Source organism: Streptomyces sp. NPDC001406, assembly GCF_042895285.1.
GTDB lineage: Bacteria > Actinomycetota > Actinomycetes > Streptomycetales > Streptomycetaceae > Streptomyces.
Genome location: NZ_JBIAWG010000020.1, coordinates 1 through 113,274, shown reverse-complemented (window position 1 = coordinate 113,274; position 113,274 = coordinate 1). Strand labels below are relative to the sequence as shown.

Sequence of the window (113,274 nt, the reverse complement as noted above, 5' to 3'; positions counted from 1 at the left end):
GCCACGGGGTAGCGAGCCGCGCAGTCGGCGCAGCGCGCGACACCGTCGTGGGAGGCCAGAGAGCCCCGGCAGGCGGGGCAGCGCAGGGCGCCGAGGTGCCGGGCGAACAGGGCCGCGTCGGCGACGGGGGCGCTGACGTCGCGGCTCTCGGGCAGGGGGGCCTCGGGCAGGTTGCGCGGCTCGCCGTGGCACACCGCCCAGTACGCGCGGGCGCCGGTGCAGCCGAGGACCGTACGGGTGTCGTTCTCCCAGTTCGCCGCCAGCTGCTGCGGCGTCAGTTCCTTGATCCAGCTCTGGTCGAAGGCACGCTCGTCCGCGTTGAGGGTCCACGCCGAGGGGGACGGCCACACCCGGCCGAGGTCCGGGCGGTCCACGTCGAGCGTGCTCAGCGACCGGTCCAGGCGGGAGAGGTCCTCCGCCTCAAGACCGAGCCCGGAGGCCACGGCGAGGACGCGCTCGCGGTCGCCGGGGAAGTGGGAGAGCAGATAGAGCAGGGCGAGGGTGAGCGGTGTGCCGATGCCCTCGGTGCCCAGCAGGTCGAGGTAGAGGTCCAGGTGGGCGCGTACGGCGCGCATGAGCTCGCCGTCCAGGTCCGGGTAGTCGGTCTCGGCGAGCAGGCCCAGCAGGACGGCCAGGTGACCCTTGCGGTCGGTACCGGCGTGCTCCAGGGCGGCGACGAGCGAGGGCACCGCGGCGAGGGCGTCCGCGCTCGCCGCGCCGTCGTCCCACAGGGCGTCCACCAGCGCGCGGAAGGCCGCGGGCACGTCGTCCGGCACGGTGCGTACGAACGCCTCGGCGAGGCCGACGGCGGCGGGGGCGGGGGAAACGGTCATCTGGCGTGTCCTTCCTGGGTCGGTGCGGCAGGCGCCGGCGCCGCGCGCGATGCGCCACGCTGCCAGCGGCCGCGGCAGCGCCGCATCTTCCTGGCTGCGCTCCTGCGTCCCCGCCGCCGCGGGCGGGCGGGTGCAGCAATCCGCAAGATGCGGAGGGCTGTTGGGGCGGCGGACGATACGGCTGGGCGCCCCGGGTGGTCCGGGAGCCGATCCCCGCCCTGTGCGAGCGCGCCCGTGTCCCCTCGACCGACGACCGCCTGGCGGTCAGCCACTGACGGAGCGCTCATGCATCCCTTCCGCATCGACATCCCGCAGGCCCAGCTCGACGACCTGCACCGCCGCCTGGACGCGACGCGCTGGCCCGACGAGCTGCCCGGTGTGGGCTGGGACCGCGGCGTGCCACTGGGTTACCTCAAGGAGCTCGCCGAGTACTGGCGCACCTCGTTCGACTGGCGGGCCGCGGAGGCCCAGCTGAACGCGCACCCGCAGTTCACCGAGGAGATCGACGGCGCCCGTGTGCACTTCCTGCACGTGCGCTCCACCGAGCCGGACGCCACGCCGCTGCTGCTCACGCACGGCTGGCCGGGCTCCGTCGCCGAGTTCCTGGACGTGATCGGTCCGCTGACCGACCCGCGTGCGCACGGCGGCGACCCGGCGGACGCCTTCCACCTGGTGATCCCGTCGATTCCCGGCTACGGGTTCTCCTCGCTGACCGAGACCGGGTGGGACACCGCGCGCATCGCCCGCGCCTGGGCCGAGCTGATGGCGCGTCTGGGCTACGACCGTTATGTCGCACAGGGCGGCGACGCCGGAGCGGTGATCTCCCTGGAGCTCGGCCGCATCGATCCCGAGCACGTCGCCGGCGTGCACGTGAACATGCTGATGACCTTCCCCTCCGGCGACCCCGCCGAGCTGGCCGCTCTCGACGAGCGCGACCAGGCGCGGCTGGGCAAGCTGGCCCGCTTCGACGCGGAGCTGTCCGGCTACATGAAGCTCCAGCAGACCCGCCCGCAGACGCTGGCGTACGCGCTCACCGACTCGCCGGTCGGCCAACTGGCCTGGATCGTCGAGAAGTTCCTGGACTGGACGGGTGCGACGGCCCTGCCCGAGGACGCGGTCGACCGCGACCGGCTGCTGACGAACGTGACGATCTACTGGCTGACGGCCACCGCGGGTTCGTCCGCGCAGTTCTACTACGAGGGCGCTGCCGGTGTGCGCGCCGCGGCGGCCGGGTCCGTACCACCGCCGCTGACCGTGCCGGTGGGTGTCGCCGTCTTCCCGGACGACATCTTCGTGCCCGTCCGCAGCCTCGCCGACCGGGACATCCCCACCATCACGCACTGGACGGAGTTCGAGCAGGGCGGCCACTTCGCCGCGCTGGAGCAGCCCGCCGCCCTCACCGGCGACATCCGGGCCTTCGCCCGCAGCCTGCGCCCCGTGGCCGTGACGGCCTGACGGCGCGGCGCGAACGCCCCGACCCGGTTCGACAAGACAGACCAAGAGAAACGAGGCATCGCATGACCGCCAGGACCGTGATCGACGTCTGGGTGGCCGACCTGACGTTCCCCGGCTACATGGACCGGCTCCACCGGCTCGGAGCGGAGTTCGAGAAGGCGCACCCCGAGTACCGGATCAACATCGAGGGCCGCGACTTCCGGCTGCTGTCGCAGCAGATCGCCGAGGCCGCGCAGGCCGGCCGTCCCCCGGCGGTCGCGGAGTACTACTTCGCGGTCACCCAGGCGGCCCGCGACTCGCGCGCCCGCGACGGGAAGCCGCTGTTCACCTCGGTGCAGAAGGCGATCGCGGGCCGCGACGAGATCCTCGGCGAGCCGGTCGTCATCGACGACCTCGTCCCGGCCGTGCGCGAGTACTACTCGGTCGACGGGGACCTCACCTCGATGCCCGCTGTCGTCACCGCCATGCTGATCTACGGCAACCAGTCGGTCCTGGACAAGGCGGGCATCGGCTCGCTGCCCACGACGTGGGGCGAGATAGAAGCGGCCTGCGAAGCGGTGGCGGCCCTTCAGGGCGGTCCCTCGCACGGTGTCACCTGGTCCAACCACGGGCTGTTCTTCCAGCAGGCGCTCGCCGTGCAGGGCGGTGAGCTGGCCGACAACGCCAACGGCCGCGCGGGCCGGGCGAGCCGCCTGGACCTGTCGTCGAAGGAGATGCTCACCTGGGCCGAGTGGTGGCGGGAGCTGCACCGCCGGGGCCACTACCTCTACACCGGGAAGATCCCGGACTGGGAGGGCAACATCAAGGCGTTCGCCGACCAGGACGTGGCGCTGCGCATCACCTCGTCCAACGACCTCAACTACATGGCGATGGCCGCCGAGAACGCCGGCTTCGAGATGAGTGTCGGCCGCTTCCCGGGCCGCGACGGCGAGGCGTACGGCGGCAACATCATCGCGGGCACGTCGCTGTGGCTGGCCGACGGCCTGGACGAGGTCACCCAGGACGGCGCGCTGGCCTTCATGCAGTTCCTGAACAACCCGCGCAACGCCGCCGACCGGCACATCGCCTCCAGCTTCGTGCCGGTCACCCGCTCCTCCTACCAGCTCCTGGAGGACGAGGGCTGGTTCGAGGCCAATCCGTACCACCGCCTGGCCAGCGGACAGCTCGGCTCCTACGCCGAGGGCCAGGGCGAGGGCGTGCCGCCGTGCCGCGGCGCCCTGTTCGGCGACTTCGCCGGCGCCCAGGACGTCATGACCCGGGCCATGGACGACGTGCTCCAGCGGGGCGCGGAGCCCGCCGAGCGCTTCGCCGAGGCCACCACGGAGGCGCAGGAACTCCTCGACGCCTACGAGAAGGACCGCGTCGACAACGGCGTACGCAACCCCCAGAGCCTGCGCGTGGAGTACTTCCGCGACGCGGAGGCCTACACCGGAGCCCAGCTGGAGAACGCGGTGAAGGGCACGACGAAGTAGCCACCGGCACACCGAGGAGGGGGCGGACCGGCCGGTCCGCCCCCTCCTCGGTGTGCCGGTGGCTCAGGCCGCGAGGCCCGCGGCACTCGGTGCTGTCCCGTGCCGCTCGGGCGGCGCGGGGCGGTAGTAGTCGTCCAGGTCCACGGCCTGGCCGTCGAGGGCGACGCGGAGTTCGGCGAGGGCGCCGCGCAGGGCGGCCTGGACGGCCGGCACCCGGCAGGTGCCGGCGAGGTCCGTCAGGGCGCGGTAGCTCTCCAGCAGACGGTCCCGCTGCTCAGGCGTGAGCGAGGTGTCGTTCGTCATGAAGTCGTGCCGCCTTCCACTTGGTTCGGGGCAGGCTGCCCTGCGGGGCGAGCTCCACCTGGGGCCGGATGCCGATCTCGCGCTTGAACTCCGCGGCGATGCGCGCGCACAGGTCCGCCGCCGCCTCGCCGGTGATCTCGCCCGCCTCGGCCCGGACATGGATGGTGTCGAGTCCGCGCACCGTGCGGATGGACGAGCGGAACTCGTTGACCTCGGTGAAGGAACGCAGTACGTCCTCGATCATCACCGGGGTGACCGAGACGCCCCGGATCTTGCGCATGTCGTCGACGCGCCGCAGGATGCCGCCGTCGAGGAAGTCCCAGGTCCGGCCGCAACCGCATTCGCTGTAGGGCCGCTTGACCACGATGTCCTCGGTCCAGTGGCGGAAGAGCTGCATGCCCTCGCGGTACAGGCCGGTGGTGACGCGGACGCCTTCCTCGCCGTAGCCCACCGGCTGCCGCGTCTCGGGGTGCAGCACCTCCTCGATGACGGTCGGCTCGTTGATGTGGCAGGCGCCGCGGCGCGTGGGGCACTCGAACATGAACACCGCGCCGAACTCGGTCGTCCCGGCGGCGTTGAAGACACGCGCGCCGAAGGCCTGCTCGATGGTGCGGGTCGTGAAGTCGGAGCGCGGCTCCGCGCCCGCCAGCATCACCTGCACGTTGGCGTCCCGGGCGAGGTCGACGCCCATCTCGCCCGCGGTCTCGATCAGCCGCATGGCGTAGCTGGGGGTGAGGCCGAGGACCTCGATCCGGTAGTCGACCAGCAGCCGGACCACCGTCTTCGAGTCCAGGCTGCCGGCCGGTACGACGGTGCAGCCCATGCGCTCCAGCGCGTAGTGCATGCCCCAGAAGCCGGCGAACAGGCCGTATCCGAAGGACACCAGGGCCTTGTGATGGGCGCGCACACCGTTGCTGTACAGGGCGGTGCAGAACGTGTCGGTGATCCACTTCCAGTCGCGTTCGGTGTCGAACGTGCGCACCGGGGGGTTGCCGCTGGTGCCGCTGGTCTGGTGGTGGCGCACCCCGTGCACCGGGTCGAGCGAGGGCCAGGTGCCGTACGGCGGCGCGGCCTGCTGGGAGGCGAGGAGGTCCGCCTTGTACAGCAGGGGCATGCGCTCGGTGTACGCGGCCATCGAGGTGATGCCGTCGGGGATCCGCTCGGCCCAGAAGGGGGAGTTGTGCCGGGCGTGGTCCAGGGCGCGCTGAAGGCGGCGCCACTGCCACTGTTCGAGTTCCTCGCGGGGCATGGTCTCCGCTGTGCCGTTCCAGTACTCCACGTCGCCTCCGGGGTGCGTGACTCCGACTCGGCGAGCCCATCATGCGGTCGGACGGCGGCGCATCTCGATCCGTGCCCTCTTCGAGGCCGTGGGCCTCACGCCGCCAGGACGTGGCCCCGCTCGGCGGCGAACTCCCGGACGCCGCGCAGGAAGTTGGAGATCATGCGCATGCCGTGTTCGGTGCGGAAGCTCTCCGGGTGGAACTGGACGGACTCGATGGGCAGCGTGCGATGGCGCAGTCCCATGACATAACCGTCCTCGGCGGAGCGGGCGGTGACCTCCAGGGTCGCCGGCACGGTCGTCTCGGGCACGATCAGCGAGTGGTAGCGGGTGGCCGAGAAGCGGTCCGGCACTCCGGCGAACAGCCCGCGTCCGTCGTGCTCGACGTGGCTCGCCTTGCCGTGCATCAGCCGCCCCGCCGGTACCACCCGGGCCCCGTAGGCGCGCCCGATGGCCTGGTGGCCGAGGCAGACGCCGAACAGCGGCAGCCGGCCGGCGAAGGACTGCACGATCTCGACGTGCCCGGAGTCGTCCGGGTGACCGGGGCCCGGGCCGAGCAGGATCGCGTCGGGGCGGCGCCGTTCGACCTCCGTCAGCCGCAGGGCGTTGGAGCGCACCATCAGCGGCTCGGCCCCGGCGGACATCAGGTACTGGCGCAGGATGTCGACGAAGCTGTCGAAGGCGTCGACCACCAGGATGCGCGGTCGTGGGCCTGGGTGCCCGGCCGTGGCGGCGGGCGAGGGTGTCGTCACAGCAGCTCCTTTCCGGTGACCGCCCAGTGGGCGGCACTCATCTTGGCCAGCGTCTCGCGCCACTCTTTCGCCGGTTCGGAGTCGGCGACGATCCCCGCCGAGGCGCGTGTGCGGTAGACGCCGCCTTGGTGGAAGAGGGTGCGGATGCACAGCGCGAGGTTGGTGTATCCGCCGATGTCGATCACGCCGAGCGCACCGGCGTACAGGCCGCGGCGGCTGCGTTCGAGGGACTCGATGATCTCCATGGCCCGGATCTTGGGCGTGCCGGTCATGGTGCCGGCGGGGAACAGGGCGGCGATCGCGTCGTAGACGTCCTTGTCCGCCTCCGCCTGTCCGGACACGGTCGAGACCAGGTGCAGGACGTGGGAGTACCGTTCGACGGCGAACTCGTCGGGGACGTCCAGGGAGTCGGCCTCGGCGATCCGTCCGATGTCGTTGCGGCACAGGTCCACCAGCATGGTGTGCTCGGCGATCTCCTTGGGGTCCGAGCGCAGCCGCCGGGCGCCCGCCTCGTCGTCGCCGGTGCGCGGCAGCGTCCCGGCGATCGGCCGCATGGTGACGGCGCCCTGCTCGATCCGTACGAACAGCTCCGGGCTCGCGCCGATGACGCACTGGCCGCCGACGCTCGCCAGATACATGTACGGGGAGGCGTTGCGGCGGCGCAGCCGCTGGTAGACGTCGACGGGGTCGGCGCCGGAGCGGATGGTCAGTTCGTGGCCGATCTGCACCTGGTAGATGTCGCCGACCGCGATGTGTTCCAGGCAGCGTTCCACGTCGCGGCGGAACGCCTCGGGGTCGGTGTCGTCGCTGACGAGCGCCTCGGGCACGTCGTCCGCGGCGGGTTCGGGCCAGGCGCTCTCGGCGTCCTCCAGCAGCGCGGTGATCTCCCGCGGGTCGAACGCCGGCCAGGCGTCGGACTCGTGCAGCAGCAGCTCGGTCCGGTCCTCGCCGACGTCCCGCACCACCAGGCCCTGGTGCAGGACGAGTTCCACGTCCGGCAGGTCGGGCCCCTGCTCGATGAGGTGGGGCAGGTCCTCGACGTAGCGCACGGTGTCGTAGCCGAAGTAGCCGAGGAAGCCGAAGCGGAAGCGGGTCGCCGAGCCGGGGGCGTCGAACAGCGCCTGGGCGGTGCGCAGCAGCGGCCACAGGCCGGCCAGGGTCCGCAGCCGCAGGGTGCCGTCGGCGCCCTCGGCCACCAGCGGCCGGATGCGCTCCAGCAGCGGATCGCGCAGCGCGGGGATGCCCTCGACACGGACGGCTCCGCCTCTGACCGCCACGGACAGCAGTGCGCCGAAGCCGACGAACTGGAAGCGGCACTCACGGATCGGGCCCGCCGCCGATTCGAGCAGATAGACGCTGTCGGCGCCGAAGCGCGCGGCCAGCGCGCGGTAGGCGGGCAGCATCGGCAGCTGGGGGAGCCGGCACGTCCGGGTGGTCACCCGGACCGCGGCCGGTGCCGGGCATGGCTCGGTCATCGCGGGTTCCTTCGGTTCACGTGGTGATCGCGTAGCGGTGCGCGACCTGCCGGGCGGTGACGGCCGCACTGTCGGGGGCGGAGCGCAGATCGAGCACCCGGGCCGCCTTCCAGCTCACGAAGGAGCCGGTGTGGGTCACCGGGTCGAGGTCGGTCTCGATGACGACCCTGGCCCGGGCGCCGGTCAGCGCGCGTAGCCGCCCGGCCACGGCATCGGCGACGGCGTCCGGGTCCGCGGCCCGGGGCAGCAGGTCCATGTGGACGGTGATCTCGTCCTCGCCGTCGCCGGTCCGGTCGATGACGACCTGGTAGCCCAGGCAGCCGCGCACCCCGTCGAGGACTGCCGTCTCCAGCTGTCCGGGGTGGAGCCGGGCCCGGCCGAGCGCGATGCGGTCGGCGGCCCGGCCGACGACCTCGACGACGGGGCCGGGCAGCGGTGCGCCGGCCGGTGCGGGGGTGATGCGGACCAGGTCCCCGGTGCGGTAGCGGATCAGCGGCTTGATGCCGTCGACGAGCATGGTCAGCACCAGCTCGCCCTCTGCGGTGTCGTCGAGCACGGCCCCGCTGTCCGGGTCGATCAGCTCGGTCAGGTAGTTGGGCGCCGACAGGTGCAGCCGGCCGTCGTCGGCGCCCGTGGCGATGCACAGTGCCTCCTGGGAGCCGTACAGCGCGGGGCGTACGACGGCCTGGGGCCACACGGTCGACACATTGGCGGCGAACTGCGGTGTGCAGATCTCGCCGAGCACCAGGAACAGCTTCACCGGCAGTTCGGCGAGGTCGTAGCCGTAGTGCAGCGCGGCCTTGGCGAGGCTCAGGCACAGGGCGGGCGCGCAGACCACGACCTCGACGCCCAGTTCCTCGATCAGGCGCAGCGCCTTCTTGAAGCCGACCCGGGGCGACTCGGGCCAGATCTTGACGTGGCAGGCGCCGAGCGAGGCGGTGACGGCGCTGAACACGTCGCCGAACGCGTACAGCTCCGAGGGGCCCATGAGGCCGACGACCGGCATGCGGTCGCCGAAGCGGGAGCGGAACAGCCGCCGCCAGGACTCCTCGACGGCCGCGTTGGAGGTGGCGATGTCCCTGGGGCCGCGCGGGCACGGTGTGGCGGCGCCGGTGGTGCCGTTGGTCTCGTAGTAGATGCTCGCCTCGCCGACCCGTCCGGACAGCACGTCGTACATCTCGCGCCGCAGGTCGTCCTTGGTGGTGAAGGGCAGCGCCGACAGGTTCTCGGGGGTGACGGCGTCGATGTCCACGCCCGCCAGGTGGCAGCGGTAGAACGGGGAGCGTTCGGTGACGTGGTGCAGCACCGTGGTCAGCTGGTCCTGGCGCCAGTCGGCCAGTCGGGCGTCGGTGAGGGTGGAGTCGTAGAAGGCCCGGCTGACGTTGCGGTAGGCGGCGAGGAAGTCGTCGAGGTTCTGGCCGCGCGCGGGGGCCCGCAGGGTCTGCAGCGCGGTGGTCACGCCGGCACCTTCGTCTCGTTCAGGGCGAGGCCGACGCGCTCGTTGACGTCGCCGGAGACCAGCAGGTCGTCACGGCCGGTCAGCCGGCGGTGCTCGTCGAGCAGCTGGATCATGTCGACCATGCGGTCGACCATGCGCTGCACGTTCTTCAGCCCCTCGTCGTCCTTGAGCGCGTCGCCCCGGTGCAGCGCGTGCACCGTGGCCGGGAACCCGCTGCCCACCACGATCATGCGGTTGAGCAGGGCGTTGACGGTGAGCTGGGCCCACACCTCGCCGGCGCTGTAGCGGCGGGCGACGGAGATGATGCCGGCGACCTTGTTGCTCAGCGGCCGGTCGAAGCGCAGATAGCCGACGCCGGCCCGCTCGATGAAGGTCTGCATCAGGTTCGCGGTGCCGAATCCGTGCACCGGCGCGGCGAAGACGATGCCGTCCGCGTCGATCATCTTCTGCACGACGCCGGGCACGCCGTCGGCCAGTGCGCAGGGGACGGGACGGTCGTTGCAGTCGCCGCAGGGGCCGCACCGTTCCATCCGGATGTTGCGCAGGTCGACGGTCTCGAACTCGACACCACGCTGCTCGGCGATCGCGGCCGCGTGCCGGAGGACGTCGGCGGTGTTGCCGTCCCGCTCCGATCCGTTGATGGCGAGGATCTTCAGACGTGTTGTCACGAGGTGTCTCCTTCGGAGGATCCGGACGGCGCCGGTGCCCGGCGAGCACATTCCCTGCCGTTGTCGGCCCGTTGACTCCCTGAAATCGTCATGTCTCCGCACCGATCCGGGCATCTTCGTAAATGCTGGATGGACCGACGGCCCCGAACCTGGTAGTGGTTCGGGGCCGTCGGCGGTGGAGGAGGCGCGTCGCGCGGGTGGTGCTCAGGCGGTCACGGCGACGGGGAAGGTGTCCAGGCCGCGTACGACCCAGCGGTCGCGGTAGACGGGCGGCTCTGTCGCCCTCAGGCGGGGGAAGCGGGCGAACAGCCGGGGCAGCGCGATCTGCGCCTCCAGGCGGGCGAGCGGGGCGCCCAGGCAGAAGTGCCCGCCGGCGCCGAAGCTCAGGGGCCGGTTGTCGCGCCGGTCCGGATCGAAGCGGGCCGGGTCCGCGAAGCGCCGCGCGTCGCGGTTGGCGGCGGCCAGGATCAGCGTCAGCCGGCTCCCGGCGGGCACGGCGGTGCCGGGCAGCTCGGTGTCGGCGGCCGCCCAGCGGCTGGTGACGTGCACGGGCGGCTCGAAGCGCAGGATCTCCTCGACGTATCCCGTGACGAAGTCCGGGTCCGCGCACAGCCGTTCGGCGAAGGCGGGCCGTTGCAGGGCGAGCAGGGCGCCGTGGCCGATGAGGAAGCTCGTCGTCTCGAACCCGGCCGTGAGCAGCACCATCAAGGTGCCCATCAACTCGTCGTGGCCGAGCCGGTGCGGGTCCTCGTCGTGGGTGTTCACCAGGTGGGTGACGAGGTCGTCGCGGGGCTCGCGGCGGCGCCGGCCGGCGAGGTCGGCGAAGTAGGCGGTCATCTCGTCCATCGCGCAATCGGCGCGCTCCAGGGCCGCGGCGTCGCGGAAGCCGTCCGTGGAGACGGCGATGGTCGAGGCCATGTCGCGGAACCACACCTGGTCCTGCTCGGGGAAGCCGAGCATGGCGCTGATGACGGCGACGGGCAGCCGGGAGGCGAACTCGGCGATGAGATCGACGGCCGACCCCGTGGCGCCGAGACCGGCCATGCGGTCCAGCAGCCGCTCGGTCATCTCCTCGATCACCGAGCGCAGTTGGCGGATCCTCGGCGGGGTGAAGGCGAAGCCGGCCACGGCACGCAGCCGGGTGTGGTCGGGCGGATTGCTGTACAGCATCGAGCTGGTGAAGGCGCGCAGCGAGGAGTGGTCCCGCCAGAGGGGTGCCGACGCGTCGTACCGCGCGGCGTCCTGGACGTGGAGGCGGGTGTCCCGCAGTGCGCGGTCGCACTCCTCGTACCCGACGACGACCAGTTTGCCGGGCCCGAGCCAGGCGGCCTCGCCATGGGCTCGGACCGCCTCGTACCAGGGGTAGGGGTCCTGGCGGCCGCTGACCGTCGTCAGCGCCGCCCAGGCCTCCTCGGCCGTTGTCGTCCCGGTGGCCGTCCGGGGCCTCATCGGGCCGCGGCCAGTTGGATGATGACCGACGGGCCCGCGGGGTGGACCGCCACGACGTCGAGTCCGGCGGCGGCGCCCAGCGCGGAGAACTCGGCGACGCCCCGTTCCTTGGCGCCGTACACGCACAGCATGCGCAGGTCCATGCCGGTGTGCGGCGTTTCTCCGGCGGAGCCGACCGTCTCGATGACGAAGACCGAGCCGTTCTCGCCAGCCGCCTCGGCGCAGCGCCGCAGGATGGCGGTGGCGGGCTCGTCGTGCCAGTCGTGCAGGACCAGGGAGAGCACATAGCCGCCCGCGCCCGGGGGCAGCGGGTCGAAGAAGCTTCCGGCGACGGTGTCGGCGCGGTCCCCCAGCCCGGCGGCGGCGAACCGCTCCTTGGCGGTGTGGGTGGCGTCGGGCAGATCGACGACCGTGCCCCGCAGGGCCGGGTTGGCGTGCAGCAGTTCGGCCAGCAGCGAGCCGTCGCCGCCGCCGACGTCGACGACATGGCCCAGGGACGCCCAGTCGAACCCGGCGACGACACCTGGGGCGCGCTCGGCGACGTCGGCCCCGAGCAGCTTGTTGAAGGAGGCGACGCGGTCGGGGTCGGCGGTCAGGTCCTCCCAGTACTCGCGTCCGTAGCGGACCGGGAAGGCGGCCTCGCCGGTGCGGACGCTGTGCAGCAGCTCGACGAACGACAGCTCGCCGCGGCCCGCGCCGTCGATGTCGAACCAGGCCCGGATGCCGGCCGGGTGGTCCTCGCGCAGTGGTTCGCCGAGGGCGGTCAGGGCGTAGTGCCCGGTCTCGTCGCGTTCCAGGACGCCCCGGACAGCGAGGTAGCGCAGCAGGCGGTCGAGCGCATCGGTGTGCGCGCCCGCGGCCTCGGCGAGCTCGGCCGCGGTGCGGCGCCCCGCGGCGATGTGGTCGGCGATCCGCAGCGTCGCCGCCACGCGCACGGCCATCGGCGTGCCCAGACTCGCCATCGCCCACAGCTTGGCGGCCGATCCGTCCCCGTCACCCAACACGGCATGTCCTCCCTTGGTCGGCGGCCCCCTCCCGGAGCCGTGGCCTTCATCGTGGCGCACGGGCGGTCGGGGGCCATCTCCCTTGTTGCGCTGCTGACTTGGGGGTCGCAGACGGACGGAGCGGCGCTTGTCGTCAGACGCTTTCGAGCGTCTGCCGGCGCTCCGGCTCGGACGCCGCCGCCGCGGGTGCCGCACGGTCCGCGGACAGCCGGCCCGGTGCCCAGAAGCGCGGGCCGAGGTCCAGGGCGAGCGCCGGCACCAGGACCGTACGGACGAGGAAGGTGTCGATCAGGACGCCGATGCAGACGACGAAGCCCATCTGGGCCATCGCCACCAGCGGCAGCCCGGCGAACACGGCGAACGTCGCGGCGAGCACGAGGCCGGCCGAGCTGATGACGCCGCCGGTGCTGCTCAGTCCGATCAGGACGCCCTTGGTGTGACCGTGCAGGGCGGTCTCCTGCTTCACCCGGTGCATCAGGAAGATGTTGTAGTCGATGCCGAGCGCGACGAGGAAGACGAAGCCCAGCAGCGGCACCGTCCAGTCGACGCCGGGGTAGCCCATGACGTGGTCGAACAGGAGGTTCGAGGCGCCGAGGGCGGCGAAGTAGGACACGACGACCGTCGCCAGCAGGACGAGCGGCGCGACCAGCGCGCGCAGCAGCCACACCAGCACGAGCAGGACGACGAGCAGGACCAGCGGCACCACGACGTCCAGGTCGCGTGCGGCGGCGTTCTCCTTGTCCAGGGCCTGGGCGGCGGTGCCGCCGACGAGTCCGTCGACCCGGTCCCGCAGGGCCTCGACGGTGTGCTTGGCCGCGTCGCTGTCGGGTGTGCCGGGCAGCACGGCGGCCAGCTGGGTGAGGGTGCCGTCGGGGGTGCGGCCGACGGTGCTGACCTCGACGACGCCCTTCGTGCCGCGGGCGGCGCGGGCGGCCTCGGCCGCGTCCGGCGTCTTGACGACGATCGTCGCCGGGTCGGCGGAGCCGGACGGGAAGTGCTGGGAGAGCTTCTCCTGGGCGACGACCGACTCCGGCTTGTTCTGGAACCAGTCGGTCTGGCTCAGCCCCATGTTCAGGCCCAGGGCACCCAGCGCGAGGGCTCCGGTGACGGCGAGCGAGGTGATCCACGAGGCGCGGGGCCGGGCCGCGACGGCCTGGCCGACGCGCTCCCACAGCGGGCGGGCGGCGCGCACGGGCGCGTCCTCGCGCGGCACGAGCGGCCAGAACACCCAGCGGCCGGCGATGACGAGCAGGGCCGGCAGGATCGTGACCATCGCGAGGAAGCCGCACAGGACGCCGATGACGCCGACCAGGCCTATGGAGCGGGAGGAGTTGATCTCGGCGAAGGAGAGGCAGGCCAGGCCGATCGCGACGGTGCCCGCGGAGGCGAGCACGGCGGGTCCGCTGCGGCGCAGGGCGGCCTGCATGGCCGTGTGCCGGTCCGCGTGGCGGTGCAGTTCCTCGCGGTAGCGGGCGATGAGCAGCAGCGCGTAGTCCGTTCCGATGCCGAAGACGAGGACCATCAGCACGCCCGAGCTCTGCGGGTCGACCTGGAGGCCCGCTCCCTTGGCGAGGAGGTAGGTGCCGGCCTGGGTCAGCACGGAGGCGAAGGCGACGGCGAGCGCGGGGAAGAGCCACAGGACGGGGCTGCGGTAGGTGAGCAGCAGCAGGACGACGACGATGAGGCCGGTGGCCATCATCAGCGTGCCGTCGAGGCTGTCGAAGACGGTGAAGGCGTCGGCGAGCGAGCCGGCGGGGCCGCCGACGCGGGCGTCGAGCCCGGGCGGGGCATGGGCGTCCGCGATGCGGCGCAGCTCGGCGATCTTGTCGGCGACGACCGACTGCTCCTTGCCGGGCAGCGGCACGACCACCATGAGGGCCTTGCCGTCCTTCGACTCGACGACCGGCGGCACCTGCCGTCCCTCGGCGGCGACCTTCGCGAAGGCGGCGTGGTCGGCCCGGACCTTGGCGCGGGCCTCGTCGCTCAGTGTGCCCGTGTCGCTGTAGACCACGACGGCCGAGGTCAGGTCGTCGGTGCGGAACTTCTCCAGCTCCGTGTTCACCTTGGCCGACTCGGCGCCGCGCGGCAGGAAGGCGTTGGCGCTGGTGTCCTGGACCTCGCCGAGCTTCCCGGCGAGCGCGCCGAGCGCCATCACCGCGATCAGCCAGGTCACGAGGACGAGCCATTTTCCGCGACGGCTGCCGGGCACGCCGGCAGCTCGCTCGAACCATGCTCGCATGGAGTTCTCTCCTTCAAGGGGGACGTTCCGCGGCCGGGCGCGCTGCGGCCGCACGGCGGGGACGTTTCATCGTCCCGGGCGTTCAATCGGGGCCGCATCTTCCGTATTGCTGAATGCGCGCATGCGGCAGCGCCCGTGGAGCCACGCTCCACGGGCGCTGCGCGGTGCCGCCCGGCGGGTCGGGCCGAAGCCCGGTGCCGGTGGCCTCAGTTGGCGAAGAAGTTCTTCAGCTCGGGCGCGAGGACGGCCGGGTCGACGGCGATGCCCTGGCCGGCCAGGGCGTGCCGGCGGGCGTCCGGCAGGGCGTCGGTGACCGCCTGCGCGGAGGCCTTCAGCCACGCGTCCGCCTCACCGCCGTGCACCACGAACACCGGGGCGGTGACGGATGCCAGTTCCTCGGCCGGCAGGGCGAAGTCGTCGCCGACGATGGTCGTGTCGTACGGCAGCGTGTGCGCCAGGGCTTCGAGGCCCGCCCAGAACGGGGCGAACTTCATTCCGGCGACGGCCTCGGCCGGCGCCCCCATGCCCTCGGTCATGAAGAACTCGACGGCCTCGGCACGCTTGCCGGACGCGCTCAGTTCCACGAGGCGGGCGGTGAAGCCGGCCGGGGGCCGCGGGCCGGACTCGTCGACGACGTACGGCGGGTCGTAGACGGCGATCTGCGTGATGTCCAGACCGGCGGCCGCGGCCTTGAACGCCAGGGCGCCGCCGGCCGACAGGCCGAACACCCTGGCCGAGCCGCCGGCCTCGGCGATCAGTGCCGCGAGGTCCTCGATCTCGCGCTCCACGGCGTACTCGGCGGCGTCGCCGCTGTCCCCGCGGCCGCGGCGGTCGTAGTTGAAGACAGTGAAGTGGGGGGCCAGTTCCTCGGCCAGCTGCGTCATGGTCGGATGCGCCCGCTCGCTGAAGGAACCGCCCACGAGGATCAGCGGTTCGCCCTCGCCGAGGCGGTCGTAGGCGATCGTGGTGCCGTCGGCGGACTGAACTGTGTTCATTGTTCTCCTGAGACGTCAAGCGCCGGGCTGCGCAAGCGGATGTCGGGTGGTGTCCTGGTCCAGCCTGCTGACGGCGAGGGGCGCGGCGCATCTTCGGAATTGCTGCGTCCGCGCACAGGGCGCACGAAGCCCCGAGGGCCGGGAGGCCTTCGGGGCGGGTGGTGCGTGGTCGTGCGTGGTCGGGCGCGGGTCAGCGGGGTCCGGCGACGGTGTACGCCTCCTGCGCCGGGGTGGCGGTCCGGTCGGCGCCGTCCTTGCGGGCGGCCCAGCGTCCGACGGCCTTCACGATGGGGCGTTCGACGAGGTAGTGGCTCGCGCTGGCGGCCAGGATGCTGCCGACGAGCACCGCGGTCATCAGCTCCGGGAAGCCGATCGTGCCGCGCAGCTGGTTCATCAGGCCCGGCTGGGTGCCGAAGACGCTGCCGGTCTGGAACCAGAAGTACATGATGGCGAAGTGCCACAGGTAGATGCCGTAGGAGATGCGTCCCAGGTAGCGCGAGACGGGGTTGGCGACGATCGCGTCGACGACCCGGGACTTGGTGCCGGGGATCGAGAGCGGCATCACCATCAGGTAGGAGAAGACCAGCAGCAGGAAGTACTGGGTCAGAGCGAGGCCGACGCCCTCGTAGTCGCCGTAGCCGGGGCGGCCGAAGGGCTGGGTGCAGTTGAAGGCGTAGACGGCCAGGGCACCGATCCAGAACAGCAGCGGGTGGTTGGCGGCGATCCGGTACAGGGCGGGCTTGCGGTCGGGCCGCAGCTCGGCGAGGACGTGCAGGAGGGCCATCGCCATACCGAGGGCGAAGGCACCGCCCACCCCCAGCGGCCACCAGTACTTGGTGGGGTAGATGCCCATCTGCGGGCGGTGGATGTAGTACGTCCACACCGCTGATCCGACGGTGATGAGCGCCAGCGGCACCATCATGCGGCGCACCTTGCGCACCGGGTCGTCCGTGCCCCGGGCCAGCCAGTGCATCAGTACGGCCAGCAGCGGGAGGGCCAGGTAGTACTGCATCTCGGCCGGGACGGTCCAGGCCGGGTCCATGCCGGCGATCCACGTGTAGTCGTAGACCTGGAGCATCAGGATCGGCCGCAGCACGTACCAGACTCCGTCGACCGCGTCGAAGTTGAGCAGGAACACGCAGACCAGCGACAGCAGTATGTAGGCGGGCCACAGCCGGGCCAGGCGCTTGGCGAGGAACGGCCCGACCTTGGGGCGCTCGCCGCCGCCGAGTGTCCAGCGGGCGAAGGGCCGGTACAACAGCATGCCGGACAGGACGAAGAAGGGACCCAGCGCCAGCGGGCGCATACCGGCCAGCAGGTCGGCGAGGGCCTGGTTGCCGGGCCGTGCCGTGTAGGCACCCATGACTCCGGCGGCGAAGGACGTGTGGACGGCCGCCACTCCGAGGGCACACAGCGCGCGGACACCGTCGAGTCCCCCGACGCGCTTGGTCTGTGGGGCCGGTGCCGCGGCCCGATTGGCATTCACTGCGTCAGAGCTCCTCTGTGTCTCGATGGCTTGTTCAGCATGGGCATGGCGTGATTGCGGCGCCATCTTCTGCCGTGCGGTGTTGCCGCGGGCCGCCGCGACCCGGCGGTCGGCCGCCAACTGCCGTATGACGCACGGCAATCCAGGAGATGCAGCGCCCGGCGGCCCTGTGTGACCGTTCCGGCTGACCCGTCAGGCCGCCTGCGTGCGGGCTGCCCTCGGCAGGGACGAGCGATTGGACGTAAGCGATGGTCTCCACCTCGATTCACGAACGCTTCGCCGCGCAGGCACGCCGGACGCCGGACGCGGTGGCGGTGTCGGCGGGCGACGAGACACTGACCTACCGTCAGCTGGACGAGCGGGCCAACCGCCTCGCCCACCGGCTGCTCGGGGCGGGCGTCGAGCCGCAGGATCCGGTCGCGGTGCTGATGGAGCGCTCCGCCGACCTGGTGGTCGCGATCCTCGCCACCCTCAAGGCCGGTGCCTTCTACCTGCCGCTGCACAGCGCCTATCCGCTGCCGCGGATGCAGCAGATCATGGACCGGGCCGGCTCCCCGGTGCTGCTCACGGACCGGGCGAGCCGGTCACGCGGGCTGCCCCGCACCCGCCAGGTCGTCCTGCCCGCCGGCGACGACGCCACGGCCGCGGCCCCCGCCACCGACCCGGGTGTCCCGGCGGGGCCCGAGGCGCCGGCGTACGTCATCCACACCTCGGGCTCCACCGGTGAGCCGAAGGGCGTCACGGTCCCCCACCGCGGTGTGCTCGGCCTGGTCGACGACTCCTGCTGGGACGGTGACGCACACCGGCGGATCCTGGCGCTCGCCCCGTACGCCTTCGGTGTCTCCACCTACGAGCTGTGGGTCCCGCTGCTGCGCGGCGGCGAGATCGTGCTGCCGCCGCCCGGCGACCTGGACGTGCGCGCGGTGCGCGGGCTCATCACGGCGCACGGCATCACCGCGCTGCACGTCACCGCCGGTCTGTTCCGGCTCTTCGCCGACGAGGCCCCGGACAGCTTCGCCACCGTGCGCGAGGTCCTGACCGGAGGGGACGTCACCTCCCCGGCCGCCGTCGGGCGCGTCCTGGACGCCTGCCCGGGCCTGGTCGTGCGCGCCATGTACGGCGCCACCGAGGTGTCCTCGTTCGCCGCCTCCGCGACGCTGACCGCGCCCTACGAGCCGACCGCGGTGATACCCGTCGGCCGGCCGCTGGACACCGTCGACGCGCGGCTGCTGGACGAGCGGCTGCGGCCGGTGGCGGACGGCGGGACGGGGGAGCTGTACATCGCGGGCGAGCGGCTCGCCCTCGGCTACTACCGGCGGCCGGACCTGACGGCCGAACGCTTCGTCGAGGACCCCGAGGCTCCGGGGTCCCGGATGTACCGCACCGGCGACCTCATGCGGCGCGGCCCGCGCGGCCTGGAGTTCGCCGGCCGCGTCGGCGACCAGGTCAAGATCCGGGGTTTCCGCGTGGAGCCGGCCGAGGTGGAGCACGTGCTGGCGGGGCGCGAGGGTGTGGCCCACGCCGCCGTCGTCGCCCTGGAGCAGGAGGGCGGCGAGCGGCGCCTGGTCGCCTACCTCGTGCCCAAGGCACCGGGTCTGGACCTGGCGGCGCTGCGGACCGCCGTCGCCCAGGTGCTGCCCGACTACATGGTGCCCGCCGCGTTCGTCGAGCTCGCCGAGCTGCCCCTGACGGCCAACGGGAAGCTGGACCGCGCGGCGCTGCCCGCGCCCGCACCGCGGCACGGCACCGGCTCCGCCCCGGCGGCCGGCGAACGGCAGGACGTTCTGTGCGCGCTGTTCTCCCGCGTGCTCGGTGTGCCCGAAGTGGGCGTGGACGACAGCTTCTTCGCGCTCGGCGGTGAGTCGCTGCAGGCCGTGCGCCTGGCCTCCCGCATCGAGGCCGAGCTGGGGTACGAGATCTCCGTCGGCGATGTGCTGAACCATCCGACGGTCGCCGAACTGGACCGCCGCCTGGAGGAACTCGCCGAGGAGGCCGGACTCGCGGGGGCCGCGCGATGACCGGCCGGCCCGCCGCCGGGGGCACCGCCGGGCGCGAGTGTGTCGTCCTCGTCAACACCCTGGGCCGGCACTCGCTGTGGCCCGCCGAGCTCAAGACCCCGGCCGGCTGGCCGGTCGCCCACGGCCCGGCCGCCCGCGCGCAGTGCCTCGACTTCATCGACCGGGCCTCGAACCACCGCCATGAGGCGGCCGAGGCGGCCGCCGCCTGAACCCCGGCGGCCGCGCCCGCGGGCGCACCGCCCCACCACCCGGAGAGGACTGGATCACGTGAGCATCACCGCCGTACCGCCAAAGGCGGAGGGTATTGCCCAGCGCATCCCGCTGTCGTACAACCAGGAGTTCCTGCGCGCGTTCGACAAGGGCGAGACGGACGGTGCCTTCGGTCACCGCCACACCCTGGTGTGCGGCTGGCGGGTCACCGGCGAGATCGACCTGACCGCCCTCCAGCTGGCCCTCGACGACGTCGTGGTCCGCCACGAGGTGCTGCGCACCTCCGTGCGCGGCGACGAGCAGGGCGGCCACCAGGTGGTCGAGCCGCCGTCGCCGGTCCCGCTGGAGGTCCGCGAGCTGGGCGCCGACGCGGCGACGTCGCGTGACGTGCGTGCCGAGGAGTTCCTGAACGAGCTGGACGCCCGCCCGTTCGGGGTGCGCGAACTGCCGCATCTGCGCGCCGCCGTGGGCCGCTTCGACGCCACGGACGCGGTCCTGGTGCTGGCCACCCACCACACCTCCACCGACGCCTGGTCGCTGCAGGTGATCATGCGCGACCTGGCCGCCGCCTACGCGGCGCGCGTGACGCACCAGCCGGCCGACCAGGCCGTACCCGCGCAGTACCAGGAGTTCGCCCGCCGGCAGCAGGACACCGCCGCGAGCGGACGCGTGGACCGTGCGCGCGGCTACTGGCGCGAGCGGCTGGCGGGGGCGCAGATCACCGGGATCACCTCGGACCGGCCGCGGGACGAGAACCTGGCGAGCGCGTACGGCGTACACCGGTTCGTCTTCGACGCGCAGCTGTCCTCGGCCGTCCTGAGGTCCGCCAGGGATACGCGCTGCACGCCGTTCATGGTGATGGCCGCCGCCTACGGCGTGCTGCTGCGCGAGCGCACCGGCACCCCCGACGTGGTCTTCCCGACCTTCTCCTCCGGCCGCTACGAGGAGCGGTTCATGGACGCGGTCGGCCCGTTCTTCAACTTCATGCCCGTACGGATCGACACCACCGGCTGCGAGACCCTGGCCGAGGTGCTGGAGCGGGCGCGCGCCGCCTGTGTCGGCGCCTACCAGCACGAGATCCCCTTCGCCCGGATCGCCGAGGACAGCCCCGCGCTGCTCGCCCCGTTCGCCAACGGCTCCCTCGCCGTCGTCGCGTTCGAGGTGCTGCAGACCGCGTTCCCGATGGAGGGAACGCCGGCCGGCGGCCTGCGGTTCGCGGAGATCCGGCACAGGACCCTGTCGCAGCGGGTCAGTTCGGCGATCCCGGACGGCGGTCTGTGGGCGATGGACGTGCTGCCGAACGGGCAGCTCGCCGGAAGCCTGAAGTTCGACCACAACCGCTTCGACGAGTCCACCGCGGCCGAACTGGTGGCCCGCTTCCGCGAACTGCTGAGCACGCTGGCCGACGCGCCCCACACCCCGCTGGACTGACCCGCGGGAGCCGAGCCCCCTTCGACGCCAAGAGGATCCATCGACGATGACAACCCTGGCCCCCTTCGCCCCCGTGACTCCCCCGGAGCCCGGCCTGACCCCCGAGGAGATCGTCGCCCGGGCCGAGGCCCTGGCCGCGACCCTGGTCGAGCGGCAGGCCGAGACCGAGCGGCGCGGCTTCTACGCCGAGGACACCCACGAGGCCTTCGCCCGCGCCGGCTTCTACCGCATCCTCGTACCGCGCCGTTACGGCGGCTACGAGTTCGGCCCCGAGACCTTCATGAAGGTCTCCATGGCGCTGGCCCGCGGCTGCCCCTCGACCGGCTGGATGTACCTCTTCGGCGCCGCGCACGCGCTGGTCGTGGGCACCCTCTTCGACGAGGCCACGCAGGCGGAGCTGTTCGCCGGCGGCGACTTCATCTGTCCCGCGACCGTCGCCCCGGCGGGCTCGGCGCGGCCCGACGGCGAGGGCGGCTGGGTGCTCGACGGCACCTGGAGCTACTGCTCCGGCGCCCCCTATGCCACCCACTTCATCGGCCACACCCTGGTCGCCCAGGGCGAGGGCGAGCCTCCCGCGCCGATGCTGTTCGTCGCCCCGCGCGAGCAGTTCGAGCGCCTGGACGACTGGGGTGCCCAGCTCGGCCTCAAGGGCAGCGGCTCGCACAGCATCCGCATCGAGGGCGGCCGCGTGCCCGGGCATTACACGCTCGGCGGGCACCTGAGCCTGATGCCGGTCACCGAACAGACCCCGGGGCGAAGCCTGCACGGCCCCGAGTACGGCGGCGGTCCGCTCAGCTTCATGCTGCTGGAACTGGGCGTCCTCGCCGTCGGCATGGCCAAGGGCGCCCTGGACGCGTACGAGCAGCTGATGCGCAGTCGTACGACGACGTTCTTCCCGATCGTCCCGCGCACCGAGGACCCCGACTTCCAGTTCCGCTACGGCGAGGCCACCGGCATGATCGCCGCGGCCGAGGCGGCGGTGCTGCACGCCACGCAGCAGTGGCAGGAGCTGTGCCGCAAGGAGGCGGCGGCGTTCACGCGCGAGGAGGAACTCCGGCTGGCCACCATCAGCCGGGAGGCCGTGCGGCTGTCCTGGCGGGCGGTCGAGGGGCAGCTGTTCCCGACCGCGGGGTCCAGCTCGGTGCGGGCCGGCGAGCGCATCGAGCGGGTCTGGCGCGACCTGTCCACGCTGCACAGTCACGCCGGCAACGGCGTCTTCCTCTCCTCGCTCGCCAACCGCGAGCTGGCCCAGGCGCACTTCGGTACGGCCGGCCGGTGAGTGCCGCCGCGCTGCGCCCCTGGACGCCGCCTTTGCCCACGCCCTCACTTTTGACAGATCGGGATGAACCCATGGAACAAGGCTGCCCCTTCGCCCTCGACACCACCGGCCGCGACATCCACGCCGAGGCCGCGGCTCTGCGGGCCAAGGGCCCGGCGACCCAGGTGGAGCTGCCGGGCGGTGTGCTCGCCTGGTCGCTGAACGGACACGCGGTGATCAAGCAGGTGCTCGCCGACCCGCGCGTGACCAAGAGCGCCCGCAACCACTGGCCGGCCTTCGTCAACGGCGAGGTGCCGCCGGACTGGGAGCTGATCAGCTGGGTCGCGATGGACAACATGGTGACGGCCTACGGCAAGAACCACGTGCGGCTGCGCAAGCTGGTCGGCAAGGCGTTCACCCCGCGCCGCGCCGAGGCGTTCCGTCCCCGCGTGGAGGAGCTGACCGACCAGCTGCTCGACGCTCTGGAGCAGGCCGGACCCGGTGAGACGGTGGACCTGCGCGAGCGGTTCGCCTACCCGCTGCCGGCCCGGCTGGTGGCCGACCTGATCGGCATGCCGGAGGAGGCCCGCGCCAAGACCGCCAAGGTCATCGACGCGATGGTGGACACCACCATCACCCCGGAGCAGGCCCAGGGCGTGCTGGCGGGCTGGCGCGGCGCGATGGCCGACCTGATCGCCGACAAGCGGCGCGAGCCGGGCGAGGACATCACCAGCGACCTGGTCGCCGCCCGCGACGAGGACGGCTCGCGGCTGTCCGAGGACGAGCTGACCGACACGATCTTCGCGATCCTCGGGGCCGGCTCGGAGACCACGATCAACTTCTTCGACAACGCCATCACCGCGCTGCTGAGCGACCGTTCGCAGCTGGAGCTGGTCCGTTCCGGGCGCGCCACCTGGGACGACGTGATCGACGAGACGCTGCGCGTGGAGTCGCCGCTGGCTCATCTGCCGCTGCGGTACGCGGCGCAGGACATCGAGCTGGACGGGGTGACCATCCCGAAGGGCGACCCGATCCTGGTCAACTACGCCGCGGTGGGCCGTGATCCCGAGCTGCACGCCGCCGCGCCCGAGACGTTCGACCTCACGCGGAGCGACAAGTCCCATCTGTCGTTCGGGTTCGGGCCGCACTACTGCCTGGGCGCGGGCATCGCCCGCCTGGTGGCCACGACCGGTCTGTCCCGGCTGTTCGAGCGCTTCCCGGACCTGGAGCTGGCCGTCGGCCGCGACGAGCTCCAGCCGCTGCCGACGTTCATCATGAACGGCCACCGCGGCCTGCCGGTGCGGCTGAACGCGAAGGTGCCGGCCGGCGCCGCCGCCCGCTGAGCCCCGCACGCGAAGGGCCGTCCGGGACACGAGGTCCCGGACGGCCCTTCGGTTTGCCCGGTGGCGGGCGTGGGCCCGGGTGAACGGTGGGGGTGCGGCCGTCGGTTCGGCCGCGGCCGCACACGGGTGAGCCCGTCCCGCGCCTGGCGCGGGACGGGCTCACGGCTCACGGCTCACGGCTCCCGGCGGGGAGCCGGCACGGGCGGCCGCAGCGCCCGCGGGTGCTACGCGGCGAGGGCCGCCGCGGACTCGCGTGCGCCCTCCTCGACCCGCCGCAGCATGTCGGGGCTCATCAGCGCGTCCGGTGTGGCGACCAGGCCCGCGACACGCATGAACGTGGCCGTGACCTCGCCGTCGACGACGGCCGCGGCGTGCAGCGCGGCCATGAAGGCACCGGACGCCTCCCACTCGGGGGTGCGCTCGCCCTCGACCTCGGGGTAACCGAGGTCGGCGCCGGCGGAGAACTGCCAGGGCACCTCGATGACCTGCGCGATGTCCGCCAGGAACGCCTTCGGGTCGACCTCGCCCCGGCTCAGGTGGTCGCGCAGCACCAGCGCCTCCAGCGCGGCGACGGTCATGCCCTGCCCGTACACCGGGTTGAAGCTGCACGCTGCGTCGCCCAGGACCAGGAAGCGGCCCGGGAAGCGGGACAGCCGCTCGTAGTGGCGGCGCTGGCTGGCCGGGTAGCGGAAGACCGCACCGTCGTCGACCGGCTCGGCGTCATGGATGACGTCGTGGATGTCGGGCACCGGCAGGGTGCGCGTCCACTCCAGGAAGCCGGGCAGGTCGGCGGGGGCGCTGTCGCCGAGCACGCCGGTGAGGGAGACGACGACGAGGCCGTCCTCGATCCGGGACAGGAACGCGCCGCGCCGGTGGCTCGGCGAGGAGACGGGGTTGATCGACAGGTCCCCGGCGAGCACCGCCTCGTCGCGCAGCCGGAACTTGCGCGTGGTGTAGCTGAGGTCGATGCGGATGCGCGCCTCCTCGGGGCGCTCGTAGCCGAACTCCTCCAGCCACAGCGGGGTGCGCGAGCCGCGTCCGGTCGCGTCGACGACGAGGTCCGCCCCGATCGTCCGCTCCCCCGCCCCCGGCTCCTGGGACTGCACGCGGACACCGGTGACGGTGTCGCGGGCGTCGTCGGCCACCAGCCCGACGATGTCGTGCCGCTCCAGCAGGGTCACGCCGGGCAGCGCCGCGACCCGCTCGCGCACCCGGCTCTCCAGCACCGGGCGCGTGGCCGAGACGCAGATCAGACCGGTCGTACCGGGGCTGAGCCGACGGCCGTTGAAGAACCAGCGCAGCTCGCCCAGGTCGCCGGTCGGGACACCGGCCTCGACGGCGTCGCGGGTGAACCCGGGAAACAGCTCGTCGAGGATCTGCTGCCCGCGTGCGAGCAGCCCGTGGACGTGGCGTCCCTGCCCCACGCCCTTGCGGGCCGTGGTCGCCTTGCTGATCGTGTCGCGCTCCACGACGAGCACCTCGTCGTAGGAGTCGGCGAGCACCCGCGCGGCCAGGAGCCCCGCCATGCTGCCGCCGAGCACCACCGCGCGCTCGCCCACCCTGTCGGTCATGGACTTCACCTCTCTAGCGATGCGGGCGCCGTCAGGCGGCGTGGCGCGGAGTGTTCTGGTAGGCGGCGAGGAACCACTGCCCCTCGCGCTTGACGACGACCCAGGAGGCGTGGACGGCGCGCTCGGTGCTCGGCTCGCTCTCGCCGGGGGCGAGGACGCCGCCCCGGGTGATCAGGATGCCGGACTCGCTGTTGGCGAAGCGCAGGTCGACGGGGGTGCCGGTGACGCGGGTGCCCTTGAACGGGCCCGCGAACGCCTGGGCCATGAAGGCGCGGATGGCGTCCCGGCCCTTCTGGAAGACGCCGGGGATGATCATCGTGCCGTCGGGGGTGAAGACGCCGGCGAAGGCGTCGGCGTCGTGCGCGGCCCATGCCTCGACGATGCGCTGGGGCAGCGCGGCGATGGCGGCCTTGTCCTCGTCGGTGACGGTGATGGTGGTCTCGGTGCTCTGCGCGGTCATGTGCTGCTCCTGGGGCGTTCGGTCGGTGAAGGGGCTCAGATGTAGGTCGGTGAAGGGGCTCAGATGTAGAGGGTGTTGGGCTCCAGGCCGCACAGGACCCGGCCGTACAGCTCGTTGTTGGTGTCCGGGTTCATCAGCGCGTGGAGGCTGACGGCCTGGATGTCGCGGCTGATCCGCTGGATCGGGACGTCGCGGTAGATCGAGGAGCCGCCGGAGGCCGCGGCGAGGATGTCGACGGCCTCCTTGGCGAGGCGGACCACGGCGCCCATGTCGGCGCGGGCGCGCGCCCGCTCCTCCACGGTGAACTCCTCGCCGGTCAGGCCCTTGGCGTCGACGAGGTCGGCGAGGCGGTGGGCGTGGAACTCGGCCTGGTCGATCTTGAGGGTGGCCGTGGCGACCTGGTGGTGGGTCAGCGGCGCCTCGGCCTGGGTCTCGTACGCGGTGTAGGTGAGGGTGCGGCCGGGCAGCCGCTCGAAGAAGACGTCGCGGGCGGCGCGGGCGAGGCCGAGGACGGTGCCGACCGAGGAGGCGGCGGCGACCGGCAGCAGCGGGACGCGGTAGACCGGGCTCGCGGCGTTCAGCTCGGAGGCGTACTGGCCCTGCAGGATCGCCGGGAGCGGGATCACCCGCTCCTGCGGTACGAAGACGTCCTGGGCGACGGTGCTGACGCTGCCGGTGCCGCGCAGGCCCGAGGTGTCCCAGTCGTCGATGATCTGGAGGTCCGACATCGGGACGAGGGCCATCACCGGCAGGTGCCGGCCGTCGGGCGTCGGCTGGACGGCGATGATCTCCTGCCAGTGGGCGTGCCGGGCGCCGCTGACGAAGCCCCACTTGCCGTTGACGACGATGCCGCCCTCGGCCGGGGCGGCCAGCGCCGACGGGCTGAGCGTGCCGCAGATGCGCACGTCGGGGGTGGCGAACACCTCGTCCTGGACGCTGTCGGGGAACAGGCACGCCATGAAGGTGGGGATCCAGTAGACCGATGTCGTCCAGGAGGCCGCCCCGTCGGCGCGGCCGAGCTCTGCGGCGACCTCGACCAGAGTGCGGGTGTCGACCTCGTAGCCGCCGTAGCGCTTGGGCACGCGAAGCTTGAACAGTCCCGCCTCGGCCAGTGCCTCGATCGTCTCGTCCTGCAGCCGCCGGTCCTCCTCCGCCTGCGCGGCGTTCTTCTTCAGCAGCGGTGCGAGTTCGCCGGCACGCTGCACCAGGTGCGCTCGCGTGGGGATGTCGGCGGTGAGCATCGTGGGTCCTCCCGGAAGGTACAGAGGTGTCGGTCGTCGAAGCGGGACCGTTTCGCGCACCCGACGCTCACACCGCTAAGGCCCTCGAGGCACCTCCGTCCGTGCGCTGTTGCGGTGCTCGGCGCGACTTCGGCACGTCGGCGCGGGGAGGGGCCGGCTCCCGCACGCAGCAAGAAGCCTCGGCCGGCCGGCGGCTGTCACGATGAGGCGCATGACCGATCAGCAGCACGCCGGAGCCGGCCGCGAAAGGGCTTCCGCCGCCCGTCCGTTGACGGGCGAGGAGTACGTCGAGAGCCTGCGGGACGACCGCGAGGTGTATCTGTACGGGGAGCGCGTCAAGGACGTCACCGCGCACCCGGCCTTCCGCAACCCGGTGCGGATGACGGCCCGCCTGTACGACGCGCTGCACGACCCGGCCCACCGCGAGGTGCTGACCACCGCGACCGACACCGGCAGCGGCGGCTACACGCACCGGTTCTTCACCACCCCGCACAGCGCCGAGGACCTGGTGGCCGACCAGCAGGCGATCGCCGCCTGGTCGCGGATGAGCTACGGCTGGATGGGGCGCAGCCCCGACTACAAGGCCGCCTTCCTCGGCACGCTCGGCGCCAACGCCGACTTCTACGCCCCCTTCTCGGACAACGCGCGCCGCTGGTACCGCGAGTCGCAGGAGAAGGTCCTGTACTGGAACCACGCGATCGTGCATCCGCCGGTCGACCGCAGCCGCCCGGCGGACGAGGTCTCGGACGTCTTCGTCCACGTGGAGAAGGAGACCGACGCGGGCCTGGTCGTCAGCGGCGCCAAGGTGGTCGCCACCGGCTCGGCGCTCACCCACCACAACTTCATCGCGCACTACGGCCTGCCGGTGCGGAAGAAGGAGTTCGCGCTGGTCGCCACGGTGCCCACGGGCGCGCCGGGGGTGAAGCTGATCTGCCGCCCGTCCTACACCGCGATGTCCGCCGTCATGGGCAGCCCCTTCGACTATCCGCTGTCGTCGCGGCTGGACGAGAACGACACGATCCTCGTCCTGGACAAGGTCCTGATCCCGTGGGAGGACGTCTTCGTCTACGGCGACATGGCCAAGATCCAGATGTTCTCGGGGCAGTCGGGCTTCCTGGAGCGGTTCACCTTCCACGGCTGCATCCGCCTCGCCGTGAAGCTGGAGTTCCTCGCCGGGGCGCTGGCCAAGGCGCTGGAGATCACGGGGACGCAGGACTTCCGGGGCGTGCAGACGCGCCTGGGCGAGGTGCTCGCCTGGCGGAACCTGTTCTGGGGGCTGTCGGACGCGGCCGCGCGCAATCCGGTGAAGTGGCGCAGCGGGGCGGTGCTGCCCAATCCGCAGTACGGCATGGCCTACCGGTGGTTCATGCAGATCGGCTATCCCCGGATCAAGGAGATCATCCAGCAGGACGTGGCCAGCGGCCTGATCTATCTGAACTCCAGCGCCGAGGACTTCAAGAACCCGCAGATCCGTCCCTACCTCGACAAGTACGTGCGCGGTTCGGACGGCATCGACGCCGTCCAGCGCGTCAAGGTCCTGAAGCTGCTGTGGGACGCGGTGGGCACCGAGTTCGGCGGGCGGCACGAGCTGTACGAGCGCAACTACTCGGGCAACCACGAGAACGTCCGCACCGAGCTGCTGTTCGCGCAGACGGCGAGCGGGCAGCTCGACGACTACAAGGCGTTCGTCGACCAGTGCCTGTCCGAGTACGACCTGGACGGCTGGACGGTTCCCGATCTCGACTCGTTCGAGGGGCTGCGCGAGGCCCGCGGGGGCCTGCTCGGCGGCTGAGCCCTCAGGTCCGGTCCAGCAGGTCGGCCAGGAACGGCGCGATGACTCCGGACACCACCTTGCAGTCCAGGACCAGGGTGCCCGGGCAGCCCGCCGTACGCCAGCGCCGTACGGCGTCGAGGTCGTCGGGGCGCCGTACCGTGACCGCGGTGGCGCCCAGCCCGCGGGCCACCGCGGCGAAGTCGGTGTCGGCGAAGGACAGCGTCGCCGGGTCGGCGCCCTGCGGCGCGTACATGTGCTCCTCGAAGCCGTAGGCCGCGTCGTCGTAGACGACGACGAGCGCCGGCCGGCCCGAGCGCACCAGTGTGTCCAGCTCGGGCAGGCCCATCAGAGCGCCGCCGTCGCCCACCGCCGCCACGGTCAGCCGGTCGGGGCGGCCCACCGCCGCGCCGACCGCGCCGGCCAGGCCCAGGCCGATGCTCTGGAAGGCGGCGCCGGTGAAGACGAAGCCCGCCGGGTCGGGGACGGGCCAGTACATCCCGGGCCAGGCGATGAAGTGCCCGCCGTCCAGCACCACCGTGCGTTCCTCGGGCAGCAGCGCGGCCAGGGACCGGGTCAGGGTGTGCGGGTCGATCCGGTCGGCGGTGGAGGCGTCCTCGTGGGCGAGGGCCGCCCATCCGGCGCGCGCCCGGACGACCTGTGCGACGCGCCGGTGGCGCCAGTCCGGCACGGGCAGCGCCCGCTTCTCGACCGCGTCGAGCAGCTGTACGGCGACGGCGTGGGCGTCGCCGGGCACCAGGAGGTCGGTCCGCTGCGCCCGCCTGCGCTCGGCGATGTCGACCTGGACGACGGTGGCCGCCGGGTCGAGGATCCGGCCGCCGTGCAGGGTGAAGGTGTCCAGGCTCGCGCCGAAGGCGACGACCACGTCGGCCTCGCCCATCAGCGCGGCCGCCTCCGGTGCCGCGAAGCCGCCGCAGACCCCCAGCGACCAGGGGCTGTCGTGGAACAGTCCGCTCGCCATGACGGTGGTCGCGAACAGTGCGCCGAGGCGGTCGCCCAGCTCGCTGAGGATCTTTCCGGCGCCGGAGTGCCAGGCGCCGAGTCCGGCGATGAGCAGCGGGCGGCGCGCCCCGGCCAGGGCGTCGAGGACCGGCTCCAGGGCAGGGCCGTCCACGGCGGGCGGCAGGCTCGCCGCGCCCGGCGCCACGGCGTCGCGCTCGTCGGGGAGCGGAAGGCCGAGCAGGTCGCCCGGCAGGAACAGGGCGACGGGGCAGCGTCCCTCGCGGGCGATGCGTACGGCGTCGGCGGTGTCCGCGCGGGCCGTTCGTGGCTCGGTGAGCCGGACGACACGGACCCCGAGCGCGGCCATGAGCGCGCTCTGGTCGATGTCGTGCGGCCTCAAGCCGCTCGACGGGGCGTCGCCGCACAACAGGACGACCCCGCTGCGGTTCTTGGCCGCGTCCGCCAGCGCGGTGACGGTGTTGGCGATGCCGGGCCCGTGGGTGGTGGTGCAGATCGCGACGTCGCCGGTCGCCCGGAAGTAGGCGTCGGCCATCGCCATGGCCCCGCCCTCGTGCCGGGCCGCCGTGTACCGCACGCCCGCCGCGGTGAGCGCGGCGGTGGCCAGGATGTTCCCGCCGCCCACCACCCCGAACGCGTGCCGGATGCCGCTGCCGGCGAGGGTCTGCCCGACGGCCTGCGCGAGTGTGGTCATGCGTGACTCCATGGGTTGCGTCAAACGACTTACCGGTCGTGCGGAGCGGGCCGCACCGGATGGCGCGTCCCCGGGCGGCCGGCGGTGACGCCGTGGCCCGGGGTCCGGTGTGCCGTGCGGATCAGGCGAGTTCGAAGATGACCTCGCCGACGGTGATGTCGATGCGGTTGGTGCGTACCAGCTCCCAGCCGCCCTCCTCGAAGACCGACTCCCAGTTCTCGACGGTCGGCAGGAAGGTGCCCATCAGGTCGTGGCCGAGCTCAAATCCGAGGGTGAAGACGGGCAGTTCGGTGTCGGGCAGCGCGGTGCGGGTGGCATCGCCGATCAGCAGGCGCCGGGCCGCGGGGAAGACCTCGCGCAGCCGGCGCAGGGTGGCCACGCAGTTCTCCCGGGGCCAGAAGTCGTGGCCCATCATGAAACAGGTGAGCAGTTCGATGTCGGCGTACTCGGGACGGGGTTCCAGGCGCAGCACGTCGCCCTGCACGAAGTCGGCGCGGTCCGCGAACCCGGCCTCGGCCGCCTCCTTCCTCGCCACGTCGAGGGAGGGCCGGGCGATGTCGACGCCGACGCCCGTCGCGCCCGGGTGGCGGTCGAGGATCTGCATCAGGCGGGCGCCGCTGCCGCAGCCGAGGTCGGCGACGCGGGTGAAGGGGAAGTCCACCCGGTCCATGGCCGCCCAGAAGGTGGGCGCGTAGGTGACCTGGTCGATCTCCCGGCAGGCGTAGGCGATGGCGGCGGCGTCGCGGTGGTAGTAGTCGCCGGTGCGGTTCTCGTTGCGCAGCACGGCGGGCATCTGCCGGAACAGTTCGGCACTGCCCCGGGTCAGCCAGTGGAAGAACGACTTGTTGCGGTACATGTCGTCGAAGCCGTCGAGGGTGTACACGACGGCACCGTCGCGCCGTACCAGTCCGACCGCCGCGAGGGCGCGGAACAGGCCGGTGGTCGACTGCGGGTCGAGTCCGGCGCGCGCGGCGAAGTCCGCGGTGTCCAGCGTCCTGGCCCGGTGCAGTTCGTCCAGCGCACCGACCTCCCAGGCGGCGGCGATCGCCCAGGCCGCCACGGCGGAGTTGTAGATGGAGGCAATGCCGCGCGCGTTGCCCTGTGCGATGTCAACAGTCACTGCTCAGCACCTCGTCCTTGGGAGGGTCCACGGGTCTGTCACCCTTCGCTCCATGCTTCAAGCGGGTGGCGGAAGGGGGCATCTTTGACGTTGCTGTGCCGCCGCGCCGGTCGGGCCCGGCGCCGGTGTGCGGGGCCGTCAGCCCGTCAGTTCCCGCTCCAGGGCGCGCTCCAGCTCGGTCAGCGACAGGCCGGTGAGCCGCTCCGGGTGGCCGGGCGCGGGCTCGTGCACCACGTCGGCGCCGGGCGCGACCGGTACGGCACAGATCCAGGTCCAGCCGAACTCGGACAGGGACCAGTAGGCGGAGCGCAGCAGCCGCCGGGCCAGGTGCAGGGCGGCGGGCCGCCGGCCTCCGGCGGGGTGCGGGAACGGAGTCGGGGAAGTGGTCACGGGCCGACCGTCACACCCGGTCCTCGGCCGGCGCATCTCGCACCGTGCGCCGCTCGCCGGCCTGCTGCAGCGCGGCCTGTCCGCGCCGGCCCTCCTCCAGGGTCGGTGCGAGTTCCACGGGTGCGCAGGAGTCGCCCTCGCGCAGGATGGCGGCGGCTCGGGCGAGCTGGTCGGCGACCCGGTCGAGGACGTCGGCCACCGGGCCCGCGTTGTGCGCCAGGACGTCGCTCCACAGCCACGGGTCGCCGCCCGCCGTACGGACCGCGTCGAGCAGCCGGTCCTCGGCGAGCCCGAGGAACGCCTCGGAGCTGTCGGCGAACCGGGTGGCGAGGGCGGCCGCGATCAGGTGCGGGCCGTGGGACAGTTCGGCGACGATCCGGTCGTGCACATGGGAGGCGAGGTCGATCCGGTAGGCCCCGCACGCCTCGATCAGTGCGTCGACCGTCTCCAGCGCCCACTCGGGCGTGGTCTCGTAGGGGCACACCGCCCAGGGCCGGCCGGTGAAGCGGTCTGCCGCGGCGGCCTCCTGGCCGCTCCCGTCGGGGCCGGCCAGCGGATGTCCGGGCACGTATCCCTTGAGGTCGCAGCCGCGCAGCTCCGCCTCGGCGCAGACGATGTCCTTCGTGCCGGCCGTGTCGGTGTAGACGTGCCCGAGTCCCCGGCTCTGCGCGCCGTGCAGGACGTCGGCGACGGCCGAGGGGGCGGTGGCGACGACGACGAGATCGGCGGGCGGCAGTCCGGGGGTCCAGGCGGTCCCGGCGCCGAGGGCGGCGGCTTCGTGCAGTGCCCGCGGGTCCTCGTCGACGAGGGCGACCTGGACGCCGGCGAGGGTGAGGGCGAGGGCGACGGAGGTGCCGGTGGTGCCGCAGCCGATGACGACGGCGGTGCGCAGGGTGGTGGTCATGGGGGGCTCCTTGCGGCGGGGCGGCCGGGCCGGTGGGCTGCGGGTGCGTGGGGGGCGCGGCCCCGGCCGGCCGGGGCCGCCGGTACGGCGGTCGTTCAGTGGTCGCAGCCGGGGTGCGCGAACTGCCCCGGCTTGCGGCCCTCGCCGGCGGGACCGCGGTAGGCCTGCGCGATGTCGAGCCAGCGGTCGGCCTCGCCGCCGGTGGCGACGAGGGCGAGGTCGTCGCGGTGGCGGCGGCGGGTGACCAGGAGGCAGAAGTCCTCGGCGGGTCCGGTGATCTTGTTCTCGGCGTCCTCGGGGCCGTAGCCCCAGACCTCGCCGTTCGGGGCGGTCACCTCGATGCGGAACGGCTCGGCCGGCGGGGTCAGACCCCGGGAGAGGTAGCCGAAGTCCCGGGTGAGGAAGGCGAAGAAGACCAGGTGGCGCAGCCGCTCGGTGGGCTCGCGGCGCACGCCGAGCGCATCGGCGATGTCCTGGCCGTGGCCGAAGATCTCCATGATTCCGGCGGAGGCGAGGACGGTCGGCGGCAGCGGGTTGACCAGCCACGGCACGAACTGGTTCTCGGGGACGGCGGCGAGGGCGTCGACGGACTTGCGGCCGAGGGCGCGGAAGCGGGCCAGCAGTTGGGCGGGCGGGAAGGCGTTGAACTGCCGCAGGGCGGCGTCGACCGCGGCGTCGAAGTCGCCGGCGGCGCCGGCGGCGAGCTCGGCGAAGGCCTCGGGGTCGGACGCCGCGGTGCCGGCCAGGTGGAAGATGAAGGTCAGGTGGGCGATCTGGTCGGCGATGGTCCAGCCCGGGGCGGGGGTCGCCGTGTGCCAGGTCTGCTCGTCGAGGCCCTCGACGAGACGGGCGGTCTCCTCGATGTCGGTGGCGAGGGCCTTCACGACGTCGTTCAGCGTGCTCATGATGTGTCTCCTTGATGGGGAAGCGGGTCTGGGGGATGGGCGGTTGCCGCCGGTCAGCGGGCGGCGGACGACGTGGGACGGACGGCCCCGCCGAGGCGGGCGCCGGTTCGGACGGCGGCGCTGAGCGCCGCCCAGGACGCGAGTTCCACCAGTTCCCGGTCGCCCGGGTGGACCGTGCGGAACGCGTCGATGTCCGCGTCGGTGATCTGGTGGGGGTTGAGGGCGATGAGGAGGGCCAGCCGGGCGGTGGGCAGGTGCCCCTTCGGCAGGCCGGCGGTGGTTTCGGTCAGCCAGGCACGGCTGGGACCGGGCACCGCGCCGTCGCGCACGGCGAGTTCGGCGTGCAGCAGGTCGCGTACGGCGTCGGGGATCCAGCGCTCCGCGGCGGCGTCGACGGACGCGACGGCCCGGGAGAGGGCACCGGCGACGGCCGGGTTGGTCTTCGCCCAGTCGAGTCCGGCCGGCAGCGGAGCGGCGGGGAGCAGGCCGAGCGAGGCGCCGGGCAGCACGGCCCGGCCCCGGTCGGGGCGCAGGGCACGGGCGACCATCCGCATCGCCGGCCCGCGGCCCGCGGCCGGCGCGGTGGCGGGGACGGGCGAGTCGGGCAGGAAGAGCCGGACCATTCGGTTGAGGTAGTGGAAGGTGACGGCGGTGCCCAGGATCTCGGGGGCGTCCTGCGCGTCGAAGGGCGGCGGTGTCTGCTCCCCGGCCGGGCTCGTGCTCGCGCCGTGCACCCAGTCGGCGAGCGGTCCGTGGCCGTCGGTGCCGCCCAGGGTGGCGAGCGTGGCCTCGTGGACCTCGACGCAGTAGGGGCAGTCGTTGGCCCGGGACACGGCGGTGGCCACCGCCTCTTTGGCGGCCCGGCCGACCCGGCCCTCGGCGAGGAGGGTCTCGCGCAGCAGCAGCCACGCGGCGGCGAGGCTCTCGGGTGCCGGCGAGTGCAGGGCGAGGGGCGGAGCTACGACGCCGAACTCCCGCCGGGCCTGGGCGTAGACCTCGGCCACCGGGCCGCGGGCCGCGGCGTGCCGGACGGCCGTGATGTGCCGGATCTGCTGCAGGGAGCCCTTCAGCAGGATTCTTACGAGCGGTCGCACCGCCGCCTCCTGATTCCCGGTTCGGTTCGGGTTGTGTGGAGCAACCCACTGGACGGATGGATGGTTTTGTGAAGCAACCCACTGGCCACGAGAAGCCGTTCGGGGCTCACACCGTGGTCAGAGGCTTCCGCTTCAGCAGCGGCAGCACGCCCGCGCGTCCGCTCTTGTAGCCGGTGGGGGCCGGTGCGCCGTAGGTGACCTCCACTCCCCTGGCCCGGGCGGCGGCCACGATGTGCGGTACGGCCCGTTCGGCGAGGGCGGCGATGGTCATGGCCGGGTTGACGGTCAGGGCGCCGGGGACGGCGGAGCCGTCGGTGACGAAGATGCCGGAGTGGCCGCGCAGTTCGTTGGTGTCGTCGAGGGCCGAGGTGGCCGGGTCGTCGCCCATGCGGCAGGAGGCCAGCGGGTGGACGGTGTAGGCGCCGACCAGGTCGTTGGTCCAGGGCATCACCTTGGCGAGGCCGTCCTTCTCCAGGATCTCCTTCACGTCGGCGTCGGCCTGGTTCCAGCCGTGCCAGGTGTTCTTCGTCGGCTTGTACGACAGATTGCCGCGGCCGAGCATCTGCTGGGAGATGCGGTGGGAGTTGCCGGTGGCCGGCGGCGGCCCGAAGACCCCTTCGTTGTCGTCCTCGGTCATGCAGAAGATCGTCAGCCAGGACTTCCAGTTCTTCAGGATCTCCTTCTTCTCCTTGCCGAACCAGCTCGGCCCGGTGGCGTCGGGCACCTGCGCGAGGATGGTGCCGAGGCCCGGCGGGAAGTAGAGCTGCTCCAGCGAGTAGCGGGAGTACTCCGGCAGGGAGCCGTCGAGCTTGTCCCAGCTGGCCACGGTCGGGCCCTTGCCGATCGCGTTGGCGCCGTAGGGCAGGTTGCCGTCGCCGCGGCTCAGGCCGAGGATCTCGGCGACCTTGTCCTCGTCGAGGATGGCCGTGTTGAGGCGCTCGCCGTTGCCGGAGAAGTAGCGGCCGACCGCGTGCGGCATCGTGCCCAGATGACCCTCACTGCGCTGCAGGATGACCGGGGTGGCGCCGGCGCCGGCCGCCAGCACGACGATCTTGGCCTCGATGACGCCGGAACCGCTCTGCAGCCGGTAGTCCTCGTCGTCGACGATGTTGTAGTGGACGCGGTAGCCGCCGTCGGCGGTCCGCGCCAGGTGCTGCACCTCGTGCAGGGGGCGGATCTCCGCGCCGTGGGCGAGGGCGGCGGGCAGGTAGTTGACGGTGAGCGACTGCTTCGCCTCGAACCGGCAGCCGGCCATCATGAAGTTGCAGTTGACGCACTTGGAGTTGTCGACGGCCGCCGCGAGCGGGTTGGCGGTGCGCCCGGCGTGGTCGCAGGCCGCGGCCCACAGGCCGCCCGCGTAGGAGGCCTCGCTCCAGTCCGGCTTGCTGACCGACAGGGACTCCTCGATCCGGTCGTACCAGGGGTCGAGCGTGTGACGGCTGACGGACTGCGGCCACATCCTGCGGCCGATGCTGCCGTGCCGGTCGAAGACGAACCGGGGGGCCCGCGGCATGGCCGCGAAGTAGACGACGCTGCCGCCGCCGACGCAGTTGCCGCCCAGCACGCTCATGCCGTCGCCGACGACGAAGTCGAAGATGCGCGTGTAGGAGGAGCCGAGCTTGTAGTCGTGCTCGAACTCGTCGTTCTTCAGCCAGGGCCCGCGCTCCAGGACGGTGACCTTGGCGCCGCCTGCGGCCAGGTGGTAGGCGGCGATCGCTCCGCCGAAGCCGCTGCCGACGACCAGCACGTCGGTCTTCTCGGTCGCGTTGCTCATGCGGGGCTCCCGGTGGGGGTGGTGTCGGGGTGGATGTCGGCCAGTTGCCTGCCGTAGCCGGAGCTCGCGAAGCGCCACAGTCCGTCGGCGTCGGGCCGGGTGATGCCCATGGCCGTCAGACCCGGGTGGCCGTCCGCCAGGGCCTCGGCGGTGTGCAGGTGGGCCGCCGAGTCGAAGGCCATGTTGCAGAAGAGGGAGAGCAGGACCCAGAAGTCCTTCTCGGGGTGGCCCGGCGTGGTGAGTTCCTGGATGAGGCGGACCCGCTCGTCGTAGTCGAGGGAGACGAACGGCGGCACGGTCGGGTCGAGGGTGAGGCCGGCCTTGTCGGCATGGGCCCGGGCGTGGCCGTTGACCCGGTCGGCCAGGTCCTCGAGGCCGTCGTGGATTCCGGTGGCGTCCCAGCGGAGCAGGTCGATGGCTCCGCAGACGACCGCACCGCCGCCGGTGCTGACTCCGGCGATCGCCCGGTCACCGGGCCAGCGCTTCTCACCCGGGACGATCGTGTCCGCGTAGGCCTCTAGCGTCAGGGTGGCGTCGGGCCCGATGTCGACCCTGCGCTCAGGAATTCTTCTCACTGCAGGCAACTGGGGCCTCCGGTCAGGTCTTTGAGGTTCCTGGTGGTGTGAGAGAAAGCTAGAAGTGCTGGGTCTTTTCAAACAACCAACCACCGGGCGTTCGCCCGAACACGGGTGCGCACACCCGACCAGCCAAAGTCGCACTATCCCCGGCCGCGGGCCCCGGAAAAAAAGAGGTCGTTCTATATGCTCTCTCCGGATGCGTTGTTCTCCGTGGCGCCCGGGTCCGTCTCACGCGATTTGAGGGGAATTCCGGGTACGCCTGGATCTCGCCGAGGGGGATGAGGAGAGGTGAACAGCAACGACAGTTCTCTGACGCTGCCCGCCGGCTTCACTCACCGGGTGCGGATCGAGACGCTCCTTCCGGCCGATTCGCCACGCCTGAACGGCGTCGACGAGAATCACGTACGACGTCTCACCGACATCTACGCCACGCTGCCTCCGATACTCGTGCACCGCAGGACCATGCGGGTCGTCGACGGGATGCACCGCGTCGCCGCGGCCGCCGCGAAAGGGCTCACCTCCGTGGAGGTGCAATATTTCGACGGCGCCGACGAGGAAGCGTTTCTCCGGTCGGTGACGGCCAACATCGCGCACGGACTTCCGCTCTCCGTGGCGGATCGCAAGGCGGCTGCCGAGCGCATCCTGCGCGCCCGTTCCGACCTGTCCGACCGGGCCGTCGCCGACTGCACCGGACTCGACGCGAAGACGGTCGCGACGATCCGTCCGCGTTCGACCGCGGATTCTCCTCGGTCGAACATCCGGATCGGAGCCGACGGCCGGGCCCATCCGCTCGACCGCACGGCCGAGCGGATCCGGGCCGCCGAGATCATGACGCGCAGGCCCGACCTGCCGCTGCGGGCGATCGTCAAGGAGACCGGCCTGTCGCTGGGCACGGCCCACGACGTGCGCCAGCGGCTGCTGCGCGGCGAGGCCCCGGTGCCCAACGGCCGCCGGACGTCCGCCCGGCAGGGGCCGGCAGCCGCGGTGGACCGACCCGGCCCGCCGGCCGCGCCCCCTACCGCCGACACCGCCGGCCCGTCCGACGCGCACGTCCCCGCGGGTTCCAGTCGCACCCGCGGTTCGCTGGAGACCCTGCGGCGGCTCGCCGGCGACCCGTCCCTGCGGCACTCCGAGTCCGGGCGCCAGTTCCTGCGCTGGCTGCACGTCCACTTCGTTCTCGACGAGGCCTGGCGGCAGCAGGCCGACGCGGTGCCCATGCACTGCGCGGGCACCGTCGCGGACCTGGCCCTCCAGTGCGCGGGCGCCTGGCAGCGGTTCGCCGAGGACCTCGACCGTCGGCGGCTGACCCAAACGACCCCCGCTCCAGTACGGCACGCGGCCTCCGAAGCTCGGCAGGGAGCATGATGCAAAGACAGGGAGAAACGGTGACCACCACCGCCATCGAAGCCGCTGTCCTTCGAGTCATCGACGAAATGCACGCGAATCTCGGCCAGGAACTCACGATCGACGACATGGCCCGCACCGCCATGTTCAGCAAGTTCCATTTCACGCGGGTTTTCCGGGATGTGACCGGCACGTCTCCCGGACGCTTTCTCTCCGCCCTGCGGCTGCAGGAGGCAAAGCGGCTGCTGCTCCAGACGGATTTCAGCGTCGCCGACATCAGCAGTCAGGTCGGATACAGCAGCGTCGGCACCTTCAGTTCCCGTTTCAAGTCCTGTGTCGGTGTCTCACCGAGCATGTTCCGGGAATTGGACGGATTCACCCCGGAAATCGGTCCGGGTGAACAGACGGAAACGGTGGCCGACCACTCTCGCGGGACGCTGCGCGGCCGGGTGCACCTGCCCGAGGACCGCGCGCCCGGCCACTGCTTCGTGGGCCTCTTCCCCACGCCCGTCCCGCAGGGACAGCCGGTGCGCTGCGCCGTCCTGGACGGCCCCGGGTCCTTCGAGCTGCGCGACGTCCCGGACGGCACCTGGCACGTGCTGGTGCACTCCGTCCCGTACGGCTGCGAGCACATACCGTCCGGCACCGGCGGCCAGGACGTCGTCTCCGTCGGCAGCTACGGACCGGTGACCGCGCACGAGGACACCCTGTTGATGCCGGCCGAGATCGTCCTGCGTCCGCTGGACGCCCTGGACCCGCCGGTACTGATGGCGCTGCTCGACCTGCGCACCGACGCCCTGGACCGCATCGCCGGCTGACCGCCCGGACCGACGACGAAGGGGCGGGCACGGATTCGACCGTGCCCGCCCCTTCACGCGTTCCCGCGCGCGGTTCCTCAGTCCACCACACGAACCGTCATCGGCAGCCCGCCCCGCATCCGCAGCGACATCATCGGCTCGGCAACGCCCTGGTGCCCCGGCACCACGGCCAGGTCCAGGTCGCGGCTGACGAGCGCGGTGACGAACACCGCCTCCATCATCCCGAGGTTGCTGCCCACGCAGAACCGCGGCCCCGCGCCGAACGGGATGTACGCGTAGCGGTGTCGGTGCGCGACGCGCGCCGGGTCGAAGCGGCCCGGGTCGAACCGCTCGGGGTCCTCCCACAGGTCCGGATGGCGGTGCAGGGTGTACGGGCACACCAGCACATCGGCCTTGGCCGGCACGTCGAACCCGCCGACCCGGTCGGGTCCCTGGGCGATGCGCGGCAGGATCCACACCGGCGGATACAGCCGCATGGCCTCCTGCACGACCTGCATCGTGTACGTCAGCTTGTGCAGGTCCTCGGCGTCCGGCAGGCGGCCGCCGGCCAGCACGGCACGCGCCTCCTCGCGCACCAGGTCGCGCACGTGCGGATGGCGGGCGAGCAGCAGCAGGGTCCAGCCGAGTGTGCTCGCCGTCGTCTCGTGGCCGGCCAGCAGCAGCGTGACCAGCTCCTCCTGGAGCAGCCGGCGTCCCCGTGCCGCGTCCTCGCGTTCGCGGGCGGCGAGGATCATCCGGGCGAACGCGTCGTCGGCGCCCTCCCCGTCCGTGAGGCGGGCGCTGCGGTCGGCGACCAGCTCGTCGACGATCCGGGTGAGTTCGCGACGTGCGCGGCGGAACCGCCGCTGGGTGGCGAGCGGCACCCAGGTCGGGACCAGGCCCTGGGTGACCATGTCGAACATGGCCTGGTCCTGGACCGCCTCGAAGGCGTGCGCGATGCCGCCGTGCGCGTCCAGGGAGGTGTCCATGAGGGTGCGCCCGAGCACGCCGAGGGTGAGCCCGGTGACCTCGCTCAGGATGTCGACGGGCGTGTCCCCGGCGCGCCGGCGCAGCAGCTCCACCAGGCGGGCGGACTCCTCGGCCACGGCCCCGGCCTGGGCGGCGATCCGCCCGGGCCTGAACGCGGGCTGCACATTGCGGCGCTGGACGCGCCACAGCTCGCCCTCGCTGGTGAGCAGGCCGTCGCCGAGCACCTTGCGGGACTCCACCAGGCCGATGCCCTTGTGGTAGTTGGCGGCGTTGTCGGCCAGCACGTGCTTGGCGTAGTCCGGCCGGTTGAAGATGTAGAGCTTCTTCGGCCCCATGGAGACGCGGACGGCGTCGGAGAGCTCGGCCGCGTCCCGCATCATGCCGAGCCGGTCGACGGCCAGTTTGCGCAGCAGTCCGGGCAGTGCCCACACGGGCGGGCCGGGCGGATGGACGCTCATGTGCGCTCTCCTTCCGCGGGCTCGGCGAGCCGCCGGAAGCGGCCTTTGTGGAAGACGAGCGGCTCCCGGCCGGGCAGTTCGTCCAGGGCCAGCACCCGGCCGAGGTGGACGGTGTGGTCGCCGCCGTCGTACGCCCGCCACCGGGCGCACTCGAAGTGGGCGGCCGCCCCCGCGATCAGCGGGGCGCCGCCGGCCTTGCCGGGCAGCCAGTCCACGGCGTCGAACTGGGCGGCGCCCAGGGGCCGGGAGCGGTCGGCGAAGTGCCGGGCCACGTCCTCCTGCCCGGCGCCGAGGACCGACACCGCGAAGGTGCCGGCCTCGGTGAGGACCCGGTTCATGACGGCGTCGTTGCCGACGCACAGCAGCACCAGGGCGGGATCCAGCGACACCGAGGTGAAGGAGTTGGCGGTCATGCCGTGCGGGCTCGCCCCGCCGACGGTCACGACCGTCACCCCGGTGGTGAAGGACCCGAAGGCCCGCCGCAGCCGCGCGGGATCGCCGGTGACGGCGTCCCGCGGCGGCGCGGCGGCCAGGGTGCTCATGCCGCCCGCCCCGTCAGCGCCCGGCCGTGGGCGGCGTACGGCTCGAGGGCGTGGGCCAGGGCCTCGGGGATGAGCGAGGGCACCGTGTTGGTGTTGGGGCCGCGCATGCACGCGATCCGCTGGCGCCCACGTGCGATCAACACCTCGACGCCGCCGGTCACCTTGACGTAGTCGAAGGTGAACTCCAGCTGCGTCTGGCCCAGTTCGGACAGCCGCATCCGGATGGACAGCTCGTCGAAGGCGGTGATCTCCGCGAAGAACTCGCAGTCGACCTTCAGCGTGAACAGCTTCAGGTCGTCCTGCACCTCGGCCAGTACCGCCGGCGCCTTCTGCTGCAGGAACAGTTCCCGGCACCGGCCCTGCCAGCGCAGGTAGTTCACGTAGTACACGTTGCCGACGAGGTTGGTCTCCTCGAATCCGACCGTGTGCCGGTACTCGAAGTAGTCGTCCGTCATGTCTCAGAGCCTCCCTTCGGTGAGTTGCGTCTCGTGCGTGAGGAACGCGAAGACGGCCGGTTCCAGGGCGTCGCGCAGCGCGGTGACGAAGGTCGCGATCCTGAGGTCGCCGGCGGCGAAGACCACCCAGGCGTCCTTGCGGCGCGGCAGCACCGTCAGCGGAGCGCCGGCCATGATGCCGGCCTTGCGCAGGCACTCCACGGCGCCCCAGACCCGGGTGGCCGCGGTGTCCGGCGCCTCGCCCGTCTCCCTGGCGACCAGTTCGGCGACGGCCGCGTGCTCCCCGAGCAGCCCGCGCCACTCGTCGGCCGAGCGCATGCTGACCGCCTCGATGTCGCAGGCCACCTCGGTGTCGCAGACGGCGCTGAGGGTGACCCCCAGACCGTGTGCCGCCGACATCGACATGTGCCGTTCCGGCTCCAGTTCCGGTCGCCCGTCCGGGCGGTGCCGGACCGCGACCGGGCTGCCCAGGGCCCGGGCCGCCGCGTCCGCGGTGAAGCTGCGGCGCTGGGCGACGGAGCCGGCCGGGGTCTGACCGTGCGGCTCGACGGCGACGGCGATCCGGCTGCCGACGACGTCCTCCAGCGAGCGCTCCAGGTACGGGCCGAGCAGCGGGGCGACCCACGGGCCGGAGCCGTCGTTCTTGCGCACGGCGTGCAGGGTCAGGCCGTCCCAGCGTTCGACGACGGTGCCGTTCTCGTCGCGCACCGCGATGTCGTACACATAGGTGTCTCCGTCGCGGCTGCGCTCGACGGCGGTGTACCGCAGCCGGTCGGGCACATGGTCGCCGGAGCCGAGCGCGTGGATCCGCTCCACGCCGGACGGCAGCAGGGTGGCGTCGGGGACGCACACCTGGTTGCCGTGCATGAGCGCGTCGCGCATGCCCGGGTCGGCCAGCAGCAACTCACCGGGCAGGAAGCCGGCGAACCAGCCCTCGGGTCGCTGCTGCACGGCCACTTCGGCGTCCACGTGCCGGGCGGCGGCCCGGTGGAAGCGGCGCAGCCGCTGGAAGCGGGCGCCCTGGAACAGGATGCTGCCGTACAGATCGGCTGCCGGATCCAGGGGGACGACCGGGGTGTCGTCCGGCACCTGCAGCGGCGGGCCGTCCGGCACCGCGGTCTCGGTGAAGACCAGCCGGGCACGGAAGTGCTCGGCGACGAATCCGGTGTCCTCGGCGTGGATCGCGACGTCGACGGTGTCGGTGCCGGTGACGGTCGCCGCGATCCGGATCCGGGTGCTGCCGTTCGGCGGTACGACGATGGGCCGCAGGAACTTCGCGCCCTCGATGACCGGGGTGCCGCTGTGCCCGGTCACCGCGGAGGCGACCTGGGTCATGGCCTCCATGCCGATGACGGCGGGCAGCAGCAGGTTGCCGTCGAGCAGGTGGTCGGACAGATAGGGGTCGGTGCCGGAGTTCAGCTCGGCCTCGGTGACCAGCTCGACGCCGTGGTAGCGCACCAGCGGGTTGCCGGTGAAGCGCAGCATCGGCAGTGCGGGCAGGTCGCGGCGGACGGTGTCGATGCCCTCGGTACGGCCGCTGATGACCGTGACGACGGGGGCGTCCGGGTCCTCGATCAGGCGCAGCAGGATCTCCACGCCCTGGTCCGGGGAGACCGGGGTGATGCCCTCGCGGGAGAGGGTCTCGACGACGGAGAGCTTCTCGCCCATGCCGACGCCGGACCACACCGACCATTCCATGCAGCGGGCGCGCAGGTCCGGGTGGGTGCGGGCGACCTCCTCGGTGAGGTCGGCCAGCCACTCGTTGGCGGTGGCGTAGTGGCCCTCTCCGCGCAGACCGGCCCGGCCGATGATGCTGCCGAAGGTGACCAGCAGCTTGAGGCCGGCGGTGCCCACCGCGTCCAGGACGGTGCGCAGTCCGTCGACCTTCGGGGCGAAGGTCCGCTCGAAGTCCTGCGGGGCGAGCCGCGCCAGCGGGTTCGGCTCGTTGCGGCCGGCGCCGTGCAGCAGGCCGGTGATCGCGCCCAGCTCCCCCGTCAGTTCGGTGACGGCCGCGGTGACCTGCTCGGGGACGGTGACGTCGGCGCGCGCGTAGTGCACACGGACTCCGTCGGCGCGCATCCGCTCCAGGTTGTCGGCGAGTTCGCGGTCCTCGGCGGGGTCGGACCGGCCGAGGACGGCCAGCTTGGCGCCGGTCCGCTGGGCCACGGCGAGCGCGCACTCGGCGGAGATGCCCTTGCCGCCGCCCGTCACCAGCAGTACGTCCGAGGCGTCCAGCGGGGACGTGGTGCGCTGCGGGGCGACGGGCAGGGCCCGTAGGGTCGGCACGCGGCGCACACCGGCGTCGTCGTAGTGGACCTCGGCGAACCGGGTGGTCGCCGCGACCTCGCCCACGACCCGTTCCACCACGTCCGGCGACGCCGGGGTGTGGACGACGGTGGTGCGCAGGTGCGGGGCCTCCAGGTAGAGGGTCTTGGCCAGGCCGGCGGCGCCGCGCCCGTCCTGGACGAGGACGAAGCGCCGTGCGCGGTCACCGGCGAGCGCGCTGTGCGCGGCGGCCAGTACCCGTTCCACCTCCTGCCGTGCGCAGCCCTTGGCCAGCACGGCGAGGACGCCGGATCCGACGCCGGACCCCGCCAGCTTCTGGCGCAGTTGTTCGGCGTACGGGTGGCCGTCGGTGGTGAACAGTTCCCAGTCGCCGTCGGCGCCGTCGGCGGCGGCGGTGTGCGGCCGGGCGACCTCGTCCAGGTCCACGGCGAAGGGGCGGGCCCAGGGGGCGGCGCCCGCGACGACGGGGGTGCCGGAGTCCACGGCACCGCCGGTGCTGACCACGGTCTCCAGCGCCTCGGCCAGTTCGGCCAGGGTGGCGGTGGCGAAGTTGGTCGGCACCTGCGCGGCGGCGATCCCGAGGCGGGACGCCGCCTGGTTGACGATCTGGCCCACGGTGATCGAGCTCATGTGGAGGTCGTCCAGCAGCCGGCTGTCGGGGTCGAGCAACTCGGCGGGCAGTTCGGCGCGTTCGGCGACGAGGGCGCACAGCACCTCCAGTGCGTCGACGCCGTCCTCGGCCGTCTCCTCGGCGGCGGGAGCCGATTCGGCAGCCGTGGGAGCCGGTTCGGCGGCCTTGGGAGCCGGTGCCGGTGCCGTCTGCTCCTGCCGCGGGGCCTGCGCCACGGGGGCGGCGGCCCGCGGGCGGCGCCCGGCCGGTACGTCCTCGCGGGGCGCCTGCTCGCAGGGGCTGGCGAGGAAGGAGAACTCCTGTCCGACCTGGAGCGGCCGAATGAGCCGGTCCTCGAAGAGCCGCTCCAGGGCGACGGGTGCTCCGGCGACGAACGCGGCACCGGTGACACTGAGCAGACTGCGCAGCGACTCGTCGTCGGTGTTGAGGGCGACGGCGGGGACGCCGGTGGTGGCCCCGGCGAGGCCGGTGAGCACCCGTCCGGGCCCGACCTCGATGAACAGGTCGACGTTCCGGGCGGCCTCGCTCACCGCCTGGGTGAAGCGGACGGGGCCGGTGATCTGCTCGGTGAGCAGCGCGGCCAGGTCCGTATCACGTGTCAGTGCCGCACCGGTGACGGTGGAGACGATCCCGTCGGCCGGGACGCCCAGCGGGGTGGTGGCCAGCCAGGCGCCGAAGGTCGCGGCGGAGTCGGCGACGAGCGGCGAGTGGAAGGCGTGCGAGACGTTGAGGCGGGTGCAGGCGACCTCGGCGCGTTCGGCGCGGCGCTGCACTTCCTCGATGTCCGCCGGCGATCCGGCGATCACCGTCTGCTCCGGGCCGTTGTACCCGGAGATGACGGCGTCGAGGCCCGCGAGGAGTTCCGCGGCCCGCTCGGGGGTCGCGCCGAGCGAGGCCATCGTGCCCGAGGCGCCGTGCCGGGCCATGGCCCGGCCGCGCACCCGCGCCGCCTCCAGGAGGGTCTCCTCGTCGAGGGCCTGCGCCCAGTGCAGGGCGGACAGCTCGCCGAGGCTGTGTCCGACGGCGACCGACGCCTCCAGGCGCAGCGCGTCCAGGACGCGCAGGCCCGCCGCGGAACCGGTGGCGATGCGCGGCTGTGCCACGTCGGTGGCGACCATGTCCCCGGTGGTGGGGAGCGCGGCCCGGGCGAAGACCTCGGCGGCCTCGGGGAAGCGGCGGCACAGCGCCCCTCCGTCGGCGCCGTGGCCGGACCCCTGGCCCGGGAAGAGGAAGCCGATCCGGGCGCGCCCGGTGGCCCGGCCGAGGAAGACTCGGCCGTCGGCGGCGGTGTACGACGTGTCCCCGGCCTCCAGCAGGCCGGCCAGGTTGGTCAGGCGGCGTTCGGCGTCCTGCGGGGAGGAGACGACGACGGCCGCGCGGTGCGGCAGGCCGCGCAGTTCGCGCTGGAGCGTGGCGGCGAGGTCGGCGACCTGGCCGTAGGAGACCTGGCCCGCGAAGGCGGCGACCTCGGTGAGCCGGGCGCGCAGCGCCTTCGGGGACTCGCCGTCCAGGACGAGGAGTTCGCAGTCCTGCGGCGCGTGCGCGAGGGTGCCGGAGCGCCGGCTGCGGGCCGTGCGGCGCCGGCCGGCGGGCTCGTCGAGGACGATGTGGGTGTTGATGCCGCCGAAGCCCATGGCGGTGACGCCGGCCCGGCGCGGCGCTTCCTCGGGCCATGCCTCGGCCTTGCGCAGGGCCTTGAGGTTGGCCTTGTCGTCGGCGAGCAGTTCGTGCGGGTCGACGGTGCCGATGGCCGGCGGGAGGGTCTGGTGGTCGACGGCCATGGCCGCCTTGATCAGACCGGCGACGCCGGCGGCGGCCTTGGTGTGGCCGATCATGCCCTTGATGGACGTGATGGCCGCGGGCGGTGCGTCGGGGTCGGCCTGGCGGCGCGCTCCCATGAGAGCGGTCAGCTCGGTGGCGTCGCCGACGGCGGTGCCGGTGCCGTGGCCCTCGAAGAGCCGGACCGTCTCGATGCCGAACCCGGCACGCTCGTAGGCCCGCTTGAGGGCCAGCTGGTATCCGCTCACCTCGGGGCGGGTGATGCCGCCCTGGCCGTCGGAGGACACGCCCCAGCCCGCGATGGTGGCGTAGATGCGGTGGCCCGCGGCGAGGGCGTCCTCCTCCCGCATCAGGACGATCATGCCGCAGCCCTCACCCGGCCAGAAGCCGTTGGAGCCGCGGTCGTAGAGCCGCATCTCGCCCTTGGCCAGCGCGCCGGTCTTGGCGAAGCCGATGATCTCGAAGGGGTCGATCGACAGGTCCACCCCGCCGGCCACGGCGACGTCGATGTCGCCGTTGACCAGCGCGGTGCCGGCGGTGGTGACCGACAGCAGCGAGGAGGAGCAGGCACCGTCGACGGTGTATCCGCCGCCGTTGAGGTCGAAGTGGTTGCAGATCCGGCCGGCGATGGTGTTGGCGAGCCCCCCGGCGAGGGTGTCCTCGTCGATGGCGGGGAACGGCTCCTTGTAGGCGGTCTCGACGTCGTCGAGGAACTGCGCGATGCGGTCCTCGTCCCAGTCCTGTTCGCCCTTGAGGGCCGCGGCCATCACCCGCCGTACGTACGGCCAGCGCAGCCGCATGACGTTGGCGCGGGAGAACTCGCCGGTGAGGGTGTTGCCGACGATGACGCCGGTGCGTTCGCGGGGCAGGCCCTCGCCGGCCGGGAATCCGGCGTCGGCGAGGGCGCGTCCCGCGGTGTCCAGGGCGAGCCAGTGGGTCAGGTCGGTCGACCGGAAGGTGCTGCCCGCGATGCGGTGGGCGATCCGGTCGAACGCGTAGCCCTCGATGACCGCGGCGTTGCGGGCGTAGAAGGTGTCGGGGGTGGTCGGGTCCGCGTCCCAGTAGTCGTCCAGGTTCATCCGGACGTCGGGCAGGCGGCGGAACGCACGCCGCCCGGCGACGGCGTTGTCCCACAGTTGCTTCGGGTCGGTTGCGTCGGGATAGCGGCAGGCCATGCCGACGATGGCGATTCTGGTCATGCGACCACCGGTGTCTTCAGGGTCTCGGCCTCGGCGTCGGCCGGGGCGGGGCAGGAGCAGGCGCCGTCCGGGCAGGCGCACGCCGGAGCCTCGGCGGGCGCCGGGGCGGTGACGGACCGGGTGACGGCGGCGAGTGCGAGGGCCTCCTCGGTCCGCTTCTTCGCCACGATGTCGGCGGTCCACAGGAACGCGCCGCGGATGGCGCAGGCGAGCGCGGTGGCGAAGAACAGGCCGTAGGCGATGCCCAGCGCGGTCACCACGCCGTACAGGGTGGCGACACCGCCGCCGAAGGCGATCTGGCCCCACTTCGAGGACGGCGTCGTACCCGGGTCCGTGATCATGTAGTTGGTGAAGAGCACGAACGCCACGCCCGTCATCATCGCGAGGGCCGCGGGGATGGAGGTGTCGTACAGCAGGCCGCGGACGACCGCCTGGAGGGCGAAGCCGCCGAGCCAGGCGAGGATCAGCCACATCCGCTCGGTGAGCTTGGCGTTCAGCATCGTGCCGAGCGAGATGATGATGGCCGGCACGAGCCAGTCGAAGCCGCCGTCGAGGTACTCGGTGAACTGGTACGGCGGCGCGATCGACGCCCACGGGAAGAGCACCAGGATGACGGCGATGCCGAAGTTCGAGGGGTTCATGAAGTGCCGCAGGCGGCCCTTGACCGGGGCACGCAGCACCCACTTGGTGCCGACGGCGACGATGACGCCGAACATCATGACCCACACGATGTCGTTGACGTACGACAGCATGTTCACCGCGAGACCGGTGATGTGGGCCGGGTAGAGGAACTCCATCACACCGCGCGGGCCGTTGCCGCGGAAGCGTGCCGTGCGGCCCTCGGCGCGGGAGCCGATGATCTCCAGGACGATTTCGAGCGAGTAGGCGGTGGCCAGGGCTATCAGCGGCCAGGTCCAGGGCTGCTCGAAGCCCAGCACCGTGTAGCCGAAGATGTTCAGTACGGAGATGGAGATCGCGAACCGGCGCAGGGCCGTGACGACCTTCGGGTTGTGGCGTGGTGCGTTGGTCTGGGCGGACATGGTCACTTCTCCTTGGCCCGGTCGCCGAGTTCGATGCTGTGCCGGCCCGGCTTCAGCGTCAGTTCCTGCTCGTGGACGTCACCGTTGCGGTCGCGCCAGGTGATCTGGGTGGGCAGCGGGCCCTTGATCCCCTTGCCGAGGCCGATGTGGATGTCGGTGCTGCGCTTGCCGGAGTGGCCGCCGCCGCCGTCGATGCGGTCGATCCGCTTGGTGCCGTCGGGCAGCTGGACACAGACCTCCGCGCCCACGACGGGCGCACCGTCGGGGTGGGTCAGCTGCAGGCCCAGGTACGCACCGGTGTGCCGGCTGATGTTGTGGTAGAAGACCGGCTCGCCCCACTGGCGGGCCACCGCCAGGTCCAGGCGGCCGTCACCGTCGACGTCGGCGGTGGCGATGCCCCGGGTGGGCATCGGCTCGCCGATGCCGAGGGCCTCGGACAGGTTGACGTACTTGCCGGTCGAGGGGTCCTTGGCGTAGAAGCGCATGCGCTGGTTGCCGGCCAGGTCGTCACCGTGGCGGACGTTGGGCCACCACTGCGGGTTGGGGACGAGCGCGTCGTTGGCGGTGGCGAGCTCCTGAAGCTGCGGCCAGCGGTTGGTCTTGCCCTTGACGAAGCCGTTGGCCTGGGTGATCTCCAGGTCGCCGTTGTTGTCGAAGTCGCCCATCTTCACGTCCCAGCCCCAGCCGGACCAGGCGAGGTTGAGACCGGAGGACTTGTCCTTGAACGGCGCTTCGCCGTTCTGGAAGCTCTTGCGCAGATCGGCCTTGCTCTTGGCCTGGTCGAAGAACGCGAAGTTCGACTCCTGGATACCGAACGACGTCGTGATGTTGCTGACGAACATGTCGTACAGGCCGTCGTGGTTCAGGTCGCCGAAGTCGACGCCCATGCCCTTGAACGAACTGCGGCCCAGTTGCTTGGACTTGGGCACCGTGCCGTTGTGTACGGCCTTGACCTCGGCGAACTTGATCGTGCCCGGCTTGGACTTGTTGTAGAGCAGCGCGGAGGTGCCGAAGTCGTGGGCGAGGAACATCTCCGGCAGGTGGTCGCCGTCCAGGTCGGCGGCGGAGGCGCCGAGCGTCCAGCCGTGGTTGAGGCCCTGCGGGATGGCGTCGTCGACCTTCTCGTAGCCGTTCTTCGTCCAGCGGAAGAAGTGGCCTCCGCCGCCGTTGGTGGCGTGCGACAGCGAGGCGTTCATGGTGACGTCGCCGTCCTTGGTCGGGTCCAGGACGGGGCTGTCGGGGAAGTAGTTGCCGATGAAGATGTCGTCGTGGCCGTCACCGTCAAAGTCGGCGACGGCGGCGGCGTTGGAGTTCCACAGCGGGCCGGTGTACGTCGCGCCGGACTTGCCGGGCAGCAGCTCGGTCGGCCGGAAGGAGCGGGCCGTCAGCGGCTGCCCCTTCTGACCCTGGTTCAGGAAGATGACCGGCGTACGGCCCCAGTAGTAGACGAGGAGGTCGATCTTGCCGTCCTCGTTGTAGTCGCCGGGCACACAGCCCATCGGCGCCATCGTCTTGCTGGTGCCCAGCGGCGCCGGGTTCAGCGCGAACGGCGCGTAGGCCTCCCCTCGCGTCGGTGCCGGGGTGACGAAGGCCTGGTCGATGCGCGGGTCGACGACGCACAGGTCGTTGGGCAGGCCGTCCCCGTCCAAGTCGTTCACGGCAATACCCGCACCGACCGACGAAATCCAGGCCTCGATGTGCTTGTACGCCTTGTTGACCTGCCGGACCTCCTGCTTCTTGAATCCGGCGGGCTCGGCGATGGACATCGGCTCGAACGAGTAATTCTTTGCCAGGCTGTCGATCTCGGCGGCCGACGACTCAGGCAGCCGAACAGCGTAGAACGTGCCCACCATCAGGGCCAGGGCGACTATTCCCGGTGAATTTCTGCGAAGCCAGTTCTTTGCGACCGTCACTGGTCAGCACCTTTCAAAACGAGCGACGAGGAAGCGAGTTGCGCGGCGATGTCGTGGCGCCAGGCCTCATAGGCCGGGAACGGGCCGACGGTCTCGGGCGCCTGGGGCCGGGCGTCACGACACACCTGCGAGGCCCCTTCGGCCGTCGTGCCGCACACCACGCGGGCCGCGAGGTGGGTGTGGTCGATGACCGTGCCGGCCTTGACGCGCGCCTCGGTGGCGAAGGCGGATCCCTGGGCGAGCGCCCAGCGGTGCTCGCCGGCGCCCTCGACGAAGTGGGCGAGTTCCTCCTCGCTGACCCCGCCGGCATAGGCGCAGGCGAGTCCGGCGCCCGCGTAGAGGTCGGAGTGGCGGCGCTCGGGATAGGCGCGGATCAGGTCGGTGACGACGTCGGGGTCGGTGCCGCCGACGAACCACAGGGCGCGGCCGATGCCCTGGTCGATGGCGTTGGCCGTGTAGTGGTTGTGACCGCCGCGCCAGCGGAAGGGGTGCTGGACGTGCGGGTTGCGCACATACGCGTCGGTCTTGAAGTACGCCTGGTGGAATCCGTATCCGTCCAGCGCCAGCCAGCGCAGCAGCGGGTCGGTGGACCGGATGTCGGGCCACAGGGGCTTGGGCAGGCGGGCCATCGCCCAGCCGATGCCGACGTAGATCATGTAGTCGTGGTCACGGCCCCGCCCGGCCAGCAGTCCCTGCAGCCGGCCGCCGTGTCCGGGCAGCGAGTCGTACACCGCCGCGCCCATGCCGGCGCCCTCGTACGCGAAGCCGCGCATGTCCCGCGGGACCGTCTCCAGCAGTTCCTCGGCCTCGGCGGGCGAGGAAGCCTCCACCGCGTAGGCGTACCCCCTGAGGAACACCTCACCGATGTACTCAAGGCGTTCCTTTGCTTCCGCGTTCTTCACATGAAAACCGCGCACCTCCATGGTCGTCTCGGAAACCGGAGGTGTGAGCAATCGGCGCCTGAACGCTCCAAATGAACTGGACACAGCAGTAAACCGCCCCTCTCGAATCCCTTGAATCCCCAGCGAATCGAATGTAGTCAGGGGCCTCGGAGGGGCGTCTACTTCAGATGTGCTCAAACAACGGCGGCGCTCAATTGCCGGCGCACATTGCGGCGCCAGACCTCGTAGGCCGGTCCGACCCCGTCCTGGGGTGCGGCGGCGGCGCAGTCGTCGGCGAGGCGCGCGACGGCCTCGACGGTGCGTCCGGTGAACGCGTGCACGGCGGCGGCGCTGTGCTCCGGGACGTACCCGGCGTGGTGGCGGGCCTTGGCGGCGAACACCGCGCCCTGCGCGAGGTGGTCGGCGAAGTCGCCCGCCTCCGCGTGCAGCGCGCTCAGGCCGGCCGCCGTGCTGCCGCCCGCGAAGGTGGCGGCGAGACCGACGCCGCTCCACAGATCCGCGCGCCGGTCGGCGGCGAACGCCCCCACGGCCGCGGACACGTTGCCCACGTGCCCGCCGTGGATGAACCACAGCGCGCGGCCGACGCCCTGGTCGAAGGCGCGCTGCCAGTAGGAGGGGTCGCCGTCCCAGGCGTAGGGGGCGTCGAGGCGCTGTCCGCCCACCCAGGTGTCGGTGTCGAAGTAGGCGCGGTCGAAGCCGTAGCCGTCGACGCACAGCCAGCTCATCGCCGGATACAGGTCGGGCTCGTTCAGGTCCGGGACGAGCTTCTTCCACAGCGGCCTGGGCAGCTTGGCCATGGCGAAGCCGATGCCGATGTAGTTGAGGAAGATGTGCGGCCTGCCGCCGCCGCGCAGCAGATCGGCGGTGCGGTGGCCCTTCGGGCCCATCGTGTCGCGGATCGCGCAGGCCATGGTGGCGCCCTCGTAGGCGAAGCCCCGGTTGAGCGGGTCGACGAGCGCCAGCCTGCGCTCGGTGGTGGTTGTGTCCCGGTCCTCGATGCCCCATTCGAAGCCGGTCACCACTGCCTGTGGTACGGCTTCCAACTGGCGTGTGAGCCCGGTGGGTTCGACGCGGAATCCTCGCCGCGCGAAGCCCACTTCGTCCAGGGACGGAGCCATGATGAGCCTGCGCAGCGCTCCCAGTGCCGGCACGGACGCCTCCTCGTAAGCGCCGCTCCCTTACCGGCGGCGGGGCTGTCATGGTGGTCGACCCGGCGGCTAGGCTGCATCTTCGTCCGTGCGCTGCGCGCCGCGGTCAGCGGATGCGGCGGACGTCCACCTCCTCGTCGTGCACGGCACGCCCGCAGTGCGAGCAGTGCAGCTCGACCTGGACGCTGCCCTCGCAGCCGAGGTGGTCGGCGCGGCGCGGCGGGCCCAGCTCCTGCGGCAGGTTGCGGTCCCCCCACTGCATCAGGGCCACGACCGCCCGGGTGAGGTCCCGGCCCGACGGGGTGAGCCGGTACTCGTGGCGCACCGGCTTGTCCTGGTAGGGCAGGCGTTCCATGATGCCGTGTTCGACCAGCCTGTTCAGCCGCGAGGAGAGCACGTTGCGTGCGATGTCCAGATGGGACAGGAACCCGTCGAAGCGCGTGGTGCCGAGGAGGGCCGAGCGGATGATCAGCAGGGTCCAGCGCTCGCCGATCACCTCCAGGGAACGGGCGAGGCTGCAGTCCTGTCCCTCGTACGTGTGTCTCAGCATGCGATCACTCTAGGCAGGGGTGAGTTGTGTGAAGGTACCCGACTTGGCGAAGCCGTCACGGGTTTGCCGGGGCGCTCAGGCCGCCATGAGCATGCGCTCTCCGCCACCGGTGGGGCGCTGGTCGAAGCGGCTGTAGGCATACGCGGCGGACACCAGCGTCATGTGATGGTGCCAGCCGGGGTAGGAGCGCCCCTCGAAGTCGAGCAGCCCGAAGCCGTCCGTCATCGCGCGCACGGACCGTTCCGCCTGTGCGAGCGTCCGCGTCAGAGCCAGCACCGACTCCATACGGGCGTGGGTCAGGCTGGTCAGCCACAGCTGCAGGGGGCGCCGTCCTCCCTCCGGACGGACGGCGAAGAGCCGGTACGTGCGGTCGATGCGCTCGCCGCCCTGTCCCCTCCTGGGCAGCCGTACGAAGGCGGACATGACGGTGGTGTGCCGGCCGCGCCCGTCCCACGGGGCCACGCTCTCCATCCGGGTGAGGGTGCCCGCGTCGAACTCGAACAGACTGCGGGCCGCGAGCACCAGGCCCTGCCCGTCCTCGCCGTTCGGGTTCTGCATCCGCAGGCGCCGGCCCACGGCGACCTGGAGCCGGTCCGGGACGGCGACCACGAAGTCCCGCCCGCGCAGGGCGAGTCCGTTGATCAGGGAGGTCGCGTGGGTCCCGCCGGCGGCCTCCAGGTCGACGACGACCGGCAGGGGCGTGGTGCGGCTGTTGCCGGCGAGCGTGTCGACGAGGTCGAGGGCGTGCTGCTCGACGGAGCGGGGGCCCACCTCGGCCGGGATCCGGGTCCGGACGCGGCGCTCGTGGTCCTTCACCCAGGAACCGGGAAGCAGCAGGCGCCAGTCGACCGGCACGGCCCGTTCGTAGGAGGACAGGAACATGCCTATGCCCACCTGGCAGGTCACCGAACGGCCGGTGGAGGCCAGGAAGCGGCGGTGCACTCCGCAGGAGTGCTCGCCGCGCTTGCGCAGCATCGCCGGGCTGACCACGCAGGCGCGCGGCGGGGCGAGGCGCGGCTCCACCCACCGGGTGAGCTCGGCCCGGACCGGCATCCAGTCCCAGGGGCTGGCGCTGACGAACTGGTGCAGTGACTGCGAGGCGGCGGGCGATCCGGAGACGGCCGCGGCCAGTCGGCGGACCGACTTCTTGCCCGGAGTGACGAGCAGCCCCTGCACGTAGGCCTGCGCCCAGCGGCGCTGGTCGCTGCGCGGCAGGCACTCGAAGACACTCTCCGCGAACACCGGTAGCGAGGCCCGTGAGTCCATCAAAGCGTGCGTGACCATGGCAAGTTCCTCCCCGTCATCGGCCGGCGACTGCTGGCCACGCTAAAATAATAGCGAACGCCCTCTTTTTTTCGCGACTAAGGAGAGTTGCCGGATGCACTTCGCCAAGTCGGCCCTCGCCGGGCCCAGTCACACGGTCGTCGCGCGAACACCGTGGCAGCACCCTGCTCGCACCGCGGCCGGCGGCTCTCACCTGCGAAGCAGTCCTCGCCCCGGGCACGGCCGCCGGCTAGCGCATCTTGTGCAACTCCGGGTTGCCGGTGGCAGGAAGATGACGCAAAGGTGGTGGTCTGAGGCGATCTTCGACTTGGCTACGGACAGCACGGCGGTGCGATGCCCGGGGAGTCCGCCCTGGCGTACACCGGCGGCCGGCAGCCCTCTTCAGGAGACAGCATGGTGAAGCAGGAGAGGGCCATGCGTACGCGCGAGGCCCTGGTCAAGGCGGCAGCGTCGGAGTTCGACCGTGCCGGCTACGAAGGCACGTCACTGTCGCGCATCAGCAAGTCGGTCGGCATGTCCATAGGCGCCGTCACCTTCCACTTCTCGACCAAGAGCGAACTGGCCGACGCGGTCCAGCAGGTGGGGCGGTCGGTGACCCGGGAGGCAGTGGAGGGCGTCCTCGCCGAGAACCGGTCGGCGCTGCGCGTGGTGGTCGATCTGACGCTGATACTCGCCCAGTTGATGGAGCGGGAGCCGTCCGTCCGTGCCGCCATCCGCCTCAGCCGCGAGCGTCCGGACGCCGTCCCGTGGTCGGAGGTCTGGCTGCCGACGGTGCGCGACCTCCTGGACGAGGCACACGAAACAGGTCAACTTCATGCGGCTGCCCTGCCCGCGGACGTGACGACGCTGGTCGAGTACCTGACCAGCGGCGCGGAGGCCTATCTGCGCAGCCGTATGGGCTCGGACGTGGCGTTCGAGAGCGCGGTGGCGCAGCTCAAGCGGCTCTGGCACGTGGCCATCGCGGGAGTCGCGGTCGACACGGGGGCGAACGCACCCGGCGCCCCCTTGCCCGTCACCACCGTCGAGCGGGTCGTCCTCGATCCGTCAGCCGCGGTGCCCGGGGCCGAGCGCCAGTAGGGAGCGGTACCACGGGACGGCCTCCACCACCCCGGTCAGCGGACCGGGGCCGGGGTCGCAGTTCGTGCCGCGCCAGATCTCCCGGCTGTCGTACCAGTGGTCGCGGGCCACCAGGGCGAACTGACGCTCGCTCAGTTCGCAGGCCGACGCGCGCAGCCGGGCCCGGCACTCGTCCCAGGCCAGTTCGGCGGAGATCGCCGGCAGGCCGAGGTGGCGGGTCAGCGCCGCCAGCAGTTCGCGGGTGGTCACCGGGGCGGGATGGCTGGCGTGCCAGACCCGGGGCCCGGCCAGCGGGAACTCCGTCGCGAGGTGCACGATGAGGCGCGAGAGGTCCTCCACGGCGACCATGGAGACACGTGCGCGCCCCCCGTCCCACAACGCCGGTACGGCGGTGACGAGTTCGGCGAGAGCGGGTACGACCCACCGGTCCCCCCGTCCCAGCACGAGGCCGGGCCGCAGGACGCACGCCCCGGCCGCCAGGGCGTGCTTCTCACCGGCCAGCCGGGTGCGGCTGGGGACGGACAGGGGGGCGGGCGCGACTTCGTCCACGCCTATCCCGCGGTGCGGACCCGGCCCGTAGACCGCCGCCGTCGACAGATGCATGATCCGCCCGACCCCGGACCGTAAGGCCTCACGCATCAGCGCGGCGGTCCCGTGGACGTTGACCGCCGTGCCGTGCTGTTCGTCGGAGCTCTGCGAGGCCGCGAGGTGCAGCAGCACGTCCGCCCCCTCGCAGACGCCCCGCAGGCTGCCGGGCTCCCCGAGATCGGCCGGCGTCCACTCGTCCACCAGCACCGCGGTGCTCGTGGGCAGCCGTCTGCCCACCGCATGGACGGAAAGAGGCGCGGCCGTGCCGGCCTCGTCCCGTAACCGGGCCAGTCGTCGCAGCACCGCCGCTCCGATGAACCCGGTGGCACCGGTCAGCACGACGCGGGTCTGTCTCATGCGGCGAGTCTCGCGACATCGGCGGGCAGCTCCACCCGGGCCAGGCCGTGCGGGGTGGCGATGGCCGGCAGGAAGTACCGCCACATCGAGACCAGGCGTTCCGGAAGGTCCGCGTGACCGCTGGCGACGTTGGAGAAGATCTGCGTCCCGGTGTAGGCGCCCACCAGCACGTTGGCGAGCTCGCGTTCATCGACCTCGGGTAGCAGCTCGCCCTGCTCGCGCGCGGCGCGCAGGTGGACGTACAACTGCTCGACCCACTCCTGGTAGGCCGTGTCGTCCCGCTGCCCGAACTCGCCCTGTTCGACGGCGAGTCGGACGCTCGCCCGGAACAGCACGTTGCTGGTCAACTGGTGCGCGGTGAAAAACGTGAGGTCGACGAGCCCCTGCAGACCGAACCCTTCGGCCGGAGGGTCCACGAACTCCTGCTGGTGCGTCAGAACGGCCTGGGCCAGCTCACGCTTCGACTTGAAGTGGAAGTACATCCCACCCTGCGTGACGTTGGCCCGGGTCATGATCTTGTTGATGCTCGCCCCGCTGTAGCCGTACTCGTCGAAGATCTCGGCGGCCGCAGTCAGGATCGTGTCCCGCGTCCGTACTGCCCTCTCTTGCTTCGGCTCGGCCATTACTCGCGACTCCCTCGACAAAAAAAACGAACACCCTTATTTTACAGGTCGGCCCCCTTAATCGACCAGAGAAGGGGCCTCCACATACGCACGCCAGGGGGATAGGCATGCTCACAACCACGGAACGGCCCAATGCGGCAAGCCAGCCTGCTCTGACCACGACCGTTGCGAGGGAGTACGTGCATCGCGCGGCCCTGTCGGAGGTGTTCCTGACCGGCTGGCGCAAGGAGAGAGCCGACAGGTTCACCGTCACCGCCCAGTGGCCGCGCAGCCACAGCTTCTACACCTCCGAGCACGGCCTGTACGACCCGCTTCTGCTGAGCGAGACGGTCCGGCAGTGCGGTCTGCTGCTCACCCATGTCGGCTACGACATGCCGTTCGGGCACCAGATCAGCTGGTCGCGGCTTCAGTACGCGATCAACCCGCAGGCGTTGCGCATCGAAACCAGGCCCGCCGAGATCGAACTCCACGTGACCTGCTCGGACATCAAGTACCACGGCACCGTACCGCGCACCATGGTCATGCACCTGGAGGCCATTCGCGCCGGCTCCCTGCTGGCCATGGCCAGCATCCGGTTCAGCAACCACTCCCCCGCGGTCTACCGGCGCCTGCGGATGGGCCGCAACGTCGAGGAGATCTTCGCGGCCGTTCCGGAGCCGATCGAGCCGGTGTCGCGGGCCGCCGTCGGCCGTCTGCGCCGGCAGGACATCGTCCTGTCGCCGACGGAGGAGAGCGGACGCTGGCAACTGCGCGTCGACACAGGCCATCCCGTGCTGTTCGACCACCCCGTCGACCATGTGCCGGGCATGCTCCTGCTCGAAGCCGTCCGGCAGGCGGGCCACGCCATGGATCCCGCGCAGGCCGGGGCGGCACTGCCCGTGTCGCTGGACGTCTCGTTCAACCGCTACGTCGAGTTCGACGAACCGTGCTGGATCGAGGCGGAGTCCATACCCGCGATGTCCCCGTCGTCCGGCGCACGGCGCACAATTCGGGTCAACGCCAGACAGAAAGGTTCCTTCGCCTTCAACGCGACTGCGGAGCTGGCTGACGCCGCTTCACTCTGAGGAATGACGTTCTTGGCTACGGAGGGGCATCACTCCCCCGCGGGATACGGTGACCTCATACGGGGGGAGGAAAGTGTAGAACCTGCGTGAGCGACTCGTGCCCTGCCACGGGTCAGTCGCCGACCGGCCCCCAGTGCGCCAGCACTGGGGTTCACGGTCTTCTCATTTCCGCCCGCCGAGGTAGCAACTCGACGGGCGCGGGCCCGTTTCTGGGTGCCAGCCCAAGAAACGCGCAGTGCACGGTCCAGCCAGAACCGCTCAGCCGTCGAACGACGGCTCATGTCTCTCCACAGAGACCTCTCCATGATGAATCCCCAGAGAGACCACTCCATGATGAACCAGAGCTCCACGATTCTCCAGCCCCCCCACCAGATTTATGTGGCGGTAAGCCACTTAAGTACCGACTCCTCACCTTCGAGATCCAGCCAATCTTCGGCTGAAACCGCGTACTGCAGCGCCGTTCGTATGCCGCGTGGACAGGTGAAGGTGCCGATGCGACTCGTCGAGTCGCCCCACTACTCGGATGCGGCGCTCAGCGTCTACATGAAGGTGAAGGCTCTCGCCCAGCGGCGGGAGGGCTGCACCGCCGGCGTCGCAACTCTCGCCCGATACCTCGGCTTCTCGGCATCGACCGTTCAACGGGGCCTGGCGCAGCTGCGTGCTCCGGCCCCCGACGGTGTCGTCGAACTCCCCCTCAGCACGCGCAGGTCCTTGCCGGGCGGCCGGGGAACCACCGCATGCCGCCGGGTCCGCCCCATGCAGCGCACCGAGCCGTTCATCTGGCTGCCCGTCGCCGCGAGTGAACATCTGCGGCCCCGTCTGCTGCGCGCCTACGCGGTCATCGCCCACGCCGTCGTGCAGAAGATTCCCTTGGCCGAGCGCGACCTCGCCGACTTTCTGCGTCATCATTCCGGCCCCCGGGCCGGTGAGGCGATCAGCACCGAGGCGGCAAGCCGCATCGTCGATGAACTGGTCGCCTCGGGCTGGATCGGCGTGCTGCGGCGAGCCGGTTTCCAGGGGCGCCACGAGTTCGTCGTCAACGACCAACCGACCTGTGCGACTCCCGTACTTGATGACCCATCGGGTCACGACGTTGATGCGCGTTCGCTCGCGTATAGGGAAGACCTCAGTATTGACCGACTGGAGATCGACGCTGCGCTTGTCTCATCCGCCGTAGGCGAGGTACCGGTGGACAAGCGCGTTGGAGCCCCGCGCGAAAAGCCGGGCCCGGATCGGACACCGGATGGGCTCGCGCTGCGCGCGGATGAGAAGAGACCCGCCCCGGCCCCCGCCCCCGTCCGCAAGGAGCCGCCCTACAGCGGACCCCCACTGACGTTCAGCGGCAGGCTCCATGTGGTGCTGGAGCCGGTCCGGTTCCTGCTCGCCGACGTGAACACCTACGTGCAGCGCAGAATCGGCCAGGAGATCGCCCGGCAGCTCGGCGACGGCATGACCGTCGCGCGTCTGCGGGACAGGCTCAGACAACGCCTCGCGCAAACCGTCCTCGCCGACATCCGGGACGTGGGCCGTTGGCTGCTGGGCGTGGCACTGCCCCGCTGGGGCTGTGCGAATCCGGACTGCGAAACGGGCGTGCTCTGCTCCACCGGCGCACGCTGCCCCGTCTGCCGGGAGGTGGTCGCGCAGCGTGCGGCGGCCCGCCGCGGTGGTGCGCCGCTGCCCGGCGGGGAAGCGGCCGAGGGGACCGACAGACCGAGCGTCCCCCGCGCCGTGGCCCCTGCCTCGCCCCCCGCGCCCCCCGCGCCCCGCACCGTCACCTGCTGCCCGAGCTGTGAGCGCCCTCACCGCCCGGGGCACTCCGGTCTCTGCCGTGACTGCCGCCCCGGCCCCGGCCCCGCTCCCGCCCTCCGAGTCGGCGACGGCCCCTGCTCGGAAAGCAACGGCACCTGCGGCCATCCCTCCCCGCACGGTCTGTGCTGGCGGTGCCGCATCGCGTCGGATGCGAGACGCGGTGGCGCACCGACCCCCGCACCGCCTGCCGCGACGAACACCGGGAGAAGAGCGTGACCTCTGTCCGGGCGACACCACCAGCTTGCCCAGCACCGGCGAACGATCAGATGCACCACCACAGGGGACGTGCCCCGACAGCGGCCGCGGGCTTGCCCGCATCGGCCACCGCGGCCACCACAGTCACGTCACCCACCCCGACCACCTCGGTCACCTCGGTCACCTCGGTCACCTCGGTCACCTCGGTCACCTCGGCCAGAGGAGCCTCGTACCCGGCCTTGACCGCGCGCCGCTCCTTCCACAGGTGGTAGACCGCGACGGCGAGGATGGCCGTGCCGATGAGATTGGCGACGAAGTGCCACCACACCCGGTACGTCACGAGCGCAGGGCCCGGTTCGATCAGTCCGAACCAGGTGGACAGCCCGATGGCACGGCTGGCACCAAGCGCGACGGACAGGGTCAGCACCACGTGCTCCAGTCCGTGGATGGTCTGCATCCACACGCCCATCTTGGCCCACTTGCGGGACTTGAGCTCTCCGGCGGCCCGGCGGGTGATCTGTGCGATGCCGACGAGTCCCGCCAGGAAGATGAAGTTGCCCGTGAGATGGAGGATCTCCATACCGAGCATGGGCTTGCTCGCGTCGACCTGCCCCATGCCACGTGACAGACCGTTCGCCCAGGGAGTCATCCAGGCCGGCGAGTACGGGTGCGCCACCCAGTAGCCGACCTGGGCCACGTGCTCCTGGAAGTGACCGATCTGCCCGATTACACCGAGCCCGATCAGGGCGACCGCGGTCTTGTACAGCCACGGCCGGACCTGTCCCCGGTTGCCGAGGGCGAGCACGACGACGGCCGCCCACATTGCGACGGCCCATCCGATGAAGAGGACAGCACCCAAGGTGTCCAGGGAGGAAACGGTGCTTCCCATGCCTCCCATCCCTCCCATGCTGTGGCCTCCGTGCGCGTGGTCCATGGGGATACTCCTCTGACTCCGACTCCGGGCGGCGACGTGTACGACGCTCTGCGTCACGCTAGGGATCCGGGCCGGGCACCGGCCACTTCAGGAGTGCGGACTTCCAAGGCTTCGAGGAGCCCCACGATCACTGACGTGCCGTCGGTAACTCAGCAGGAGGGTGCGGGAGCCGAGGTGACAGGCGGCTGGCCTGTGCCAAAGACGGTGGCGGGCCGGGTGATGCGGTAGCACTGGCCGACCGTTCCGTCGTTGCTGGAGAGCAGGACGGCGACCGTCACCCTGCCGTCTCCTCGCGTCACGCCCTTGACGGTGAAGCTACGGAGCGTTCCGGTGGGGTCGAGGGCCTTCTGTACTCCGGTGCGGGTGAGGTCTTTCGGGTCCATCCCCTCGATCCGCGTCCCTGCCGGCCGCGACAGAAGACCGATGTCCGTGGCGGCTCTGCACACGTCGTCCTTCCGCACGGTCACCTTCGACGTCCATGCGTGGCCGTGCGGGTGGCTGTAGGGGCCGCCCCCGTATTCGATGTCCGCCAGTTCCTGGTCCATGACTCGGGCGTAACCCGCCGGGTCGCCCAGGTCCCCCGGGTGTGAGTCCAGTTTCCCAGCCCTGGCCGGCTCAGGCAGTGCTGTCCGAGGTCGTTTCGGGTTTCGTGTAGAGGACGTCGCGGGCCTGTTCCGCGGCTCGGGCGAGGCTCTCGGAGACGAAGTCGACGAAGCGGGCGATGTTTTCGAGGCGGACGGCGGCCGGGGTGCCGGGGCCGAGGACGCCGACGCCCTGCCGTGCGGTCTCGGCGAGTTGGGCGTTGGAGCGGGCGGCGGCGATCATCGACTGGTAGAAGACGTCGTTGTCGACGAGGTAGCGCTCGCGGCGGCGTTCGTCGCGTTCCCGGCGGATGAGGCCCTGGCTTTCGAGGAACGTGATCGCTTTGGAGATGGACGCCGGGCTGACCTGGAGGCGTTGGACGAGTTCGGACGCGGTGAGACTGCCGTCGTCGGTGGTGTAGAGGCAGGTCAGCACCCGGGACATCATTTTGGGCAGGCCCTGTTGCATGAGGAGGGTGGTGAACGCCTCCTCGTACTCGCGCACGGCGTCGGCGTCGCGTCCATGGGCCTGCGCGGGGGTGTTCGAGTCCCGGGGCGTGGTCTGCCTGCGGCGGTGGGCGCGGCGTTCGGTGGCACGGTGGGCGAGGTCGGCACGGTAGGCGGTGGGGCCGCCGTTGCGCATGACCTCGCGTGTGACGGTCGAGGTCGGGCGGTCGAGGCGTCTGGCGATCTCCGCGTAGGCGAGGCCGTCGGCCAGTCCCAGCGCGATCTGCTGGCGCTCCTGCTGGGTGAGTCTGCCTCCCGGCATCGCGGCCTCCTTCGGTCGTCCGTGGCGTCTCCACTATAGCGTTCACTTCTCATTCATTGCAACGTGCGTGGTGCGTGTTGTTGCATTAGATTCAATGCCATTGCAACACTTTCTCGGCTTTGACCTGCATAGTTTGCAGATATGCGCAACGAATCTGTTGCCTGATCTTTGAATGCAACGTAGCGTTTCTGTCATCAGAAACGAAGAGCCGAAGGAGCGCACGATGCAGAAGTACGACACCCCCGCCCCGGTCTCCGCCGTCCTCGGCATCCCCGCGGGACGCATCCGGTTCATCGCCGCCGACCGGGCCGACACCACGGTCGAGGTCCTGCCCGTGGATGCCTCCAAGAGCCGCGACGTGAAGGCGGCCGAGCAGATCGAGGTCGCATACGGCGACGGCGTCCTGCGGGTCGAGGCGCCGGCTGCGAAGAACCGGGTCCTCGGCAACTCCGGATCCGTCGAGGTGACCATTCAGCTGCCCGCCGGCTCCCGCATCGAGGGCAAGGCCGCCTGCGCCGAGCTGCGCGGCGTCGGGCGCCTCGGCGACGTCGTCTTCGAAGGCGCGTACCGCCAGGTCAAGATCGACGAGGCCGCGAGCGTCCGCCTCACCGCGATCGACGGCGACGTCGAGGTCGGGCGGCTGGGCGGGCCCGCGGAGATCAGCACCGCACGGGGCGACATCCGGATCGCCGAGGCCGTGCGCGGCACGGTCGTGCTCCGCACCCAGTCCGGCAGCATCTCGGTCGGCGCCGCCGCCGGCGTCTCGGCCGCCCTGGACGCCGGCACCGGCCACGGCCGCATCAGCAACGCCCTCAAGAACGACGGCAGCGCCGAACTCGACATCCGCGCCACCACCTCCCACGGCGACATCACCGCCCGCAGTCTCTGAATCCGTAGTCAGTAAGAGGGGGCACTACTCATGACCGACCTGGCCATCGCGGCGAACGGGTTGCGCAAGTCCTACGGCGACAAGGTCGTGCTCGACGGCGTCGACCTGGCCGTCCCGGAAGGAACGGTCTTTTCTCTGCTCGGTCCGAACGGCGCCGGCAAGACCACCGCCGTGAAGATCCTCTCCACCCTCATCTCCCCCGACCCCGCCAGTGGGCAGATCCGCGTCGGCGGTCACGACCTCGCCGCCGACCCGCAGGCCGTGCGGGCCGCGATCGGTGTCACCGGGCAGTTCTCCGCCGTCGACGGGCTGATCACCGGCGAGGAGAACATGCTCCTCATGGCGGACCTGCACCACCTGTCCAAGCGCGAGGGGCGGCGGGTCACCGCCGAGCTGCTGGAGCGCTTCGACCTCACCGAGGCCGCGAAGAAACCCGCCGCCACCTACTCCGGCGGTATGAAGCGCCGCCTCGACATCGCCATGACCCTGGTCGGCACCCCGCGGATCATTTTCCTCGACGAGCCGACCACCGGCCTCGACCCGCGCTCGCGGCACAACATGTGGCAGATCATCCGCGAGCTCGTCACGGGCGGCGTCACCGTCTTCCTCACCACCCAGTACCTGGAGGAGGCCGACGAACTCGCCGACCACATCGCCGTGCTCAACGACGGCAGGATCGCCGCCGAAGGCACCGCCGAAGAACTGAAGCGGATCGTCCCCGGCGGACACGTCCGGCTCCGCTTCACCGACCCGGCCGCCTACCAGAGCGCCACCGGAGCACTGCGCGCGGCCTCCCGGGACGACGAGTCCCTCACGCTGCGGATCCCGAGCGACGGCAGCCAGCGCGAGCTGCGCACCGTACTCGACCGACTGGACTCGGCCGGTGTCGAGGCCGACGAGCTGACCGTGCACACCCCCGACCTCGACGACGTCTTCTTCGCCCTGACCGGCGGCGGCATCCCCAACCAGCCCAAGGAGGCTGTCCGATGAGCTCCCCCCTGGCTCCCGCCCGCCCGACCCGGATCTCTCTCGCCGTACGCGATTCGTCCACGATGCTGCGCCGCAACCTCCTGCACGCCCGGCGCTATCCGTCCCTCACACTGAACCTGCTGCTCACCCCGATCATGCTGTTGCTGCTCTTCGTCTACATCTTCGGCGACACCATGAGCGCGGGCATCGGCGGCGGCGGTCCGGACCGCTCCGAGTACATCGCCTACATCGTCCCGGGACTCCTGCTGATGACCATCGGCAGTACCACGATCGGGACCGCGGTCTCCGTCTCCAACGACATGACCGAGGGCATCATCGCCCGCTTCCGCACGATGGCGATCCACCGCGGTTCGGTGCTCGTCGGGCACGTCGTCGGCAGTGTGCTGCAGTCGGTCATGAGCGTGGTCCTCGTCGGCGCCGTCGCCGTGGCCATCGGCTTCCGCTCCACCGATGCCACCGTCCTGGAGTGGCTCGCGGCCTTCGGACTGCTCGTGCTGTTCGCCACGGCGCTCACCTGGATCGCGGTCGGCATGGGCCTGGTCAGCCCGAACGCCGAGGCCGCAAGCAACAACGCCATGCCCCTGATCCTGCTGCCGCTCCTCTCCAGCGCCTTCGTCCCCCTGCACTCGATGCCGGGCTGGTTCCAGCCGATCGCCGAGTACCAGCCGTTCACGCCCGCCATCGAGACCCTGCGCGGTCTGCTGCTCGGCACCGGGATCGGCAACAACGGATGGCTCGCGGTCGCCTGGTGCCTGGGCCTCGCGGTGCTCGGCTACTTCTGGTCGACCTCGAAGTTCGACGACGACCCGAAATAGCCGTCATGACAGCGCGGGCCACCTCCCGCAGACCGTCCACCCGAGGGCGGCGTACACCGACACTCCGTCGGCGTACGCCGCCCCCACTTGGCACGCCGGCCGGCGGGACATCGCCCTGCTGGGAATGGCGTTCACCGGGCACGGACGACATGTGCGAGGCACCGTCCACGGTGCTCGCGTCGCGACTGCCGACTGAGGGCGCGAGCGTGCGGTGCTGGGACCCGCCGGCCCGCCCGGCGGCCGGCGAGCCATGGTCGTCGGCGACCCGATGCGCAAGTCCGGAGGAGACGATGGACGGCGGACGCGGCGGTCGTGGTCACGCAGTGGTCTGAGCTGAAGCAAGCGGACTGGGCACGGGCGGTTGAGCGGATGCGGCAACCGGTCCTTTTCGACGGCCGCAACCTGCTGGACCCGAGCCGGATGAGCGAGCTCGGCTTCACCTGCATGGCGGTCGGACGGCCGTAGCCGCCGCACACCAGCAGGCTGCCCACCGGACTCTTCGCCGACCATGGCGATACGGCCCCACAGCCGTGCTTCGGGGTCCCGGTCGTGTTCGCGGGGGCGGAGTCGATCCCGGCGGAGACGGCGAGGATCAGGAGCTCGGCTGGTCCTCCAATGGCCGGCAGCGACGTCCGGGAGCCGCAGCGGCACAGCGCGAACCGATGGCACGGTCATGCAATCGCGACCGCTGAAGAATCGAGGCTGACGTTGCGTCAGATGGGTGAAGTAACGTGTCGACACACTGAATTCAGCACTTGGCAGGTGTGGATAGGCAATAGCCTCAAGTAAATGCCGCGTCGATGGGAGTAGCCAAATGTTGCAGCCTCCGGCAAGCATGAGTGGCGACCCGATTAGCGGGCCTCCTCAAGGCATGCCCAATCTACTTCGGCGATCGGCACAGGGGCTTATTGTTACAGCGAAGCCCTGGATTTATGGACGGTATCCCTCCGCCCTCAATGGGCAGCGCTTCCGTCAAAGGTTGTTCCGTTCCCTGATCCGCGCGTTTGATCCTGAAGCCATCTTCGAATCCGGTACCTACGGTGGAGCTTCAACGCATTTTCTCTGGACTCTGTCCGGTCGCCCGATCTGGACCGTCGAGAAAAATCGTGGCTGGGCGTACTGCGCGAAGAGGCGATTCCGCACCATTCCAGAGATTCGGGTTCTGTCGGGTGATTCTCGAGCTGCGCTGAGATCACTAAGAGATTCCAACGATTTCCCTGCCTCGCGTGCTCTCTTCTACCTCGACGCTCACTGGGAAGCGGATCTTCCTCTGCGAGACGAGGTCGATATGATCACCAGCCGGTGGGCGGACTCGATCATTGTCATCGACGACTTCAAGGTTCCCGACGATAGCGGCTACGGGTTTGACACATACGGCGATGACGAGCTGTCGATGGATTATCTGGGCAGTAAGGCCATCGGACGCTATGAGGCATTTTGGCCGAACTGCCCTTCGGGCAAGGAAAGTGGCGCCCGACGCGGCTGCGTGATCCTAGTGGCCCCAAGCGTCAGATCCGAGGTGCAGGGACTACCTGAGCTGCGACGCATTGAGGGGTCCCAGGTGAACACCTCGCGCCCTTTGCCGGTGTAGGACCTCCAGATCCTCCCAGCACTGGCCGCATGCGTCTGTCAAGCGGCGAGAGCGGCCAGTGGTGCGAGTTCGAAGCGCCGTTCGTCGCGTAGGAGGGCCCAGAGGACGTTGACGCGCACTGCCGGCATTGCTGCTGGTGGGTTTCCCCGCACCGCCTCCCGAACCCGGCGGGACCGTTACCGAGTACCGGGCTCGCCACAAGTCCCGCCGGATTGCCTCGGTGGCCGGTCGGCGGGACCGTGCAGCAGTGCTGGTTCGCCTGGCGGTCGCGATCGTGCTGGGGGCGGCGAACCTGTCGGAGGCCGTGCCGGACACCATGCGTTTCCGCCTCTACCACCTGCCCGCCCGACTCGCCGACCACGCCCGCCGCCGCTGGCTGGGGATCGAGCGGACCTGGCCTTGGGCGAAGGCGTTCACCACCCGCGGGCACCGGCTGACGGCCCTGCCCGCCGTCACTGACGATCTGACCACCAGGCCGACGAGACAAGGAATGGAATGCAGGATTTGCCGCGCCTCGCAGTCAGCCGCCTGAAATGATGGGAGGGCGCGTCTCCAACAACCCCGCCACACCTTCGGTGAATCGGGCGCTCATTGCTTCCACTGTGTATCTGTCGGTATCCGACGCGCAGGCATCCTTGAGGCGAGCCATCAGCCTGGGGTTGGACAGGGTGTGGACCACCACTTTCGCATACTCCTCCGGACCACCCTCAACCGTCATGGAGTTGCGACCATGCTCCAAGTACTCGAATTCCGGGCTGTGATAAGGCCAGGCGGTCGTCACCAAAGGGGTGCGCAGTGCGAACGAATCAACCGCGCAGAGTCCAACCAGCCCAGGCATGAGCATGAGCTGTGATGCGGCCCCCAGCAGCGCGCGCCGCTCGTCGTGGACGGGTCCCACGTACACCACTCCCTCTCCGCGCTCGGCCGAGGCCTCGATCAATGACCGGCAAGCGCCGTCACCCGCAACGAGAAGCTTGAACTCGGGCATCCGCTTGACGATGTGAGTAACCGCTTCCAAGAGAAATGGAAGCCGCTTGGTGGTATGAAGGCGCCCGAGGTAGAGTCCGGTACGCCCGGGTACCAACCCATGCCGGGAGGAGAACTCGGCAACCTGCTCATCCGTGACCTGCTTGCGGGCCTCTGCCAGGGCCGTGGTGTCCGTGGAATTCTGTACCACGGTGATGCGGTCGCGCGGAAATCCCTGCGCAGCCACGTGGTCGGCGCCACCCGCCGTATAGGCGAAGAACCAGTTCGCCTGCCGGGTCAGGGTACGCTTCACTGCCCGTAGCAGAGGGCCTGCATGCTTGTCGTAAGTCCGGCCGTGGCCCCACATTCCCAGGGCAGGGCCAGATCTGCCCCGTGCCTCCCGCCACATCGCTCTGGCCACCAAGGGGAACGTCTCCAGGTTGTGGAGATCCTGCGGCACGATCACCGCGTCCGACCGACGGGGAAGATCTCCGAGCCGTTTCACACGGACCGGAAACCCGCCGATCCGCCAGGAGTGCTGGACCAATCGAACGGCGCATCCCAACTCGGCGCTTCCCCGATCGCGGCCCTCAGCCGCCTCCGGAGGTGGTGCACTGTGTGCGACAACCAGCTCCGCTCCCAGTTGCCTGTGGAGATCTGCCGCGAGGCGACGGAAGAACGGCACGCGGTAGTGCGCAACATACGGCTGCACAATGGTGATTCTCCGCTGATGCACATCACACCTCTTCCGTGGGACGGCACGCCGTCTCGAACCTGCGGGCGGGAGAGGGCACGGCGGGCTCCGTGGGCCCGCCCTTCCCCAGGAGCGCCTCGAGTTCCGCATCGATCACGAGACCGGCCAACTCGGGTGTGCGCACGGTCGGTTGCCGGTCCATGATCCGGGCGGCCTCGGACGCGGCACCCACGAGGTCGTCCACCTCGGACGGGCGCGGACATCTCTCGTCGAAGCGCACGTGGTCGCGCGGCTCTTCCTGCTGCAGCATCAGCCACATGGCCTCGACATACTCCGCGGCGTAGCCCCAGTCACGGCGCGCGTCGAGGTTACCGAGGTAAAGGGTGTCCTGCAGGCCGGCCTTGATCCGGGCCGCCGCCACGGCCACCTTGCGGGTGACGAACGTCGGTCCGTGACGCGGTGACTCGTGGTTGAAGAGGATGCCGTTGACGGTGTACAAGCCGTACGCCTCACGGAACGGCACCCTTGCATGCGACTGGGCCGCCAGGTTGTAGACCTCGTCCGGCTGCACGCGCTCCAGCAGACAGGCGATCCTGCTGCCGTCGGTGAGATCTCCGTAATGCAGGAAAAGCCGCATCTCCGGATCGTGCAGATCGCGGTCGAGGTGGTTGATTCGACTGGTGTTGATCTTCGAGGCCCGGCGGACAATACCATGCACTGTGTAGCCCTTGGCCAGGAGCAATTCGGCGAGGTAGGAACCGTCCTGGCCCGTGATACCGGTAATGAGCGCCGTCTTCTCCGGCACGAACACTCCTCGCTGGTAGAGCTGGCGAAGGGACTCGAGAGGCAAGGCTGCCCCTTCTGGTACGCGTCAGGGGCATTGAGGACACTGGAGGAAATCCACTCCCGCGTCCAGCACCGGCGTTCCCGCGTGTTCTCGACGGAGTCAGTCGAATGGACCAAGACACGTGTGGTGCCAAGCGGAAGGACCCATGTCGCGGGCTAGAGTGAGCCGTTCCCACGTCCGATAGGAGCGCCGATGACGCAGCTGCTTCCCCCATCACTCCGAATTTGCATGCCGGAGCGCATGGGTTGGAGAGGCGGGGGTCTGGGGAACGAGATCTTCCCTTGGGCGAAAGCATATCTCGCAAGTCGCGAGCTGGGCTTCCGGTACTTCCGGCCTGCTTGGGGTCTCAACTCCAGGGGCTACTGGCGGGACTTCGACACATCTCGCCTGGACTGGGTTGGCTATATGGTCCTACGGGCGGCCATGCCGGTCATGACGGTCACCGACGAGATGATCCAGTCCACTGGGGAAACCGATTACGGAACCGCCGTGCGTGTGCTCGACAGCGAGTACAAATGGTCTCAGCGGCGCTCGCTCATCCTGCTTCACAAAGGAATGGCAGGAGGTCATCTCGGCATCGAGCGGGCTCGCAACTATCTCCGGAATGAACTGTTGGGGCACCTTCCTGAACAGGACTGTGCCTGGAGTCCTGATTCCTGCGCCCGCCAACTCCGCGTCGCTGTCCACATCCGGCTGGGTGACTTCGCTCCCGATGCCGTCGGACCGCGGATCGGCGCCTGTAACCGTCGAATCCCCTGGCACTGGTACCAAGACGTGCTCAACACTCTGCAGCGACGTTTCGGGGACATGCTTCACATCGACATCGTGAGCGACGAACCCGAACTGGCCGCCCGTACGTTCCCGAAGTGGAGCCTCTGCGCCGCTCGTTCGCGGAGCATGTTCGAGGACCTCTCGATCATGACGTCCGCCGATCTGCTGGTCTGCTCGGTGTCAACGTTCTCCATGCTGGCAGCTTTTCTGTCCGACGCGCCCTATCTATGGTATCGACCATATATGTTGGAATATGGCGATCTTCTTAGCCTCCGGCCCCAAATGCCGGAACGGCAGATGGGACCGACCAGCGCCGATGGCGGGAAAGAAGAGGAAGAAAGCGGCAGCGCAGCGTTCACCCGCGGGGTGCCCATGGATGTGGGCAGCGAGCTCCCGGTCTGGTTGGTGGACTTCCTCCAGTCGAAGGCAGCTCTCAGCAGGCGCAGCGCAGACCTGATCCGCTACGGGTTCGTGCCCGGCAGTACTCCTGTCCATGCTGGGAACGGCAACGCGGCAGGCACGCTTGGAGCGCCCGTCACGACGTAGTGAGCGGTTGGCTGACGACTTTGGCCGTGACGCGGACCAAGAAGGCGGCCGTCGGCCGCCACAGCCCCCTCGACCGGCGCAGCCAGGCCGGCATCTGACGGCTGAGAGCGAGGTCCATTTCCCGGCAGGACTCCGCTCGTCTTTGGACCGTCAGTGAACCCGGGTGCGATCGGGCTTCACCGAGGACCGTGGCGACATACTGCAGTGATCCCTGCTGGGCCAGCCTGCGATGCAGATCGACGTCGAACGCCAGCGAAAGGCTGTGGTCCAGTCCTCCGATGGCCTCCACGGCGGAGCGCCGGTACAGGCAGCCGGGCTGAAGCACCATGTTGTGGCCCAGATACAACCACCACGAGCCCACCCGTCCCGGCCGTACCCACCTGATGGCTTTTCCGTCGATGTCGATGTAGCGGACCTGGCCGTAGGCCATGGCTGCTTCGGGGTGGCGTTCGAGAGTACGCAGCGCCACGGCGACCGACCCGGAGGGCAGGCGGTCGTCGTCGCCGAGCCACCCCAGTACGTCGACGCTGTCGCCGAAGTGCCGCCAGCCGGTCATCACGGCATCGACGATGCCGGACCCGTCCTGTGCGAGTACGGGCACGTCCGCGGGTACGCATCGCGTCACCTCCTCCACCGCGGCGGGAGTCGACACCACGACGAGGCGCACTGCGGAGCAGGTCTGGGCCAGCAGCGACCGCAGACATTCCGCGAGGAGCTCGGGACGATCACCGAGTGTGGGCACCACCATGCCGACCTGCATGGGAAAGCCTTTCTGGTTCATCGAGGTTGACGGGACACCACAGCAGCCGACTGCGACCACGCATGGCGGTAGAGCACGGCGGCTGCCGCGGCGGTACCGAGATACAGTCCTTCGAGCCTGGGCCAGGGCGAGAACAGGATGTCCCAGCCGAGTTGCGCACACAGGAACGTGAACAGCAGGGCGTACGGTTTGGCGCCCCGTTTGACGGCGAGGCTCAGCGCGAGGAAGACCACGGCCAGGGGGAACACGATCCCGGGGAGGACTCCGGCGCCCGTCTCCGCCCAGAGCTGGAAGAGGACCGAGTGCAGATACAGGCCGTTGCCGAAGTAGAAGTTCTCCCGCAGCTGGTTGAAGTCGCCGTCCTTGGCCCGCAGTTTCTCCATGAACGCGCTGCGGGTGCGGTAGCCAACGGCGGGCTTGAAGCCCTGGCCGATCAGCGGTGAGTCCTTCACGATCACGTACGACGCCGCGATCTCCGGCCGCGCGCCCACCAGAACGCCGCCGTCCCCACCGCTCTGCCGCTCCCATCGCATCTGCTGCTCCACCCCCAGCCTCCCGCTGGAAGCGAGGTGCCCGTAGGCGGCCCCCACTACGGTGAACAGACACACCAGGGCTGCCGCGACCAGGACGATCCTCTTCCTGTCGGGCGTGCGGACACGACGTCCGACCAGCATCGCCATCGCTCCCGCCAGGCTGACGACCAGGAACTCCGAGCGAAATCCCTGGAGGATGTTGACCAGGGCGAGCGAGAGGATGAGGACACAGGCGGTTGTGTGCTTTCCCCGGCTGACCAGGCGGAACGAGATGAGGATGACCGCCAGACCGACGAGGGGCCCATAGCCGTACTTCCACGGGTCCGTGCTGGGATGGCGGTGCAGGAACAGGGCGATGTTCGCCAGGAGCCCGATGGTGAACGTCACGACATAGACGCGGACGACGGCGGGTTTGTGCTGCAGCACCCACATCGCACCGCAGAAGCTCAACAACACGGCGACGGGACGCGACAGGGCCAGCAGCATCTGGTGAAGCGAGTCGCCGGCAGCGAATTCGGCTACGGCGGCGGCCAGCAGCCACAGGCACAGCAGGCCGATGTACCACCGCGCCGCGTTCACCCGCCACACGGCGGCGAGGCACACGGGCGCGATCAGCAGGGTGAGCGCATGGCCGAGCGTCAGGCCGGTCTGCGAGAACGGGCTCCAGGCGCACCCCAGACCCAGTACCGCCGCCGGCAGGGCGCCGCCCGGGGTACGCGGCCGGTCGACCGCAGGTGCGAGCAAAGCCTTTGCCGGTGCCGCCGGTGCCGCTGGTGCCGCTGGTGCCGCTGGTGCAGCCGGTGCCGTCTGAGTGTCAGCCATGGGACATGGACCGCCTGAAGTTGGGGAGGAAGAGGCACGTCAGAACCGCGGTGGCCGATGCGATGACCGGCCCGGCGGCGCCGAGGTGCCGCGCCAGGAGAATCGACAGGGCAAGGTTCACCGCGGCCATGACGACGGATGTCTTGGCCTGGAACTTCAGCCCTTGGGCGTCGGTCAGCCACATGCTGGTCGGGTACGCCGCGGACTGGACCAGCAGCAGGACCGCGAACGCGGCCATGAGACCGGTTTCCACCTCGACCCGACCGTGCAGCATCCATGAGGCGAACGCGGGGCCGAAGAGGACCAGGCCGGTGCCCAGCAGGGCACCCCCCATGGCGAAGTACACCGTCAGCCGGGCGATGTCCCGGGGGGCGGGTCCACCGCTCGTACCACGATGCCGGGCGAAGACGGTCCACAGAGGCAGGCCGGTCGCGCTGGCCAGGGCGAGTGTGGGAGCGAACAGTCGCGCGCCGGCCGAGTACGCGGCGACCGCCGACGGGTCGGCGACATGGACGAGGACCACCCGGTCGGTGGCGAAGGCCACCGCCAGCGCGACGTTGACGACGGCCATGGGGCCGGCGAGGTGCCAGATACGCCTGGCGGCATGCCGCGGGTTGAGACTGCCCAGGATCCAGCCCAGCAGCGGCAGCGTGAGGATCCGTCCCGCCCACAGCAAAGAGACGCCGCCGATGAGGCACTGCGTGGCGAGAGTCGCCGCGATGAACGCAACAGGCGGTGCGTGGACCGCTTGCGCCAGCAGAATGAACCCCAACGTGAGCAGACTGCCCAGCATTTGAAAAAGCAGCGAGGTATGGGAGCGATTCAGCGCAATGAGAAGCGAGTTCCCCAGATTCAGCGGCAGGCTGCATCCGAACAGGATGAAGGCGACGGCAACGGCGAACTCGACCGACTGCTGTGCCGCGGAATTGAGCAGGGTTCCCCAGGCGCCCATACAGGCCGGAACGACACCCACGAGGGAACTCACAATTCCCATGCAGGTCAGTACCCGCGCGCTGGTGATGACGGTGCTGCGCAACGCGGCGTCTTCGGCGCCGCGTCTTTTTCCCATCGCGTCCACGATGGCTGCGCCGGTACCGAGGTCATTGAGGGGCAACAGCATGGGAAGGGTGGTGACGAGCGCGACGAAAGCGAAACCGGCCGGGCCCACCGTGTCCACCACGGCCCGTGTCCCGACCAGCGTCGTCATGGCCGTGACGGGAAGACTCACCGCCTTGACGCCCAATGCCCGCCCTGCGGACCGCAGATGGAGGCCCAGGCCGGCACCTCGGGCGCCGGGGACGTCACTCGGGTGCGGTGACGACTGCGCGGGACGGGGTGCGGGTTTCGCGGGCAAGGACGGTTGGACGGCTACTTCCTTGACACCTCCGCGTGGGGTTCTCTCACCGGTCACGACACGAACCGCTTTACTGAACGGTGAATGCCAAGCTCCACGCGCGGACTTCCCTTCGAAGTGAAGTGCCTGAGCATGCTACGACAGTGCCTGTGATAGTCGAGGTACATTCGCAGCCGGGCGCGAAAATTGAAACTCGGGTACGGTACACACCCGGTCCGCTTCGTAGTGAGGAGCCCACGAGTGGCCACCGCCATCGACTCTCGTCACCGTTCTTCGAAGCGGCTTCGGGTTGCGGTCCCCCGGTCAGAAAAACATCCCAGGCACTATGCGGTGCGGGATCTCATCGAGGAATTCATCAGACAAGGCGCCGTTGCGCAACCGATCACAAAACCCCCGCTGTTCGGCAAAGCTCTGGCCAAGGCCCGCATTTCCCTTCCTCGCAGCGGCCGGGGAGCGATCGTGGTCCCCATGATGGGAGCCCGATTCGACCAGCTCTACGAGGCCGCCCTCGCCGGCAGCGTCGTGCCCTACTGCTGGGACGTGTTTGAACCCGGATGGGAGCTGTGGGTAGCAGGGCTACGGCCGCTGCGTCCCCCGGTCGTCTTCGTCACCGCCCAACAAGCGGCACGTGCCCTCGAGGAGTCCCTGCCCGACTCCACGGTGATCCACCTCCCGGAGGCAACGCGCATCTCCCGGCACGACGCCGGATTGCGCCTTGCCGACAGAACAGTCGGTGTCCTGGAGCTCGGCCGACGCCACCGAACATGGCACGACGCCATCACGCGGCCCGTCCAGAGGCACTCACCGCTTCCCCACCTGTACGAGCCGGAACCGGGCCGGCTGGTGTACCCGGACGAACACGCCTTGCGGCGCGGACTGTCGAACGCGATGATCTCCGTCTGCTTCCCCTCCTCGCTGACCCACCCCCAGCGCTCCGGCCGGGTGGAGACGATGACACAGCGCTACCTGGAGAGCATGGCTTCAGGCTGCCTCCTGCTCGGGCACGCGCCGGCGGAGCTGGTGGAGCTCATGGGGTTCAACCCGGTGATCGAGGTCGACTGGGACGACCCCGCCCGCCAGGTACTGGACATCCTCGCCTCACCGGACAGGTTCCAGCCCGTCGCCGACAGGGCGCTCAGCCGACTTCAAGAGGTCGGAGACCTGAGCACACGCGTAAGGGCGGCACTGACGAACATGCGTGCCCTCGGGCTCATTTGACGACCGGATGCCGGCGAAGGGCGCTCGGGGCCGCGCCGCCGTCCGGGTCGTGGACCACGGACACCCTGGGGTTGTTGCGGAACTTGTGGCGCAGCGCCTGCGCGCTCGGCGCGCTCATCTCCGTCACCTCGACCTCGGCCCCGGCGGCCAGGAGGTGGTCGGTGAACGTTCCGTGCCCGGCGCCCACGCCGGTCGATGACTTCGCCGACCATGGCGTGCAGCCAGCGCACGATCCGCTCGCGCGGGCCGGGCGGCGCCCCGACCGGGTCACCCACCGAGCCCCCCACCACAAGGCGTTCCTAGGCTCGTTGGGTGACATTCCACGGGTCCGGCACGACGGACCACAGCTGCCCGCGGCGGTGTCACTAAGCTCGGCGGCATCTCCCGCGCAGCACCCGTCTTTTCCGCTCTGACAGGCAGCCACTTTGATGCCCAGCACGCTGAAGAGCATTCTCGTCGCCGTACCGACGACAGGGGCCCGATCGGTGCGCCCCCTGCTCCGTGAGCTTGTCCAACAGGCCCGCGCTGTGGAGAGCGACGGCACACATACGGTCTCGGTGGTGCTCCTGGACAACTCGGCAACCGGCTCGGCATCCGCTCGTGCGGCTGCCGACGCCTGCGGCATCGAGTGCCTGCGGGTGGCGAGGAAGGGGTTCGCCCAGGTCCGCAACGCGGCGTTGGAGGCCGCCCACACCTACGCCGCGCTGGTGTTCATCGACGACGACGAGCAGCCGGTCCCCGGCTGGCTGCACGCCCTCGTCGCCACTGCCGAGGCCGACGACGCCGATGTCGTCATCGGCCCCGTAGCGGTACGTCTGCCGCCCGGGGCGCCGCGTTGGCTGGACGAGGGACGGCTGATCCGCGAGGTGCGGACGCAGCAGGACGGCCCCCTGCAGGGATTCGGCCAGTCCGGCAACACACTTGTGCGCATGTCGGTGGTCCACCGTACGCAACTGCGCTTCGACTCCGCCTTCGACGAGACCGGCGGCGAGGACGCGGTGTTCTTCAACGAGCTTGTCCGGCAAGGGGCGCGGCTGTTCTTCACCCGTGCCGCCATGGTGTGGGAAACCCCCGACCCGGAAAGGCTGACGCCGACCGGTGTGGTGCGCCGTGCCTATCGCGCGGGACGTACCGCGGTCGTCGTCGAGGCCGCGATCGAAGACCTCTCGGTGCCCCGTCGCGCCGTCCGCAGAGCGGGCAAGGGCGCGCGCGGCCTGTGCCGGGTCCTGTCGGGTACGGTCACGGCCCGCCCCGTCTCCTGCATGCGGGGTCTGCAGGACATCGCCTTCGTGGGCGGTTGGGCGCTGGCCCTTGTCACCTCGGCAGGGCGACGCACGGTCACCGGTCGGCAGTGACGGTACGGCGCTCCCGCAACGCCGAGCCCGCATACCGGTCCAGGTACCAGTCGTAGGTGCGTCCGAGCCCTTCGGCGAGCCCGGTGCGGTGGCGCCACCCGGCCGCGTGCAGCCGGCTGACGTCCAGCAGTTTCCTCGGCATGCCTTCGGGCTTGGTGGCGTCGAAGCGCAGCGATCCCTCGTAGCCGACCACGTCGCGGACGAGTTCGGCCAACTCGCGGATCGAGACGTCCTCGCCCGTTCCCACGTTCAGGAACTGGCGCTGCGTATAGCTGCCCAGGAGCCAGACGACGGCGTCGGCCAGGTCGTCCACGTACAAGAACTCGCGTCGCGTCGCCCCGGTCCCCCAGATCACGACCTCGGGCAGGCCCGTCGCCTTGGCCTGGTGGACCCGGTGCAGGAGCGAGGGGATCACATGGGAGGTCTCGGGATCGAAGTTGTCGTTCTGGCCGTAGATGTTCGACGGCATGCAGGAGATGAAGTTCATGCCGTACTGGGCGTGGATGTACTCGCACAGCTTCATTCCGGCGATCTTCGCGTAGGCGTAGGCCTCGTTGGTGGGTTCCGGCTTTCCCTCCATGAGGTACTCCTCCCGCATGGGCTGCGCGCACATACGGGGGTAGATGCAGGAGCTGCCGAGGAAGAGGAACGTCTCCACGGCCGCATCCTTGGCCGCCCAGATCAGGTTGTTCTGGATCTGGAGGTTCTCGTACAGGAACTCGGCCGGATGGTTGATGTTCGCCTGGATGCCGCCGACCCGGGCCGCGCTGTCGATGACGTACCGGGGCCGCTCACTCAACATGAAGGCCCGCACGGCACGTTGATCGGTGAGGTCGAGCTCGCCGCGCGTGGCGAGGAGCAGGTTCTCATGCCCGCCGGCTCTCAGGTGCCGTACGATCGCCGCGCCCACCATCCCGGTGTGGCCGGCGACATAGATCTTCGCGTGCCGGTCCATGTGCGGCCGCCCTTCTTCCGATGTTTTCCGTCCGTGCCGGTCAGCCGCGCAGCAGCGCACGCAGGGTGGCCAGTTCTTCCTCGGTCAGCTCGGGGTTGTTGCCGAAGTAGAAGCCGCCCGAGTGCACACGGCGCGCATGGGGCCGGTTGGCGTCGTCCTTGACGTACTTGCGGTAGAACGGCTGTTGCGTGACGTCCCCCGCGATGATCGGGCGGATCTCCACGCCGGCGGCTTCGAACGCGGCACGGTACTTCTCCGCCAGCTGCGGTGTGCGGCAGACGACGGGCATCGCGAAGTTGGAGACGCAGTCCATGTGGCTCACGTCCAGCTGATGGAAGTCGTCGTTGCCGGCCGTCGCCGCGTGGAAGAGGGCGAAGTTGGACGCGCGGCGCTGAACGATCTCGTCCCAGTAGCGGATCTGCTGATTGCCGATGAAGCCGTTGATCTCGGTCGGCCGGACGTTGTAGGCGAGGTCGTAGAACGTGTACTTGGCGTAGAAGTCGTCCACACCCGCCTCGGCCCGCAGCGCGGCCCGCGCCGTCGCGGGCAGGCTGCGGTCCCAACCGTGCGCCCGCGCGATCAGCAGCTGGTGGTACAGCTCCTCGTCGTCGGTGCACACCATCCCGCCCTCGATGGTGGACAGGTGGTGGCCGACGAAGAACGAGAAGGTCGATGCCGCCCCGAAGTTGCCGAGCAGCGTGCCGTGCATGCGCGAGCCCAGCGCCTCGCAGTTGTCTTCGAGCAGGAGGATTCCGCGCTCCTCGCACCTCGACCGCAGCGCCACGAGGTCGTCGCAGAACCCCAGGACGTTCGTCAGCCACAACGCCTTGCACTGTGAGATGTGGGCGTCGAACGTCTCGGGCGAGACGTTCAGGGTGTCCAGCTCGCAGTCCACCGCCACCGGCTCCAGGCCTAGCTGGATCAGCGGCATGACGTTCGTCGGCCAGGTCAGGGCGGAGAAGCCGACCCGGTCGCCGCGCCGCAGCCTGCCCTGATTCAGCAGTGCCTGGATGAGGAGCAGATTGGCCGCGCTTCCGTTCGCGACGAACACCGCGTGCGCCCGCTCCTGCTTCGCGGCGAACGCCGTCTCGAACGCCGCGCACTGTTCGGTCATGCTGAACACGTCGTGGCTGAGGATGAAGTCGGCCAGGGCTCGCTTGGTGTCCGCCTCGCGGTGGAAGCTGGACTTGATCAGCTTGATCATGAGGGCAACCTTCGGAAAAGGGGGAGTTGACGTCTGCCGCCGCGCGAACCGGTCAGTGCGGGGCCAGAGTGTGCGCCGGTGCGGGCACGGCGGGCACCGCGCCCCCGTCCGAGCCGAGGAGTTGCCGGAGCTCCGCGTCGGTCATCAACCCGGCGAGTTCCGGGGTGAGCACGGTCGGCTGCCAGCCAAGGACCCGGGCTGCCTTCGACGCGTCCCCCACCAGGTCGTCGACCTCGGCCGGGCGCAGGTATCGCTCGTCGAAGCGCACATGGTCGCGCCAGTCGAGGCCGACGTGGGCGAAGCAGTGCTCGACGAAGTCCTGCACGCTGTAGCTGGTGCCGGTGGCGACGACGTAGTCGTCCGGTTCGTCCTGCTGCAGCATCCGCCACATGGCATCGACGTACTCCGCGGCATACCCCCAGTCGCGGCGCGCCTCCAGATTGCCGAGGTAAAGGGTGTCCTGCAGGCCCGCCTTGATACGGGCCGCCGCCATGGCCACCTTGCGGGTGACGAACGTCGGCCCGCGGCGGGGCGATTCGTGGTTGAAGAGGATGCCGTTGACCGCGTAGAGCCCGTATGCCTCACGGTAGTTGCGCGTGATCCAGTACGCGTAGACCTTTGCCACTCCGTAGGGAGAACGCGGGTGGAACTCCGTCTGCTCGTGCTGCGGCGGAGGCGAGGCGCCGAACATCTCCGAACTCGACGCCTGGTAGAAACGGCAGGGCAGGCCGGTGGTGCGGATGCCCTCCAAGAGCCGTGTGGTGCCCAGCGCCGTGGTGTCCGCGGTGAACAAGGGCTCGTCGAAGGACACGCGCACATGCGACTGCGCGGCCAAGTTGTACACCTCGTCGGGCTGTACGCGCTCCAGGAGGCCGGCCACCCTGCTGGCATCGGTCAGATCACCGTAGTGGAGGAACAACCGGGTGTCCGCGTCATGGGGATCCTGGTACAGGTGCTCAATACGGCCCGTGGTGAATGTGGAGGCACGCCGGACGATCCCGTGGACGGTGTATCCCTTTGCCAGGAGCAACTCGGCAAGGTAGGAACCGTCTTGGCCGGTGATTCCTGTGATGAGCGCCGTTCTGGCTGTCACACGCGACTCCTATGCCGATGCCGACGGAAAGGGGCTTGTCCAGCACGCCAGTTCACACGGCGTGCGAGTTGCACAGTGAATCAGCGCGCCACGACGATCTCGGCCAGGCCGTAAGTGTGTTTCACCCGGCCGTATGGACATCTTGGTCCGTCTGGTCTGCTCCCCAGGAGAGGGCCCACATGCCGGTGAGCCGCCCTCCGTACAGTGCGCCACCGTGGCGGTTCGATTGGGGAGCACAAACCATGAAGAGACTTGAATTCGGTGTGAACGCATGCTTTGTGCGACACGGCCGGGTGGGTGGCGCCGAGCAGGCAACCGTCAATCTTCTTCAGGGGTTGCGTTCCGAAACCGCCACAGATGAGCGCTGGGTCGTCTACGACCGCGAGCCGCTTGTCACACGAGGCCCGCTCGCCCCGGTCCGTGAACGCACACTGCGCGATGTCGCTTCGGTGAACCGCATGGTGTACGAGCCGATCGCGCTTTCCCTGAGGCGTCAGCCGTCCGTCTGGCTCCACCTCAGCTACGTCACCCCCATCGGGCTGCGCGCGCCGTCGGTGACGGTCGTTCATGACCTTCAGTACAAGTACTTTCCCGAGAATGTCCCCGCGCTGAAACGAGCTTGGCTGATCCGAGCCCATGCCATGACCGCGCGTCGCGCACAGGCGATCGTCGCCATCTCACAATTCACCGCACGGGACCTGTACCGGTTGCACGGCTCGACCGTCGACGGAAAGGTCGAAGTCATTCCGAACGCGGTTTCCTTCGACCGCCTCATCGCGGCGGCACCGGAAGAACTACCGCCCCATCTCGTGCCCAGGAGACCATTCCTGCTCGCGGTCGCCGCGCACTACCGGCACAAGAATCTCAAGACACTGCTCGCCGCGTACGAGTTGATCGCGAAGCGACATGAAGTGGATCTCGTACTCGTCGGCCAGCGCCTCGAACAACTCAGCGGTCATTTCCGTGCTCCCAGCATCGAGTCCGAAGAGGCACGCCCCGGCGTCCGTTTCACGGGCTTCGTTCCCGACGCCGTCCTTGGCGCCCTCTACCGCTCCGCGAGCGTCTTTGTGTTCCCTTCCCTGTTCGAAGGCTTCGGCCTGCCCATCGTCGAAGCCCTCGGGCTGAGGGTGCCCACCGTCACCACCCGCTGCGGATCGATTCCCGAGATCGGAGCCGACCATCCGCTCTACGTCGACGATCCCCGCTCTCCTGAGGAGTTGGCCGAGGCGGTCGAAGCCGCACTCGCCAAACCCGACATCGCGCGTCCCGACGAAGCAGCCGCGGAAAAGCTCAGAGCCGTCTACTCGCCGTCGGCAGTCGCGGCCAGATACGCGGACCTCCTGCGACGCGTAGCCGGTCAATGAGCGGCAGGCAGGACTTCACCGCTCAGCCGGCTCAGTGCCTGCATGGCCTCGCGCTCGATGCGGGAGAGGTCGCACAGGACGGTACCTGCCTGTTCGAGGTACTGCGCATCTGCTGATTCGCCGGCCTTTGTGATCAGTGCCGCGGCTTCCGTCCAGAGGACGGCCGCCTCCGTGTACAGCCTGTGTCCGGTGCGCAGGTGGCCGCTGTCGAGCAGTTGGCCGCATTCGGCGAGGAAGTCGCGGTAGAGGTTGCGGAACAGGGCGCCGCCGGTGCCGGCCTTCTCCATCATGAGGGCGGCGTGCGGCAGGTCCCGTTGCGGGTTGTCGGTGCGCTGGAGCCAGGTGCGTACCAGTTTCCCCGCCTTCTCGATGCCGCGGTGGCCCAGGTTGGCGATCGGCGGGTTGAGGAAGGCGTCGGCGCAGGCGGTGATGGCGGGAATGATCCGGCTCGGCAGGGAGGGGAGTTCCGCCGGAGCGGTGAGGGTGAAGGACCGGTTCCTGGCGGTCATCGGGCCGCGCGCGGCCCTGGCCTCGGCGAGGCCGGCCAGGCTGGTGGACACCGCTCCGCCCTGCTGGTCGGTGTCCACCAGGTGGGCATCGCGGTCGTCGTAGCCGTACATGGCGACGACATGACCGCCGAAGTGCACCTTCGATGTGAAGTAGTCCAGGTAGTAGCTGTCGAGCTGCAGTCCGACGGGGTGGCCCGCGTCGATGGGGGCCACCACGTTCTCCCATGCTCTGCGGGGCGAAGTGGTCTCCTGGACCAGGAGCTCCAGGTCGAGCCCACCGGCCAGGTTTCTCGTGAGGTCGAACGGCTTGACCCGTCCGCCGAGGAAGGGAAAGCCCAGGTTCCTGCTGTCCCAGTAGATGAAGGACAGACCCGAGCCGAGGCCGAAGAGCATGGGCTCGGACAGATCGAGTCCTTGGTGGCGCAGCAGCACCCCCACAGCCGTCGTCTCGCAGTGCTGCGTACCGCGGGCGTCGATGTCCGGCACCGTGGTCATGCCTTGTGCTCCTGGACGGGGATGATCAGCCGGGTCATGAGTTCTTCCTGCGGTGCCTCTGCCGGTCCGACGAGATAGGCCTCGCGTACGGGCGCCTGCGGGCGCAGTCCGCGCTCGTGGACGGCGGCGAAGAGAGCGTTGTAGGCCAGGCGCAGTTGGCTGTAGGGCCCGATGTGCACGGTCTCGGCGACGAGTTGGCCGGGCAGCGTCTCCAACTCCAGGTCCGGTGTTCCCTCCCCCGGCGGCATCTGCGCTCCGACGGCGATCCGCATCCGCTCGTCCAGGTCCAGCGGGTACAGCCCCCACAACGGCGGTTCCCACGCGATGTCCGCCTTGCCGAGCGCGGACAGCAGCCGTCCCACGCATTCCTCGACCTTCGCCCCGATCTCCGCGGGGGTGCAGACCGCTCGCGCCACTGCCAGCCGTCGCTCCGGCTCCCTGCTCAGCGTCACCTCGTAGCCGGGCAGACCGCCCTCGGCCAGCCGCTCCAGCAGCTCCATTCGTGCCCGGTCCCTGCTGATCCGTTCGGCCAGCCGGTCCCGCTCGGCGCGCAGGATCTGTGCCCGGTGCTCGGGTTCGGCGGCCAGCGCCTGGGCGATCACCGCCAGGGGAAGGTCCATCTCGCGGAGCAGGGCGATGGTCAGCGCGTCGCGGGCCTGTTCAGGTGCGTAGTAGCGGTAGCCGGAGCCGGCGTTTACGCGGGCCGGGGCCAGCAGCCCCGTCTCGTCGTAGTGGCGTAGCTGCTTGACGCTGAGCCGGCACAGGCGGGCGAAGCGCCCGATGGTGAGAAGTTCGTCTTGCACGCCATCATGCTGGACCGTCCCACGGTGGGAGAGTCCAGCACTGTCAGCGGGCGTGCGGTGTCATGCGGACCCACAGGTGCCATCCCAGTGCCTTCCCGCTGCCGAGGCCGTGCACGGGCAGTGGCGGGGCATGCAGGAAGTGCTTCTCGGCGTGGCGGACGTCGAAGTCCGGGAAGTCCCGGCGGACCCGTCGGACGTCGTAGACCTGCGAGTACGGGTTGTGCGGCCCGTCGGTGTTGCTGTGGATGAAGGTCCGCATGCGCAGATACCGCGCGAGCCCGAGCCTGCGGGCGTTGTCCAGGTGGGCGCCGATGAGCCCCTTGGGGTGGGGCAGGCCGCCCAGCCGTGCCACGGGGTGGGCCGCCAGGAGGACCATCCGCCGCAACAGCCCGATGGAGACGAGGTAGTTGAGGGACCAGCGGGCGTACAGCATGACCACCAGTTCCCCGCCGGGCTTCAGGACGCGATGGATCTCCTGCTGGGCCCGGTGGATGTCGGGGACGTGGTGGAGCACCCCGTGGCTGAACACCACGTCGAAGGACCGGTCGGGGAACGGCAGGTCCAGAACGCTGGCCCGGTGCAGTCCCTCGTACGGCAGTTCGCGCAGGGCGAGGCGGGTGCCGGTTCTTCCGACGGCCGTCTCGGTCAGGTCGACTCCCGTCCACCGTGCGCCTCGGCGGATCAACTGCTCGGCCTCGGAGCCCTGTCCCAGCCCGATCTCCAGAAGGCGCCGGCCGGAGACGCCCAGCCTGTCCAGACATCCCGGGATGTGCGGTTCGAGCAGGTACTTGGCGGCGTCGTAGCGCGAGAAGAACTCCTCGTAGTCCTGCCGCTCGTCGCCGCCCGGTGCTCCGAAGATGTTGTCTCCGCACGGGTGGTCGGACCAGAACTCCTTGATGTCCGGCTCAATCACGGATTCTCCTGCCGTTTCGCATGCGCATACGGGGGTCACTGGGTGCCGTCGGCCGGCTGCCTGCCGCTCGTCGGCGTCGTCGAGGGGTGTGGCCGCCACTGGGTCGGCAGGTCCTCCGCGGCCAGGGCGGCCGTGGTCCCGGTGAAGTCCGCCGGGCTGTCGCACAGGCCGAACCAGTGGCCGAGGGCCTTAAGGGTGCGGTCCGCCGCGAGGCCGTCGCCGTAGGGGTTCACGGCCTGCGCCATCTTCGTGTACGCCGTGGGGTCCTGGAGCAGCCGGGTCACTGCGGTGACGATGCGCTCGGTGTCGGTGCCGACGAGGGCCACGGTGCCCGCGGCCACCCCTTCGGGACGCTCGGTGGTCTCGCGCATCACGAGGACCGGCTTGCCGAGGCTCGGTCCCTCCTCCTGGACGCCGCCGCTGTCGGTGAGGATGAGGTGCGAGCGGTTCATCAGGTGGGCGAAGCCCTCGTAGTCCAGCGGCTCGACGACCCTGACGTTCTCCAGTCCTTCGACCTTGGGCGCGATGGCGGCCCGTACGGCGGGGTTGCGGTGGATGGGGAAGACCACCAGCAGGTCGGGGTGGGCCGTGGCCAGCCGGGCGAGCGCGTCACCGATGGACCGCATGCCCCTGCCCCAGGACTCACGGCGGTGTGCCGTGACCAGGAGGACACGTCGGGGGTCCGTCTCCAGGTGGCGCAGGGTGGGGTCGCAGAGCCGGCCGGCCGTGCGGTCCAGGGTGGTGAGCAGGGCGTCGATGACCGTGTTGCCGGTGACCACGACCGAGTGCTGATCGACGCCCTCGCACAGCAGGTTGTGCCGTGCGCCGCCGGTCGGCGCCAGATGCAGGTCCGCCAGCCGGGTGGTGAGGCGGCGGTTCATCTCCTCGGGGTAGGGCGAGTACGTGCTGCGCGTCCGCAGGCCCGCCTCCAGATGGACGACGGGGATCTTCTGGTAGAAGGCGGCCATTGCCCCGGCGAGCGTGGTGGTGGTGTCCCCCTGGACCAGCACCGCGTCCGGCTGCTCCTTGTCGAGCACGGGCTGGAGCCGTTCCAGCGTGCGGGTGGTGATGTCGGTCAGGGTCTGCCCGGCGCTGAGGATGTCCAGGTCGTGGTCGGGTTCGATGCCGAAGAGCCGGTTCACCTGGTCGAGCATGGACCGGTGCTGCCCGGTGACGGCGACCAGCGGCTCGAAGTGGGCGGATGCGCGCAGTGCTGCGACGACGGGAGCCATCTTGATCGCCTCGGGGCGGGTGCCGTAGACAGCCATGATCCGCTTCATGTCTCGCCTCCGGCTCGGGGGTCGCCGCACTGGTGCATGCGCACCTGGCTATCGCGCGGTGCGGCGGGCGCCGTGCAGGCAGGCGCGCCGGTCGGCCGGCCGGATGCAGGAAATCGCCCTTTCAGGTCGTCCTGGCTTCTCCCCGCGTGGTGTCCGCTTGGCGCGGAGTGCACGTGGCCCATTCGAGTTGCGATGTCGGCGGGTTGCGCATATTGCGGTCGTCCGGGCCCGGACGGCACTTAGCGTGACGGACACGTCCACTGTCAGGCGGAGGCTATGGGGCCAGACAATGTTCTTGCACCGATGGACCGGCCGAACCGTATGAGCGAGACAGCACCGGTTCCTCTCTGCGGGCTTCCGGTGCACGCGCTCACCCTGGCGGAAAGTGTCGCCGCGGCCGAGAAGCTGATCGCCGATGGGCGACCTCACCAACATGTCTCGGTGAATGCGGCGAAGGTCGTCAGGGCCCGGCGGGATCCCGAATTGGCGCGCATCATCCGTTCCTGCTCGCTCGTCAACGCCGACGGGCAGGCCGTTGTGTGGGCGGGCCGGGTGCTCGGGCAGCCGCTTCCCGAACGGGTCACCGGCATCGATCTCATGCTGGCGCTGTGGGACCGCGCGGCGCGTGAGCGCTACCGGGTCTTCCTGCTCGGCGCCGAGCCCGCGGTGGTGCGCCAGGTGGCGGCCATCGCCACGCGCCGGGGAGTGGACGTGGTCGGATACCGCGACGGCTACTGGTCGCGCGAGCAGGAGCCGGAGGTGGTCGCCGCCGTCCGCGAAGCCCGCCCCGACCTCCTCTTCCTCGCGGTGCCGACGCCGCGCAAGGAGTACTTCCTCGCCGGGCATCTGGACGACCTGAACTGCGGTCTGGCGGTGGGCGTCGGCGGGTCCTTCGACGTGGTGGCCGGGCTCAGGGCGCGTGCGCCCCGGTGGATGCGCGGCGCCGGCCTGGAGTGGGCCTTCCGGCTCCTGCAGGAGCCCCGGCGGCTGTTCGCCCGCTATCTCGTGGGCAACACCGCGTTCGTCCTGCTGGTCCTGCGTGAGGCCCTGGCGCGACGCCGGCCACGCGGATAGTGCCGCCCGAGACGAAGTGTCGTACCCCTGAAAGGAACGCGCGTGTTCAGCACTGTCTCCGTCGTAGGGCTCGGATACATCGGGCTGCCGACCGCTGCCGCACTGGCCACCAAGGGAGTGGACGTCGTCGGTGTGGACGTCAACCGGGCCACGGTCGATCTGATCAACGCCGGGCAGGCGCCCTTCGTGGAACCGGACCTGGCCGTCGCGGTGAGCGGTGCGGTGGCGATGGGGCGCCTGCGTGCCGCCTCCGAGGCCGAACCCGCCGACGCGTTCATCATCGCCGTACCCACTCCCGTGGGCGAGGACCGCGAACCGGATCTGTCGTATGTGCGGGACGCGGCGGCTTCGGTGGCCGAGGTGCTCAGGCCCGGCGCGCTGGTGGTGCTGGAGTCGACGTCGCCACCGGGTACGACGCTGCGGCTCTCGCAGTGGCTGGCCGAGCGGCGGCCGGACCTGACCTTCCCGCACACGGCGGGCGCGGCCGCCAACGTGCATGTCGCGCACTGCCCCGAGCGTGTCCTGCCGGGCCGGATCATGATCGAGATCGTCACCAACGACCGGCTGATCGGCGGGGTGAGCGAATGCTGCGGCGCGCGGGCGAAGAAGCTGTACGAGCTGTTCACCCAGGGGCAGTGCCATGTCACGGACACCACCACCGCCGAGCTGGCCAAGCTGAGCGAGAACGCGTTCCGCGACGTCAACATCGCCTTCGCCAATGAGCTTTCGATGATCTGCGACAAGCTGGGCATCGACACCGGCGAGGTGATCGCGCTCGCCAACCGGCACCCGAGGGTGAACATCCTCCAGCCGGGCCCCGGGGTCGGGGGGCACTGCATCGCCGTCGATCCGTGGTTCATCGTCAGCGCGGCCGGTGAGCAGGCGCGGCTGATCAGGACCGCCCGGCAGGTCAACGACGCCAAGCCCGCGCATGTGATCGCGGAGGTGTCGAAGACCGCGGCGCGTTTCAAGGACCCGGTGATCGCGTGCCTGGGACTGTCGTTCAAGGCCAACGTGGACGATCTGCGGGAGAGTCCCGCGCTGCACATCACGGCGCAACTCGCCCGGCAGGCAGTGGGCCGTCTGCTGGTGGTCGAGCCGCACATCACCGAGCTGCCGTCCGTCCTTGCGGACACCGGGCAGGCGAAGCTCGTGGACCTCGAAGCGGCCCTGTACGAGTCGGACGTGATCGCCCTGCTCGTCGACCACGACGCCTTCCGCGGGGTCAAGCGGACGATGCTGCGCGGGAAGGTCGTCTTCGACACGCGCGGTCTCTGGCGCTGACGTCACCGGGGAACTCCCATTTCACCTGCTACTGCTCCCTCCAGTCTTCCGAAAGGCAATTGACGTGAAGGCAGTACTGCTGTCGGCCCGGGACGGTTCGATCAGTGTGGGAGAGATGCCGCCCCCGGTGGTGCAGTGGGGCACGGTGCTGATCCGCAACACCTACTCGCTGATCAGCGCGGGCACCGAGCGGGCGACCGTGGAGACGGGGGCCAGCAGCCTCCTGGGCAAGGCGCGGCAACGTCCCGACCAGGTGCGGCAGGTCCTCAACACGGCCCGGCAACTGGGTGTCGTGGAGACCTATCGGATGGTCCAGGACCGGCTCGACCGGCCCATGACGCTCGGGTACTCCTGCGCCGGGGTGGTGGTCTCGGTCGGGGAGGGCGTCGACGACCTCGCCCCCGGCATGCGCGTGGCCGCGGGCGGAGCCGGTCACGCCTCCCACGCCGAGCTCGTGACCGTGCCCCGCAACCTCGTCGTACCCGTACCGGACGGGGTGGAGGACCGGTGGGCCGCGTTCGCCACCGTGGGCGCCATCGCGCTCCAGGGAATCCACCAGGCCGAGGCGCCCGCGGGCTCCCGTGTCGCGGTGATCGGCCTCGGCCTGGTGGGGCAGCTCACCCTGCGGATCCTGCGGGCCTACGGGTACGACGCCGTCGGCATCGACCAGGACCCGGCGGCCGTCGACGCGGCGCGTGCGGCCGGGTTCGTCGCCCACCCCCGCCAGACGGAGGACCTCCCCGGGACCGTCGCACGGCACTGGGGCGGTGCGCGGGCGGACGCGGTGCTGGTGACCGCGGCGACGTCGAGCACGGATCCGGTCGAGCTGGCCGGGAGCCTGGCGCGGGACCGGGCGACCGTGGTCGTCGTGGGGGACGTCAAGGTGGCCCCGCCCCGGTCGTCGTACTACCACAAGGAACTGACGATCCGTTACTCCCGCTCGTACGGTCCGGGCCGCTACGACCCGCGCTACGAGGAGGCCGGCCAGCAGTACCCGGAGGGCTATGTGCCCTGGACCGAACGCCGCAATCTGGCCGAGGTCCTCAGGCTGGTGCCGAACCTGGACCTGGAGAGCCTCGAACCCCGCGTCTTCGCCGTCGAGGACGCCGCCGAGGCGTACCGCGTGCTGAACACGGAACGGCCGCGCCGCCGCCCCGCCCTGCTGCTGCGCTATCCCGGCACCGCGAAGGTGAGCGAGCCGCCGCGGCCCCGGGGCGAGGCCGTCACCTGGTCACCGCCCGCCGGGAGAGCGAGGATCGCCGCGATCGGGGCCGGGAACTTCGCCACCAAGATGCTGTTCCCGCAGCTGCACCGGGACCCGGGCGTGGCCTTCTCCTGGGTGGCGAGCGCGCGCGGCCTGTCGGCCGTGCAGCAGAGCAGGCGCTGGGGATTCGGCGAGGTCGCCGAGAGCGCCGAGCACGGGCTCGCCTCGGGCGACGCCGACTGCGTCATGGTGCTGTCCCGCCACGACAGCCACGGTCGCTACGCGGCCGAGGTGCTGAGCCGCGGGATGGCGCTGTACTGCGAGAAGCCCGTGGGCCTCACCGAGCGGGAGCTGGAGGAGGTGGCGGCCGCCTGGTCCCGGTCCGGCGCCCCGGCGCTCGCCGGTTTCAACCGCCGGTTCGCCCCGGCCGTACGGGAGTTGCGGGCGGCCCTGCCCGCGGGGGCGCCGCTCCAGGTCGTCCACCGGGTCTTCGCCGGCCGGCTGCCCGAGGACCACTGGTACTTCGACCACCGGCAGGGCGGCCGGCTGCTCGGGGAGGTCTGCCACTTCATCGACACCGCGAACTTCCTCGTACCGGGCAGGCCGGTGAGCGTGACCGCGACGGGTGTGGACGGCAGGGACCCGGCGTCGGCCCAGAGCGTCACCCTGCAGATCACCTACTCGGACTCCTCGACCGCCTCCATCGTGTACGGCGGACTCACCCCGCCCGGGGCGCCCAAGGAACTCATCGAGGTGGCCTGCGACGGTGTCGCCGCCAGGATCGAGGACTTCGGGTCCCTGAAACTGTGGAAGCGGGGCAAGAAGTCGGAGTCGGTCTACCGCGGGGCGCCGAAGGGGCATGCCGAGGAGATGCGGGCCCTGACCCGGCTGCTGCGGGGCGAGAAGGTCGCCGAGGCGGACTTCCGGCTGGCGCTGTGGAGCTCGCTCGTGGCCTGCCGCGCGGCTGCCGCCCTCGCCGACGGCGGCCAGAGCGGCACCGCGCCGTCCACCCCCGCGCTCGCCGAGGTCCTCGGCTGCGCACGCTCAGGACCCGGGGCGGGCGGCCCGGTGGGCGCGGTGCCGGAGCAGACCTTCGCCACGCCCGAGGGGGCCGGTACGACGGGAGGTTCCGGCGCATGAGCGCTCCGGGTACGGCCGCCCGGCCGGCGAGTACGGCACCGAGCACGGCGGCGGAGGCCTGATGTGCGGCTTCGTGGTGGTCCTGAACCGCGCCTCGGCCAGGGGCGGCGATCCGTGTACGACGATCGAGCACCGGGGCCCCGACTCGTGCGGGCACCAGGACCTGCGGGGCGCCGACTGGCATGCGTCCCTGCACTTCCGCCGGCTCGCGATCATCGACGTCGGCTCCCGCAGCGACCAGCCCTTCGGTCATGCCGAGCGCGGGTTCCTCGTCTACAACGGGGAGCTCTACAACGTCCCCGAACTGCGGGAGACGCTGCGCTCCCGGGGTGTCCGGTTCGCCACCGACGGCGACACCGAGGTCCTGCACGAGCTGCTGCTCCAGCCGGACGCGGCACAACTGCTCGGGCAGGTCGACGGGATGTTCGCCTTCGTCCAGGTCCTGCCCGACGGGCAGGTGCGGTACGGACGCGACCGGCTGGGCATCAAGCCCCTCTACGTCGCCACGGACACGGCGGGCCGCGTCACCGCCCTGGCCAGTGAGATCGCTCCGCTGCGCGCGCTGGGTCTTGCCGAGCACGTCGATCCCGTGGCCGTCGCGCAGGGGGCGATGTTCCTGTGGACGCCTCCCCCGCGCACGGGCTGGCACCGGGTGCACGCGGCGCAGGCCGGCACCGTGCACCACGTCCTGCCGCCCGAGTACGCGCGCCCCCGGCTCGTCTGGCAGGCCGAGGCCCCCGCGCCGGCCGAGGACATCGGCGCGGCGGTGCGTGAGTCGGTACGACGCCAGGTGAGGGCGGACGTGCCGGTCGGGCTGCTGCTGAGCGGGGGCGTCGACAGCACCTGGCTGGGCGTGGAACTGGGCCGGGCGGGGTTCTCCGGCCCCGTCTTCTCGGCACGTGACGCCTCGCCGCGGCAGGACCCGGCGGAACCCTTCGAGGGGGACGCGCCCTATGCCGAGCGGGCGGCCCGCCACCTCGGTGTGCCGCTGCACTGGGTGGACCTCGATGTCGATGTGCTGCGGCAAGTGCCCGAGATGGTGCGGGTGATGGAGTTGCCCTTCGGCGACCCGGCGGCCATCGCGCTCATGCGCCTGTCGCGGGCCGCGCGCGCCGAGGCGACCGTGCTGCTGTCCGGGCTCGGTGTGGAGGAGCTGTTCCTGGGCTACGAGCGGTACCAGGCCGTACGGATGCTGCAGCGGATTCCCGCGCCCGGCCGAAGGCTGCTCGGGCGTGCGGCCCGGGGCCCGGTCCCCGGGAGGCTGCGCGAACGGACGGACAAGCTCGGCCGGATGTGCCGGCTAAGTCCCCGCGACTGGGCGTGGGGCGGCCAGTCCTATTTCACGGCCGGGGAATGGGCGCAACTGTCCCCGAAGGTCGAACTGGACGAGGTCACCGCCGCCCACCGCGACATCACCGACCCCCTGCTGGCGGCGGGAGCGAGCCCGTTGCACGCCGTCGCGGAGTGCGACCGGCGTCTGTTCCTGCCGGGCCTCAACCTCCTGTACGGGGACCGCGCGTCGATGCGGGCCAGTGTGGAACTGCGGGTGCCGTTCCTCGGCGAACCCGTCGTCGCCGTGGCACTCGCCGCCCGCGCGGAGGACCAGCTCCGCACGGGCAACGGCAAGGCGCAGTTCCGGGCCGCCGCGTCGGCCGCGGGGGTTCCCGACTTCGTCACGCGCCGTTCGAAGACGGGCTTCGGGGCGCCGGTCCGCTCCCTGCTGCGACGGCACGGACAGCACCTGTGGTCATGGGTACGGCAGTCCGGCGTCTTCGACGAGCTCTTCGACCGGCGGACCGCCGACCGGTTCGTGACCGAGCACGTGTCCGGAGAGCGTGAGCGCGGGCTGGCCGTGTTCGGTCTCTTCTGTACGGCGGTGTGGTGGGAGCAGAACGTCGAGGGAGCCGCGGCCGGCGCCCGTGCCGGGGACGGGCGGATCGCCGAAGCCCTGCGGAACTACCGGGCGACCGCGCCCTGACCCGGCCGCGGCGAGGACGGCAGCGGGCTCCTCACCAAGGCGCTCATCAGGCGCTCCGCGCCGTCTGGAGTGCGGTCAGCGCGTCCAGGAGCGGCGCCAGACTCCACCGCGGCGACCTGCGGACCGGCGGCCCCGGCCGCCGGGGCTGCTCCGGCACGAAGCGGCTGACGGCCGCGAGGACCCGCTCCGCGAACCCGGGGCGCACGTAGCCGTGTTCCTCCGCCCAGGTCGCCATGCGCACGGCCGTCGCGTCGTTGTTGGGGTCAGTGCACATGCGCCCGCGCCGTCCCGGCTTCTCGTCCGCGTAGTAGCGAGGCACCGGGCCGTCAAACAAGTGGTCGAGGTAGTAGCGGACTCCCGAGTCGATCGCCTTGTCGTGTTCGAGCCCGAGTCCGCGCGCGGCCGCGTCCAGCCGCAGCAGCACATAGCCGGTGTGGAAGCCGTCCACCCAGCCGAGGCTCGCGGACGTACCGTACGGCCACGCGCCGTCCGGGCGCTGCCCGGCCACCGTGGCGGACACCGCCGTACGTGCCGCATCGAGCAGGCGGGCAGCAATCGGGCGGGGCATGCCGTCCAGGTGGGCGAGTCGCGTGGCCAGTGCCGCGCCCATGAGGTTCGCGTTGTGGATGAGCGTGCCGGACGCCGGCGTGTAGGCGAAGTGCGTGCCGGTGTACAGACCGTCCAGCAGTCCGGCGGCGAGTCTTTCGGCACCGCTGCCGTTCAGCGTTCCGCTGTCGAGGCATCCGTCGGCGCAGAAGGTGGTGGCCACGATGTTCGGCATGGAGGACGGGTAGTACCCCCAGCGGGTCTGCACATCGAACTCGTAGCTCCACAGCCCCGCATGGCGTCCCCGCAGTTGCCGGGCGGCGGTCCACCGGCCGAGCTCGCGCGCCCTGCCGTGCCACAGCGGGGAGTCGGCGAGGCGGCTGCACGCGGTCGCGCCGACACCGCAGGCGGTCGCCGTGCGCAGCGGGCGGATCGCCAGAAGGGGGCGGAGATCGGCCGGGCTTCTCTTCACCGCCTGGAGGAGGGCCTGACGCAGGAAGGGGTGAACGGTCAGGCGCGCCAGGGGACTTGTTAGGCCGTCATAGGGATCCGGGCCCGCCCAGGCGCAATCGTCGAGCAATCGGAAAACGCGATCGGCGCGCCTTTCGAGTTCTTCGGGCGTCATCAGATCGGCGGTGAATTCAGCATCCGTCAGACTGCTGCTTTTCCAAGCGGCCACTGGCTCTCCGGAGGTCCATCCGGCCGGGTCGGTTTTCCCCGCCGAAGTCCGTCAGGCCAGGCTAAGGTCACAACCAGCGCGAAGACGCCGGACGACGCACCCTTCCATTGGTAATTCGGGAGCCCGGACGATTCATACGAATGAAGAATCGGCCCGTTGAGAATCCACCCGTGTTTGCATTTCCGCCCCGCAGGATCGCGTCAAGTGGGCACGTGGGCAAGGGCCATGGACATGGACCGCAACGCCGCCGCCATTACGGCGTAATAGCGGCCCGGTGTCATGACCACGGCCGGCCGTCACCTCCCGCGCAGCCACCACCACAGCCACTGGACCAGCGCCGAACCGATCGCGCCGGCCGCCCCGAGCGCGGCCCGCAGGGCGAAGCGGCGGCACAGCGCGGCCCGTACGCGACGCGGTCGCCGCTCGATCTCGTCATGGGTCGTCATGCGTTTCCTCCAGCTCTGGGGCCGATGTGCGCCCCGTGCCGGCCATCATGGCCACGCGCAGGCTCCCCCGGGTCGATCACTGCGTTGCCGTCACCAAGTGGCAGCACTCGCGGAGCGTTGCCGTCTGAGCCGTCAACAGCCGTTGCACTGCGACCGGTTGGGGTAGCCGTGATACTGACCGGATGCACAACGGACAGGCGCCCCAGGGCAGCGATGCGGCCGTGGACAGCTCCGCCCGGCCGGTACGTCTGGCGCCCCTGAAGGAAGACCTGCCGCCGGAGAAACGCGCGCTGGCGGAGGATCTGCGCCACGTCTTCCTCTCCCTCGGTGTCAGCGTCCGGCGCTATGCGGCCCGCCGACATCTGGACGCCAGCTCGGTGACCCGCTACCTCAACGGCGACCGGGTCCCGCCCTGGAGCTTCATCGCCGGTGTCGTGGCCGACCTCGGCGAGACACAGGCCCCGCTGACCGGCGAGGCCGAGGAGGCGTTGCGCGAGCTGCACCGGGCCGCGCTCAGGTCCAACGGCCGCCGCAGCGAGGTGGAACGGCTGCAGGACCGGCTGTCGGAGACCGACGAGAAGACCCGGCGCCTGCGGATCCAGCAGCGGGCGCTGGAGGAGATGCTGCAGGACCGGGAGACACGGCTGGCGGAGCTCCGGGGCCGGTGCCGCAACCTGGAGATGCGGCTCGAACAGCAGCACTTCGCGCATCACGCGGAGCTGGAGGTGTGGCGGGAGGAGTACAGCGACCTGCAGGAGGAGGTCCACTGCCTGCGCCAGGTGCTGGCCACCACCCGGACCGAGCTGATCGAGGCCGAGGAGCGCTGCCACCGGCTGGAGGCACGGCTGGAGACACTGCACGCCGGGGACGGCGACGAGCCGGACCGGCCCCGCTCGCTCATGGTGATGCTGGAGGAAGCCGACCGGACGGCGTCCGTGCCCGAACTGGTCCGGGTCGTGGGCGACCTGGAGCTGCACACCCGCAAGGCCACGGCGGGTGAACTGGTGCGCTCCGTCAGCCGCTCGCGCACCGTGGCGGAGGTGGCGGGCCTGCTGATCGCGCTGCGCCGGGCCGGGTACGACGCCCATGTCCAGACCGCGCTGCCGACCATGGTCACCGGCCGCCCGGTCGCCGACATCGGCGCCCTGGCCCACGCGCTGTACCGGGAAGGCCTGGACGACTACGTCCTGACCCTGCTGCAGGCGTCGGTGGAGTTCCACGTCAGCGCGGACCTGGTGGTGTTCGTACGAGCCCTGGACTCGGCCGGGCTGCACGAGCACGCCGAGAGCCTGCTGGGGGCGGTGGCCGCGGTCCGGCCGGTCGGCGACCTGGTGACGGTCACGGAGTGCCTGGCCCGCGGCGAGCTCAACCCCGCCGTCACCACGGCGATGTCCGTCGCGGCCGCCCGGCGTTCGGTGCCCGATCTGGTGGCGCTGAGTCTCGGGCTGCGCGAGGCGGACGCGCCCGAGCTGCCCTCGCTGGCCGACGCCCTGCAGGCGGCGGCCGCCAGACAGCGGTCGGCGTCGGACGTGCTCCACTTCGTGGACTCGCTGGCGCTGTCCGGCCTGGGCCGGGACGCCGACAAGGTCTTCGAGAGCACCCAGCAGCGTGGTGTGGGGCATCTGATCGCGCTCGTCTACGTCCTGTTGCAGGCTCACCGCTACGACGACGCCTGGTCGGTGGTGGTCCACGCCTCCAAGACGCGGCCGGTCGACGATCTCGCAGCCCTGATCAGCGACTTCTACGGTGCCGGACGCCGCCAGTACGCGGCGGAGCTGCTGATCGTGGCCGTACGAACCCGATCGGCGGCCCAGGTACGGGCCCTGCTCGGTGCCCTGGACCAGACGTTCCCCGGTGCGGGCGGCGTGGTGCGCACCGCGGCCCGCACCGGCACGCCACCGGCCGTGGCCGCGCTGCTGACCTGTATGGAGCGGTGCGAGCTGCACGATCACGCCGAAGCCATCTTCCAGCACGCCCTGAACGACATCGAGCCCCGGCTGCTGGGCGAGTTCCTCGACGCCCTGGCCCGGGCCGGCTCCCGCTACGCCGACCCCACCTCCCTGGCCGAGCGCGCCCGGACCGCGGCGGTGCCCAAGGTGGCCCGTCTGCTGCTGGCCCTGGAGTCGGTCGGGATGCACCGGCACCTCGAAGCCGTGGTGGAGGTGCAGTGCCGTAGCGCCATGGTGGCGAACTTCCCTCCGCTGGTGATGGACGTCGAGTCCCTCGACAGCCGGCGCGACCCGGTGGCCTGGCCCGTCGTGGAGCGGATCCTCGACCGGGTGGTGGACGTGCGCTCCCCCGCCGACCAGGCCGCTCTGGCCAGCGCGTTCGAGGCGACCGGCCGGACCCGGTACGCCGAGCATCTGGTCGCCCGCGCCTCCGGCCTCCACGGGCGGCGTTTCCGGGACGAGCTGAAGAAGGAACGCGCCCGCTACGAACGCCGTGGCGTCTCCCGCGCCCTGTGGCTGCCCGCCCCGGACGTCCGCGAGGACGAGCCGGCACAGCCGACGCCGTAGCAGGCGGCGGAGCGGGAGAGATGGAGGCGGACGCGCTCCAGCCGCCGGCCACTGCTCCCGCTCCCGCAGGACACGACCGTTCAGGGCGTCCAGGCTCTGAAGCCGTACGGCGGGTACTGCCGCGTCAGCCGGTCCGCCTGGGCCAGCAGCCCACGTCGCTTGCGCATGCGCGACCACGTGAGCCATACGACGCCCGTGTCCAGCAGCACGGCGAAGCACAGCGGCACGACCAGGGCGCCCTTCCCGGTGCTGATCAGCTGTGCCGCCATGCCGATCGCCCCGAGGAAGATGACCACCGCGGCCGGAACGAGTTTGAGCAGGTTCATCTCGTTCCTGACCAGCTCGGCGTGATGGCGAGCGGCGCGGGCGCTGGCCCCGTGGAAGGCGGGGTGCCGCGCGGCGACTTCGAAGGGCGTGCCCGGTGCCAGGGCTTCCTGGCGCGCCGCCGCCTCCGGATCCGGCACGAACACCCGGCGCCGTACGGCCTTGCTGCCCAGCGTCTCCAGATGGCGGTATCCATAGGCGGTGGCCAGCTGGATCGCCTGGTCCGGCAGCAGCTGCGTCGTCTTGATCACCACCTGTGGCCGGCCGTCGAAGAGGTGCGCGAAAGCGCCGGGCCTCAGCCGCCGGGCCTCCGCCATCCGCTCCGCGAACGTCCCCCGCACCTCGCTGACCACGACACCGCTCCCCACTCGCCGACACCGGCACACCCATGATCATGTACGCGTCGTACGGTACCGGGGCCCGGCCGGCGCCGTCGGCGAGGGTCCGTCAGGCCGGTTTCTTTGTGGATGAGGTCGGCTTGTCCGTTGCGGTGGGGGCTCGCTCGAAGACGACCAGGTGCCAGTCGCCCTTCTCCCGCATCACGGTGAGCGTGTCCCGCATGGTCTTCCCGCCCTTGTCCGTGGCCTCGATGCGGGCGGAGCCGACGTCCGGGCTGATGTCGTACTCGATCCGGACGTTCTTGATCGTCCAACCGCGGCCACCCTTGTCGGCGAGGATCTGCGCCGCTTCGCGCCGCGACCACTGTCCGTCCGGCACGCCACCGATCGCGATCAGTGCGGCGGCGCTGCGCTTGTTGAGCGCGTCGACATACGCTTCGACGGCCTCGCGTGCGCCGTTGGACGAGGACCGGCCGGAAGACGGTGGACGGGCCGTGTCGCTGTTGCCGGACGAGCATGCGGGCAGGGCGAACACGGTGGGCAGAGCGGCCATCGCGGCTAGCAGTCGTCGGCGTTCCATGGCTAGGAGTGGAAGGACCCGAACTTCACGTCCTTGGTGCAGACGTTGAAGACGCCGGCCGAGCCGTTCGCCTTGGTCACCTTGACGGTGCGGGCGATGTCCTTCGGGAGGGCGATCTCCACCTTGGAGGCCTGTACGGCGCAGACCTCGCGGGCGGACTGGCTGCCCTCGAAGTTGAGGTCCGTGTAGAGGACTTCGGCGGAGGCGGAGGCACCGGCCGCGATGTCGACGGCGTCGGTGCCGGCGGCCGAGTTGTCGGTCTCGATGGGTGCGGCCTTGCCCTGGTCGTCCTTGGCGGTCAGGGTGCTCGCGCCCACGAGGGTGCAGGTGCTGCCCGAGGTGTTGGTGACCTTGACGGTGGCGGCCGCCGGCTCCGACTCGCTGGCGTGCGAGGCCGAGGCGATGAACTGGACGGTGGTCGTCTTGGTGGTGCACGCGCCGACGGCACCTCCGCCGGAGCCGGTCCCCTTGCCGGCCGCGGTCGCCGACGCCTTGGCGCCGCCCGGCTTGCCCGTGGACGTGCCCCCGGTGCCGGAGCCCGTCGAGCCCGTCGATGTCGACGACGCCGTGGCGCTCGGGCTGGAGCCGTCCTTGGCCTTGGCGTCGTCATTGCCCGAGTTGCAGGCAGTGAGGCTGAGGCCGGCGACGAATACGGCGGCCGTGGCGAGGGTGGCGGTACGCAGACGCATGAGTGGTTGTCCCCTGGGTCAGTCCGGCACAGTGCCGGTGGTCTTCGACGTGAGTAGTCCACGTCGGGCACCCCACCTGCGGTTGCGCTGACGATCTGTCACCCGCCTGTGAAACAACTCACCGGTAACTTCACACAACCAGGGCATGCCGGGCGGCATCTGACAAGCAATCGCCTTCCGGAACGCCGGTGCCCCGGCACGCCCTCTGCGGGGCGGCCGGGGCAGCGGTGAAGCAATGGGGCGGTGGGGGCGTCAGCCGTTCTCGCCGGGGACCTGCTTCATGCCGTCCACGATCGCGCGCTTGACGATGGCGCTGGTGTACCTGACGGTGCCGGGCTTCATCAGGCCGCCGTCCTCGTTGGTCGCCTTCACCTGGACCTCGCGCTTGCCGAGGAAGACATGGGTCTTCTTGTCGAAGATCCACTCCTCGCGGGTGCCGCCGGTCTCGTCCAGCCGGGCCACCGCCACGCCGGGGCGGCCGAGTGCGTCCTTCACCTCCGGTACGACGACGACTCCGGGAATCTTCGCGGCGGCCTTGAACAGCGCCGAGTAGAGCTCGGCAGGCGGGTAGGACTCGCCCAGCAGGTCACCGATCGTGGTGAACGCCTGCTGGTCGAGGCTGTTTCCGTGCCCCTCGGACGCCTTGTAGATCATGGCCAGCAGCTTGTCGGGGTCCGTGGTGAGCTTGGTCAGGTAGTCGTACGACGGGGCGTTGAGCGTGGCCTGCGGAGTGTTGCCCAGCTCGTCCGGCAGGCTCAGCGTCTCGCCCGCGGGGTCGTCGTTGGAGGCGGGGTCGATCAGCCAGCCCTTGGTGCCGTCCGCGGACTCCCACACCTGGCGCTTGTGCAGCGCATGGCCGGCCAGGGAGACCTTGTCGCCGTCGTACCGCGGATAGGTATCGGCGCTCTTCGACTCGATGTAGACGTACTGTCCCGGCTTGAGGCCGGGGGTACGGACCTCGGCCGCCGCCAGCGAGATCTGGTCCAGCAACTGCGGGACGCCCTTGGTGGTCGGGGTGCCGAGCTGGGTGGTGAGGGCCGGGCCGCCGGCGACGCCGCCCGTCCTGACACCGTCGGCGTCGTTCATCACCGACACGGCGACCACCGCGCCCGCCAGGACGCAGGCCAGGGCGGGAAGCGTGATCGCCGGGCGCGGCAGACGGAAGCGGCCCGTCTTCGGGCGGGCTCCCGGCGCGGTGGCCGTGGCCATCGCCGTCGTCGTGCACTCCTGCCGCTGGTCTTCCTGCTGAATGTCCTGCTGAATGCGAGCCATCAGACGCTCCTTGTGGAACTGGTGACGGCCCGTCGGCAGGTCGCGCACCGTCGGAGGCAGGAGAGTTGCGCTCTCTTCCCACTCGGCCGGGCTCTGCCGGGACGGGGTCGCTTTCATCGGTTTCCTTCCGATACGGGCCGGATCGCGTGGTTACGTTCTCCTCTTGTCTGGCGATCCGGCGGACCGAGTTCCCGTTTTCCGCGCACGAGTTCGGCGGGCGGTCCCGCCAGCTCGGCTTCGGTGAGGCGGCGCAGCTTCACGCGGGCCCGGGAGAGGCGGGAGCGGACCGTGCCGACCGGAATCCCGAGCGCCTCGGCCGCCGCCGTGTACTCCAGCCCCTCCCACAGACACAGCGCCAGGACCTCGCGCTCCGGTCTGCGCAGCAGGGCGAGTGCGCGGAGCGCGGCGGCGATGCGCCGGCGGTCGTCGAGCCGGCCCGCGACCTCGTCGGCGTGGTCGGGCAGCGCGGTCTCGGCCTCGGCGGCGGAGATGGCTGCCGCCCGGTAGCGCCGGTTGCTCCGGTAGTGGCCGCGGGCGACGTTCGTCGCGACGCCGAGCAGCCAGGGCCGCAGGGAGCCGCCCCCGGCCTCGACCCGGTCGCGCAGCCGCCAGACCTCCATGAAGGTCTCCGCCATCACGTCCTCGGCCGCCGCCCAGTCGGCGGTCAGCCGGAACGCATGGTTGTAGACCGCCCGGGCGTAGCTGTCGAACAGTTCGGCGAAGGCGCTCGGATCCCCGGCCCGTACCCGGGTACGCATATGAGTGCTCACCCCCCTTAACTGCTGGGGCGAGCGCCCCTGGTTCCCGTGACTCACGTCACACCGGACTCCAGGGGCTCGCGCTGCCCCAGTGGCCACCTCAGCCTGAAAAATGGCAAAAATAAAACGCCGAGCGGAACTCGGCGACATATCGAGAGAAGATATTCGAGAGGAGATTCCCTATCCTCTATCCACCCCTCTTCTGCGATACATCCAGAATTACACTTTCCCTCTTCAGGGTGAATTGATTGTCAATAATTACCACGGGCGAGTCGACTCGCACATTCACAGCGACCGGACCAGCGGATGAAAAAAGTCCCACAAGAATGGCAAGCAGTGTTCCAATCAACCCCACCCATGCCGTCACCGAGTTCATCCGCGCCACACGTTCAGCGACTCCTCCAGCTCGTCTCTGCAGGTCACAGCGCTTCTTCTTCACTTCATCACCTTCCAATCAGATTCCTGTTCTGGGCATAAATAAGCCCGGGTCGGAGCCTTTCGCTCACCCGGGCACAGGTCGCCAGGACTATGCGCACATGGCGCTTTGTTTCTTCGTTGTTCGTGGTCCCATGCTATCATTTCCGCGCCGAAATGGCAACGCGACGAACCTCTTGGCGAGGCCGTCGTTACGAGGATGGAACGGGGGCCTCCGAAGCTTTTCTTCGGAGCCTTGCGAAACAGAAGAGTACCCATTTTTGGCGTCCCGTCAACCCCATTCGGTCGAGCCGAACACGGGCCGTGCGAGGTCCCCTCTTCAACAACCCTTGAGTGAGCCACGAGCGCGCGTCTGTACAAACAGCGATGCAATCCCGCCGAGTCTCACCGTTCGCGCCCCCCACGCAGGACCACATCGCTGCAGGACCTCACCCGAGAACGGAAGTCCCATGGCCACAGACCAAGTACTGACCGGCTCCGCGCCGGCCGGAGAGAGCGGTGTGGGTGCCCAGGCCGCTGAAGCCGCCGAAGCCGCCGAGCCGAAGCGTGCCCAGATCTCCCGGCTGCCGTCCCTGACCGGCCTGCGGTTCCTCGCCGCGCTGGCCGTGTTCGCCCACCACGCCTTCCTGCCGATACCGCCGCTGCGGCTGCTGGCCGACGACCGTACCGAGTTCCGGCTGTTCCGCTGGTTCGACCAGGCCGGCGGGCTCGGTGTGTCGTTCTTCTTCGTGCTCAGCGGGTTCGTACTGACCTGGTCGGCGCGGGACAACGACACCACGACGGGGTTCTGGCGCCGCAGGTTCGTCAAGATCTACCCGAACTACGTGGTCGCCTGGGTGCTCGCCATGGTGCTGTTCGCCAGTGACTACACCTCCACCCGGATCGCCGTCGCCAACCTGTTCATGGTTCAGGTGTGGGTGCCCAAGTACTTCACCAACTTCAGTGTGGACTCGCCGAGTTGGTCGCTGGGCGTGGAGGCGGTCTTCTATCTGAGCTTCCCGCTGCTGCTGGCCGTCTTCCGGCGCATCGACGCCCGGCACCTGAAGTACTGGATCATCGGGGCGATCGCCGCGGTGTGGGCCACTCCGGCGGTGGCGTACGCGGCGTTCCCGAAGACCCCGCTGGTGCCCAGCGGCCAGGACCTGTCCGTCTCCGCGTACTGGTTCAGCTATGTGCTGCCCCCGGTCCGCATGGTCGACTTCGCCCTCGGCATCCTGGTCGCACTCGCGGTCAAGCACGGGCGCTGGCGCAACATCGGCATGATCCCGTCGTTCGTGCTGCTGGCCGGCGGGTACTGGCTCACCTACCACGTGCCCTACCTCTACGGGCAGCGCGCCGCGATGATCATCCCGATCGCGCTGCTGATCGCGGCCGCGGCGACCGCGGACATCGAGGGCCGCTTCAGCCTGTTCCGCAACCGCACGATGGTCTGGCTGGGCGAGATCTCCTTCGCCTTCTACCTGCTGCACTACATAGCGCTGTCCTGGCTGCGCAAGCAGCTCGGCACGGAGATGTACTCCACCACGCAGGGCATCGCGATGCTGGTCGGCGCGGCCGTCGGCACGGTGGTGCTGTCCTGGCTGCTCTACCGGCTGGTCGAAGCTCCGCTGGTGCGCCGGTTCAGCCGGCCGCGGCGGGCAGCGCGTACGGAGGTCGTCGCCTGATCACCCGTCAGGCACCACGGCCGACAGCAGGGCCGGCCGGGCATTACGGCGGCGGGGGGGGCCGGGCCGGGGGGGGGGGGGGGGGGGCCGGGGGGGGGGCCGGGGGGGGCGCCCCCCCCCCGGGGGCCCCCCCCCCCCCGCGCCCCCCCCCCCCCCCCGCCCCCCCCCCCCCCCCGGGCGCCGCCCCCCCCCCGCGCGGCCCCCCCCCCCCCCCGGCGCGCCCCCCCCCCCCCGCCGATGAAGAAGCCGATGAAGAAGAACCGTCAGCCGCGGCCTCCCTCGTGACGGCGGTCGTCGATGCGGCGATCCTCGAAGTGGCGGTGGTCGCGGCGGTCGCGGCGGTCGTCGTCGTAACGCCGGTGGTCGACGATGTGGCGGCGGTGGTCGCCCCAGGCGGCGGCGCTGATGAAGCGGCCGCGGTCGTTGCGCAGGGTCGCGGTGTCGGTGTCGTCGTCCCACACCTCGTAGCGCCGGCCCTGGTACAGGTCGCTCTGGGTGTCCCACCCGAACCCGGTGTGGACGCGCACGGTCGACTGGCCGTTCAGCCGGAAGCCACGGAACGTGTAGGTGCGGCCGGCCTCGTCCGACAGCGTCCACCCGGTGAGGTCGACGCCGTACCGGCTGTTGTTGCTGATCTCCACCCATTCCCGGTTCAGGGAGCGGTTCGAGCGGTCGCCACGGCCCGCGGAGTCGTACTGCACACGGCTGATGACCACTCGGTCGGCCGAGCCCCTCGGCAAGTGGTCGGCTGCCGCCGCCGGCAGCGCCACCGCGCCTACGGCCGCGGCCGCCACGGCAGCGGCCGCCGTCAGACGGCGCGTGGTCACGAGAACAGAAGCGGACACAGGGTCCCCCTTTGCAGGGTGCGTGGTGCGGGTGGCGGCCGGGCGGCCGCACATCCACACCTTCCGGTCCGCGCGGCACGGTCGGCGGGTGACCCGAGGGCTGTTACAGACCGCGCACAGTTCCGTGACGTTTGTCTGTAATATTCATTTATGTGGCCGATAGTCCGGTTTAGGGCTTTGGCTGGTTGTTGTCCCTTGTCAGCGCCGGACTCGACCGGTACCGCGCGGGCACCGGCCGCCCTCCTCCATCCGGGCCCTCACCCGAAAGTGAGTAACAGTCACCAGCTCGGGGCGCGGTGCGGATGCGTTGGGTTCATCGCCACCGTCAGGTCACCACGGGCCAGGAGCGGAGCAGGGTGGCAATTCTGCGGGTGGTGCAGGTGGGGTCGCGGAGGAGGTCGCGCAGGGCCGTCGCGTCCTCTCGCGCGGGCTTGACCGGGATGCCGGACGCCTCCAGGTACATCACTCCCGTCGCCGCGGCCACGGCCATGTTGGAGCGCTCCAGCCAGCGGCAGCGGCCCAGGATGTGGATCAGGGCGGCGGCCCGGGCGTACGGGCCGTCGTAGACCGGCTGTTGGAGGAGTTCGGCCTTGTGGGCGGCCACGGCGGCGACCGGTACGCCGTAGTCGTCGGGGGCGGGGTCGCCCGCGCCGGCGATCTCGGCTACCTGAAGGATCCAGGGGACGTCGATGTGCAGGTCCATTACGCGGCGTGCGCCCCCGGTGCGCCCGGCTCGCCGGCCCTCTCGGCGTCCTCGGCCTCGTCGAAGACCGACTGGTGCTCGTCCAGGAAGCGGCGGGCGGCCTCCAGGGCACGGGCACGGATGCCCTCGGTGTCCTCGCGGACGAGACGGGCGATGTAGTCGCCGAGGTCCAGCCCGAGGTCCTTGGCGCGGACCTGGGCGAGCTGCTTGACCTCGGGGTCGACGCGTACGCCGAGCTGTGGCTTCGCCATACCCGGATGGTAACAGCTGTTACCACCGACGGGCCAGAGAGGTGCACGAGAGAGGCCGGAGAGGGCCGGGCCGGTCGGCAGCCGAGCCGATCGCGGTCGGATCATGCGACTTGTAGATCGAATGGCCGTACGTGCGGTATAGTCGATCTTGAGCTCGCCGCCCGGACGAACCGGGAAGCGCGCGATGCGTTGGTGGTCCAAGGAAAGACGTCCCGCTTCCTGCGGGGAAATGCAGGTGCAAGGCCTGCCCGGCGCTCCGACCGAGAACCCCGGCCCTGATCCTTCAGGTCCGGGGTTCTTCGCATGCCCCGAGCCGCCGTCAGGGTGATGTCCGAGGTCGGCCTGAAATGTTCGGTGGGTGAGGTCGGGGCAGGTCAGAGGGTGTCTGAAAGTGTGCCCTGGAGGGTGGTTGCGGAACTTTTTCCTGGAACCGCGTTTTTAGCTAGAGCTAAAGGTGGCATCCTGGAAACACGGACGGGCTCAACAGACCTTGCCGTCCGGGGACTTGGGGGTGACACCATGGGCTTCTTCGCCGGAGGCGAGAACCGAACGGACTTGGCCGGTGCGCAGCTCGCGCGTCAGGCGACCGCTTCTCTGGCGGGCCTGCTGGCCGGCCTGGGCAAATCCCGCTCCGATCTGGCCAAGGCCATGGGCGTGAGTCCGGGACGCGTGAGTCAGATCATGTCCGGAGACGCCAATCTGACGGTCCGTACACTCGCTGCCGCCGCGGAAGCGCTCGGCGCCGACGTCGAGATCAGATTCTCCCCGCGCCCGAAGACCGCCGACAGCAGCCTCAGCACATCGCCGGTGCGCGACAGCGGCATCACGTCACGACTGTAGGCCGGGGCGCGCCGCACCCTAGTCCCTGTCTGTGCCTCACGGTTCAGCGGCGGTTGCGGCGCAGGCCGCGCAGGCCACCGAAGTAGCGGCGTTGCACGGGCAGCGCGGCGCTGTGGTAGGCGTCCTGCGGCAGGGCCTTCTCGCGCAGTTCCTCCAGCTGGGGAGCCTCGGAGCGGCGGCCGTGCACATAGGCGATGAGGAGGAGGTGCCCGCTCTGGGCCCGGGCCTCGCCGAAGGACGAACGGCAGTCGTAGCGCTCCTGCTCGGTCGGTTCCCGTTGTGACAGCCAGGTTCCGTCGCCGTGGCACGCCATGTCGGTGCTCGCCCGGACGTCCAGGGCCCTGTCGATCGCCTTCTTCGCGTCCTCGTAGCAGGCGGTGATCTGCTTGCTGAGCGCCGGCTGGCGGTGCCGGTCCAGCAGGTACTGCATCAGGTCGTGGTTGAAGATGCGCAGCGGCGCCGATTCCGTGAAGTCGGCCAAAAATGCCTCGCTCCAGCTCTGACCGTCACTGTGCAGCCGGTATTCGAGCCGCTCCATCAGCCAGGCGACGCCCAACGTCAGGAACTTGACGTACGGCTGGGTGTTCTCGTCCTGCTTCTTGCGGGGCGCGGCGGCGGCTCCGGTGGCCACGCCCGCGGTCACCGGCGGTAGCGAGGCGAGGTGCGGCAGGAGATGGGCCGTACCGATGGCGGCCGCGCACATCAGGGCCAGGACGGCGAAGGACAGGCCGGCGGATCTCGCTGTGCCGAGAAGTCTGCCCTTGCCGTGGAAGTGGCGCAGCATGCCCAGCCAGCCGATGACAGCGCAGGCCGCGGCAGGTAACACGTAGTCAGTGCACCATGTCTCTTGATACCAGCTCATCGACGGCCCCATGCGTACGCGGACAGGAAGGACCGTCGTCAGTGAGCGGAGGTGAGGCGGGCTCCCCCTCGGCGTTCATGCGCCCAGCCCTGCCCCACGGCAGCCGGGTGTGACAGGACTGCCGCAAGTGCCTCTCGATACTCCCACTCGGTGCTGCCCGGTGGCGTTGCTTTGCGCACCAACCGGCACGTGGTGGCAAGGGATTCGGCCACGCACGTACGGCGCCCGTACCGGCGTTCTGGATCAGGTGAGGGTGTCGATCCACGTCTGCAGGCGGCGGCCCTGGGTGGCCATCAGGTCCGGGTCGCGCAGGGTGTTGGTGAGGACCGACATGCCCTGGTAGGCGGCGACGAGTTCGATCGCGAGGTCGTGGGCGTCGGGGCGGCCGAGCAGGGTGAACTGGGACTCGGCCCAGTCGATCAGGGCCCGCATCACCTTGGCGGCGGCCTGGTCCAGGCCGTCGTCGCGCTTGTCGAGCTCGGTGGCCAGGGTGCCGAAGGGGCAGCCGAAGCGGGCCGCGACGTCGCGCTGTTCGACCCAGCCGGCTATGAGCGACTTGAGGCGGGTGGCGGGGTCGGGAAGGGCGTCCAACTGACTCGTGAGCGCGTGCAGTTGGGCGCAGTGGGCGTCCACCGCGGCCTCGACCAGCTGGTTCTTGGTCTTGAAGTAGTAGTAGACGTTGCCGAGGGGGACGTCGGCGGCTCCGGCGATGTCCCCGAGGGTGGTCTTCTCCACGCCCTGCTCGTGGAACACCTGGACGGCGGCGGCCACCAGGCGCTCACGCTTGGTCGGCTTTGAGTCAGTCACCTGACTGAGGATAGACAGCGGGGGCGGGGGCGGCTAGCGTCTTAGTTAGTCAACTAACTCACATGGAGGGGCCGTGATCGTTGTAACGGGTGCCACCGGGAACGTCGGACGGGCGCTGGTCCGGATGCTGGCCGGGTCCGGGGAGGCCGTGACCGCCGTGGCCCGGCGGATCTCCCGGACCGATGTGCCGGACGGAGTGCGGGCCGCCGCCGCCGATCTCGGTGAACCGGAGAGTCTGGTGCCGGCGTTGAAGGGGGCCAAGGCGCTGTTCCTGCTCGTCGCCGGGGAGGATCCGGTCGGGATTCTGGAGCGGGCGGCCGCGGCCGGGGTCACCAAGGTGGTGCTGCTGTCCTCGCAGGGCGTCGGCACACGGCCGGGGGTCTATGCGCACGCCGCCGGGTTCGAGGCCGCGGTGGCCGCGTCGGGGCTGGCACACACGGTGCTCCGCTCCGGCGGGCTGGCCTCCAACACCCTCGCCTGGGCAGAGCCGGTACGGCTGCACCGTACTGCCGCCGCTCCGTTCGCCGAGGTGGGGCTGCCCTTCGTCGACCCGGACGACGTGGCCGCGGTGGCCGCCGCCGTACTGCGGGAGGACGGGCACGACGGGGCCACGTATGTGCTGACCGGGCCCGAGGCGACCACGCCCCGGCAGCGGGCCGCGGCCGTCGCGGAGGCGATCGGGGAGCCGGTGGCCTTCGTCGAGCAGAGCCGCGAGGAGGCGCACGCCCAGATGTCGCGGTTCCTGCCGGCGCCCGTCGTGGAGGGCACGCTGGCGATCCTCGGGGAGCCCACCACCGAGGAGCAGCGGATCAGCGGGGACGTGGAGCGGGTGCTGGGGCGGGCGGCAGCTCCGTTCGGGGCGTGGGCGGCGCGCAACTCCGGGGCGTTCCGCTGACCTTGGGGCGTCAGTTGCCCGTCACGGTCTCACCGACGCTGCGGGAGCGGCGAGGGCTTCCTTCTCCGCGGAGTCCCGCTTCACCAGGACGTCACACGTCTCATCGGTGCCTTGGACGCGGAAGCGGATGACGTCCCCAGGCGCCTGCGGAGCCAACGGCCGACCGCAGCCGTCACTGCCGGTCGTCGATTGGCGGATCCGGGCCAGAACCGACGGCGTCTGCCAAGCCGCACTGGGGCGGCCGGTGGCCCAGAGCTGCCATTTGCCGACCGTAGACCACCGCCCAACTTCGAAGCCCCCTTTCGACCGGCAGCGACGAAGTCGAAGTACCGGCGGTAGAGGTGCAGTTCGATCTGCCGAGCGAAGGCACCACTGGTCAATTACTGCCAACACCGAGAGAGGTAGACGCATGACTGCGTCGATCGCCGAGAGTGGCGACGCGTGGGCACAGCCCATGCAGCACGCCGCCCTCGCCTGGCACGAGCACCGGCGATCCGTGTCCTGACTTCGTCGTTCCTCTCTCACTCACAGGGCCGTGGGCGGGGCCTGCGTCACTCCCGTCATGTTCGGGGCCACGCGCCAGCCGCTCAGGTCGCGGTGGCGGGCCAGCCAGGCGCAGGCCAGGTCCACGAGTTGGGCGGCGGGGCAGAGCAGGGCGCGGGCCGCGCCGACCGGGCCCTCGGTGACCAGGCCCGCGCGGGCCGCGGCCGCGCCGATGTGCTCGTAGTCGCCCTCGTACATGACCAGTTGGTCGCTGGGCTCCCAGCGGACGGCTCCGTCCGCCGTCTCACGTGGTACGTCCATACGGTGGCTGCGGCGGCCGGGGTACGGCGTGAGGTGCTCGGCCAGATGGAGGACCGTCGCCTTGTCCCAGCCGACGCCGAGCAGGAGGACCTTGGCGCCGGCCCGGCACAGGCCCGCCAGGGGGCTGTTCGCGCCCAGGCCGTAGGGGAGGGGATGGGCGCCCAGGATCTCCCGCGCGGCCGGGCCCTCCGCGGCGAAGGAGTAGAGCGGGTGTCCGGAGCGGCGGGCGCCGGGCAGGGACCGTACGACCTCGGGGAAGCGGCCGAGGCGGGGCTGGGCCGGGTGCACGGCCGGGTCGAACTCCGGCAGGGACGCGCGGACTCGGGGCCACCAGGTGCGGGGCACCGGGCGCTGGACCCAGGTGGCGGGGTCGGTCAGATAGGTGGTGAAGGTGGGTACGGCCAGGGTGCCGGCCGTACCCACGGTGTTGCGCAGCGCCCGTGCGAGCGCGACTCCGCCGCCGGCGGTCCAGCCGAGGGCGCTGATCGCGGTGTGCACCAGTACGGTGTCGCCTTCGGCGATTCCCAGGGAGCGGAGGCCTGCTGTCAGGTCGGCTCGGCTGTAGGGGCCGGGGGTTTGTGGGCCGGCGGCGGGGTGCAGCATGCGGGGCCTCCGGGGGTGGGTGCGGTGTGGCGTGGTGCGGTGTTGTGCCGTGCGGGTCAGTGGGTGGGCACCCGGCCTTCGGCCGGGTGTGGGTTCCCATCCGCACCGCTCGTGCTGCTTTCGTTGTCGGGTGCGGGTGGCCCCTGTGGGGCGGATTCGCCGTCGGCGGCGGCCGCGGGAGCTGGACGAGGGACCGCCCTGCGAGCCGCCGGAGGTGCCAGGACGGCCGCCGTTGCGAAGAGGGCCGCCACCGCCGTCCAGCCCGCGCCCGAGCCGCTGCCGATGAACGACGTCAGGACCGCCGGGCCCACGATCGACTGGACCCCGTGGTGCAGTTGGAACGCGCCGAGGTACTCGCCGCGGCGGTCGTCGGGGGCCAGGGCGAAGGCGAGGCCGTAGGACGCGCCGGCGTGCCACAGCTCCGCGGCCGTCATCACCAGGAAGGCCGCGGTCACCAGGGTTCCGGCGGCCCAGGGCGTCAGGTCGCCGCTCGGCACGAGGACGAGGCAGGCCAGGGCTCCGGCCAGGCCCGCGCGGCGGGCGACGCGGGCGGCGCCGGGCAGGTCGTCGGTGCCCTTGGCCGCGCGGACCTGGAGCAGTACGCACAGCAGGGTGTTGAGGCCGATGAGGAGCGGGGTCAGGGTCGTGGGCAGGCCCGTGCCCACCACGATCCACAGGGGGATGCCGACCGCCAGCACCGAGTCGTGCAGGGCCAGTACGGCATTCACCCCGACGACCCGCAGGAACGGCACGTCACGCAGGGCGGTGAAGCGGCCCGCGGCCGGTGGGGCGGGGTGGGCGGCGACGGCGGGCAGGCGGTGCACCAGTACGGCGGCCACGACGAAGGTGACTCCGTTGGCGAGCGGGATGATCTGCAGGGCGCCGTCCGTGCCCACCGCGATCACCGCGGCGGCGGCCAGCGTGCCCAGGCCCATGCTGGCGTTGCCGACCGACCTGATCGCGGCGCGGGCCGTCACCCGGTCCTTCTCCGGCACCAGTTCGGCGACCAGGGACATGAAGGAGGGGCCGGTGCCGAACTGCAGGGCGCCGATGACCACGGAGAGGGCGACGAACTCCCAGGCCGCGTGGACCGCGGGGAGGAGGAGGTACGCGACGCCGAGCAGCAGCAGTAGGCGGCTGAGCAGGGGGCGGGCGCCGATCCGGTCGGCGACGATGCCGAAGAGCACCGACGCGAGCAGGCCGGTCAGCCCCGCGGCGGAGAGCGCGAGACCGATCTGGGCCGCGGTCAGGCCGGTGACCCGGGTGAGATAGACGGCGGAGCCGGCCACATAGAGGCCGACTCCGATCCCGTCGATGCCGTGCAGGACGGCCAGCCGCCGTGCGGGGGCGTTCAGGGAACGCAAGGGGGAACGCAGGGGCGATCGCATGATGTGTCTCCGCTCGGAGAGACGTCGGAGAGATGTCGGAAAGATGTCGGAAAGACGTGGCGGCACCTCGGCGAGGCCGCGGGCCTCTCAGGAGGTGCGCAGGACCGAGTAGATGAGCTGGTCGTGCCAGGCCCCCGCGCGCCACTGCGCGCGGCGGATGCGGCCCTCCAGCTCGAAGCCGGCCTTCTCCGCCGCGCGCTGCTCGGCGATGTTGTCGGCGTCGGTGCACACCTGGATGCGTTCGACGCGGGTGTGCTCGAAGAGGTAGTCGACGAGGAAGCGCTGCGCCCGGGTACCGACGCCCTGGCCGCGGTGGGCCGCGAAGAGGCCGATGGCGATCTCCCAGCAGGACGAGGTGTCCGCACGGCCCCACGCCCTGCGGAACCACTCGACACGCCCCGCGAGGACGTCGTCGACGGTGACGGACAGCATGTTCTCGTCGCCGCCGAGCAGTCCCCGCTCGTCGAGCAGCCGCCGGAGCCGTACCGTCGGCGTGTGGCCGAACCACTGGTAAGCACCGGGCCCTTCCGGTCCGGCGAACTCCGCGTCGAACCGGTCCAGGTCGGCCGCGGTCACCGGGCGCAGCGCCACACTCATCCGCGGTGCTCGGCCTTCAGTCGTACGGCCTGCTTGAGCACCTGGTCCGCGTCCGCCGCCGCCAGGGTCTCGGCCACGAGCGTGCGCAGCCGGGCCAGCCGTTCGGCCAGGGACAGCTTGTGGTGCTCCTCGGTGAGCGCCTCGTACTCGGGGTGCCCGAGCAGTTCGGCGAGGAACACATTGGCGAGGTCCTTGGTGCTGGGCTCCTCGATGGTGACGGCGATGTGGATGGAGTTGCCGGTCCGGGCGGTGGCGGAGTGCGGGGTGCCGTGCGGCATGTACAGCACGTCGCCGGGCCTCAGGGTGACCTCCATGCGGCGATCGTAGGGGATCACCCCGCCGGCATAACGGTCGGAGTCGCTGGTCGACGTCTCGTCGAGCCGGCCCACCACCCAGTCCTTGACGCCCGCGACCTGCAGGACGAGCACATGGGAGCCGTCCATGTGGGCCGCGATCGCGGTCTTGCCGGGCGGGGAGAGGAAGACGAACGACTCCAACTCGGCCCGGAACTCCGGCTCCAGGGAGCGGACCAGCGCCCGCAGCCGGGGGTGCCAGTGCTCGGGCTGGCTGAACTTGAAGGTGCCGCCGGCCGCGAAGTCCCGCTTGATCTGCTCGGGGTTGATGTAGCCGGGCACGCTGTGACCGACGATCGTACGCGGCTTGGTCATCTCCGAGATCGCGGTGCGCACGCCCTCGTCGAACGAGGTGAAGTACGGGCGGATCAGCAGCCCGCAGTCCACCTCCGCCCACATCTCCTCCTCGGTGATGAGACCGGTGAGGTCGGCCCGGGAGCGGAACACCGCGGGCTGGGCCGCCCAGTGGTCCCGGAAGAAGACCTCGGTGTCGCCGACCAGGTCCTCGAGTGTGATGGTCATCCGGTCACCTCCCGCATGGCCGTGAGGGCGGCGTTCGCCCAGGTGTCGTCGTCGAGTGTGCGGGCGGAGCCGAGCAGCGCGGAGCGCACGTTCTCGGTCCGCTCCTCCAGGGTGGTCGCGTGGAAGCGGTGGGCCAACTCCCAGTCGTTCGCCAGGAGATGGGTGGCGAGTGCTTCGAGCAGATCGTCGGGGGTGGGCTCGGTGAGGGTGAAGGTCAGGTGGAAGGAGTCACCGTCGCGGGCGACCGCGTCGTGCGGCCAGCCGTGCGGCAGGTAGAGCACGTCACCCGGTTCGAGCACGAACGTGTGGGTCGGCTCCTGCGCGTCCACGTCGAGGCCCGCGCCGCCGCGCACCTGGCCCTCCTGCGCGTACAGCTGCCACTCCTTGCGGCCCTCCAGCTGGACCGCCACGACGTGCGAGGCGTCGCGGTGGGGCAGCATGCCTCGGCTCTCCGGCGGGGTCCAGAAGACGTACGAGGCCACCGCGACCGGGGCCGCCGCCTCGAACTCCTCGACGAGGGCGCGGGTGGGCCGGTGCCAGTCGGACAGCTGGTTGAGCTTGAGGGTGCCGCCGGCCGACATGAGCCGGTGGATCGCGGCGCGGTCGGGGAAGCCGGGCCGTTCGTGCCCGATCACGTCGCGGGACGTGGTGTAGGCACGCTCGTGCGGAACGGCTCCGTGCCGCAGGACGGAGAAGTACGGCCAGCGCAGCAGGCTGGCCTCCAGCCTGTCCTCGACGAAGGCGGAGGAGATGCAGCCGGCGGGATCGACCGCGCCGCGGAGGATCCGGAATTCCTTGTTCCAGGCGTCGGCGAAGATGCCCTCGCCGCGCAGAGTCTCTACGAGTGATGTGTTCAACCCGACCCCCAGGGCTCCGTTGGCTTCCGTGTCCGGGCGCCGGCCGGAGGGCGCGGTGAGGTTCTCCCGGCTTGCTCCGGGATCGCTCCCCGGCCGGCGGAGCCGTCTGGACTGTCAGGCGTTGGAGATCTGGTTCATGATCGTCTTCGGCGAGTCGAAGGCGTCCTCCTCCTCGCCGGCGATCTGGGTCTGCGCCAGCTCCTCCGGGTTCTCGGAGTTGCCCTCGATGGCGTTCTTCGTGTCACGAATGCCCATGTCAGCCTCCAGCAGGCAGTGGGATCCCGCCGCGGATGTGCGACGGACTGCCGGAGATCGTGACAACCCGGCCTAGCAGAGCAATGGACTCCGTCTGGATCCCTCGTGCCCCATACGGCTCCGGAGGCAGGCGCGGCCGCCGCTCCGGAAGCGCGGTAGCGGCCCTAATAGCCCAGTTCGAGTTCCTGGATGTCCGTGAACTCCACCGACAGTCCCTCCGCGCGCCGGTTGCGGTCCCGGAAGTACATCTCGCCCAGGCCCTCGGCCAGGATGGTCTGCAACTGCCGTTCGGGGGCGCCGGCGTCCTGGGCGGCGAAGAGGCGGGAGGCGTACTCGGGGGGCAGGGCCTGGTTGATGTAGCGGACCCGGGGGTCGTCGCTGGTGCCGGGGGCCGCCGTGAAGCCGAAGCGGGCGCGTGTCGACACGAAGATCCCGCCCGTGGCGGCCGCCTGCCGACGGGCCCGTTCCCGCACGCGCGGCTGCCAGCGCTTGCGGGTCTCGGCCGCGAGCTTCTCGGCGAGGTCATGGCGGGGGCGCTTCAGCTGGCCCTTGACGTACCGCTCCACCGTGCGCTGCGTGACGCCCAGCAGCTCGGCCACCTGCCGGGTGCCCTTCAACTGCCGTACCAGGAAACGCATCTGGGCCTGCGCCGACTTGGGAGCAGGGCGCGTGAAGTGCTCGGCGGCGGCCACGTCGAGCGTGTCCCCGATACCGACCATCGCCTCGCCCTGCTTCCCTCGCTCTGCCTGTCGTCGCAGACGTTACAGGCCGGGCCGGTCAGCGGACCGTCCAGGTGTCGCCGCCGGCCAGCAGCGCGGCGAGGTCTCCCTTGCCGTGCCGGTCGACGGCCGCTTCGAGCTGGTCTGCCATCTCGGTGTCGTAGACCGGGCGCTCGACGGACCGGAAGACCCCGATGGGGGTGTGGTGCAGGGTGTCCGGGTCGGCGAGGCGGGAGAGGGCGAAGGCGGTGGTGGGGGATGCCGTGTGGGCGTCGTGGACGAGGATCCGGTCCTCGTTGTCGGGGGTGACGGTGACGACTTCCAGGTCACCCGTGGCGCTGTTGCGTACGAC

Annotated in this window: 102 protein-coding genes and 1 pseudogene (1 of these 103 only partly in view); 31 read left to right on the top strand and 72 right to left on the bottom strand. The window is 70.7% G+C overall.

Translation table 11 applies throughout. The features are described 5' to 3' along the window. Positions 1-833: the 5' portion of a methyltransferase domain-containing protein gene (locus ACFY1J_RS38185; RefSeq protein WP_390732842.1), read on the bottom strand. 706 nt of this gene lie to the left of the window's left edge; 833 of the gene's 1,539 nt are visible here — the first part of the coding sequence; its start codon is at positions 831-833; its stop codon lies beyond the left edge, outside the window. A gap of 285 nt (positions 834-1,118) precedes the next feature. Here ACFY1J_RS38185 and ACFY1J_RS38180 point away from each other — a divergent pair, with 285 nt between their 5' ends. Together ACFY1J_RS38180 and ACFY1J_RS38175 are read left to right on the top strand one after the other, a co-directional pair. After that, on the top strand, positions 1,119-2,288 hold the full coding sequence (locus tag ACFY1J_RS38180) for an epoxide hydrolase family protein (protein WP_390732841.1): 1,170 nt from the start codon (positions 1,119-1,121) through the stop codon (positions 2,286-2,288). A 62-nt stretch (positions 2,289-2,350) separates the two neighbouring features. Further along, a complete protein-coding gene (locus ACFY1J_RS38175) occupies positions 2,351-3,760 on the top strand; it encodes an extracellular solute-binding protein (protein WP_390708498.1) in 1,410 nt (469 codons plus the stop codon). A 63-nt stretch (positions 3,761-3,823) separates the two neighbouring features. On the opposite strand, the gene ACFY1J_RS38170 is transcribed toward ACFY1J_RS38175, so the two are convergent. The 11 genes from ACFY1J_RS38170 to ACFY1J_RS38120 all read right to left on the bottom strand — a co-directional run bounded on the left by ACFY1J_RS38170 (position 3,824) and on the right by ACFY1J_RS38120 (position 16,869). Then, positions 3,824-4,063, bottom strand: a complete 240-nt coding sequence (locus tag ACFY1J_RS38170; protein ID WP_390708497.1) for a DUF6052 family protein — start codon at positions 4,061-4,063, stop codon at positions 3,824-3,826. Further along, positions 4,035-5,342 carry a phenylacetate--CoA ligase family protein gene (locus tag ACFY1J_RS38165; protein ID WP_390732840.1) on the bottom strand — a complete coding sequence of 436 codons (1,308 nt, stop codon included), beginning with the start codon at positions 5,340-5,342 and terminating at the stop codon, positions 4,035-4,037. The genes ACFY1J_RS38170 and ACFY1J_RS38165 overlap by 29 nt, the downstream gene beginning before the upstream one ends. A 95-nt stretch (positions 5,343-5,437) precedes the next feature. Further along, complete coding sequence (locus ACFY1J_RS38160) at positions 5,438-6,094, bottom strand: anthranilate synthase component II (protein ID WP_390708495.1); 657 nt, start codon at positions 6,092-6,094, stop codon at positions 5,438-5,440. Beyond that, entirely contained in the window at positions 6,091-7,569 is a 1,479-nt protein-coding gene (locus ACFY1J_RS38155; protein WP_390708494.1) for an anthranilate synthase component I family protein, read from the bottom strand. The genes ACFY1J_RS38160 and ACFY1J_RS38155 overlap by 4 nt, the downstream gene beginning before the upstream one ends. 16 nt (positions 7,570-7,585) lie before the next feature. Further along, positions 7,586-9,028, bottom strand: a complete 1,443-nt coding sequence (locus tag ACFY1J_RS38150) for a phenylacetate--CoA ligase family protein (RefSeq protein ID WP_390732839.1) — start codon at positions 9,026-9,028, stop codon at positions 7,586-7,588. Further along, a complete protein-coding gene (locus ACFY1J_RS38145) occupies positions 9,025-9,696 on the bottom strand; it encodes a flavodoxin family protein (RefSeq protein WP_390708492.1) in 672 nt (223 codons plus the stop codon). The genes ACFY1J_RS38150 and ACFY1J_RS38145 overlap by 4 nt, the downstream gene beginning before the upstream one ends. A gap of 204 nt (positions 9,697-9,900) precedes the next feature. Beyond that, the gene (locus ACFY1J_RS38140) at positions 9,901-11,145 is read right to left on the bottom strand and encodes a cytochrome P450 (protein WP_390708491.1); all 1,245 of its coding nucleotides are present in this window, start codon (positions 11,143-11,145) and stop codon (positions 9,901-9,903) included. Beyond that, on the bottom strand, positions 11,142-12,146 hold the full coding sequence (locus tag ACFY1J_RS38135; protein ID WP_390708561.1) for a methyltransferase: 1,005 nt from the start codon (positions 12,144-12,146) through the stop codon (positions 11,142-11,144). The genes ACFY1J_RS38140 and ACFY1J_RS38135 overlap by 4 nt, the downstream gene beginning before the upstream one ends. Positions 12,147-12,282: 136 nt before the next feature. Further along, complete coding sequence (locus ACFY1J_RS38130) at positions 12,283-14,388, bottom strand: MMPL family transporter (RefSeq protein WP_390732838.1); 2,106 nt, start codon at positions 14,386-14,388, stop codon at positions 12,283-12,285. 206 nt (positions 14,389-14,594) lie between these two features. Then, complete coding sequence (locus ACFY1J_RS38125) at positions 14,595-15,383, bottom strand: alpha/beta fold hydrolase (protein WP_390732837.1); 789 nt, start codon at positions 15,381-15,383, stop codon at positions 14,595-14,597. 190 nt (positions 15,384-15,573) lie between these two features. After that, complete coding sequence (locus ACFY1J_RS38120) at positions 15,574-16,869, bottom strand: acyltransferase family protein (protein WP_390708488.1); 1,296 nt, start codon at positions 16,867-16,869, stop codon at positions 15,574-15,576. A 248-nt stretch (positions 16,870-17,117) separates the two neighbouring features. On the opposite strand from ACFY1J_RS38120, the gene ACFY1J_RS38115 reads away from it, so the two are divergent. The 5 genes from ACFY1J_RS38115 (at position 17,118) to ACFY1J_RS38095 (ending at position 23,129) form a co-directional block, all read left to right on the top strand. Beyond that, a complete protein-coding gene (locus ACFY1J_RS38115) occupies positions 17,118-18,887 on the top strand; it encodes a non-ribosomal peptide synthetase (protein WP_390732836.1) in 1,770 nt (589 codons plus the stop codon). Continuing rightward, complete coding sequence (locus tag ACFY1J_RS38110; RefSeq protein ID WP_390708486.1) at positions 18,884-19,096, top strand: MbtH family NRPS accessory protein; 213 nt, start codon at positions 18,884-18,886, stop codon at positions 19,094-19,096. Before ACFY1J_RS38115 ends, ACFY1J_RS38110 begins: the two co-directional genes overlap by 4 nt. Positions 19,097-19,154: 58 nt before the next feature. Next, on the top strand, positions 19,155-20,528 hold the full coding sequence (locus ACFY1J_RS38105) for a condensation domain-containing protein (protein WP_390732835.1): 1,374 nt from the start codon (positions 19,155-19,157) through the stop codon (positions 20,526-20,528). Positions 20,529-20,574: 46 nt separating this feature from the next. Continuing rightward, positions 20,575-21,807 (top strand): acyl-CoA dehydrogenase family protein, encoded by a 1,233-nt coding sequence (locus tag ACFY1J_RS38100; protein WP_390708484.1) that lies wholly within the window; start codon positions 20,575-20,577, stop codon positions 21,805-21,807. 71 nt (positions 21,808-21,878) lie between these two features. Then, positions 21,879-23,129, top strand: a complete 1,251-nt coding sequence (locus ACFY1J_RS38095; RefSeq protein ID WP_390708483.1) for a cytochrome P450 — start codon at positions 21,879-21,881, stop codon at positions 23,127-23,129. 224 nt (positions 23,130-23,353) lie between these two features. Here ACFY1J_RS38095 and ACFY1J_RS38090 read toward each other — a convergent pair whose 3' ends face one another. The 3 genes from ACFY1J_RS38090 to ACFY1J_RS38080 are packed head-to-tail and all read right to left on the bottom strand — an operon-like array spanning position 23,354 to position 26,401. After that, entirely contained in the window at positions 23,354-24,700 is a 1,347-nt protein-coding gene (locus tag ACFY1J_RS38090; RefSeq protein ID WP_390708482.1) for an FAD-dependent oxidoreductase, read from the bottom strand. A gap of 31 nt (positions 24,701-24,731) precedes the next feature. Further along, on the bottom strand, positions 24,732-25,160 hold the full coding sequence (locus ACFY1J_RS38085; RefSeq protein ID WP_390708481.1) for an SgcJ/EcaC family oxidoreductase: 429 nt from the start codon (positions 25,158-25,160) through the stop codon (positions 24,732-24,734). Positions 25,161-25,219: 59 nt separating this feature from the next. Then, complete coding sequence (locus tag ACFY1J_RS38080) at positions 25,220-26,401, bottom strand: acyl-CoA dehydrogenase family protein (protein WP_390708480.1); 1,182 nt, start codon at positions 26,399-26,401, stop codon at positions 25,220-25,222. 211 nt (positions 26,402-26,612) lie between these two features. Between ACFY1J_RS38080 and ACFY1J_RS38075 the strand changes: the two genes are divergently transcribed. Next, on the top strand, positions 26,613-28,193 hold the full coding sequence (locus ACFY1J_RS38075) for a 4-hydroxyphenylacetate 3-hydroxylase family protein (protein ID WP_390708479.1): 1,581 nt from the start codon (positions 26,613-26,615) through the stop codon (positions 28,191-28,193). Between the two features lie 4 nt (positions 28,194-28,197). Here ACFY1J_RS38075 and ACFY1J_RS38070 read toward each other — a convergent pair whose 3' ends face one another. From ACFY1J_RS38070 to ACFY1J_RS38035, 8 genes are all read right to left on the bottom strand, one after another. Continuing rightward, complete coding sequence (locus tag ACFY1J_RS38070; RefSeq protein WP_390732834.1) at positions 28,198-29,847, bottom strand: thiamine pyrophosphate-binding protein; 1,650 nt, start codon at positions 29,845-29,847, stop codon at positions 28,198-28,200. A gap of 121 nt (positions 29,848-29,968) precedes the next feature. Next, positions 29,969-30,967, bottom strand: a complete 999-nt coding sequence (locus tag ACFY1J_RS38065) for a class I SAM-dependent methyltransferase (protein WP_390732833.1) — start codon at positions 30,965-30,967, stop codon at positions 29,969-29,971. A gap of 138 nt (positions 30,968-31,105) precedes the next feature. Further along, entirely contained in the window at positions 31,106-31,357 is a 252-nt protein-coding gene (locus ACFY1J_RS38060) for a DUF6059 family protein (RefSeq protein WP_390732832.1), read from the bottom strand. A 10-nt stretch (positions 31,358-31,367) separates the two neighbouring features. Beyond that, positions 31,368-32,261 carry a prephenate dehydrogenase/arogenate dehydrogenase family protein gene (locus ACFY1J_RS38055; protein WP_390732831.1) on the bottom strand — a complete coding sequence of 298 codons (894 nt, stop codon included), beginning with the start codon at positions 32,259-32,261 and terminating at the stop codon, positions 31,368-31,370. 95 nt (positions 32,262-32,356) lie between these two features. Then, positions 32,357-33,166, bottom strand: a complete 810-nt coding sequence (locus ACFY1J_RS38050) for a TIGR03084 family metal-binding protein (protein ID WP_390708474.1) — start codon at positions 33,164-33,166, stop codon at positions 32,357-32,359. A 53-nt stretch (positions 33,167-33,219) separates the two neighbouring features. Further along, positions 33,220-34,260: a carboxymuconolactone decarboxylase family protein gene (locus ACFY1J_RS38045; protein WP_390708473.1), complete on the bottom strand. Its 1,041-nt coding sequence runs from the start codon at positions 34,258-34,260 to the stop codon at positions 33,220-33,222. Positions 34,261-34,366: 106 nt separating this feature from the next. Then, on the bottom strand, positions 34,367-36,034 hold the full coding sequence (locus ACFY1J_RS38040; RefSeq protein WP_390708472.1) for an FAD-dependent oxidoreductase: 1,668 nt from the start codon (positions 36,032-36,034) through the stop codon (positions 34,367-34,369). Continuing rightward, positions 36,031-36,609 (bottom strand): DUF5987 family protein, encoded by a 579-nt coding sequence (locus tag ACFY1J_RS38035; protein ID WP_390708471.1) that lies wholly within the window; start codon positions 36,607-36,609, stop codon positions 36,031-36,033. Before ACFY1J_RS38035 ends, ACFY1J_RS38040 begins: the two co-directional genes overlap by 4 nt. A 291-nt stretch (positions 36,610-36,900) precedes the next feature. Between ACFY1J_RS38035 and ACFY1J_RS38030 the strand changes: the two genes are divergently transcribed. Continuing rightward, positions 36,901-37,977: a ParB/RepB/Spo0J family partition protein gene (locus ACFY1J_RS38030; RefSeq protein WP_390708470.1), complete on the top strand. Its 1,077-nt coding sequence runs from the start codon at positions 36,901-36,903 to the stop codon at positions 37,975-37,977. Between the two features lie 20 nt (positions 37,978-37,997). Further along, positions 37,998-38,774, top strand: a complete 777-nt coding sequence (locus tag ACFY1J_RS38025) for a helix-turn-helix domain-containing protein (protein ID WP_390708469.1) — start codon at positions 37,998-38,000, stop codon at positions 38,772-38,774. Between the two features lie 77 nt (positions 38,775-38,851). Here the strand turns inward: ACFY1J_RS38025 and ACFY1J_RS38020 are convergent, their stop codons facing one another. The 10 genes from ACFY1J_RS38020 to ACFY1J_RS37975 all read right to left on the bottom strand — a co-directional run bounded on the left by ACFY1J_RS38020 (position 38,852) and on the right by ACFY1J_RS37975 (position 53,930). Continuing rightward, entirely contained in the window at positions 38,852-40,201 is a 1,350-nt protein-coding gene (locus ACFY1J_RS38020; RefSeq protein WP_390732830.1) for a cytochrome P450, read from the bottom strand. Then, positions 40,198-40,743 (bottom strand): flavin reductase family protein, encoded by a 546-nt coding sequence (locus tag ACFY1J_RS38015; protein ID WP_390708467.1) that lies wholly within the window; start codon positions 40,741-40,743, stop codon positions 40,198-40,200. Before ACFY1J_RS38015 ends, ACFY1J_RS38020 begins: the two co-directional genes overlap by 4 nt. Further along, positions 40,740-41,198 (bottom strand): acyl-CoA thioesterase, encoded by a 459-nt coding sequence (locus ACFY1J_RS38010; RefSeq protein WP_390708466.1) that lies wholly within the window; start codon positions 41,196-41,198, stop codon positions 40,740-40,742. The genes ACFY1J_RS38015 and ACFY1J_RS38010 overlap by 4 nt, the downstream gene beginning before the upstream one ends. A gap of 3 nt (positions 41,199-41,201) precedes the next feature. Beyond that, positions 41,202-47,093 (bottom strand): SDR family NAD(P)-dependent oxidoreductase, encoded by a 5,892-nt coding sequence (locus ACFY1J_RS38005; protein WP_390732829.1) that lies wholly within the window; start codon positions 47,091-47,093, stop codon positions 41,202-41,204. After that, on the bottom strand, positions 47,090-48,133 hold the full coding sequence (locus tag ACFY1J_RS38000) for an enediyne biosynthesis protein (RefSeq protein ID WP_390708464.1): 1,044 nt from the start codon (positions 48,131-48,133) through the stop codon (positions 47,090-47,092). Before ACFY1J_RS38000 ends, ACFY1J_RS38005 begins: the two co-directional genes overlap by 4 nt. A 2-nt stretch (positions 48,134-48,135) precedes the next feature. Continuing rightward, entirely contained in the window at positions 48,136-49,986 is a 1,851-nt protein-coding gene (locus ACFY1J_RS37995) for a CRTAC1 family protein (protein WP_390708560.1), read from the bottom strand. Between the two features lie 56 nt (positions 49,987-50,042). Then, on the bottom strand, positions 50,043-51,032 hold the full coding sequence (locus ACFY1J_RS37990; protein WP_390708463.1) for a DUF1702 family protein: 990 nt from the start codon (positions 51,030-51,032) through the stop codon (positions 50,043-50,045). An 89-nt stretch (positions 51,033-51,121) separates the two neighbouring features. Then, a complete protein-coding gene (locus ACFY1J_RS37985) occupies positions 51,122-52,099 on the bottom strand; it encodes a DUF1702 family protein (RefSeq protein ID WP_390708462.1) in 978 nt (325 codons plus the stop codon). 103 nt (positions 52,100-52,202) lie between these two features. Further along, complete coding sequence (locus ACFY1J_RS37980; RefSeq protein ID WP_390708461.1) at positions 52,203-52,646, bottom strand: winged helix-turn-helix transcriptional regulator; 444 nt, start codon at positions 52,644-52,646, stop codon at positions 52,203-52,205. A 75-nt stretch (positions 52,647-52,721) separates the two neighbouring features. After that, positions 52,722-53,930: an IS701 family transposase gene (locus ACFY1J_RS37975; protein ID WP_390708460.1), complete on the bottom strand. Its 1,209-nt coding sequence runs from the start codon at positions 53,928-53,930 to the stop codon at positions 52,722-52,724. Between the two features lie 393 nt (positions 53,931-54,323). Between ACFY1J_RS37975 and ACFY1J_RS37970 the strand changes: the two genes are divergently transcribed. Continuing rightward, positions 54,324-55,007, top strand: a complete 684-nt coding sequence (locus ACFY1J_RS37970) for a TetR family transcriptional regulator (protein ID WP_390708459.1) — start codon at positions 54,324-54,326, stop codon at positions 55,005-55,007. Here ACFY1J_RS37970 and ACFY1J_RS37965 read toward each other — a convergent pair. Further along, positions 54,975-55,952 carry an NAD-dependent epimerase/dehydratase family protein gene (locus tag ACFY1J_RS37965; protein WP_390708458.1) on the bottom strand — a complete coding sequence of 326 codons (978 nt, stop codon included), beginning with the start codon at positions 55,950-55,952 and terminating at the stop codon, positions 54,975-54,977. The genes ACFY1J_RS37970 and ACFY1J_RS37965 overlap by 33 nt on opposite strands. Further along, positions 55,949-56,575 (bottom strand): ScbR family autoregulator-binding transcription factor, encoded by a 627-nt coding sequence (locus tag ACFY1J_RS37960; protein WP_390708457.1) that lies wholly within the window; start codon positions 56,573-56,575, stop codon positions 55,949-55,951. Before ACFY1J_RS37960 ends, ACFY1J_RS37965 begins: the two co-directional genes overlap by 4 nt. A 107-nt stretch (positions 56,576-56,682) precedes the next feature. On the opposite strand from ACFY1J_RS37960, the gene ACFY1J_RS37955 reads away from it, so the two are divergent. Then, complete coding sequence (locus tag ACFY1J_RS37955) at positions 56,683-57,639, top strand: ScbA/BarX family gamma-butyrolactone biosynthesis protein (protein WP_390708456.1); 957 nt, start codon at positions 56,683-56,685, stop codon at positions 57,637-57,639. A 330-nt stretch (positions 57,640-57,969) separates the two neighbouring features. Then, entirely contained in the window at positions 57,970-59,664 is a 1,695-nt protein-coding gene (locus ACFY1J_RS37950) for a hypothetical protein (protein WP_390732828.1), read from the top strand. 46 nt (positions 59,665-59,710) lie between these two features. Here the strand turns inward: ACFY1J_RS37950 and ACFY1J_RS37945 are convergent, their stop codons facing one another. The 3 genes from ACFY1J_RS37945 to ACFY1J_RS37935 all read right to left on the bottom strand — a co-directional run bounded on the left by ACFY1J_RS37945 (position 59,711) and on the right by ACFY1J_RS37935 (position 61,927). Continuing rightward, a complete protein-coding gene (locus ACFY1J_RS37945) occupies positions 59,711-60,541 on the bottom strand; it encodes a DUF6008 family protein (RefSeq protein ID WP_390732827.1) in 831 nt (276 codons plus the stop codon). Positions 60,542-60,726: 185 nt separating this feature from the next. Next, positions 60,727-61,122 carry a hypothetical protein gene (locus ACFY1J_RS37940; RefSeq protein ID WP_390708453.1) on the bottom strand — a complete coding sequence of 132 codons (396 nt, stop codon included), beginning with the start codon at positions 61,120-61,122 and terminating at the stop codon, positions 60,727-60,729. Positions 61,123-61,192: 70 nt separating this feature from the next. Then, positions 61,193-61,927, bottom strand: a complete 735-nt coding sequence (locus ACFY1J_RS37935) for a helix-turn-helix domain-containing protein (protein ID WP_390708452.1) — start codon at positions 61,925-61,927, stop codon at positions 61,193-61,195. 223 nt (positions 61,928-62,150) lie between these two features. Between ACFY1J_RS37935 and ACFY1J_RS37930 the strand changes: the two genes are divergently transcribed. From ACFY1J_RS37930 to ACFY1J_RS37905, 6 genes are all read left to right on the top strand, one after another. Continuing rightward, positions 62,151-62,816 carry a DUF4097 family beta strand repeat-containing protein gene (locus tag ACFY1J_RS37930; protein ID WP_390732826.1) on the top strand — a complete coding sequence of 222 codons (666 nt, stop codon included), beginning with the start codon at positions 62,151-62,153 and terminating at the stop codon, positions 62,814-62,816. A gap of 30 nt (positions 62,817-62,846) precedes the next feature. Beyond that, the gene (locus ACFY1J_RS37925; RefSeq protein ID WP_390732825.1) at positions 62,847-63,806 is read left to right on the top strand and encodes an ATP-binding cassette domain-containing protein; all 960 of its coding nucleotides are present in this window, start codon (positions 62,847-62,849) and stop codon (positions 63,804-63,806) included. Further along, on the top strand, positions 63,803-64,621 hold the full coding sequence (locus ACFY1J_RS37920; protein ID WP_390732824.1) for an ABC transporter permease: 819 nt from the start codon (positions 63,803-63,805) through the stop codon (positions 64,619-64,621). The genes ACFY1J_RS37925 and ACFY1J_RS37920 overlap by 4 nt, the downstream gene beginning before the upstream one ends. Before the next feature lie 312 nt (positions 64,622-64,933). Next, the gene (locus ACFY1J_RS37915; RefSeq protein ID WP_390708448.1) at positions 64,934-65,086 is read left to right on the top strand and encodes a hypothetical protein; all 153 of its coding nucleotides are present in this window, start codon (positions 64,934-64,936) and stop codon (positions 65,084-65,086) included. A gap of 406 nt (positions 65,087-65,492) precedes the next feature. Beyond that, positions 65,493-66,212, top strand: a complete 720-nt coding sequence (locus ACFY1J_RS37910; RefSeq protein WP_390732823.1) for a hypothetical protein — start codon at positions 65,493-65,495, stop codon at positions 66,210-66,212. A gap of 247 nt (positions 66,213-66,459) precedes the next feature. Then, the gene (locus ACFY1J_RS37905) at positions 66,460-66,744 is read left to right on the top strand and encodes a hypothetical protein (protein ID WP_390708446.1); all 285 of its coding nucleotides are present in this window, start codon (positions 66,460-66,462) and stop codon (positions 66,742-66,744) included. Here the strand turns inward: ACFY1J_RS37905 and ACFY1J_RS37900 are convergent. Both ACFY1J_RS37900 and ACFY1J_RS37895 read right to left on the bottom strand, forming a co-directional pair. Further along, positions 66,733-67,491, bottom strand: a complete 759-nt coding sequence (locus ACFY1J_RS37900) for a glycosyltransferase family 4 protein (RefSeq protein WP_390708445.1) — start codon at positions 67,489-67,491, stop codon at positions 66,733-66,735. The genes ACFY1J_RS37905 and ACFY1J_RS37900 overlap by 12 nt on opposite strands. Before the next feature lie 424 nt (positions 67,492-67,915). Continuing rightward, the gene (locus tag ACFY1J_RS37895) at positions 67,916-68,677 is read right to left on the bottom strand and encodes a GDP-mannose 4,6-dehydratase (RefSeq protein ID WP_390732822.1); all 762 of its coding nucleotides are present in this window, start codon (positions 68,675-68,677) and stop codon (positions 67,916-67,918) included. A 474-nt stretch (positions 68,678-69,151) separates the two neighbouring features. Between ACFY1J_RS37895 and ACFY1J_RS37890 the strand changes: the two genes are divergently transcribed. Then, entirely contained in the window at positions 69,152-70,036 is an 885-nt protein-coding gene (locus tag ACFY1J_RS37890) for a hypothetical protein (RefSeq protein ID WP_390708443.1), read from the top strand. Here the strand turns inward: ACFY1J_RS37890 and ACFY1J_RS37885 are convergent. From ACFY1J_RS37885 to ACFY1J_RS37875, 3 genes are all read right to left on the bottom strand, one after another. Next, a complete protein-coding gene (locus ACFY1J_RS37885; RefSeq protein WP_390732821.1) occupies positions 70,026-70,817 on the bottom strand; it encodes a glycosyltransferase in 792 nt (263 codons plus the stop codon). The two genes, ACFY1J_RS37890 and ACFY1J_RS37885, sit on opposite strands and share 11 nt — an antisense overlap. Beyond that, positions 70,814-72,073 (bottom strand): hypothetical protein, encoded by a 1,260-nt coding sequence (locus tag ACFY1J_RS37880; protein ID WP_390708441.1) that lies wholly within the window; start codon positions 72,071-72,073, stop codon positions 70,814-70,816. Before ACFY1J_RS37880 ends, ACFY1J_RS37885 begins: the two co-directional genes overlap by 4 nt. Positions 72,074-72,143: 70 nt before the next feature. After that, the gene (locus tag ACFY1J_RS37875; protein ID WP_390708440.1) at positions 72,144-73,358 is read right to left on the bottom strand and encodes a lipopolysaccharide biosynthesis protein; all 1,215 of its coding nucleotides are present in this window, start codon (positions 73,356-73,358) and stop codon (positions 72,144-72,146) included. 615 nt (positions 73,359-73,973) lie between these two features. On the opposite strand from ACFY1J_RS37875, the gene ACFY1J_RS37870 reads away from it, so the two are divergent. Continuing rightward, entirely contained in the window at positions 73,974-74,723 is a 750-nt protein-coding gene (locus ACFY1J_RS37870) for a hypothetical protein (protein ID WP_390708439.1), read from the top strand. On the opposite strand, the gene ACFY1J_RS37865 is transcribed toward ACFY1J_RS37870, so the two are convergent. After that, on the bottom strand, positions 74,716-74,910 hold the full coding sequence (locus ACFY1J_RS37865) for a hypothetical protein (protein ID WP_390708438.1): 195 nt from the start codon (positions 74,908-74,910) through the stop codon (positions 74,716-74,718). The genes ACFY1J_RS37870 and ACFY1J_RS37865 overlap by 8 nt on opposite strands. 241 nt (positions 74,911-75,151) lie before the next feature. On the opposite strand from ACFY1J_RS37865, the gene ACFY1J_RS37860 reads away from it, so the two are divergent. Beyond that, positions 75,152-76,078, top strand: coding sequence for a glycosyltransferase family 2 protein (locus tag ACFY1J_RS37860; RefSeq protein WP_390708437.1), 927 nt, complete (start codon positions 75,152-75,154; stop codon positions 76,076-76,078). On the opposite strand, the gene ACFY1J_RS37855 is transcribed toward ACFY1J_RS37860, so the two are convergent. Genes ACFY1J_RS37855 through gmd form a run of 3 tightly spaced genes read right to left on the bottom strand, consistent with a single transcriptional unit; the run spans position 76,062 to position 79,330 of the window. Then, positions 76,062-77,033 carry a GDP-L-fucose synthase family protein gene (locus ACFY1J_RS37855; protein ID WP_390708436.1) on the bottom strand — a complete coding sequence of 324 codons (972 nt, stop codon included), beginning with the start codon at positions 77,031-77,033 and terminating at the stop codon, positions 76,062-76,064. The genes ACFY1J_RS37860 and ACFY1J_RS37855 overlap by 17 nt on opposite strands. Before the next feature lie 40 nt (positions 77,034-77,073). Next, positions 77,074-78,237 carry a DegT/DnrJ/EryC1/StrS family aminotransferase gene (locus ACFY1J_RS37850; protein WP_390708435.1) on the bottom strand — a complete coding sequence of 388 codons (1,164 nt, stop codon included), beginning with the start codon at positions 78,235-78,237 and terminating at the stop codon, positions 77,074-77,076. A 52-nt stretch (positions 78,238-78,289) separates the two neighbouring features. Then, positions 78,290-79,330, bottom strand: coding sequence for a GDP-mannose 4,6-dehydratase (gmd, locus tag ACFY1J_RS37845; protein ID WP_390708434.1), 1,041 nt, complete (start codon positions 79,328-79,330; stop codon positions 78,290-78,292). A gap of 242 nt (positions 79,331-79,572) precedes the next feature. On the opposite strand from gmd, the gene ACFY1J_RS37840 reads away from it, so the two are divergent. Next, positions 79,573-80,694: a glycosyltransferase family 4 protein gene (locus ACFY1J_RS37840; protein WP_390732820.1), complete on the top strand. Its 1,122-nt coding sequence runs from the start codon at positions 79,573-79,575 to the stop codon at positions 80,692-80,694. Here the strand turns inward: ACFY1J_RS37840 and ACFY1J_RS37835 are convergent. The 4 genes from ACFY1J_RS37835 to wecB are packed head-to-tail and all read right to left on the bottom strand — an operon-like array spanning position 80,688 to position 84,694. Beyond that, a complete protein-coding gene (locus tag ACFY1J_RS37835; protein ID WP_390732819.1) occupies positions 80,688-81,698 on the bottom strand; it encodes a BtrH N-terminal domain-containing protein in 1,011 nt (336 codons plus the stop codon). The genes ACFY1J_RS37840 and ACFY1J_RS37835 overlap by 7 nt on opposite strands. After that, a complete protein-coding gene (locus ACFY1J_RS37830) occupies positions 81,695-82,501 on the bottom strand; it encodes a MerR family transcriptional regulator (RefSeq protein ID WP_390732818.1) in 807 nt (268 codons plus the stop codon). The genes ACFY1J_RS37835 and ACFY1J_RS37830 overlap by 4 nt, the downstream gene beginning before the upstream one ends. A gap of 43 nt (positions 82,502-82,544) precedes the next feature. Continuing rightward, positions 82,545-83,414: a class I SAM-dependent methyltransferase gene (locus ACFY1J_RS37825; protein ID WP_390708430.1), complete on the bottom strand. Its 870-nt coding sequence runs from the start codon at positions 83,412-83,414 to the stop codon at positions 82,545-82,547. A gap of 35 nt (positions 83,415-83,449) precedes the next feature. Next, positions 83,450-84,694, bottom strand: a complete 1,245-nt coding sequence (wecB, locus tag ACFY1J_RS37820) for a non-hydrolyzing UDP-N-acetylglucosamine 2-epimerase (protein ID WP_390708429.1) — start codon at positions 84,692-84,694, stop codon at positions 83,450-83,452. 321 nt (positions 84,695-85,015) lie between these two features. On the opposite strand from wecB, the gene ACFY1J_RS37815 reads away from it, so the two are divergent. From ACFY1J_RS37815 to asnB, 4 genes are all read left to right on the top strand, one after another. Next, the gene (locus tag ACFY1J_RS37815) at positions 85,016-85,768 is read left to right on the top strand and encodes a WecB/TagA/CpsF family glycosyltransferase (RefSeq protein WP_390732817.1); all 753 of its coding nucleotides are present in this window, start codon (positions 85,016-85,018) and stop codon (positions 85,766-85,768) included. Positions 85,769-85,810: 42 nt separating this feature from the next. Then, positions 85,811-87,052: a UDP-N-acetyl-D-mannosamine dehydrogenase gene (gene wecC / locus ACFY1J_RS37810; protein WP_390732816.1), complete on the top strand. Its 1,242-nt coding sequence runs from the start codon at positions 85,811-85,813 to the stop codon at positions 87,050-87,052. A 64-nt stretch (positions 87,053-87,116) separates the two neighbouring features. After that, positions 87,117-89,396 (top strand): bi-domain-containing oxidoreductase, encoded by a 2,280-nt coding sequence (locus tag ACFY1J_RS37805; protein ID WP_390732815.1) that lies wholly within the window; start codon positions 87,117-87,119, stop codon positions 89,394-89,396. A 61-nt stretch (positions 89,397-89,457) separates the two neighbouring features. Then, positions 89,458-91,374 (top strand): asparagine synthase (glutamine-hydrolyzing), encoded by a 1,917-nt coding sequence (gene asnB, locus ACFY1J_RS37800; protein ID WP_390732814.1) that lies wholly within the window; start codon positions 89,458-89,460, stop codon positions 91,372-91,374. Between the two features lie 46 nt (positions 91,375-91,420). On the opposite strand, the gene ACFY1J_RS37795 is transcribed toward asnB, so the two are convergent. Both ACFY1J_RS37795 and ACFY1J_RS37790 read right to left on the bottom strand, forming a co-directional pair. Continuing rightward, positions 91,421-92,392: a hypothetical protein gene (locus tag ACFY1J_RS37795; protein ID WP_390732813.1), complete on the bottom strand. Its 972-nt coding sequence runs from the start codon at positions 92,390-92,392 to the stop codon at positions 91,421-91,423. 503 nt (positions 92,393-92,895) lie between these two features. Further along, the gene (locus tag ACFY1J_RS37790) at positions 92,896-93,045 is read right to left on the bottom strand and encodes a hypothetical protein (RefSeq protein WP_390708423.1); all 150 of its coding nucleotides are present in this window, start codon (positions 93,043-93,045) and stop codon (positions 92,896-92,898) included. 182 nt (positions 93,046-93,227) lie between these two features. On the opposite strand from ACFY1J_RS37790, the gene ACFY1J_RS37785 reads away from it, so the two are divergent. Then, a complete protein-coding gene (locus ACFY1J_RS37785; protein ID WP_390732812.1) occupies positions 93,228-95,561 on the top strand; it encodes an ATP/GTP-binding protein in 2,334 nt (777 codons plus the stop codon). A gap of 80 nt (positions 95,562-95,641) precedes the next feature. Here the strand turns inward: ACFY1J_RS37785 and ACFY1J_RS37780 are convergent, their stop codons facing one another. The 6 genes from ACFY1J_RS37780 to ACFY1J_RS37755 all read right to left on the bottom strand — a co-directional run bounded on the left by ACFY1J_RS37780 (position 95,642) and on the right by ACFY1J_RS37755 (position 99,961). Continuing rightward, complete coding sequence (locus ACFY1J_RS37780; protein WP_390708421.1) at positions 95,642-96,238, bottom strand: hypothetical protein; 597 nt, start codon at positions 96,236-96,238, stop codon at positions 95,642-95,644. Positions 96,239-96,332: 94 nt separating this feature from the next. Further along, a complete protein-coding gene (locus ACFY1J_RS37775) occupies positions 96,333-96,803 on the bottom strand; it encodes a hypothetical protein (RefSeq protein WP_390732811.1) in 471 nt (156 codons plus the stop codon). A gap of 2 nt (positions 96,804-96,805) precedes the next feature. Then, on the bottom strand, positions 96,806-97,492 hold the full coding sequence (locus tag ACFY1J_RS37770; protein WP_390708419.1) for a DUF4232 domain-containing protein: 687 nt from the start codon (positions 97,490-97,492) through the stop codon (positions 96,806-96,808). A 252-nt stretch (positions 97,493-97,744) separates the two neighbouring features. After that, positions 97,745-98,881 carry a CU044_5270 family protein gene (locus ACFY1J_RS37765; protein WP_390732810.1) on the bottom strand — a complete coding sequence of 379 codons (1,137 nt, stop codon included), beginning with the start codon at positions 98,879-98,881 and terminating at the stop codon, positions 97,745-97,747. Continuing rightward, the gene (locus ACFY1J_RS37760) at positions 98,878-99,522 is read right to left on the bottom strand and encodes an RNA polymerase sigma factor (protein ID WP_390708417.1); all 645 of its coding nucleotides are present in this window, start codon (positions 99,520-99,522) and stop codon (positions 98,878-98,880) included. Before ACFY1J_RS37760 ends, ACFY1J_RS37765 begins: the two co-directional genes overlap by 4 nt. Positions 99,523-99,709: 187 nt before the next feature. Next, a complete protein-coding gene (locus tag ACFY1J_RS37755; RefSeq protein ID WP_390732809.1) occupies positions 99,710-99,961 on the bottom strand; it encodes a hypothetical protein in 252 nt (83 codons plus the stop codon). Between the two features lie 445 nt (positions 99,962-100,406). Between ACFY1J_RS37755 and ACFY1J_RS37750 the strand changes: the two genes are divergently transcribed. Beyond that, the gene (locus ACFY1J_RS37750) at positions 100,407-101,621 is read left to right on the top strand and encodes an acyltransferase family protein (protein WP_390732808.1); all 1,215 of its coding nucleotides are present in this window, start codon (positions 100,407-100,409) and stop codon (positions 101,619-101,621) included. Between the two features lie 263 nt (positions 101,622-101,884). Here ACFY1J_RS37750 and ACFY1J_RS37745 read toward each other — a convergent pair whose 3' ends face one another. The 3 genes from ACFY1J_RS37745 to ACFY1J_RS37735 form a co-directional block, all read right to left on the bottom strand. Next, on the bottom strand, positions 101,885-102,466 hold the full coding sequence (locus tag ACFY1J_RS37745; RefSeq protein WP_390732807.1) for a lamin tail domain-containing protein: 582 nt from the start codon (positions 102,464-102,466) through the stop codon (positions 101,885-101,887). Between the two features lie 325 nt (positions 102,467-102,791). Continuing rightward, a complete protein-coding gene (locus ACFY1J_RS37740) occupies positions 102,792-103,169 on the bottom strand; it encodes a fic family toxin-antitoxin system, toxin component (protein WP_390713306.1) in 378 nt (125 codons plus the stop codon). Then, on the bottom strand, positions 103,169-103,420 hold the full coding sequence (locus ACFY1J_RS37735) for a hypothetical protein (protein WP_390713305.1): 252 nt from the start codon (positions 103,418-103,420) through the stop codon (positions 103,169-103,171). The genes ACFY1J_RS37740 and ACFY1J_RS37735 overlap by 1 nt, the downstream gene beginning before the upstream one ends. Before the next feature lie 519 nt (positions 103,421-103,939). Here ACFY1J_RS37735 and ACFY1J_RS37730 point away from each other — a divergent pair. Further along, entirely contained in the window at positions 103,940-104,260 is a 321-nt protein-coding gene (locus ACFY1J_RS37730) for a helix-turn-helix domain-containing protein (RefSeq protein ID WP_390713304.1), read from the top strand. Between the two features lie 43 nt (positions 104,261-104,303). On the opposite strand, the gene ACFY1J_RS37725 is transcribed toward ACFY1J_RS37730, so the two are convergent. Continuing rightward, a complete protein-coding gene (locus ACFY1J_RS37725) occupies positions 104,304-105,086 on the bottom strand; it encodes a hypothetical protein (RefSeq protein WP_390713303.1) in 783 nt (260 codons plus the stop codon). Between the two features lie 279 nt (positions 105,087-105,365). Then, the gene (locus ACFY1J_RS37720; RefSeq protein WP_390732806.1) at positions 105,366-105,929 is read right to left on the bottom strand and encodes a TetR/AcrR family transcriptional regulator; all 564 of its coding nucleotides are present in this window, start codon (positions 105,927-105,929) and stop codon (positions 105,366-105,368) included. Positions 105,930-106,002: 73 nt separating this feature from the next. Here ACFY1J_RS37720 and ACFY1J_RS37715 point away from each other — a divergent pair, with 73 nt between their 5' ends. Continuing rightward, entirely contained in the window at positions 106,003-106,824 is an 822-nt protein-coding gene (locus ACFY1J_RS37715) for an NAD(P)H-binding protein (protein WP_390732805.1), read from the top strand. A 525-nt stretch (positions 106,825-107,349) separates the two neighbouring features. Here ACFY1J_RS37715 and ACFY1J_RS37710 read toward each other — a convergent pair. From ACFY1J_RS37710 to ACFY1J_RS37675, 8 genes and pseudogenes are all read right to left on the bottom strand, one after another. Further along, positions 107,350-108,231: an aminoglycoside N(3)-acetyltransferase gene (locus ACFY1J_RS37710; RefSeq protein ID WP_390732804.1), complete on the bottom strand. Its 882-nt coding sequence runs from the start codon at positions 108,229-108,231 to the stop codon at positions 107,350-107,352. A 56-nt stretch (positions 108,232-108,287) separates the two neighbouring features. After that, entirely contained in the window at positions 108,288-109,619 is a 1,332-nt protein-coding gene (locus ACFY1J_RS37705) for an MFS transporter (RefSeq protein ID WP_390732803.1), read from the bottom strand. An 87-nt stretch (positions 109,620-109,706) separates the two neighbouring features. Beyond that, on the bottom strand, positions 109,707-110,216 hold the full coding sequence (locus tag ACFY1J_RS37700) for a GNAT family N-acetyltransferase (protein ID WP_390732802.1): 510 nt from the start codon (positions 110,214-110,216) through the stop codon (positions 109,707-109,709). Continuing rightward, positions 110,213-111,091 (bottom strand): JmjC domain-containing protein, encoded by an 879-nt coding sequence (locus tag ACFY1J_RS37695; protein WP_390732801.1) that lies wholly within the window; start codon positions 111,089-111,091, stop codon positions 110,213-110,215. The genes ACFY1J_RS37700 and ACFY1J_RS37695 overlap by 4 nt, the downstream gene beginning before the upstream one ends. After that, entirely contained in the window at positions 111,088-111,948 is an 861-nt protein-coding gene (locus ACFY1J_RS37690) for a JmjC domain-containing protein (RefSeq protein ID WP_390713296.1), read from the bottom strand. The genes ACFY1J_RS37695 and ACFY1J_RS37690 overlap by 4 nt, the downstream gene beginning before the upstream one ends. A gap of 114 nt (positions 111,949-112,062) precedes the next feature. After that, the gene (locus tag ACFY1J_RS37685) at positions 112,063-112,203 is read right to left on the bottom strand and encodes a hypothetical protein (RefSeq protein ID WP_263217154.1); all 141 of its coding nucleotides are present in this window, start codon (positions 112,201-112,203) and stop codon (positions 112,063-112,065) included. 164 nt (positions 112,204-112,367) lie between these two features. Next, a complete protein-coding gene (gene tpg, locus ACFY1J_RS37680) occupies positions 112,368-112,922 on the bottom strand; it encodes a telomere-protecting terminal protein Tpg (RefSeq protein WP_390713295.1) in 555 nt (184 codons plus the stop codon). 58 nt (positions 112,923-112,980) lie between these two features. Further along, positions 112,981-113,274 (bottom strand): annotated as a pseudogene (locus ACFY1J_RS37675) (2-oxoacid:ferredoxin oxidoreductase subunit beta); the annotation flags it as partial.

Bases quoted from the DNA above. Each gene is read 5' to 3' on its own strand.
- ACFY1J_RS38180 (WP_390732841.1), top strand. From the start codon at position 1,119: ATGCATCCCTTCCGCATCGACATCCCGCAGGCCCAGCTCGACGACCTG.
- ACFY1J_RS38175 (WP_390708498.1), top strand. From the start codon at position 2,351: ATGACCGCCAGGACCGTGATCGACGTCTGGGTGGCCGACCTGACGTTC.
- ACFY1J_RS38170 (WP_390708497.1), bottom strand. From the start codon at position 4,063: ATGACGAACGACACCTCGCTCACGCCTGAGCAGCGGGACCGTCTGCTG.
- ACFY1J_RS38155 (WP_390708494.1), bottom strand. From the start codon at position 7,569: ATGACCGAGCCATGCCCGGCACCGGCCGCGGTCCGGGTGACCACCCGG.
- ACFY1J_RS38140 (WP_390708491.1), bottom strand. From the start codon at position 11,145: ATGAGGCCCCGGACGGCCACCGGGACGACAACGGCCGAGGAGGCCTGG.
- ACFY1J_RS38130 (WP_390732838.1), bottom strand. From the start codon at position 14,388: ATGCGAGCATGGTTCGAGCGAGCTGCCGGCGTGCCCGGCAGCCGTCGC.
- ACFY1J_RS38125 (WP_390732837.1), bottom strand. From the start codon at position 15,383: ATGAACACAGTTCAGTCCGCCGACGGCACCACGATCGCCTACGACCGC.
- ACFY1J_RS38115 (WP_390732836.1), top strand. From the start codon at position 17,118: ATGGTCTCCACCTCGATTCACGAACGCTTCGCCGCGCAGGCACGCCGG.
- ACFY1J_RS38110 (WP_390708486.1), top strand. From the start codon at position 18,884: ATGACCGGCCGGCCCGCCGCCGGGGGCACCGCCGGGCGCGAGTGTGTC.
- ACFY1J_RS38100 (WP_390708484.1), top strand. From the start codon at position 20,575: ATGACAACCCTGGCCCCCTTCGCCCCCGTGACTCCCCCGGAGCCCGGC.
- ACFY1J_RS38095 (WP_390708483.1), top strand. From the start codon at position 21,879: ATGGAACAAGGCTGCCCCTTCGCCCTCGACACCACCGGCCGCGACATC.
- ACFY1J_RS38090 (WP_390708482.1), bottom strand. From the start codon at position 24,700: ATGACCGACAGGGTGGGCGAGCGCGCGGTGGTGCTCGGCGGCAGCATG.
- ACFY1J_RS38085 (WP_390708481.1), bottom strand. From the start codon at position 25,160: ATGACCGCGCAGAGCACCGAGACCACCATCACCGTCACCGACGAGGAC.
- ACFY1J_RS38080 (WP_390708480.1), bottom strand. From the start codon at position 26,401: ATGCTCACCGCCGACATCCCCACGCGAGCGCACCTGGTGCAGCGTGCC.
- ACFY1J_RS38075 (WP_390708479.1), top strand. From the start codon at position 26,613: ATGACCGATCAGCAGCACGCCGGAGCCGGCCGCGAAAGGGCTTCCGCC.
- ACFY1J_RS38070 (WP_390732834.1), bottom strand. From the start codon at position 29,847: ATGACCACACTCGCGCAGGCCGTCGGGCAGACCCTCGCCGGCAGCGGC.
- ACFY1J_RS38055 (WP_390732831.1), bottom strand. From the start codon at position 32,261: ATGACCACCACCCTGCGCACCGCCGTCGTCATCGGCTGCGGCACCACC.
- ACFY1J_RS38050 (WP_390708474.1), bottom strand. From the start codon at position 33,166: ATGAGCACGCTGAACGACGTCGTGAAGGCCCTCGCCACCGACATCGAG.
- ACFY1J_RS38040 (WP_390708472.1), bottom strand. From the start codon at position 36,034: ATGAGCAACGCGACCGAGAAGACCGACGTGCTGGTCGTCGGCAGCGGC.
- ACFY1J_RS38020 (WP_390732830.1), bottom strand. From the start codon at position 40,201: ATGAGCGTCCATCCGCCCGGCCCGCCCGTGTGGGCACTGCCCGGACTG.
- ACFY1J_RS38015 (WP_390708467.1), bottom strand. From the start codon at position 40,743: ATGAGCACCCTGGCCGCCGCGCCGCCGCGGGACGCCGTCACCGGCGAT.
- ACFY1J_RS38010 (WP_390708466.1), bottom strand. From the start codon at position 41,198: ATGACGGACGACTACTTCGAGTACCGGCACACGGTCGGATTCGAGGAG.
- ACFY1J_RS38005 (WP_390732829.1), bottom strand. From the start codon at position 47,093: ATGACCAGAATCGCCATCGTCGGCATGGCCTGCCGCTATCCCGACGCA.
- ACFY1J_RS38000 (WP_390708464.1), bottom strand. From the start codon at position 48,133: ATGTCCGCCCAGACCAACGCACCACGCCACAACCCGAAGGTCGTCACG.
- ACFY1J_RS37995 (WP_390708560.1), bottom strand. From the start codon at position 49,986: ATGGTGGGCACGTTCTACGCTGTTCGGCTGCCTGAGTCGTCGGCCGCC.
- ACFY1J_RS37980 (WP_390708461.1), bottom strand. From the start codon at position 52,646: ATGCTGAGACACACGTACGAGGGACAGGACTGCAGCCTCGCCCGTTCC.
- ACFY1J_RS37975 (WP_390708460.1), bottom strand. From the start codon at position 53,930: ATGGTCACGCACGCTTTGATGGACTCACGGGCCTCGCTACCGGTGTTC.
- ACFY1J_RS37970 (WP_390708459.1), top strand. From the start codon at position 54,324: ATGGTGAAGCAGGAGAGGGCCATGCGTACGCGCGAGGCCCTGGTCAAG.
- ACFY1J_RS37965 (WP_390708458.1), bottom strand. From the start codon at position 55,952: ATGAGACAGACCCGCGTCGTGCTGACCGGTGCCACCGGGTTCATCGGA.
- ACFY1J_RS37960 (WP_390708457.1), bottom strand. From the start codon at position 56,575: ATGGCCGAGCCGAAGCAAGAGAGGGCAGTACGGACGCGGGACACGATC.
- ACFY1J_RS37955 (WP_390708456.1), top strand. From the start codon at position 56,683: ATGCTCACAACCACGGAACGGCCCAATGCGGCAAGCCAGCCTGCTCTG.
- ACFY1J_RS37950 (WP_390732828.1), top strand. From the start codon at position 57,970: ATGATGAACCAGAGCTCCACGATTCTCCAGCCCCCCCACCAGATTTAT.
- ACFY1J_RS37945 (WP_390732827.1), bottom strand. From the start codon at position 60,541: ATGGGAGGCATGGGAAGCACCGTTTCCTCCCTGGACACCTTGGGTGCT.
- ACFY1J_RS37940 (WP_390708453.1), bottom strand. From the start codon at position 61,122: ATGGACCAGGAACTGGCGGACATCGAATACGGGGGCGGCCCCTACAGC.
- ACFY1J_RS37935 (WP_390708452.1), bottom strand. From the start codon at position 61,927: ATGCCGGGAGGCAGACTCACCCAGCAGGAGCGCCAGCAGATCGCGCTG.
- ACFY1J_RS37930 (WP_390732826.1), top strand. From the start codon at position 62,151: ATGCAGAAGTACGACACCCCCGCCCCGGTCTCCGCCGTCCTCGGCATC.
- ACFY1J_RS37925 (WP_390732825.1), top strand. From the start codon at position 62,847: ATGACCGACCTGGCCATCGCGGCGAACGGGTTGCGCAAGTCCTACGGC.
- ACFY1J_RS37920 (WP_390732824.1), top strand. From the start codon at position 63,803: ATGAGCTCCCCCCTGGCTCCCGCCCGCCCGACCCGGATCTCTCTCGCC.
- ACFY1J_RS37910 (WP_390732823.1), top strand. From the start codon at position 65,493: ATGCCCAATCTACTTCGGCGATCGGCACAGGGGCTTATTGTTACAGCG.
- ACFY1J_RS37890 (WP_390708443.1), top strand. From the start codon at position 69,152: ATGACGGTCACCGACGAGATGATCCAGTCCACTGGGGAAACCGATTAC.
- ACFY1J_RS37885 (WP_390732821.1), bottom strand. From the start codon at position 70,817: ATGAACCAGAAAGGCTTTCCCATGCAGGTCGGCATGGTGGTGCCCACA.
- ACFY1J_RS37875 (WP_390708440.1), bottom strand. From the start codon at position 73,358: ATGACGACGCTGGTCGGGACACGGGCCGTGGTGGACACGGTGGGCCCG.
- ACFY1J_RS37870 (WP_390708439.1), top strand. From the start codon at position 73,974: ATGATGGGAGCCCGATTCGACCAGCTCTACGAGGCCGCCCTCGCCGGC.
- ACFY1J_RS37860 (WP_390708437.1), top strand. From the start codon at position 75,152: ATGCCCAGCACGCTGAAGAGCATTCTCGTCGCCGTACCGACGACAGGG.
- ACFY1J_RS37855 (WP_390708436.1), bottom strand. From the start codon at position 77,033: ATGGACCGGCACGCGAAGATCTATGTCGCCGGCCACACCGGGATGGTG.
- ACFY1J_RS37850 (WP_390708435.1), bottom strand. From the start codon at position 78,237: ATGATCAAGCTGATCAAGTCCAGCTTCCACCGCGAGGCGGACACCAAG.
- ACFY1J_RS37840 (WP_390732820.1), top strand. From the start codon at position 79,573: ATGAAGAGACTTGAATTCGGTGTGAACGCATGCTTTGTGCGACACGGC.
- ACFY1J_RS37835 (WP_390732819.1), bottom strand. From the start codon at position 81,698: ATGACCACGGTGCCGGACATCGACGCCCGCGGTACGCAGCACTGCGAG.
- wecB (WP_390708429.1), bottom strand. From the start codon at position 84,694: ATGAAGCGGATCATGGCTGTCTACGGCACCCGCCCCGAGGCGATCAAG.
- ACFY1J_RS37815 (WP_390732817.1), top strand. From the start codon at position 85,016: ATGAGCGAGACAGCACCGGTTCCTCTCTGCGGGCTTCCGGTGCACGCG.
- asnB (WP_390732814.1), top strand. From the start codon at position 89,458: ATGTGCGGCTTCGTGGTGGTCCTGAACCGCGCCTCGGCCAGGGGCGGC.
- ACFY1J_RS37790 (WP_390708423.1), bottom strand. From the start codon at position 93,045: ATGACGACCCATGACGAGATCGAGCGGCGACCGCGTCGCGTACGGGCC.
- ACFY1J_RS37785 (WP_390732812.1), top strand. From the start codon at position 93,228: ATGCACAACGGACAGGCGCCCCAGGGCAGCGATGCGGCCGTGGACAGC.
- ACFY1J_RS37775 (WP_390732811.1), bottom strand. From the start codon at position 96,803: ATGGAACGCCGACGACTGCTAGCCGCGATGGCCGCTCTGCCCACCGTG.
- ACFY1J_RS37770 (WP_390708419.1), bottom strand. From the start codon at position 97,492: ATGCGTCTGCGTACCGCCACCCTCGCCACGGCCGCCGTATTCGTCGCC.
- ACFY1J_RS37765 (WP_390732810.1), bottom strand. From the start codon at position 98,881: ATGAAAGCGACCCCGTCCCGGCAGAGCCCGGCCGAGTGGGAAGAGAGC.
- ACFY1J_RS37760 (WP_390708417.1), bottom strand. From the start codon at position 99,522: ATGCGTACCCGGGTACGGGCCGGGGATCCGAGCGCCTTCGCCGAACTG.
- ACFY1J_RS37750 (WP_390732808.1), top strand. From the start codon at position 100,407: ATGGCCACAGACCAAGTACTGACCGGCTCCGCGCCGGCCGGAGAGAGC.
- ACFY1J_RS37740 (WP_390713306.1), bottom strand. From the start codon at position 103,169: ATGGACCTGCACATCGACGTCCCCTGGATCCTTCAGGTAGCCGAGATC.
- ACFY1J_RS37735 (WP_390713305.1), bottom strand. From the start codon at position 103,420: ATGGCGAAGCCACAGCTCGGCGTACGCGTCGACCCCGAGGTCAAGCAG.
- ACFY1J_RS37730 (WP_390713304.1), top strand. From the start codon at position 103,940: ATGGGCTTCTTCGCCGGAGGCGAGAACCGAACGGACTTGGCCGGTGCG.
- ACFY1J_RS37710 (WP_390732804.1), bottom strand. From the start codon at position 108,231: ATGCTGCACCCCGCCGCCGGCCCACAAACCCCCGGCCCCTACAGCCGA.
- ACFY1J_RS37705 (WP_390732803.1), bottom strand. From the start codon at position 109,619: ATGCGATCGCCCCTGCGTTCCCCCTTGCGTTCCCTGAACGCCCCCGCA.
- ACFY1J_RS37700 (WP_390732802.1), bottom strand. From the start codon at position 110,216: ATGAGTGTGGCGCTGCGCCCGGTGACCGCGGCCGACCTGGACCGGTTC.
- ACFY1J_RS37695 (WP_390732801.1), bottom strand. From the start codon at position 111,091: ATGACCATCACACTCGAGGACCTGGTCGGCGACACCGAGGTCTTCTTC.
- ACFY1J_RS37685 (WP_263217154.1), bottom strand. From the start codon at position 112,203: ATGGGCATTCGTGACACGAAGAACGCCATCGAGGGCAACTCCGAGAAC.
- tpg (WP_390713295.1), bottom strand. From the start codon at position 112,922: ATGGTCGGTATCGGGGACACGCTCGACGTGGCCGCCGCCGAGCACTTC.